Raw genomic sequence first — 112,619 nt, forward strand, 5'->3', positions numbered from 1 at the left:
CTTGAGGATCGCGGGTGTCTCCGGCGAATGCATGAGCCCTTCCAGGGTGACGTCCACGACCACGTCGCTGGCCGCCAGCGCATCGACCACCGGCGCCATCTGCCCGATCGCCTGGCTCGCTCCGGTGGAGCGCGCGATCACGCCCCAGGGATTGCGCGGCGTGGGAACGACGATATGAAACGGACGCACGCCCATGCGTTGCAGGGCGAGTTCGGCGAGGTGCACATTGAGCTGCCGCGACTGGGTTTCGGAAAGGATCGCCACCGTCTCCTCGGCCCGGATGGCGGAGGCTTCGAAGGCCTCGACGAAAGCGTCGATCCATTTTGCTTCGATACGGTCGGCAAGCATGGGGCCAATGTCCTTTCGATGGGGCGGGCGTCAGCCCTTCCCGTGCATTCCATGAAAAGTTATGAAACAGGCGTCCGAAACGCGCAACACCATGAGTGATCTGCCTCGAAACAGCGAGACCACCGAAGATGCTGCGGACCGCGCCGACACGAAGGCGCCGGACGGAAGCTTCGTCGGCGACTACACGGCCTACCTGCTCGCTCAGGCCAGCCATGTCTTTTCGGCCGAGATCCACGCCCGCATCAAGGCGCACGGGACCGGCATTGCCGAGTGGCGGGTTCTGGCTTGTCTCTTGGACGTGGACGGGCTGTCGGTCTCCAAGCTGGCGGAGCTGGCGCTGTTCAATCAGCCGCGCCTGTCCAAGGTACTGGACCGGCTGTCCTCCCAGGGATTGATCGAACGGCGCGGCGACACGGCGGACCGTCGCCGCGTGCGCGTTCACATCACGCCCGCGGGCCTGGAGAGGGTGACGCCCCTCATCGAGGTCGCAAGAGCCCACGAGCAGGAAATGCTGGCCGGCTACGATCCGCAGGAAGTCGAGCAGATCAAGCGGATCCTCAAACATCTGATTGCCCGCTCCCTGGCCAGCAACAAGACGGCACGGCCGATCGACACCGATACCGACTGACGTTCCGCCGGGCCGCACCTTGCCCAAGCCGGCCATCTGCGCCAAGGCTTGCCGAGGGGCGCAGGGACCAACCAAACGGCAGGCCGGTTTGCCACGACAGGCCGGCCGCCAACATCAGGGGAGACGCAGCATGGCCGTGCTCAAGACGACGATCGATCCGGGCTCCCCGCTCTTCGAGGCCCAGCATGCGGCCATGCAGGCCCTGGTCGACGATTTGCGGTCCAAGCGCGCCGAAGCCGCCCTGGGCGGACCCGAGCGGGCCCGCGAGCGTCATCTCGGCCGCGGCAAGCTTCTGCCGCGCGAGCGCGTCATGCGGCTCCTGGACCCCGGCATCCCGTTTCTCGAGCTGTCCCCGCTCGCCGCTCACGGCATGTACGAGGATGCCATCCACGGCGCGGGGCTGATCACCGGGATCGGGCGGGTCGAGGGCCGCGAATGCATGATCGTCTGCAACGACGCGACGATCAAAGGCGGCACCTACTATCCGATGACGGTCAAGAAACACCTGCGCGCCCAGGAGATCGCCGGGCAGAACCGGCTGCCGTGCATCTACCTGGTCGATTCCGGTGGCGCCAACCTGCCGAACCAGACCGACGTGTTCCCCGACCGGGAGCACTTCGGCCGCATCTTCTACAATCAGGCCCAGCTTTCGGCCGCCGGCATCCCCCAGATCGCCGTGGTCATGGGGTCATGTACCGCCGGTGGCGCCTACGTCCCGGCCATGTCCGACGAAGCCATCATCGTACGCAACCAGGGCACGATCTTTCTAGCAGGCCCCCCGCTGGTGAAGGCGGCGACGGGCGAGATCGTCACCGCCGAGGAACTGGGTGGCGCCGATGTCCACGCCCGGGTCTCCGGTGTCGCCGACCACTACGCCCTGGACGACGATCAGGCGCTGGCGATGGCGCGACGCCTCGTCGCCAACCTCAACGGCGACAAGCGTCCCGAGGTCACGCTGAGCGAACCGCGCGAGCCGTTGCATCCGGCGTCGGATCTGGACGGCGTCGTTCCGGCCGACCTCCGGCACCAGTACGACGTCCGCGAGGTCATCGCGCGCCTGGTCGACGGCTCCGAGTTCGACGAGTTCAAGGCGCTCTACGGGACCACGCTTGTCACCGGCTTCGCCCGCCTGCACGGAATGCCCGTGGGTATCCTGGCCAACAACGGCATCCTGTTCTCCGAGTCGGCCCAGAAGGGCGCCCACTTCGTCGAGCTGTGCTGCCAGCGCAAGATTCCGCTCCTGTTCCTGCAGAACATCACCGGATTCATGGTCGGCAAGGACTACGAGGCGGGCGGCATCGCCCGCGCCGGCGCCAAGCTCGTCACGGCCGTCTCCTGCGCCGCAGTTCCGAAGCTCACGGTCATCATCGGCGGCTCCTACGGTGCCGGCAACTACGGCATGTGCGGACGCGCCTACGCGCCGCGCTTCCTGTTCATGTGGCCCAATGCCCGCATCTCGGTGATGGGTGGCGAGCAGGCCTCCTCGGTGCTGGCGACCGTGCGGCGCGACAACATCGAGGCCGACGGCGGCACCTGGTCGGCGGAGGAGGAAGACGCCTTCAAGGCGCCGATCCGCGAGAAGTACGAGGCCGAAGGCCATCCCTACTACGCCACCGCCCGGCTGTGGGACGACGGGGTGATCGCGCCCTCGGAAACCCGCCGCGTCCTGGGCCTCGCCCTTTCCGCCGCCCTCAACGCCCCGATCCCGGAGACCCGGTTCGGCGTCTTCCGAATGTAAGAGGTTCCCAATGTCCCATGCACTCGTCGTCGGCGCCGGCGTGGCCGGGCTCGCCACCGCCTGGGGGCTGGTCAAGCGCGGCTGGACCGTCACCGTTCTGGAGAAGGGAGAGATCCCGAATCCGACGGCGGCTTCCTGCGACCATCACCGGCTGACCCGCTGGCACTATGGCGACCATATCGGCTACGCGGCGCGGATGGGGCTTGCCTTCGAGGCCTGGGATCGGCTCTGGCACGATCTCGGCGTCTGCCACTATGTCGAGACCGGCGTCTTTGCCGTCTCCACCGAGGAGGGCGACTGGGCCGATACCTCCTGCCGCGCGATGGACAAGCTTGGGCTTCCGCATGAGCGGATCAGCGCCGCCGACGCCGTCGCCCGCTTTCCCAATCTCAATCCGGACCTTGCCGCCCGCTTCGTCAGCTACACACCCACCGGCGGCGCCCTGATGGCCAACCGGATCCTGGAAGGGCTGCGCGACTGGCTTGCCGCCAAGGGCGCCGAAATCCGGACCGGGACCGAGGTCGCCGAACTGGACGCGGAGGCCGGAGCCGTCATAACCGCATCCGGCGAGCGCCTGACCGCGGACACCGTGGTGATCGCCGCCGGCGTCGGCGCACCGGCGCTCGGCTTCCCCGGCGCACCGGATCTCGTGCCGACGACGTCGACGATCGTCTATGTGGAGCCGCCCGAGGATCTCGCCGATGCCTGGCAGGATGCTCCGTCCTGGGTCGATTTCGGTGGTTTCGACGATCTGTGGGGCATTGCCCCTGTCGAAGGGCTTCCGCCCAAGCTCGGCCTCGGACGGCTCTCGGTTCCCGGCGACCCGGAGACCGGCCGCGTCGCCACCGAGGAACGGGTGCAGGAGATCATCGCGGCCTATCGCGGCATGTTCCGCGACATCGACCGCTTCACCGTCCGCTCGGCCCAGACCAATTTCTACACAACGGCTCCGGAGAACAGGTTCGTTCTGCGGCGTGCCGGCAAGGCCGTGCTCCTGTCGGCGGATTCCGGCCATGGCTTCAAGTTCGGGGCGCTGAGCGGATACGAAGCCGCCGAGGCGATGGACGAGCCCGGCCGGTTCGACATCATCGCCGAGCGGATGGCGGGCCATTTCGCCGGCTGAGCCGGAGCCGGCCGACGGATCGGCCTCACACGCTGGAGACCGCGATGCCGGGCGAGGACGCCTTCATCGAGACGTTCACCCTTCCCCTCGTCCCCGAAGACGCGTTCTCCCTCTTCATCGACGAAGCGAGCGTGTGGTGGCCGAGCGCCTGCACGCTCTCCGATGACACCTTCGACCGGATGGCCATCGATCCCTCGCCGGGCGGACGCTGTGTCGAGTTCGACCACCACGGCAACATGTTCGTCTGGGGGCGCGTGCTCGAGGTCGAACGGCCGACGCGGATCGCGATCTCGTGGCACATCACCGCCGATCTGGGCCTTCAGGCAAATGCCGTCGATGCAAGCCGGCTGCGCATCCGGTTCGAGCCCCAAGGGACGACCGGGTCTGCCATCACCTTTGTCCACCAGGGCCTGAAGAACCAGGCGGACTGGCAAGCGCATCTGGAAAGACTGTCCGGCGCCAGGGGCTGGCCGAGCATTCTGGGAGCCCTGCAGGCGGAAGCCGCCCGGCGCGCCGGATGACGACGTCTGCGGGCAAGAGGCATCATGGCCGGGTCGGTGAGGCAGCGGCCCGCTCCCGGCGCTCCAGCCCGAGCTTGCGCTCCCGGTAGATCACGTAGAGGCCGGCGCCGATCACGATCACGGTGCCGCCGATCACGAACGGCTGCGGAACCTCGCCGAAAAGGAAGTAGCCGAGCAGCACCATCCAGATCATGGTCGTGTACTCGAACGGGGCCACGGTGGAAGCTTCGGCGAACCGGTAGGCCTGGGTCAGCAGGATCTGACCGATCCCGCCGAGAAGCCCGATCCCGAGCAGGAGCGCCAGTTCGAAAGCGGTCGGAACGACCCAGCCGAAAGGCGCCGTGACCAGCGACATGACGGCGGCCGCCATGAAGAAATAGATCACGATGGTTCCGGTCTGCTCGGTGGCGGTCAGCTCGCGCACGAAGACGGAGGCCAGCGCCATGCATCCGGCGGCGGCAAGCGCGAGCAGCGATCCGGTGCGCTGCATGTCGGCGGCGGGGCTGGTTCCGCCGAGCACCTGAGGCGCCAGAATGATCAGCACGCCGATGAAGCCGACGCCGACGGCCGACCAGCGGTAGATGCGTACCTTCTCGCCGAGAAGCAGGGCCGCCAGGGCGACGAGCATCAGCGGAGCGGCATAGGAAATCGCGGTCGCGTCCGGAAGCGGCAGCATCGTCAGCGAGGCGAACCACAGACCCATGGCGGCGGTACCGATGACGGCCCGCTTCACATGACCGAACGGCTGCGACGTGCGCAGCACACCCGCCAGATCTCCGGTCCATGTCACGAAGACCAGGACCGGGATCACGCCGACGACGTTGCGCACGAACAGGATTTCACCCACCGGAAGCCGCTCGCCGGCCAGCTTCACCAGGGCCAGCATGCCGGAGAACAGGAGCGCGGACAGGACCTTGAAACCGATGCCGGCCAGCGAGCCGAGCTGGGGCGCGGCACCCTTTTGGCTGTCGGTCCCGCCGCTCGACCCCGACGCAGCTTCGCCCGTCTCCGGCGACCCGTCAGCCATTGCACCGCTCTTCCGCGCTCACGCTCCGCACCTGCCCGTCAGTCGCCGCCGAACCGGTCCGGTGGCGGTCCCCCGCCTCTTATGCGCCGCGGCCGGCCGGGCGGCAATCGCCGTCCGGGAATGCCTGCCCGTCGCCCGGGCCATGGCCGGTTCCGGAAAAACAGCATCTGCGCACGCCACCCTCAAGCAACAGCAGGACCCTATATGACCTCTCCCGCAGACCGCTTCATCGTCATCACCGGCGGCCCCGGCTCGGGCAAGACGAGCCTCGTCGAGCATCTGGCGGCTTCGGGTCACCAGACCAGCGATGAAGCCGGCCGCGCGATCATCCAGGCTCAGCAGCAGATCGGTGGGACCGCCCTTCCATGGGCAGACCGTCAGCTGTTCGCAGAACTGATGCTGTCGTGGGAGATCCGGTCTCACCAGGCAGCCCTGACGGGCGAGGGACCGGTCGTCTTCGACCGCGGCGTGCCGGACGTCATCGGCTATCTGACCCTGTGCGGCTTGCCGGTGCCTGCCCACATGCAGCGGGCGGCAGCGCTCCACCGCTACGCCGATCCGGTCTTCATTGCGCCGTTCTGGCCGGAGATCTTCCGGCAGGACGCCGAACGGCATCAGGACCTGGCTGAGGCGGAGCGCACCCATGCGGCGATGGTGGAGGCCTACCGGGCGGCCGGATATCGCCTGATGGAGCTTCCGCGCGCGCCGGTCGCGGAGCGCGCGGAGTTCGTCGTGGAGACTGTCGGCAACCTGCTCAGGCCGCCGTCTTCCGCGCCTCTGCGATGAGCGACCAGAGCTTCGCCGGGGTGGCCGGCATGTCGACATGGGTCACGCCGACCTCACGGGCAAGCGCGTCGACGATGGCGTTCATCACGGCGCTCGCCGAGCCAACCGTACCGGCCTCGCCCGCCCCCTTGATGCCGAGAGCGTTGGAGGTGGTCGGTACGTTGCGCGTCTCGAACTGGAAGAACGGGACGTCGTCGGCGCGCGGCAGCGCATAGTCGAGCATGCTGGCCGTCAGGAGCTGGCCTTCCTCGTCGTAGACGGTGTTTTCCAGAAGCGCCTGGCCGATGCCCTGAACGATGCCGCCATACACCTGGCCGGCCAGCAGGATCGGGTTCACGGTCACCCCGAAATCGTCGACCACCGTGTAGCGCTGGATGGCCACGCGGCCGGTGTCAGGATCGATCTCCAGCTCGCAGATGTGGGTGCCGTTCGGGAAGGTCGGCTTGTCCTGCTCCACCCGGTTCGACGCCGTCAGCAGGCTCGGATCGCCGGCCGCCTTGGCCACCTCCGACAGGCTCATCTGGCGGTCGGTCCCGACGATGCGGACGTGGCCGTCGACCAGTTCCAGGTCCTCGGCCGCCACTTCCAGATTGTCGGCCGCGATCGCCTTGATCTTGTCGGAGAGGTCGCCCGAGGCAAGGTTCACCGAGGGCAGTCCGAGCGGGATCGACCGCGACCCACCGGTTCCGCCGCCCGTCTTCACCCGGTCGGTGTCGCCCTGGATCACCTTGATCTGGTCGAAATCGATGCCGAGCCGGTCGGCGATCACCTGGCTGTAGGCGGTGGCGTGGCCCTGGCCGTTGGACTGGGTGCCGATCAGAAGGGTGACGATCCCGTCGTCGCCGAGTTCCACGGTCGCGGTCTCGCCGCCGGGGAACGCGCAGGCCTCGATGTAGCAGGTCAGGCCGATGCCCCGCAGCTTGCCGCGGCTGGCGCTGTCGGCCGCCCGGGCCTCGAAGCCGGCCCAGTCGGCAAGTTCCATCGCCCGGTCGAGATGGCCCGCGAATTCGCCGGAATCGTAGATCCGTCCGGTCGCCGTCTCGTAGGGCATCTTCTCCGGCGGGATGAAGTTGAGCTTGCGAATGGCATCCGGCGTCATGCCGGTCATCCGCGCCGCCTCGTCCACCAGGCGCTCGATCACATAGGCCGCCTCGGGACGGCCGGCCCCGCGATAGGCGTCCAGCGGAACCGTGTTGGTGTAGACGCCGCGAACGGTCACGTGGGCGGACGGAATGTCGTAGACGCCCGGCGACATGGTCGTGCCGCCGCGCGGCACGAACGGGCCGAACTGGTGCAGATAGGCGCCCATGTTGGCGATCAGGTCGACCTTGAGGCCGAGGAAGCGCCCGTCGGCGTCGAGCGCCAGCTCGGCGGTGGTGATGTTGTCGCGGCCCTGGCTGTCGGACAGGAACGCCTCGCTCCGGCTGGAGATCCACTTGACCGGCCGGCCGAGCTTTTCCGCGGCCACCATGGACAGCGGATATTCCGGATAGAGGAAGATCTTGGTGCCGAAGCCGCCGCCCACGTCCGGCGTGATCACGTGGATCAGTTCCGGATCGATCTTGAACACGCTTCCCGCCAGGATCCGCTTCATGCCGTGGCCGCCCTGACTGACGACCGTCAGGGTGTAGCGGCCGGTCTCCGCGTCGTATTCAGCGACGCAGCCGCGGGTCTCCATGTAGTTGGTGACCAGCCGGTTGTTGACCAGCGTGAGCTTCGCCACCTTGTCGGCGCGGGCGAAGGCAGCCTCCGTCGAGGCCTCGTCGCCATGGCCGTAGGTGAAGGCGAGATTGGAGCCGTGGTCCGGCCAGACCAGCGGCGCATCGGCGTCGAGCGCATGGGCAGGATCGGCGGCAGCCGCCTCCGGCTCCCAGTCGATCTCCAGCAGCTCCGCCGCATCCTCTGCCGCCGCCCGCGTCTCCGCGACCACGAACGCAACCGGATCGCCGACGAAGCGGACCCGGTCCTTGCACAGGACGGTGCGCTCCGGAACCACCGTATCGGAGCCGTCCACCTGCGGACCCGCGCCGGGAGACGGCAGCGGACCGAGATGGGCGATGTCGGGATAGGTCAGGACGAGATGAACACCCGGCTGGGACCGTGCCTCATCAAGACCGCCGGTGATCTGGAAGCTTCCCGACGCGATCGGAGACCGCACGACGCAGGCGAACAGCGCCCCTTCTGGCTGATAGTCCTCGATGTAGTGGCCGTGGCCGGTGATGAAGGCTTCGTCCTCCATCCGCCGGGCGGGAGCGCCGATACCGAATTTTGCGGTGGTCATCTCGTTCATATTCGGGATTCTCCGAGAAAGCAGAACGTACGGGCTGCGCGGGCAGCGCCGTCGGTTCCCGGGTTAGCACTTCGGCGGGCGGGTGTCAGGTGCCGCACCGCAGCAATCGCCAGGCGAGCGGGTTACGCCTCGCCGCGCATCGCCCGATACCGCGCCACGAGCCCCGCCGTGGACCCATCGCTCGCGGTCAGGGGCTCGCCGCCTGCAACCGCCCCCAGCAGGACACTCGCCAGTTCCTTGCCGAGCTCCACACCATATTGGTCGAACGAGTTGATGTTCCAGATGACGCCCTGCACAAACACCTTGTGCTCGTAGAGCGCGACCAGCCGACCGAGGGTGCGCGGATCGAGCTTGCGGTACATCAGCATCGTCGACGGACGGTCGCCGGGGAAGGTGCGGTGCGGCGCAAGCCGGTCGGCCTCAGTCGCCGACATGCCGCTCGCCAGCATCTGGGCCCGCGCCTCTTCCTCGGTCCGCCCGCGCATCAGCGCCTCGGCCTGGGCGAGACAGTTGGCGACGAGCTTCGCGTGGTGATCGCCTTCAAGCGTCTCATGAGGCTGGCACGCGACCAGGAATTCGCAGGGCACCACGTCGGTCCCCTGATGCAGCAGCTGGTAGAAGGCGTGCTGGCCGTTCGTTCCCGGCTCGCCGAACACGATCGGCCCGGTCGGCACGGAAACCGGCACCCCGTCCCGGGTGACCCGCTTTCCGTTCGATTCCATGTCGAGCTGCTGCAGGAAGGCCGGGAAATGCTCCAGCCGCTGGTCGTAGGGCAGCACCGCGAGGGTGCGGTAGTCCCAGGCGTCGCGATACCACGCCCCGATCATGCCCATCAGCACCGGGATATTGCGGTCGAGCGGCGCGGTCTGGAAGTGCTCGTCCATGTCGGCGGCACCGTCCAGGAACGCCGAAAAGTTCCGGAAACCGATGGACAGCGCCAGCGACAGGCCGATCGCCGACCAGGTCGAGTAGCGCCCCCCGACCCAGTCCCAGAAGCCGAAGGTCCGGTCGGCGCGCACCCCGAACGCCGCCACCTTGTCGAGCGCGGTCGAGAGTGCGGCGAAATGATCCGGCACCGCGGCCTCTCCGAGCTGCCCGGCGATCCACGCCCGCGCCGAGGCGGCGTTGGTCATGGTCTCCAGCGTGGTGAACGTCTTGGAGGCGATCAGGAACAGGGTCCGCGCCGGATCCAGGGTCGCCAGCGTGTCGGCGAGATCGGCACCGTCGACATTCGCCACGTAATGAACCCGGGGACCGCCGTCCCGGTAGGGCGAGAGCGCACGGGCCGCCATGCGGGGACCCAGATCCGAGCCGCCGATGCCGATATTGACCACGTCCGTGAAGGCCTCGCCGGTCGCGCCGCGGATCCCGCCGGAGCGGACCGCATCCGTGAAGTCTTCCATGTGAGCCAGCACCGAGGCGACGTCGGCGGCCACGTCCTGATCGCCCAGATGGATGGCGCGGCGGGAGCGATCGCGCAGCGCCGTGTGCAGCACGGCCCGGCGCTCGGTCGTGTTGATGGCATCGCCGCTCAGCTTGCGCTCCCGCCATCCGATGAGATCGGCCGCCTCCGCAAGCTCGACCAGGAGCGCGAGCGTCTCGGCATCCACGTGGGTCTTGGAGTAATCGAACAGGATGTCGTCAAACGCGACCGAGAAACGGTCGAACCGGTCCGGATCGGCCGCGAACTCGGCCCTGAGCGTGTGCCCGTTCCAACGGTTGCGGCGAGTCTTGAGACGGTCCAGCAGCGCGGCGACGGTATCGTCCATCGGGAGGAAGGCCTTTCAACGACAGCTTCGATCTGACCGGATAGGGATCGCGCCGCGGCGGTCCTTGTCAAGCAGGGTGGGCCAGACGAAGAGACCCCCGGCCCTGTGCGCCCGGGGGTCCGCGTGTCGGCGTCTCAAGCCGTGCCGGCGGGCCGTCGGTCGTCAGACCGGCGAATGGGCGTAGTCGGCATCGAGCTCGGCGTCGAGGTCCTCGAGGTTCTTTCCCGTGGTCTCGATCCGGAACTGCCAGGTCACCCAGGCGCCGATCAGCGACGTCACGACAAGGCCGTAGAGCAGCGCCTGCGTGCCGATATCCGCCAGCAGGACCGGAAACAGAAAGGCCGTCAGCACCGCACCGATCTTGGCGAAGGAGGCGGCGAAGCCCGCGCCCTTGCCGCGCACCTGGGTCGGGAACACCTCGCCCGCCAGGAGGTAGGTCTGGGCATTGGGTCCCATGTTGGTCATGAAGTTGAACAGCATGAAGCCGATGAAGATCAGCAGGATCGAACCGCTTCCGGAGACATAGGTCGAGAGCGCAGCGATGAAGAGGCCGAGGGCGCACCCGATGAAGCCGATGATCTGAAGCTTGATCCGGCCCACACGGTCGGCCAGCAGCACCGCCACGATGATGCCGATGATCAGCAGGATGTCGATCACCGCCGCGCCGCGCGCGGCCAGCATGTCGTTGTGGACGATGTCGGCCACCGAGCGGACGTGTTCGGTCTTCTGGCCGACGGCGGCCGCCAGGATCGTCGGCGTGAAGATGCCGATGCCGTAGGTACCCAGATCCTGAAGGAACCACGGCACGGAGGCCAGGATGGTGGCGCGACGGTTCTTCTTTTTGAACAGGACACCGTAGTGGGTCTCCGGCTTGCGCACCGTGACGCCTTCCTTCGGCACCTTCTTCTTCTTCAGCTTGATCTTCGTCGGATAGGCCGGTTCCCGCTTCAGAAGGCGCGCCGCCTCGGCCTGGGCCTCCTCCACGCGTCCCTTGGCGAACAGCCAGTGGACGCTCTCGGTGATGTAGAAACGCCCGATCACCACGACCACCGCCGGGATGATCGCCGCGGCGTACATCCACCGCCAGGCGTCCAGCTCCGGATGGTTCGACAGGATCAGGTAGCCGACCGCGGTTCCGAACAGCGCGCCAACGGCCTGGAACCCGAATGCGGAAAGCACCAGCCGGCCCCTCGCCCGGGACGGGATGGATTCGGAGATCACCACGTGCGCCGTCGGGTAGTCGCAGCCGAGCGCGATGCCGAGCCCGAGAAGCGCGATCACGAACCATGCGAAGTTCATGGCCAGGCAGGTCATCACCAGGAAGAAGGTGAACAGGATCATCTCGACGATGAACATGCGTTTGCGGCCGTAATGGTCGGACAGACCGCCCAGCATCGTCGCGCCGATCAGGATGCCGAACAGGCTGGCTGCCGCCACCATGCCGTGCTCGAATTCGCCGAGAGACCACTGGTTGCTGAGAAGCGGGAGGGCGACGCCGGTCATGAAGACGACCATGCCCTCGAAGAACTTGCCCGCCGCGGCCAGTCCCCAGATGAGCCACTGCATCCGGGTCATCGGCGTCATGGCGACGATGGTGCCGTCTTCCCAGCGTGGCGTCTCGTCGATGTACTGCTGGACGGTCTTGCCGCCCGGACCGATGTCATCGACGCTGGCCGGATGTTCGCCCGTTGCAGAAGTGATCATGCCAACCCCTGAAATATTGCAGCGCAATATTCGCCGCCTCGCGAGGGGATAAAGGCGGCGCGTGCGCCGGCGGTCAAATGAAGTTGCTATGACACACCGTTGCCCGGCACACCTCGAAAAACAGATTTGCCGGCTCACCGAACGTCCGGCCGATCACCGTCTTCGTCCTGCTGCGGTGCAAGGAGGGCGGCATAGCGCTCGGGGTCCTCTCTCACCGCCTTGGGCAGGGCCGCGTCCGCTGACAGACGCTCCGCCCGGCCGATGTTCATGCTCAAGGCCGCGCGGTGCCTGTCCCAGTCCGCGATCGAGGCGGTGCTGTGCTGGCTCATTTCGTCGAAGGCGATGGCCTGATCCTTCGCCAGCAGATAGTCGAGATCGCCCACCGACGAGAAGTGCCATCCCGCTTCCGCATGACGCACCCGGGTGAGATAGCTGCGGAACTCGAGCGCGCTGCGATAGGCCCAGTAGGCGTGCTCGTACGCGCGCGGCGCCTTCGGATAGTTGACCGGCTTCAGTTTCCTGAGCCGCGTCGGGTCGATCATGTGCCGGGCGCGCACGGCCCGGGTCCCGATCCAGCCCCCTCCGCCCGTGTCGCGGACATCCAGATAGAACCGGTACAGCGGCTGATTGAGGAAGTGGATCGCGTGACGGCGCGGATCGGCTGCGAGCGCGGCAACGGTCGCTTCCGATGGGATCTCGTCGACATCGGACAGAAGGACCAGATCGTCGGGCGCGGAGTCAGCGAGCCCGGTCAGGATCGCGGCGCGCTGATGGCGTTGCCGCACCCACCGCTGGTCCGCATCTGCCGGTTCGTCGAGCACCTCGATGTGGCGGATGCGATCGGCGAAAGCGGCAAAGCGCGACCGGTTGGCCTTGTAGTGCAGCGGCTTCTCGCGGCCGGCGAAATCGTAGCGCGATTCCACCAGCACGAAGGTGTCGACGACGTCGGCAAGCTCGCGCAACCGGATTTCCAGAAGATCGAGCTCGCGAAAGAACAGAAAGCAGTCATAGACGCGCGGTCGGCCCGCCCCGGATCGCTCGCGCCGTGTCATCTGCCGCTCAGCCCGCCTTGGTGTCCAGCAGGACGGCCGCTTCGTCCTCGACCTGCAACGCCCGTTCCGGATCGAACCCGAACAGGTTCCAGGATTGCTGCATGTGGGCCGACAGTGGCGCGGAGACGTCGAGAATGCCGCCGGCCGGGTGGGGAATCACCAGCCGGTGCGCATGCAGGTGCAGCTTGTTCTGGATCCCGCCGGGCAGATCCCAGTTCTCGATATCGAAATATTTCGGATCGCCCACGATCGGATGGCCCATGTGGGCGGCGTGCACGCGAAGCTGATGGGTCCGCCCGGTCACCGGCCGCATCACAAGCCAGGCGACGTTCTGCCCCGCCTGCTCCACCACCGCATAGTGGCTCACGGCATGGACGGCGTCCGGATCGCCGTGGCGGGCGACGACCATCCTTTCCGCCTCGCGCGGGCCTTCCTTGGCAAGCCAGGTGGAGATCCGTCCTTCCCGCGGCTTCGGCACGCCCTTGACCAGCGCCCAGTAGAGCTTGCGGGTCGACCGGGCCCGGAACGCGCTGGCGAGCGAGGTCGCCGCCTTGCGTGTCTTCGCGACCAGGAGGACACCGGACGTGTCCCGGTCCAGGCGATGAACCAGGCGCGACTTCTGGCCCTTCTGGTCGCGCCAGGCCTCCAGCAGTCCGTCGACGTGTCGCGTCAGGCCCGGGCCGCCCTGCACGGCCAGCCCGGCCGGCTTGTTGAGCGCAAGTACCTCGCGGTCCTCATGCAGAACGAAAGGCTCCAGCGCCGCACGCCCTTCGCCCTTGGCTGCCGAGATGGTGGGCGGGGCCGACGGCGCACCGGTGGCTGCCGGCGGGACCCGAACGGCCTGCCCGCGTTCCAATCGCGTCGAGGTCTTCACGCGCCCGCCATCGACGCGCACCTGCCCCGTCCGCAGCAGCTTCTGAAGCTGGCCAAATCCGAGCCCCGGATAGTGGGTCTTGAACCAGCGATCGAGGCGCATGCCGTCTTCGTCGCCTTCGACCGTCTTTGTCTCGATTGATACCATTCCGGATCCCGTCAGGGTGCGACCCAGCGCACGAGGCCGAGCCCCGCGAACAGCGCCATGATGCCGACCCCGACGGAGACCAGCACATAGGCGAGCGCGATGTGGCTCTGGCCGTTTTCCATAAGATTGGCGGCGTCGAGCGAAAAGGAAGAGAAGGTCGTGAAGCCGCCCAGCAGCCCGACGCCCACGAAGAGCCGGATCTCGCGCGCCGCGATGTCCGGACCGAACTTGGCGAGCAGCGCGACCAGCACGCCCATCACGAACGATCCCACCACGTTCACCGTCAGCGTCCCCCAGGGAAAGCCGGGCCCCATCAGCCGGATGGCCGCCACGCCGACCAGATGCCGAAGCCCCGCGCCGACACCGCCACCGAGGACGATCAGGAGGAGTTCACGCATGACCGGCCTCTGACAGGAGACAGCAGGATCGAAACCGTGCGCACGATACTGAAGGCCGCCGGGAAAGCAAACGGGCGCCGGTCACTCCGCGTCCCCGGTGTTGCGGCGCGCGCGAAGCCGGTCCAGATGAGCGAGTCGCTCGCCGATGCCGGCTTCCGCGCCGTAGCCGGTGGGGCGATAGAACGACTGCCGGCCGAGCGCTTCGGGGAAATAGTCCTGGCCGGAGAAGGCGTCCGGCGCGTCGTGGTCGTACTGATACCCGCCGCCGTAGCCCTCGGTCTTCATCAGGCCCGTGGGCGCGTTGAGGATGTGCTTCGGAGGCAGCAGGGAGCCGCCCTCCTTGGCCGCCTTGGTCGCGGCCTTGTAGGCCTTGTAGACGGCGTTCGATTTCGGGGCGGCCGCCAGATAGACCGTCGCCTGGGCCAGGGCGAGTTCGCCCTCCGGCGATCCCAGAAAGTCGTAGGCGTCCTTGGCGGCGTTGGCGACGCCGAGCGCCTGCGGATCGGCGAGCCCGATGTCCTCAACCGCCATGCGAACCAACCGACGCCCCAGGAAGAGCGGATCCTCGCCGGCATCCAGCATGCGGCAGAGATAGTAGAGGGCCGCATCGGGATCCGAGCCGCGCACCGACTTGTGCAGGGCGGAGATCAGGTTGTAGTGCCCGTCCCGCGACTTGTCGTAGATCGGAGCGCGCCGCTGCAGGACGGACTGCAGGGCCTCCGCCGTCAGCCGTTCGCCGTCACCGACCGAACGCCAGACCTCTTCGGCCAGGGACAGGGCGGCCCGGCCGTCCCCGTCGGCCATCCGTACGAGGCTCGCCCGGGCGTCCTCGTCGAGGGGCAGGTCGCGACCCTCGGCACCTTCGGCGGCGCGCAGAAGGCCTTCGACGGCCTCTGAATCGAGCGAGCGGAAGGTCAGCACCTGGGCCCGCGACAGAAGCGCCGCGTTCAGCTCGAAGGACGGGTTCTCGGTGGTCGCGCCCACCAGCGTGATGGTGCCGTCCTCCATCACCGGGAGGAAGGCGTCCTGCTGGGCGCGGTTGAAGCGGTGGATCTCGTCGACGAACAGGAGCGTGCCCCGCCCGGTGGACCGCCGCCCGCGCGCCGCCTCGAACACCTTCTTGAGGTCTGCCACCCCGGAAAAGATCGCCGAGATCTGCTCGAAATGCAGATCGGTGGCCCCGGCCAGAAGCCGCGCCACCGTCGTCTTGCCGGTGCCGGGAGGTCCCCAGAAGATCAGGGATCCGATCCGGCCGGACCTGAGCATCCGCGACAAGGTTCCGTCGGCACCGATCAGATGCGGCTGCCCCACCACCTCGTCGAGCGTCTTCGGGCGAAGACGATCGGCAAGCGGTCTGGGCGCGGACTGGTCGAGCCCGGCGGACGTAAAAAGGTCGGTCATCGTCGTATCCATCGGATCCGGGCGACCGCGGATCCGTTTCCGGTCAGCCGCGGAACGCCATCTGAAGCCGGCGCCCGTCGCGTTCGATGGTGATGCGCCAGACGCGCGGACGCTCTTCGCTCAATTCTTCAAGATAGCGCGTGGTCTCGATCTCGTTGCCGTTGATCTCGACGACGATGTCGCCGCGTTGAAGGCCCACACGCTGCGCCGTCGAACCCGGGCGGATGTCGGACACGACGACGCCCTCGTCCACGAAATCGATCCCGACTTCTTCGGCGACCGCCGGCGACAGGTTCATCACCTGGGCACCGGTCAGCGGCGACGACCCGAGCAGCTCACGGGTGTCGCGGGGCGTCGTCTCGGGCGGCGGCTCCAGCGCAACGGTGAGCGCAAGCCGGTTGCCGTTCCGCAGGATGGTGATTTCCGTTGTCCCGCCGACCCCCTGGGTCACGAAGCGGTAGCCGAACGCGTCCGGATCCTCCACCGGCCGGCCGGCGATCATCAGGATCAGGTCACCGACTCTGAGCCCGGCCCGATGAGCGGGGCTCTCCTCGGTCAGCCGCGTCACGAGCGCGCCGCGCGGCCGGTCGAGACCCAGACCGTCGGCGATGTCGCTGGTCACGCCCTGCATCGTCGCCCCGAACCACGGGCGCCGGATCTCGCCTTCCTCGAGCGCCGACCGCACGACCAGTTGCGCCATGTTGGCGGGAATCGCGAACCCGATCCCGAGCGAGCCGCCCGAGCGCGAGTAGATCGCGGAGTTGATGCCGACCAGCCGGCCCTGCATGTCGATCAGGGCGCCGCCGGAGTTGCCGGGATTGATGGCCGCATCGGTCTGAATGAAAAACCGATAGTCGGAGATGCCGACCTGGGTCCGGGCGAGCGCCGAGACGATCCCCTGGGTGACGGTCTGTCCCACGCCGAACGGATCGCCGATGGCAAGCACCAGATCGCCCACCTCCAGTTCGTCGGAATCCGCGAACGGCACCGTCGGGAAGCTCTCCCCGTCCGTATCCTGAAGACGCAGGATGGCAAGATCCGTGCGTTCGTCCGTCAAAAGGACCTCGGCATCGAACTCGCGGCGGTCGGCGAGCGCGACGCGGATCTGATCGGCCCCGTTGATGACGTGGTCGTTGGTGATGACGACGCCGTCTTCACCGACGATGACGCCGGACCCGAGCGACTTCTGCATGCGTTCCGGCGGCTGATCGCCCATCTGGTCCTGAAAGAAATGGCGGAACAGCGGGTCATCGAAAAGCGGCGAACGACGCACCTGAACCCGACGAGAGGCGTAGATGTTCACCACCGCAGGAATCGCTTGCTTCACGACCGGCGCGAAGGAAAGCTGGACCTGGGCCTCCGATTCCGGGACCTGGCGCTCCTGGGCGGAGGCCGGCGCGATCACTCCCCCGGTCATGGCCACGAAGAGGGCCGCTGCCGCCAGGATCCGGCCTGCGGCCGCGAATCCGGCCCGTCGATCGGTTGTGCGCGTCACTGGCGTCCTCTTTCTATCTGCGGACTGGGTCGAACCGGCGCGAAGACTGCATCCGCTCTCCCTCATCCCTGGCCGGACCCGGACGGTCTCCTCCGACCCGGCCCGGTCGCCGGCATGCAAAACGAAGACGCCCCGCATGCCGGACATGCGGGGCGAAATCGTGTCAAACGCTCACGTCGGTCGGACAGAACGGCTTACGCCGCCTCTTCCTCCGCCGCCACGCGGGCGCGGTCGGCAGCGCCGCGGGCGTCCGGATCCCGATCGACGAACTCGATGACCGCCACCGGCGCATTGTCGCCATAACGGAAACCGGCCCGCATGATGCGGATGTAGCCGCCCGGACGATCCTTCATGCGCGGGCCCAGCGTATCGAACAGCTTGGCCACGGCCTTGGTGTCGCGAACCTGGCTGATCGCCTGACGGCGGGCGTGCAGGTCGCCGCGCTTGGCCAGCGTCACCAGACGCTCGACCACCGGCCGCAGCTCCTTCGCCTTCGGCACCGTCGTGATGATCTGCTCATGCTCGATCAGCGACGCGGCCATGTTGGCGAACATCGCCTTCCGATGGCTCGACGTCCGATTCAGCTTACGGCCGCTCTTGCCGTGGCGCATCGGTCTACTCCTCGCACGTTGCGTGAAGACGCGCAGCGGCTCCCCGGGAGCCGCCGCTCAGCCCTCAATAGTGATGATCTTCGTACCGCTTGGCCAGTTCCTCGATGTTCTCGGGCGGCCAGTTGGTGACTTCCATACCCAGGTGCAGACCCATCTGCGCCAGGACTTCCTTGATCTCGTTCAGCGACTTGCGGCCGAAGTTCGGGGTCCGAAGCATTTCGGCCTCCGTCTTCTGGATCAGGTCGCCGATATAGACGATGTTGTCGTTCTTCAGGCAGTTCGCAGAGCGGACCGAAAGCTCCAGCTCGTCGACCTTCTTGAGCAGCGCCGGATTGAACGCCAGCTCCGGAACGTCCTCGCGGACCTCCGCCTTCTGCGGCTCCTCGAAGTTGACGAAGATCGCCAGCTGGTCCTGAAGGATCCGCGCGGCGTAGGCCACGGAATCTTCCGGCGACAGCGAGCCGTCCGTCTCGACCGACAGCGTGAGCTTGTCGTAGTCGAGAACCTGGCCCTCACGGGTGTTCTCGACCTTGTAGGAGACCTTCTTGACCGGCGAGTAGAGGCTGTCGACGGGGATGAGCCCGATCGGCGCGTCTTCCGGACGGTTCCGGTCGGCCGGCACGTAGCCCTTGCCGGTGTTCACCGTCAGCTCCATCCGGATGTCCGTGCCCTCGTCGAGGGTGCACAGAACGTGCTCCGGATTGAGGATCTCAATGTCGCCCACGGTCTGGATGTCACCTGCGGTCACGACGCCCGGGCCCTGCTTGCGCACGACCATGCGCTTCGGACCCTCGCCCTGCATCTTCAGGGCAATTTCCTTGACGTTGAGAACGATGTCCGTGACGTCCTCGCGCACACCCGCGATCGACGAGAACTCGTGCAACACGCCATCAATGTGCACAGAGGTGACCGCGGCCCCCTGAAGCGAGGACAGAAGCACACGCCGCAGCGCGTTGCCGAGCGTCAGGCCGAATCCGCGCTCCAGCGGCTCGGCAACGAGCGTCGCGGTGCGGCCCGGCTCGTAACCGGCCTTCACCTCGAGCTTGTTCGGCTTGATCAGCTCCTGCCAATTCTTTTGAATGATCACCGTCGCACCTTTTCGCTTGTCGGAGGCAACCCAGCCCCAAGCTGGACCACCGTCTCCGCAGTGCGGAGAAAACCCTGGATCGAACGCATATCGGCGTCCGGACCCCGGGTGAGAGTTACACGCGCCGACGCTTGCGCGGCCGGCAGCCATTGTGCGGGATCGGGGTCACGTCGCGGATGGATGTGATGGTGAATCCCGCGGACTGCAAGGCACGCAGCGCCGACTCACGTCCCGAACCGGGACCCGACACCTCAACTTCCAGCGTCCGCATGCCGTGATCGGTCGCCTTGCGCGCGGCTTCCTCGGCCGCGACCTGCGCCGCATACGGCGTGGACTTGCGCGATCCCTTGAAGCCCATCGATCCGGCCGACGACCAGGAAATCGCATTTCCCTGCGCGTCGGTGATGGTCACCATCGTGTTGTTGAACGAGGCGTTCACATGCGCGATGCCGGACGTGATGTTCTTGCGTTCGCGCCGGCGTACCCGCGTCGTGTCCTTAGCCATACTTTTCTTTCCAGTTCGATCTCGACACCGCCGTCATCCCGGCGGCTCCACCGTGCCGGCGCCCCTGAACGGAGCGCCGAACGAAATCCGTTATTTCTTCTTGCCCGCGATCGCCTTCGCCGGACCCTTCCGGGTGCGGGCGTTGGTGTGCGTGCGCTGGCCGCGGACCGGCAGGCCGCGCCGATGGCGCAGGCCGCGATAGCAGCCGAGGTCCATCAGCCGCTTGATGTTCATCGCGGTCTCGCGGCGCAGGTCGCCCTCGACGAGATAATCGCGGTCGATCACCTCGCGCAGATGCAGAACCTCGGCGTCAGACAGCTCGTTGACGCGCCGCTCGGCCTCCACGTTGACCTTGCTCGCGATCTCGCGCGCGGTCGCCGGACCGATGCCGTGAATGTACTGAAGCGCGATCACAACGCGCTTGTTGGTCGGAATGTTGACGCCTGCAATGCGGGCCACTCTTGTCTCTCCTTCTTCTCGAGTGTCCGGCTCGAGAGGTCTCTTCTATCCCGACTTGACGGAGCCATGTCGGACCGTGCGCACTCACCGGCACGCACAAAGCAAAAACGCGCCGCTCAGGTCACCTGTCGGTTCCCGGCGCCGATCCCTTGCGGATATCCGATTGGACGGGCTTAGTAGCGGATACGCAACCCCGCCGTCAAGCGGCGGCTTGGCCGTTATCCGCAGCCCTGTCACCGGGTGCTTTCCGCAAGAACGCGATCGATCTCCGAGCTGACCTCGTCAATTGCGGCCATCCCGTTGATCTGTTTCAGCAAACCCTTCTGGCGATAGAATTCCGCCAGGGGCGCCGTCTGCTCGCGATAGACATCGAGCCGCTTCTTGAGCGCCTCGGCATTGTCGTCGGAGCGCACGTTGCCGCCGCTTTCGGCGGCCCGCTTCTTCACGCGGTCGAGAAGGGCGTCCTCATCGACCACCAGCTCAATCACCACGTCGAGCTGAAGCTGCTTCTTCTCCAGAAGCGCATCCAGGGCATCCGCCTGCGGAACGGTCCGCGGAAAGCCGTCCAGGATGAACCCATTGCTGCAGTCGGGTTGGTCGAGCCGCTCCGACACGATCTGAACCACCACCTCGTCGGGAACCAGGCCACCCTGATCCATGATCGACTTGGCTTTCAGACCGACCGGCGTCTCCGCCTTCACCGCCGCCCGCAGCATGTCCCCCGTCGACAGCTGCACGATACCATGCCGTTCGACCAGCTCCTGAGCCTGGGTGCCCTTGCCGGCCCCTGGCGGCCCGAGAAGTATCAGTCTCATCGGCGCCTCCCCCTCAATTTCGCTTTCTTGACCAGCCCCTCGTACTGGTGAGCCAGCAGATGTCCCTGAACCTGGGCCACCGTATCCATCGTCACGCTGACCACGATCAGGAGCGAGGTACCGCCGAAATAGAAGGGCACTGCCGTCGCGGAGATCAGGAATTCCGGCAGGAGACAGACGATCACCAGATAGACCGCGCCAACCGCCGTGATCCGGGTCAGGACGTAGTCGATATAGTCCGCAGTCCTCTCGCCCGGCCGGATGCCGGGAATGAAGCCGCCGTGCTTCTTCAGGTTGTCCGCGGTGTCGGCCGGATTGAACACGATCGCGGTGTAGAAGAACGCAAAGAAGATGATCAGCGCCGCGTAGACCACCATGAACAGCGGCTGGCCGTGGCCGAGCAGCGCCGTCATCGTGTTCATCCAGCCCGGACCCTGGCCGGCCGAAAAGCTGGTCAGCGTGGCCGGCACCAGCAGCAGCGAGGACGCGAAGATGGGCGGAATGACGCCCGACGTGTTCAGCTTCAGCGGCAGGTGCGAGGATTCGCCCTGGAATACCCGGTTGCCGACCTGACGCTTCGGATACTGGATCAGCAGCCGTCGCTGGGCCCGCTCCATGAACACGATGAACGCGATCACGACGACGGCCAGCACGATCACCCCGAGGATGACGGCTGTCGACAACGCCCCCTGTCGGCCGAGCTCCAGCATGCCGGTGAAGGCCTGGGGCAGACCGGCCACGATGCCGGAGAAGATGATCAGCGAGATGCCGTTGCCGACGCCGCGCGCGGTGATCTGCTCGCCGAGCCACATCAGGAACACCGTGCCGCCCACCAGGGTGACCACGGTCGTGAACCGGAAGAACCAGCCCGGATCGGTGACGATGTTGCCGGCCCCTTCAAGGCCGACGGCAATGCCGTAGGCCTGGAAGATGGCCAGCACCACCGTGCCATACCGGGTGTACTGGTTGATGACCTTGCGGCCCTGCTCGCCTTCCTTCTTCAGCTGCTCGAGGCGGGGAACCACCGTGGTGAGCAGCTGGATGATGATGGAGGCAGAGATGTACGGCATGATGCCGAGGGCGAAGATCGCCATGCGCCCGACGGCGCCGCCGGCAAACATGTTGAAAACGCCCAACAGGCCCGACTGGGCCTGATTGAACGCCTGTGCCAGCGCGGCCGGATCGATCCCGGGCAGCGGGACATAGGTGCCTGCGCGGTAGACGATCAGCGCGCCGAGGGTGAACCAGATCCGTTTTTTCAGCTCCTCCGCCTTTGCGAAAGCGGAGAAGTTCAGATTGGACGCGAGTTGTTCGGCAGCCGAGACCATGGAGCGTTCCAGATGCGGAAAGGGCGCGGGCGGGGAACTCGCCTCGGCGTCAGGCCGAGGCGGTTTCGTTCGTCTTGATCTCGACCTTGCCGCCGGCCTTTTCAACCGCCTTGATGGCCGATTGGGTGGCCCCATCGACAACAAGGGTCACGCCAGTGGTAATTTCGCCACTGCCGAGGAGGCGGACACCGTCCTTCTTGCGACGGACAACGCCGGCCGCGACCAGCGCGGCAACGTCGACCGGCGCCTTGGCGTCGAGCTTGCCGGCGTCGATCGCCTGCTGCACGCGACCGATGGACACCTCGTTCCACTTCTTGCGGAAGATGTTCACGAAGCCGCGCTTCGGCAGACGCCGATGCAGCGGCATCTGACCGCCTTCGAAGCCCTTGATCGCCACGCCGGTACGGGACTTCTGTCCCTTGACGCCGCGACCGGCCGTCTTGCCCAGGCCGGAGCCGATGCCGCGGCCGACGCGCTTGCGGCTCTGGACCGCTCCGGGATTGTCGCTCAGCTCATTCAGCCTCATGGCCGTCTCCTTGTCGCGCAACGAACCGCCGTATGCGGCCGCGAAATCTGCGCTCTCAATCCATTCCCATAGAACGCCGCCTCACAATGCGCGGCCCATTGCCGCGCTCGGTGGCGTACATCAGCCTTATTCGACCACCCGAACCAGATGGCTGACCTTGTTGATCATGCCACGCACGGCCGGGGTGTCCTCGAGCGTCCGACGCCGATGCATCTTGTTCAGGCCGAGCCCGACAAGCGTCGCGCGCTGATCTTCCGGACGCCGGTTGGCGCTGTGGATCTGCTCCACGGTGACGGTCTTCCCGTCGGACTTGGCCTTCGCCTTCGGCGCCGCAGCCTTCTTGGGCGCGGCCTTCTTCGGCGCAGCCGCCTTCTTGGGCGCGGCGGCCTTTTTCGGAGCCGCGGCCTTCTTGGCGGGTTTCGCCTTCGCTTCGGCGGCCGGAGCGGCCTCGTCTTCAGCGGTTTTCGTAGCCTTTGCCATTCAAGTCTCCACCCGGAGGACGGCTGCGGAACCGGTCCGCAGCGCCACCGTTATCTCGCGTCTCAGGCCTCGGCCGAGGCGTCGCTGTCGATATCGCGGCGACGCGCCTGCAGCGAGGCGACCTTCATGCCGCGGCGGGCCGCCACAGACCGAGGGCTGTCCTCGTTCTTGAGCGCCTCGAACGCGGCCCGGACCATGTTGTACGGGTTCGACGAGCCGAGCGACTTCGCGACCACGTCCTGAACGCCGAGCGTCTCGAACACGGCGCGCATCGGGCCGCCGGCGATGATGCCGGTACCGGCCGGAGCCGCCCGCATCACGACGCGGCCCGCACCCCAGCGTCCGTTGACGTCATGGTGCAGCGTCCGGCCTTCGCGCAGCGGCACCCGGATCATGCTCCGCTTCGCCGATTCGGTGGCCTTGCGGATCGCCTCCGGCACTTCGCGCGCCTTGCCGTGACCATAGCCCACGCGGCCCTTCTGGTCGCCGACGACGACGAGCGCGGCGAAGCCGAACCGACGTCCGCCCTTCACCACCTTCGCAACACGGTTGATGTGGACGAGCTTATCGACAAATTCGCTGTCGCGCTCTTCCCGGTCCCGTTCCCGCGCCATATTCAATTCCTTCCGTTCTCTGGTCCGTTGTCCGCGCGGATCCGTTTAGAACTCGAGCCCGCCTTCGCGGGCCGCATCGGCCAGGGCTTTCACCCGGCCGTGATAGATGTAACCGCCGCGGTCGAACACGACCTTGGTGACGCCGGCGGCCTTGGCACGCTCGGCGACCAGGCGTCCGACTTCCTTCGCCGCAGCCGTGTCCGCACCCGTCTTCAGGGAACCCCGAAGATCCTTCTCCATGGAGGAGGCGGCGGCAACGGTGTGGCCGGCGGTGTCGTCGATCACCTGCACATAGATATGCTTGGACGAACGGAACACGCTCAGCCGGGGCCGCCCATTGGCAACCGCCCGGATAGAGCGACGGACCCGCGTGCGGCGGCGGTTCGTCCGGGAAAGACCCTTGGCCATCGTGGTCGTCCTTACTTCTTCTTGCCTTCTTTGCGGATGATCTGCTCGTCCGCATATCTCACGCCCTTGCCCTTATAGGGCTCCGGGGGACGGAACTCGCGGATTTCCGCGGCGACCTGTCCAACCCGCTGCTTCTCGATGCCCGCGACGACGATCTCCGTCGGCTTCGGGCACTGGATCTGGATGCCGTCCGGGATCGGATAGAGCACCTCGTGCGAGAAGCCGAGCGCCAGCTGCAGGTTCTTGCCCTGCACCTGGGCGCGGTAGCCGACGCCGGTGATCTCGAGCTTGCGCTCGAATCCCTGCGTCACGCCGTGCACCAGGTTGGCCACCATCGAGCGGGACAGACCCCACATCGACCGCGCCTTCTTGCTCTCGTCGACCGGCGTGACGGTGATCCCGTCCTCGCCCTGCGCCACCGTGACGAAATCCGGAGCCGTGAACGACAGATCGCCCTTCGGCCCCTTCACGTTGACGGTCTGGCCGTCGATCGTCGCCGTGACGCCGTTCGGCACCTCAACCGGCTTCTTGCCTACCCGTGACATCCCAAAAACTCCTTGAGCCTCGCGCCAGCTCCGTTCCGGCCGAAACGGCCGATCAGAACACCTGGCAGAGGATCTCACCGCCAAGGTTGCGCTCGCGCGCAACCGCATCGCTCATCACACCCTGCGACGTCGACAGGATGTTCACGCCGAGACCGTTCGCCACCCGAGGCAGCGTCGTCACCGACGAATACACCCGACGTCCGGGCTTGGAGATCCGCTCGATCTTCTTGATCGCCGGCTCACCGTCGAAATATTTCAGTTCGATATCGATCTCCGAACGGCCGTTGCCGTGCTCGGTGACCGTATATCCGCGGATGTAGCCTTCGCTCTGGAGCACTTCGAGCACGTTCATCCGCAGACGCGAGCCCGGCGTGTTCAGGCTCGTCTTCCGCCGCATGGCCGCATTGCGGATGCGCGTGATCATGTCCCCCAAAGGATCTGTCATCGACATCGGGGCGTCTCCTTACCAGCTCGACTTCACCAGGCCAGGGATCTGACCCTGGCTGCCAAGCTCGCGCAGCGCCACGCGCGACATCTTGAGCTTGCGATAATAGGCGCGCGGGCGCCCGGTGACTTCGCAGCGATTCACCACCCGCGACGGGGCCGCGTTGCGCGGCATCTCGGCGAGCTTCAGCTGCGCAGCGAAGCGGTCTTCCATCGAGAGCGACTGGTCGCGCGCGACCGCCTTGAGCCGCGCCCGACGGGCAGCGTGCTGCTTGGCGAGCCGCATGCGCTTCTTGTTGTTCTCGATCTTACCCTTTTTGGCCATGTCTTCGTCCCTTGCCCCGACCGTTACTTGCGGAACGGGAAGTTGAGCGCGCGCAGCAGTTCCCGCGCCTCATCGTCCGTCTTCGCCGTGGTGCACACGATGATGTCCATGCCCCAGATCTGATCGACCTTGTCGTAGACGATCTCGGGGAACACGATGTGCTCCTTGAGACCCATCGCGAAATTGCCGCGACCGTCGAAACTCTTCGGGTTCAGGCCGCGGAAGTCACGAACGCGCGGCAGCGCGATCGTCACCAAGCGGTCGATGAACTCGTACATGCGCGACCGGCGCAGGGTGACCTTGCAGCCGATCGGCATCTCCTCGCGCAGCTTGAAGCCGGCGATGGAATTCCGGGCCCGAGTGATCACCGGCTTCTGGCCCGTGATCTGCGCCAGATCGTCGGCGGCCGACTGCACCTTCTTGGAATCGCCGACGGCCTCGCCGACGCCCATGTTGATGACGACCTTGTCCAGACGCGGCACTTCCATCGGGTTGGAATAGGTGAACTGCTCCTGCAGCGCAGGGCGCACCTTCTCCCGGTATTCCGTCAGCGTACGCGGCTCGTAGTCCGCAACCGTTGCCTCAGCCATCGATCTTGTCTCCGGAGCGCTTGGCGAAGCGTACCTTCTTGCCGTCGTCTTCGATCCGGAACCCGACTCGCGTCGCCTTGCCGTCGGTCGGATCGGCGAGCGCGATGTTGGACAGGTGGATCGACGCTTCCTTGGCGATGATTCCGCCTTCCTGCGCCGGCGTCTGACGCTGGTGCCGCTGCACCATGTTCACGCCGCGCACGAGAGCGCGATTTTCTTTCGGCAGGACCTGCACGACCTCACCGGTCTTGCCCTTGTCCCGTCCGGCGAGCACCACGACGGAGTCGCCTTTCTTGATGCGCGCGGCCATTACAACACCTCCGGCGCGAGCGAAATGATCTTCATGTGGTTCCGGCCCCGGAGCTCACGCGGCACCGGACCGAAAATACGCGTGCCGACGGGCTCGCGGTTGTTGTTCACCAGGACCGCCGCGTTGCGGTCGAACCGGATCACGCTTCCGTCCGGACGACGGATGTCCTTGGCCGTCCGCACGACGACCGCCTTCATGACGTCACCCTTCTTCACACGGCCGCGCGGGCTCGCCTCTTTCACGGAGACGACGATGATGTCGCCGACCGAGGCATATTTCCGCTTCGAACCGCCGAGCACCTTGATGCACATGACACGGCGTGCGCCCGAATTGTCGGCCACGTCCAGGTTGGTCTGCATCTGAATCATGCTTCGCCGCCTTTTTTCTCTCTTTACGCCGCACCCTCAGGAGCGATCCCGCTGATACCGACCGAAGGTCAGCTCGCGACGATCTCACCCGACGGCGTCAGTGCGCCAACCACGGTCCACCGCTTGCTCTTAGACACCGGCCGGCTCTCTTCGATCACCACCCGGTCGCCCGTCTTGTAGGTGTTCGCCTCGTCGTGCGCCTGGTAGCGCTTCGTCCGGCGAACCGTCTTCTTCAGGAGCGGATGCGTGAAGCGACGCTCCACCCGCACCACGACGGTCTTGTCGTTCTTGTCGCTTACGACGACGCCCCGCAGAACCCGTTTCGGCATTGTCTCTGTCTTTCCCGTCAGCTCGTGGCCGGCGCCTTGCGGCGCTCGCTCAGGACCGTCTTGATCCGAGCGATGTCGCGGCGAACCTGCCGGACACGCGCGGTGTTCTCAAGCTGGCCGGTCGCCCGCTGGAAGCGCAGGTTGAACTGCTCCTTCTTCAGCTTGGCGAGCTCGTCCAGCAGCTCGTCGGCGGTCTTCGCCTTTACGTCAGCGGCCTTCATGCCCTGTCTCCTCGCGCTCGCGCCGTCACTCGGCGATGCGCTGTACGAAACGCGTCTTGATCGGCAGCTTCGCGGCACCGAGGCGCAGCGCCTCACGCGCGATCTCCTCGGAGACGCCGTCGATCTCGAACATGATCCGGCCCGGATGAACCCGCGCCGCCCAGTATTCCGGCGAGCCCTTGCCCTTACCCATGCGCACTTCGGTCGGCTTCTGCGACACCGGCACGTCCGGGAAGATACGGATCCACACGCGGCCCTGACGCTTCATGTGGCGCGTGATCGCCCGCCGGGCAGCCTCGATCTGACGGGCGGTCACCCGCTCGGGTTCCTGGGCCTTCAGTCCGTAGGACCCGAAGTTCAGGAACGTTCCGCCTTTCGCCGTGCCGTGAATCCGGCCCTTGTGCTGCTTGCGGAATTTGGTTCGTTTCGGTTGCAGCATCTGTCTGCTCTCGTTCTCTCAAATCCGCCGTCAGCTTAGTTCTCGTTGCGACGACGACCACCGCCGCCACCGCCAGCCTCGGCGGCCTCGGCCTGCCGGCGCTCGGACGCCATCGGATCGTGCTCAAGGATCTCGCCCTTGAAGATCCAGACCTTCACGCCGCAGGTGCCGTACGCCGTCTTCGCCGTCGCCGTGCCGTAATCGATGTCGGCACGCAGCGTATGCAGCGGGACACGGCCCTCGCGGTACCATTCCGTCCGCGCGATCTCAGCACCCCCCAGACGGCCGGCGCAGTTGATCCGGATGCCTTCGGCGCCCAGGCGCATCGCCGACTGGACCGCGCGCTTCATCGCCCGGCGGAACGCGACGCGGCGCTCCAGCTGCTGCGCGATCGACAGCGCGACCAGGGTCGCGTCGATTTCCGGCTTGCGCACCTCGACGATGTTGATGTGCACCTCAGAAGAGGTCATCTCGCCGATCTTCTTGCGCAGGCGATCGATATCGGCGCCCTTCTTGCCGATGACAACCCCCGGACGCGCCGTGTGGATCGTGACCCGGCACTTCTTGTGGGGGCGTTCGATGACGATCTTCGACACCGCAGCCTGCTTGAGCTCCTCAAGCAGCACCGTGCGGATCCGCAGATCCTCGTGGAGCAGCCGGCCGTAGTCGCCGCGATCGGCGAACCAGCGGGAATCCCAGGTCCGGTTGATGCCGAGACGCAGACCGATCGGATTGACTTTGTGACCCATCAGGCGGCCTCCTCGACTTCACGCACCACGATGGTCAGGTTGGAGAACGGCTTCTCGATCCGTCCGGCCCGACCGCGGCCACGGGCGTGGAACCGCTTCATCACCAGTGCCTTGCCCACATAAGCCTCCGAGACGACCAGGGCGTCCACGTCGAGGTCGTGGTTGTTCTCCGCATTCGCGATCGCGGACTCCAGCGCCTTGCGGACATCCTTGGCGATCCGCTTGCGCGAAAACTGAAGATCGGCGAGCGCCGTCGACGCCTTTTTGCCGCGGATCATCGTGGCCACCAGATTCAGCTTCTGAGGGCTGATCTTGAGCCGACGCACCACAGCACGCGCTTCGGTTTCGCTGAGCGCCCGGTCCCGGGAGGGCTTGCCCATCGTTATTTCCTCTTCGCCTTCTTGTCGGCTCCGTGGCCATAGTAGGTGCGGCTCGGCGCGAACTCGCCGAACTTGTGACCCACCATGTCCTCGCTCACGAGAACCGGAATGTGCTTCTGGCCGTTGTAGACGCCGAACGTCAGGCCCACGAACTGGGGCAGAATCGTCGACCGGCGCGACCAGATCTTGATCACCTCGTTGCGGCCCGATGCGCGCGACTTCTCAGCCTTCTTGAGAAGGTAGCCGTCGACAAAGGGGCCTTTCCAAACAGAGCGAGCCACGGTTCGATCCTCTTACTTCTTGCGGGCGTGACGGCTGCGGACGATGTACTTGTCCGTCGCCTTGTTCTGCCGCGTCCGCTTGCCCTTGGTCGGCTTGCCCCACGGGGTGACCGGGTGACGACCACCCGACGTGCGACCCTCACCACCACCATGCGGATGGTCGAACGGGTTCATCGCGACACCACGCGTCTGCGGACGCCGACCGAGCCAGCGCGAGCGGCCCGCCTTCGACATGTTCGTGTTCGAGTGATCCGGGTTGGACACCGCACCGACCGTCGCCATGCACTGGCCCGGAACGCGGCGCTGCTCGCCCGACGACAGACGGATCACCGTATAACCCTGGTCGCGACCGACGATCTGGGCGTAGGTCCCGGCCGAACGGGCCAGCTGACCACCCTTCTTCGGCTTCAGCTCGACATTGTGGACGATCGTGCCCACCGGCATCGACGCGATCGGCATCGCGTTGCCCGGCTTCACGTCGACCTGCTTGCCGGCCACGACCGTGTCGCCCGCGGCGAGCCGCTGCGGCGCCAGGATATAGGCGAGCTCGCCATCCTCGTAGCGGACCAGAGCGAGGAACGCCGACCGGTTCGGGTCGTATTCCAGGCGCTCGACCTTCGCAGGAACGTCGAACTTCTGCCGCTTGAAATCGATCACGCGGTAGGTGCGCTTGTGTCCGCCGCCACGATGGCGCGCCGTCTTGCGGCCGGCATTGTTGCGGCCGCCGGACTTGGTCAGCCCTTCGGTAAGGGTCTTGACCGGCTTGCCTTTCCAGAGGTCACCGCGCTCGACCGTGATGAGCTGGCGCTGACCCGGAGAGGTCGGACGGTAGGTCTTCAGTGCCATGGCTTCTGCCTTTCCGTCTTAGAGTCCGGTCGACACGTCGATCGACTGGCCTTCCGCCAGCGTCACGATCGCGCGCTTGACGTCCGACTGCCGGCCGATGGTGCCGCGGAACCGCTTCACCTTGCCCTTGCGGACCTGGGTGTTCACGCCGGTGACCTTGACCTTGAAAAGGGCCTCGACCGCCGCCTTGATTTCCGGCTTCGTCGCCGTCTTGGCCACCTTGAAGACGACCTGGTTATGCTCGGAGAGCATGGTCGCCTTCTCGGTGATCACCGGCGACAGGATCACGTCGAAATGCTTCAGGTCCGTCATTTGAACCGCTCCTCGAGGCTTTCGACGGCCGCCTTGGTCAGGACCAGCGTGTCCCGCCGAAGGATGTCGTAGACGTTGATACCGGCGACCGGGAGCAGATCCAGGTGCGGGATGTTCCGCGCCGCCTTCACGAAGGCGTCGTTCTGCTCGGCACCGTCGACGATCAGCGCATTGGCCAGGCCGAGCCCGGCCAGCTTCTCGCGCAACGCCTTGGTCTTCGTCGCATCCGTCTCCGCAGAGGCGAGCACGATCACCTTGCCGTCACGCGCCTTGGCCGACAGCGCGTGCTTCAGGCCGAGCGCCCGGACTTTCTTGGGAAGATCGTGGGCGTGGCTGCGCACCACCGGACCGAACGCCTTGCCGCCACCGCGGAACTGCGGCGCCTTGCGATCGGAGTGACGGGCACGACCGGTGCCCTTCTGCTTGTACATCTTCTTGCCGGTGGCGTTGATCTCGCCACGGGTCTTGGTCTTGTGCGTGCCGGCCTGGCGCTTGGACAGCTGCCAGCGGATCACCCGCTGCACCAGATCCTGGCGCGGCTCGAGACCGAAGATCTCGTCGGAGACGGTGATCTTGCCGTCGGACCCGCCATCCAGCGTTTTGACGTCGAAATCCATCACCCGTTCTCCTTACCCGCGGCGTCTTCCGCGCCGGTTTCGCTCGGCTGAGCGTCCACAACCTCTGCCGGCGGAACGTCGGACTGGGGCGCCGTGCCCTCGTCGTTGTCGGGCAGACGGAACGCACCCGGGGTCGGAACCTCGTCGGGGAGCTTCTTCTTGACCGCGTCGCGGACCAGGATCCAGCCGCCCTTGGCGCCGGGAACCGCGCCCTGAACCATGATCAGTCCGCGCTCCGGATCGGTGCGCACCACCTTCAGGTTCTGGGTCGTGACCCGCTCGTCACCCATGTGGCCGGCCATCTTCTTGTTCTTGAAGACGCGGCCCGGGTCCTGGTTCTGACCGGTCGAACCGTGGGCACGATGCGAGATCGACACGCCGTGGGTGGCACGAAGACCACCGAAGTTGTGCCGCTTCATCGCGCCGGCGAAGCCCTTACCGATCGACGTCCCGCTGACATCGACGAACTGTCCGGCGATGAAGTGGTCCGCCGTCAACTCGGCGCCGACCGCGATGACGTTGTCGGGGCTGACCCGGCACTCCACCACCGTCCGCTTCGGCTCCACCTTGGCCACCGCGAAGTGGCCACGCATCGCCCGCGGCGTATTCTTCGCCTTGGCGAAGCCCGCGCCGAGCTGGAGTGCGGTGTAACCGTCTTTCTCTTCGGTCCGGTGCGCCACGACCTGGCACTTCTCGACCCGAAGCACGGTCACCGGCACATGCTCGCCGGCTTCCGTGTAGATGCGGGTCATCCCGACCTTCTGTGCAATCACTGCAGAGCGCATAGCCGCGCCTCTCGTTCCTCTGGCCCGTGCCTTAAAGCTTGATCTCGACGTCCACGCCGGCGGCGAGGTCGAGCTTCATCAACGCGTCAACCGTCTGCGGCGTCGGGTCGATGATGTCCAAGAGCCGTTTGTGCGTGCGGATCTCGAACTGCTCGCGGCTCTTCTTGTCGATGTGCGGCGAGCGGTTCACCGTGTACTTCTCGATCCGGGTGGGCAGCGGCACAGGGCCGCGCACTTGGGCGCCCGTTCGTTTGGCCGTGTGCACGATCTCCTTGGTCGAAGTATCGAGCACCCGGTGATCGAACGCCTTCAAACGGATGCGAATATTTTGGCCGTTCATTTTCTATCGCGCCTTTAAGCCCGCATCGGGAAATGAAGCGGGCGCGTCCTTGAGACCGGACGCGCCCGGCAGATTAACGTTCAGACCTACTCGATGATCGAGGCGACGACGCCGGCGCCGACCGTGCGGCCGCCTTCGCGGATGGCGAAGCGCAGGCCGTCTTCCATGGCGATCGGCACGATCAGCGACACCGTGATCGCGACGTTGTCGCCCGGCATCACCATCTCCGTGCCTTCCGGCAGCTCCACCACGCCCGTCACGTCCGTCGTGCGGAAGTAGAACTGGGGACGGTAGTTGGTGAAGAACGGCGTGTGACGGCCGCCCTCTTCCTTCGTCAGGATGTACGCCTCGGCCTTGAACTTCGTGTGCGGCGTCACCGACCCCGGCTTGCACAGAACCTGGCCGCGCTCCACGTCCTCGCGGCCAACGCCGCGCAGCAGAGCACCGATGTTGTCGCCCGCCTCGCCCTGATCGAGCAGCTTGCGGAACATCTCCACGCCCGTCACCGTCGTCTTCTTGGTGTCGCGGATGCCGACGATCTCGACTTCCTCGCCAACCTTCACGACGCCGCGCTCGACGCGACCCGTCACAACCGTGCCGCGGCCGGAGATCGAGAACACGTCCTCGATCGGCATCAGGAACGCACCGTCGATCGGACGCTCCGGCGTCGGGATGTACTCGTCCACCGCAGCCATCAGCTCGCGGATCGCGCCCTCGCCCAGCTTCTGATCGCCCGCGTCCAGCGCCACCAGCGCCGACCCCTTCACGATCGGAATGTCGTCGCCCGGGAACTCGTAGGACGACAGCAGCTCGCGCACTTCCATCTCGACGAGCTCGAGGAGCTCCTCGTCGTCGACCTGGTCGCACTTGTTCATGAACACCACCAGCGCCGGCACGCCGACCTGGCGGGCGAGCAGGATGTGCTCGCGGGTCTGCGGCATCGGGCCGTCGGCGGCCGACACCACCAGGATCGCGCCGTCCATCTGCGCCGCGCCCGTGATCATGTTCTTCACGTAGTCGGCGTGGCCCGGGCAGTCGACGTGGGCGTAGTGCCGCGCGTCGGTCTCGTACTCGACGTGAGCCGTCGAGATCGTGATGCCGCGCGCCTTCTCTTCCGGAGCCGCGTCGATTTGATCGTACGCCTTGAAGTCACCGAAATACTTGGTGATCGCCGCCGTCAGCGTCGTCTTGCCGTGGTCGACGTGGCCGATCGTCCCGATGTTCACGTGCGGCTTCGTGCGAGAAAACTTTTCCTTCGCCATCGGCGTACTCCATTCGGTCTTAAATCTGTTTCAACCAGATCTTCGTTTGCGTCACGCAGGTGTTAAGCGAACTTCGCCTGAACTTCGTCAGCGACGTTCTGCGGCACCTGCTCGTAGTGGTCGAACTGCATCGTGTACTGGGCACGCCCCTGGGTCATCGACCGGAGGTTCGAGACGTAGCCGAACATGTTCGCGAGCGGCACGAAGGCATTCACCACCGACGCGATGCCCCGGGCTTCCGTGCCCTGGATCTGTCCGCGGCGGGAGTTGAGATCACCCATCACCGTTCCGGCGTACTCTTCCGGCGTCACGACCTCGACCTTCATGATCGGCTCGAGAAGCCGCGGACCGGCCTTCTGGATCGCCTCGCGGAAACCGGCCCGGGAGGCGATTTCGAACGCGAGCACGCTGGAGTCCACGTCGTGGTAGGCGCCGTCGATCAGCTCGGCCCGGATGTCCACCATCGGGAAGCCGGCGATCGGACCGGAGGTCATCACGCTGGCGATGCCCTTCTGGACGCCCGGGATGTATTCCTTCGGAACCGCGCCACCCACGATCTTCGATTCGAAGGAGAAGCCCGCACCGGTCTCGTTCGGCTCGATCACCAGCTTGACGCGGGCGAACTGGCCGGTACCGCCGGTCTGCTTCTTGTGGGTGTAATCGATCTCCGTCGACTTGGTGATCGTCTCGCGGTAGGCGACCTGCGGCTGACCGATGTTCGCGTCGACCTTGAACTCCCGCTTCATGCGGTCGACCAGGATGTCGAGGTGAAGCTCGCCCATGCCGGCGATGATGGTCTGGCCGGATTCCTCGTCGGTCTTGACGCGGAAGGACGGATCCTCCGCCGCCAGGCGATTGAGGGCGAGGCCCATCTTCTCCTGGTCCGACTTGGTCTTCGGCTCGATGGCGATCTCGATGACCGGATCCGGGAACTCCATGCGCTCCAGGATCACCGGTGCGTTCGGATCGCACAGCGTGTCGCCCGTGGTCGTCTCCTTGAGGCCGGCGAGAGCGACGATGTCGCCCGCATAGGCTTCCTTGATCTCTTCACGGGAGTTGGAGTGCATCTGCAGCATCCGGCCGACGCGCTCACGCTTCTCCTTCACCGTGTTGAGAACACTGCCGCCCTGGTCGAGCTTGCCCGAATAGATACGGCAGAAGGTGAGCGTGCCCACGAACGGGTCATTCATCACCTTGAAGGCGAGCATGGCCAGCGGGCCGTCATCCGACGAGCGGCGCTTCACGTCTTCGCCGGTCTTCACGTCGATACCGCGGATCGATTCCACGTCGATCGGGCTCGGCAGGAAGTCGACGACGGCGTCGAGCAGCGGCTGCACGCCCTTGTTCTTGAACGCGGAGCCGCAGAAGATCGGAACGAAGGTGTTGTCGATCGTGCCCTTGCGGATGACGCGCTTGAGCGCCTCCAGGTCCGGCTCATTGCCTTCCAGATAGGCTTCCATCAGGTCGTCGTCGGCTTCGACGGCGGTCTCGATGAGCTTCTCGCGATACTCCTTGGCCTGATCGACGAGATCGGCCGGAATGTCCTGGTAGTTGAACTTCGCGCCGAGCGACTCGTCTTCCCAGACGATCGCCTGCATGCGCAGAAGGTCGATGCAGCCGGCGAACTCGCTCTCGGCGCCGATGGGAAGCTGCATGACCAGCGGCTTCGTCCCGAGCCGCTCCTCGATCATCTTCAGGCAGCGGAAATAGTCCGCGCCGAGCTTGTCCATCTTGTTGACGAAGATCATCCGCGGAACGGAATACTTGTCAGCCTGGCGCCACACGGTCTCCGTCTGCGGCTCGACACCGGCGTTGGCGTCGAGGAGCGCGATGGCACCGTCGAGCACGCGCAGGGACCGCTCGACCTCAATGGTGAAGTCGACGTGGCCGGGCGTGTCGATGATGTTCAGGCGCTTGTCCTGCCAGTAAGCGGTCGTCGCGGCCGACGTGATCGTGATGCCGCGCTCCTGCTCCTGCTCCATCCAGTCCATGGTCGCGGCGCCGTCGTGGACTTCGCCGATCTTATGGCTGCGACCGGTGTAGAACAGAATCCGCTCGGTCGTCGTGGTCTTGCCGGCATCGATGTGAGCCATGATGCCGAAGTTCCGGTAGTCTTCCATTTTATGGGTGCGGGACATGGCTCGAGCCTTCCTGACCTGAACTTCGACCGATTACCAGCGATAGTGCGAGAACGCGCGGTTGGCTTCCGCCATCTTGTGCGTGTCTTCGCGCTTCTTGACTGCGGTGCCGCGATTGTTCGCGGCATCGAGGAGCTCGCCGGAGAGCCGGTCGATCATGGTTTTGTCGTTGCGCTTGCGCGCGGCCGTGATGAGCCAGCGGATCGCCAGCGCCTGACGGCGCTCCGGGCGGACCTCAACCGGCACCTGGTAGGTCGCACCGCCGACGCGCCGCGAACGGACCTCGACCTGCGGCATGACGTTGCCGAGCGCCTCGTGAAAGACGCCGACCGGATCCTGCCGGGTCTTTCCCTCGATCGCATCGAGGGCCCCGTAGACGATCCGCTCCGCGGCCGACTTCTTGCCGTGGTACATCACCGAGTTCATGAACTTGGTGATGACGATGTCCCCATATTTGGGGTCCGGCATGATCTCGCGCTTCTCGGCGCTGTGACGGCGTGACATGTTTCCGCGTCTCCGAAACTTTCCCGGTCCTCCGGCAGCGCATCCGCGCCGGAGGGTTTTTCCTTACTTCGGCCGCTTGGCGCCGTACTTCGAACGGCGCTGCTTGCGATCCTTCACGCCCTGGGTGTCGAGCACGCCACGGATGATGTGATAGCGCACGCCCGGAAGGTCCTTCACGCGGCCGCCGCGGATCATGACCACCGAGTGCTCCTGGAGGTTATGACCCTCACCAGGAATGTAGCCGATCACTTCGTACTGGTTCGTCAGACGGACCTTGGCAACCTTACGCAGCGCCGAGTTCGGCTTCTTCGGCGTCGTCGTATAGACGCGCGTACAGACGCCGCGCTTCTGCGGGTTGGCCTCCATGGCCGGAACCTTGTTGCGCTTCGCCGGCGCCTTGCGCGGCTTGCGGATCAACTGGTTGATGGTCGGCATACCTATCCGTTCCGTTGTGCCCGAACCCAAAACTTTCCCGCGGCTGGTCACGACAGCAAAAGCGCCGACGACCGCACTTCGCTCTCGCGAATGCGGACGGCGCACGAACCCAGAGGACTGCCCACCTTTCAGCGAACAGTCATGGCATCGAGCTTTTGTCGCTCATGAACCCGACAGCGTTTAAGCCGATATGATCCTGCGTCGACCGCTAGATCCAAAATTGGCTTACCGCCTGCCGCGGAAGTGGGCGGAACTTATTCACTCAGCCTACCCCCGTCAAGACGGGCCCGCCGCAAATCGTGCGGTTTTTCGCGCCTTCCGGCAAAAGCACGCTTCGACGGACCGGACTCGCGGTCGGAATCGAGGACTCGACCCTGAATCTGCCCATGATGCGCTCATGGCCGATTCCGAGGCAGCCGGATCGCTCCGGGAATCGCATGGCGCGATTCGGGGTCCCGATCAGTTGATCGAGGACGGTCCGCAATAGGTGTCGTGAATGTTGCACCCCGTCGCGCCGTCGATCGCGCATTCCTTCATGGCCTCGGTCTGGGAGGATTCGCGCGAGGCGCCGCCCCCGAGGCCGTAGGATTTCCGATCGGCGGACCGGGCGAGCGAGATGCACATGTCCGAACCGGACAGAAGCACTGTGCAGTCGCCCGTATCGGCGCCCTGGCATTCCTTCATCGCTTCGGACTTGGCGGCGTCCGCGGTCGCCTCCACGGCGAACCCGATCGTCCCGCTCTTCGTCCCGGCGGCGGCGACATGGGACCCGTCGTCCGCCGCTGCCGGAAAAGCGGCGAGCATCATTAAAAACGCGGTCGACATTGCGATGGCGATCTTCATTGCGCGTCTCCCTCGGTGGCCTCCGGCGGGCACCATAACGCCGTCAACGAGCGGGACTAAAACAAAAAGGCCGCGACGGTTTCCCGTCGCGGCCGATGTCGTGTCGTAAGCAGGTGCGGCGTGGGCCGGTCACTCGCCCGGCTGGGTCGCCCGGTCCTCGATCAGTCCGGTATCGAACTGGGCCTGCTGCTGCTTGCGGCGCTCCTCGAGGATCAGCTCGTCGCGGCGGGTGGCGATCTCGCGGATCCGGTTGATCGTTCCACCGGTACCGGCGGGGATCAGACGGCCCACGATCACGTTCTCCTTCAGGCCTTCCAGCATGTCGGCCTTGCCGTTGACCGCAGCCTCCGTCAGCACCCGGGTGGTCTCCTGGAAGGAGGCGGCCGAGATGAAGGAGCGGGTCTGCAGGCTGGCCTTGGTGATGCCGAGCAGGATCGGGTTGGCCGTCGCCGGCTTGCGGCCGGCATCGACCGCGGCCTCGTTGATCGCGTCGAGTTCGACCCGGTCGATCTGCTCGCCGGTGATCAGCTCGGTCTCGCCGGCGTCGTCCACCTCGACCTTCTGCAGCATCTGCCGGACGATGACCTCGATGTGCTTGTCGTTGATGGTCACGCCCTGCAGCCGATAGACCTCCTGGATCTCGTTGACGAGGTAGGCGGCCAACGCCTCCACGCCGTTGATCGCCAGGATGTCGTGCGGTGCCGGATTGCCGTCGAGAACGAAGTCGCCCTTCTCGATGAGGTCGCCATCCTGGAGATGGATGTGCTTGCCCTTCGGGATCAGGTACTCGACCGGCTCGAGGCTCTCGTCCTCGGGCTCGATGATGATCCGGCGCTTGTTCTTGTAGTCCTTGCCGAACCGAACCGTGCCGTCGATCTCCGCGATGACCGCGTGATCCTTCGGCCGACGCGCCTCGAACAGCTCCGCCACCCGCGGCAGACCGCCGGTGATGTCGCGGGTCTTGGCGCTTTCCAGCGGGATACGGGCCAGAACGTCACCGGCCGTGACCGAGGCGCCCCGGTCGACCGAGAGAATGGTCTCGACCGAGAGCATATAGCGCGCCTCGCCGCCGCGCGGCAGCTTCGCAACCTCGCCGCTGGCGTCCTTGATGACGATCGCCGGCTTCAGATCCTGGCCCCGAGTGTGGGACCGCCAGTCGATGACCGACCGCTTGGTGATGCCGGTGGCCTCGTCGGTGGACTCCGTCACGGACACGCCGTCCACGAGATCCTCGAAATCGACGGTTCCGTCGACCTCGGTGAGGATCGGACGGGTGTAGGGATCCCACTCGGCCAGACGCTGACCGCGCTTGATCTCGTCGCCCTCGTCGACGTGGAGCCTCGAGCCGTAGATGATCTTGTGGGTCGCCCGCTCGCTGCCGTCCTTGTCGACGATCGCGATCTGCATGTTGCGACCCATGGCAATGATCTTGCCTTCGGAGTCGCGGACCACGTTGCGGTTGCGGATCACCACCTTGCCGTCGAAAGTCGATTCCAGGAACGACTGGTCGACCACCTGCGCCGTACCGCCGATGTGGAACGTACGCATGGTGAGCTGGGTGCCCGGCTCGCCGATCGACTGGGCCGCGATCACGCCGACGGCCTCGCCCATGTTCACGGGCGTACCGCGGGCCAGATCGCGGCCGTAGCAGGAGGCGCAGACGCCGTTCTTGGTTTCGCAGGTCAGCACCGAGCGGATCTTCACCGACTGGATGCCCGCTGCCTCGACCGCCTCGACGTCACGCTCGGAGATCAGGTCGCCCGCCGCCACGATCAGTTCGCCGGTCGACGGATCGGTGATGTCCTCCCCGGCCGTACGGCCGAGAATGCGCATCCCGAGCGTCGCGACGACCTGACCGGCGTCGATGATCGCCTGCATGGTGATGCCACGCTCGGAGCCGCAGTCGCGCTCCGTGACGATGGAATCCTGCGCCACGTCCACCAGACGGCGAGTCAGATAGCCCGAGTTCGCGGTCTTCAGGGCGGTGTCGGCCAGACCCTTACGGGCACCGTGGGTCGAGTTGAAGTACTCGAGCACCGACAGGCCTTCCTTGAAGTTCGAGATGATCGGCGTCTCGATGATCTCGCCCGACGGCTTCGCCATCAGGCCGCGCATGCCGGCCAGCTGCTTCATCTGGGCCGGCGAACCACGGGCACCGGAGTGGCTCATCATGTAGATCGAGTTGATCTGCTTCTGACGCCCGGTCGCCTCGTCGCGATGAACCGCCTGAATGCGCTTCATCATCTCGTCGGCGACCCTGTCGGTGCACTTCGCCCAGGCATCGACGACCTTGTTGTACTTCTCACCCTGGGTGATCAGGCCGTCATTGTACTGCTGCTCGTATTCCTTCACGAGCTCCTGGGTCTCCTCGACCAGGCCATGCTTGGTGTCCGGGATCACCATGTCGTCCTTGCCGAACGAAATGCCGGCCTTGAACGCGTTGGTGAAGCCGAGCGACATGATCCGGTCGCAGAAGATCACCGTCTCCTTCTGCCCGCAGGCGCGGTAGACCGCGTCGATCATCCGCGAGATGTCCTTCTTGGTCATCAGGCGGTTGCAGGTGTCGAAGGGCACGTCCGGGTTCTTCGGCAGCAGGTCACCGATCATCATGCGACCAGGCGTGGTCTCATGCAGCTCGATGGTCTCGTTGCCCTCGGCGTCGACGCCGCGGTAGCGACCCTTGATCTTGGTGTGCACCGTCACCGCGCCCGACTCCAGGGCGTGGTGCAGCTCGGACATGTTGCCGAACACCATTCCCTCGCCCGGCTCGCCTTCGGCCATCAGCGACAGGTAGTAGAGGCCGAGCACGATGTCCTGGGACGGCACGATGATCGGCTGACCATTGGCCGGATGCAGGATGTTGTTGGTCGACATCATCAGCACGCGGGCTTCGAGCTGGGCTTCCAGCGAGAGCGGCACGTGAACCGCCATCTGGTCGCCGTCGAAGTCGGCGTTGAACGCCGCGCAGACCAGCGGATGCAGCTGGATCGCCTTGCCCTCGATGAGGACCGGCTCGAACGCCTGGATGCCGAGACGATGGAGCGTCGGCGCCCGGTTCAGCATGACCGGATGCTCGCGGATCACCTCGTCCAGGATGTCCCAGACCTCCGGCTTCTCCTTCTCCACCAGCTTCTTCGCCTGCTTGACCGTCGACGAATAGCCCTTCGCGTCGAGCCGCGAATAGATGAACGGCTTGAACAGCTCGAGCGCCATCTTCTTCGGCAGGCCGCACTGGTGCAGCTTCAGCTCCGGACCCACCACGATGACCGAGCGGCCGGAATAGTCGACGCGCTTGCCGAGCAGGTTCTGACGGAAGCGGCCCTGCTTGCCCTTCAGCATGTCGCTGAGCGACTTCAGCGGACGCTTGTTCGCACCGGTGATGACGCGGCCGCGGCGGCCGTTGTCGAACAGCGCGTCGACGGACTCCTGCAGCATCCGCTTCTCGTTGCGGATGATGATGTCCGGCGCACGCAGCTCGATCAGCCGCTTCAGACGGTTGTTCCGGTTGATCACGCGGCGATAGAGGTCGTTGAGGTCCGACGTCGCGAAGCGGCCGCCGTCCAGCGGGACCAGCGGGCGCAGGTCCGGCGGAATCACCGGAATGTGCGTCAGGATCATCCACTCCGGCTTGTTGCCGGACTCGATGAACGCCTCGACGATCTTCAGCCGCTTGGCGAGCTTCTTGGGCTTCAGCTCCGACGTGGATTCGGCGATCTCGACGCGCAGCCGGTCACGTTCGGACTCCAGGTCGAGCTTCATCAGCAGCTCGCGGATCGCCTCGGCGCCGATCATGGCGGTGAAGGCGTCCTCGCCGTACTCGTCCTGGGCGTGGATGTACTCTTCTTCCGACAGAAGCTGCAGCGGCTTCAGCGGCGTCAGGCCCGGCTCCAGCACGACGTAGTTCTCGAAGTACTGGATCCGCTCCAGGTCCTTCAGCGTCATGTCGAGCAGGAGGCCGATCCGCGAGGGCAGCGACTTCAGGAACCAGATGTGGGCGACCGGCGCGGCCAGCTCGATGTGGCCCATCCGCTCGCGGCGCACCCGCTGCAGCGTGACTTCCACGCCGCACTTCTCGCAGATGACGCCCTTGTACTTCATCCGCTTGTACTTGCCGCACAGGCACTCGTAGTCCTTCACCGGGCCGAAGATCCGCGCGCAGAACAGGCCGTCGCGCTCCGGCTTGAACGTGCGGTAGTTGATCGTCTCGGGCTTCTTGATCTCGCCGTACGACCAGGAAAGAATCTTCTCCGGGCTGGCGATCGAAATGCGAATCCGATCGAAGTCCTGAGTCTGCGCCTGCGTGTTGAACAGGTTCATGACTTCTTGATTCATAAAGCTCTCCTTCGCCACCGAGGGCTTGGACAGGCCCGGGAGCGCTTATCCGCTCCGCCCGTCCGATGCGCGACCGTCCGCCTCGGCCGCACCGTCAACCTGATCTCGCACCGCGCGGGACCGGCCATCCGATCCTGATCCGCGCGGGTCGCCGTGTCGGCGCGCGAGCTTGAGGAACGCGCGTCGGCACGACTGGTTCGGGGACGCCTATTCGGCGGCGTCCGCCTTGTCCGTATCGTTCGGCGCACCGAGCTTGCGCTCGCCGTCGACCAGCTCGACGTTGAGGCTGAGCGAGCGCATTTCCTTCACGAGCACGTTGAAGCTCTCCGGAATGCCGGATTCGAACGCGTCGTCGCCGCGCACGATCGCCTCGTAGACCTTGGTCCGGCCGGCCACGTCGTCCGACTTCACCGTCAGCATCTCCTGCAGGGTGTAGGCGGCGCCGTAAGCCTCGAGCGCCCAGACCTCCATCTCGCCGAAGCGCTGTCCGCCGAACTGCGCCTTGCCGCCCAGCGGCTGCTGGGTGACCAGCGAGTACGGGCCGATCGACCGGGCGTGGATCTTGTCGTCCACCAGATGGTGAAGCTTGAGCATGTAGATATAGCCCACCGTCACCTCACGGTCGAACTGCTCGCCCGTGCGCCCGTCATAAAGCACCGACTGGCCCGACGAGTGCAGACCCGCCTTCTCCAGCATCTCCACGATGTCCGGCTCGCGGGCACCGTCGAAGACGGGCGTCGCGATCGGCACGCCGGTGGAGAGCTGACGGCCCAGCCGCATCACCGACTCGTCGTCGTAGTCGGCGATCGGCTCGTTGGTGCCGCCGTCGAACACGTCGACCAGGGTGGTCTTCAGCTGCTCGGTGCTGCCGGCCGCCTGGGCCTCGCGCAGCAGTTCGCCGATGCGCCGGCCCATGCCCGCACAGGCCCAGCCGAGATGGGTCTCCAGGATCTGACCGACGTTCATGCGGCTTGGCACGCCCAGCGGATTGAGCACGATGTCGACATGGGTGCCGTCCTCGAGGAACGGCATGTCCTCGCACGGCACGATCTTCGACACGACGCCCTTGTTGCCGTGACGGCCGGCCATCTTGTCGCCCGGCTGGATCTTGCGCTTCACGGCCACGAAGACCTTGACCATCTTCATGACGCCCGGCGGCAGCTCGTCACCGCGCTGCAGCTTCTCGACCTTGTCGATGAAGCGGCCCTCGAGGCGCTTGCGGCTCTCCTCGTACTGGGTCTGAAGCGCCTCGATCTCGGTCATCACTGCATCGTCGCCGACGGCGAACTGCCACCACTGGCTGCGCGGATAGTCGTCGAGCTTCTCGCGGGTGATCTGGTCGCCCTTGCGGAAGCCCTTCGGACCGGCCGTGGCGTCCTTGCCCTCGAGCACCTCGGCCAGACGGCCGTAGACGTTGCGGTCGAGGATCGCCTGCTCGTCGTCGCGGTCCTTGGCGAGACGCTCGATCTCCTCGCGCTCGATCGCCATGGCGCGCTCGTCCTTCTCGACGCCGTGGCGGTTGAACACGCGGACTTCGACGATCGTACCGGTCACGCCCGGCGGCACCCGAAGCGAGGTGTCGCGGACGTCGGAGGCCTTTTCGCCGAAGATCGCCCGAAGCAGCTTCTCTTCCGGCGTCATCGGGCTTTCGCCCTTCGGCGTGATCTTGCCGACGAGGATGTCACCCGCCTTCACTTCCGCGCCGATATAGGTGATGCCGGCTTCGTCGAGGTTCTTCAGCGCCTCTTCCGACACGTTCGGGATGTCGCGCGTGATCTCCTCCGGCCCGAGCTTGGTGTCACGGGCCATCACCTCGAATTCCTCGATGTGGATCGAGGTGAAGACGTCGTCCGACACGATCCGCTCGGAGAGCAGGATGGAGTCCTCGAAGTTGTAGCCGTTCCACGGCATGAACGCGACGAGCACGTTCCGGCCGAGCGCCAGGTCGCCGAGATCAGTCGACGGACCGTCGGCGATGATGTCGCCCTTGGCGACGATGTCGCCGACGCGCACCAGCGGCCGCTGGTTGATCGACGTGTTCTGGTTCGAGCGCTGGAACTTCATCAGGCGGTAGATGTCCACGCCCGACTTGGTCGGATCCAGCTCCGCCGTCGCGCGGATGACGATACGGGTGGCGTCCACCTGATCGACCACGCCGGCACGGCGGGCTGAGATCGCGGCGCCGGAATCCCGGGCCACCACCGATTCCATGCCGGTACCGACGAACGGCGCTTCGGCGCGCACCAGCGGCACGGCCTGACGCATCATGTTCGAACCCATCAGCGCGCGGTTGGCGTCGTCGTTCTCGAGGAACGGGATCAGCGCCGAGGCGACCGAAACGAGCTGCTTCGGCGACACGTCCATGTAGTCGACGCGGTCGGCGGAGACCATGACGTTCTCGCCGGCGTGACGGCAGACCGTCAGCTCTTCGGTGAAGGTGCCGTCCTCCTCGATCGGCGCGTTGGCCTGGGCGACATAGTACTTCGCCTCTTCCATCGCAGAGAGATAGACCACCTCGTCGCTGACCTTGCCCTCGTGCACCTTGCGGTACGGGCTCTCGATGAAGCCGTACTTGTTCACGCGGGCGAAGGTGGCGAGCGAGTTGATCAGGCCGATGTTCGGCCCTTCCGGCGTCTCGATCGGACAGATCCGGCCGTAGTGGGTCGGATGCACGTCGCGAACCTCGAAGCCGGCGCGCTCGCGGGTCAGACCGCCCGGGCCGAGGGCCGACAGGCGCCGCTTGTGGGTCACTTCCGACAGCGGGTTGGTCTGGTCCATGAACTGCGACAGCTGCGAGGAGCCGAAGAACTCGCGCACGGCGGCAGCCGCCGGCTTCGCGTTGATCAGGTCCTGCGGCATGACGGTGTCAATCTCGACCGACGACATGCGCTCCTTGATCGCGCGCTCCATGCGCAGCAGGCCGACGCGGTACTGGTTCTCCATGAGCTCGCCGACCGAACGCACCCGGCGGTTGCCGAGATTGTCGATGTCGTCGATCTCGCCGCGGCCGTCCCGCAGGTCGAGCAGGGTGCGGATCACGGCGAGGATGTCCTCGCGCCGCAGCACGCGCACCGTGTCCTCGGCCTCAAGGTCGAGACGCATGTTCATCTTCACGCGGCCGACCGCGGAGAGGTCGTAGCGCTCCGGATCGAAGAACAGCGACTGGAACATCGCCTCGGCCGTCTCGATCGTCGGCGGCTCGCCCGGGCGCATCACCCGGTAGATGTCGAACAGCGCCTCTTCGCGCGTCTCGTTCTTGTCGGCGGCCAGGGTGTTGCGGATGTAGGCGCCGGTGGTGACGTGGTCGATGTCGAGCAGCGGGATCTCGTCGAAGCCCGCGTCGAGCAGACCCTCGAGCACCTTCGGCGTGATCTCGTCACCGGCCTCGGCATAGATCTCGCCGGTCGAAGGGTTGACCAGGTCTTCAGCCAGATAGTGACCGGTCAGCTGGTCGCTGGTGACCTTGAGCGCGGTGACACCCTTTTCCGCGAGCTGGCGGGCGGTACGGGCCGTGAGCTTGCGGCCTTCCTCCAGCAGGACCTCGCCGGAGTCCGCGTCGACCATGTCCGCGTTTGCCTTCATGCCGCGCATCCGGTTGGCGTCGAACGGCATCCGCCACTCGTCGCCCTTCCGGGTGTAGACGACCTGATTGTAGAACGTGTTGAGGATCTCCTCGCCGCTCAGGCCGAGCGCGAGCAGCAGCGACGTCACCGGGATCTTCCGGCGCCGGTCGATGCGCGCATGCACGATGTCCTTGGCGTCGAATTCGATGTCGAGCCAGGAGCCGCGATACGGAATGATGCGGGCGGCGAACAGCAGCTTGCCGGACGAGTGCGTCTTGCCCTTGTCGTGGTCGAAGAACACGCCCGGCGAGCGGTGCATCTGGGAGACGATCACGCGCTCGGTGCCGTTGACGATGAAGGTGCCGTTCATCGTCATGAGCGGCATGTCGCCCATGTAGACGTCCTGCTCCTTGATGTCCTTCACGGACTTGGCGCCGGTGTCCTCGTCCACGTCGAACACGATCAGCCGCAGCTTCACCTTCAGCGGAGCCGCGAAGGTCATGCCGCGCTGACGGCACTCGTCGACGTCGTATTTGGGCTGCTCGAACTCGTAGTCGACGAACTCGAGGAGCGCACCTCCGGAAAAGTCCGAGATCGGAAAGACGGACTTGAAGACGGCCTGCAGGCCCTCGTTGGGCCGCTCGTCTTCGGCGCTTTCCATCATCAGGAACTGGTCGTAGGACGCCTTCTGAACCTCGATGAGGTTCGGCATGTCCACAACTTCGCGGATCGACCCGAAGAACTTGCGGACCCGCTTGCGACCGTTGAACGCCTGCGTCATTGTCGCTCCTCGTATCGCTGCCGATGCTGACGTCAACGTCGGCGGCATCACGTCTGAGGCCGGCTTTCGCCGACATGTCCATCCGAGGCGATCGGCGCCGGGATGAAGCTCTCGTTTCACATTTTCCCGGCCGACATGGCCGGATCTCGCATTCGATAGACCGGAACCGTGCGTTCGGCGGCGCCAGTGCCGCAAAAGAACCGCTCCGAAACAGCTTCGATCCCGGGCCGGATCCGCGCGTGCGGAGCCGGTCCGAGATCGGTGTCAGTCACGCTCGCCCGGCAGGCGCGTGGCCGGCCGGGAGATGTCGGGAACGAGCTTACTTAAGCTCGATCTTGGCGCCGACTTCCTCGAGCTTCTTCTTGATTTCCTCGGCCTCTTCCTTGGAAGCGCCTTCCTTGAGCGGCTTCGGAGCGCCCTCGACCAGGTCCTTGGCCTCCTTGAGGCCCAGGCCGGTGATGGTGCGGACTTCCTTAATGACGTTGATCTTCTTGTCGCCGGCAGAGGCGAGGATCACGTCAAATTCGGTCTGCTCCTCGGCAGCAGCGGCTTCGCCGCCGCCGGCCGCGCCGCCGGCAGCCGCAACCGCGACAGGGGCCGCCGCGGAAACGCCCCAGGCTTCCTCGAGGCGCTTCGACAGCTCAGCCGCTTCCATCACGGTAAGCGACGACAGTTCTTCAACAAGCTTGTCCATATCGGCCATAGTTCAATAGTCCTTCCGGTTCGAACCGCTGATGGTATCTTTTTCGAGATCTCGGTCGCCTCAGGCGGCCTCGTCCTTCTCGGCATACGCCGCGAACACCCGGGCGAGCTGCCCGGCCGGCGCGTTGAGAACCTGAGCCACACGGGTCGCCGGGGTCTGCAGCAGACCCACAAGCTTGCCCCTGAGCTCGTCGAGCGACGGCATGGAGGCAAGCGCCTTCACACCCTCGGCATCGAGGTTCGTGGAGCCGAGCGCACCGCCGAGCAGAACGAGCTTCTCGTTCTTCTTGGCGAACTCCACAGCTGCCTTAGGCGCCGCCACGGGATCGTCGGAGTAGACGATCACGGTCGGCCCCTGGAACAGCTCGGAGATGTGCTCCAGCTCCGTGCCACGAAGGGCAAGCTTGGCCAGACGGTTCTTGGCCACCTTTACGGAGCCACCCGCCTCACGGACCTGCGCGCGCAGGGCCGTCATCTGAGCCACCGAGAGGCCCGAATAGTGCGCGACCACGACAACACCGGTGTTTGTGAACACCGTGTTGAGCGAGCCCACGAACTCGTGCTTCTCCGCTCTTTCCACTTGCCATCTCCGGTTGGCGACCAGACCCGTTCGTCCAGCCGCCGGTTGCCTTTCGCCGAACGGAGCGCTCGATTGAGACAGGCGCCGGCCGGTGGCCGGACATCCCTTCGAGCGCCGCGCACGACACTTCGGGTTCCTGTCCCCTCGTCCGCGCATCCGCGGGCTAAGGCATAACGGTTCGACCCAAGCCGGCCCGAAGGCCGGTTGTCCTGGCTCGTTCCCGTCTATGCAGGCCCATCTGGCTTAAGCCGGCGAACCGGCACCTGCAGTCTCGGACAGGTCGTCACCGGCCGGCGCCGCAAGCGACACGCAACCGGTCTGCCCGGCCGGAAACCCGGCCGGGAAGCTCTTTGTCGTCAGCCCTGCAGGACCGACGAGGGATCGATGCGCACGCCCGGACCCATGGTCGAGGACAGCGCCATCTTCTTGATGTAGGCACCCTTGGCGCCGGCCGGCTTCGCCTTGATCACGGCGTCGGCGAACGCCTTGATGTTGGCGGCCAGAGCGGCCTCGTCGAACGAGGCCTTGCCGATTCCGCCCTGCACGATACCGGCCTTCTCCACGCGGAACTCCACGGCGCCGCCCTTGGCGTCCTTGACCGCGTTGGCGAGGTCCTGGGTCACCGTGCCGACCTTGGGGTTCGGCATCAGGCCGCGCGGGCCGAGCACCTTACCGAGGCGGCCGACGAGCGGCATCATGTCCGGGGTGGCGATGCAGCGATCGAAATCGATGGTGCCCGATTGGATCTGCTCCACCAGGTCCTCCGCGCCGACGATGTCGGCACCGGCGGCCTGGGCCTCTTCCGCCTTGTCGCCGCGCGCGAACACCGCCACGCGGACCGACTTGCCGGTTCCGTTCGGCAGCACGCAGACGCCGCGGACCATCTGGTCGGCGTGGCGCGGGTCGACACCCAGATTGATCGCGAACTCGACGGTCTCGTCGAACTTCGCCGTGGCCCGCTCCTTCACCATCTTCAGCGCATCGTCGAGGCTGTAGAGGGTGGTGACGTCGATGCCCTCGCGGCCGGCGCGGATACGTTTTGCGACCTTTGCCATGACGGTTACCCCTTCACCTCGAGGCCCATCGAACGGGCGGAGCCTTCGACCATCTTCATCGCGCCGTCCACGTCGAGCGCGTTGAGATCCTTCATCTTCGCCTCGGCGATCTCGCGCACCTGGTCGCGGGTCACCGACCCTGCGCCGGCCTTGCCGGGGGTCTTGGAGCCGGACGAGATCTTCGCGGCCTTCTTCAGGAAGTGCGCCACCGGCGGGGACTTCACCTCGAACGTGAAGGACTTGTCGGTGAAATAGGTGATCACCGTCGGGCACGGAGCGGACTTTTCCAGCTCCTGGGTGCGCGCGTTGAACTCCTTGCAGAACATCATGATGTTCAGGCCGCGCTGACCGAGCGCGGGGCCGATCGGCGGCGACGGCGTGGCAGACCCCGCCGGCACCTGAAGCTTGATGTAGCCTTCAATCTTCTTCGCCATTCACTCTTCTCCGAATGCAACTGGCCGGACGCGTCCGACCTTTCCGGTCGGGTGGTGCGGCGGACGCTGCCGGCGGCGAAACCGACACCCTCGCCTCCCACCCATTTTCGAAGCCGGCCCGGTGGACCTTCTTCGTTCCTGCGGCGCGCCGAGACCCCGATGACCGGCCCCGCGCGCCAATTCCGTCACAACGCAAGACGCGCCCCGCGAGCCATCGCCCGCGCGGCGCATGCATCTCAAAGCTTCTCGACCTGCCCGTATTCGAGCTCGACCGGGGTGGGCCGTCCGAAGATCGACACCGCGACCTTCACCCGGGCCCGCTCGTCGTCGACCTCTTCCACCAGTCCGTTGAAGGAGGCGAACGGACCGTCCGCGACCCGCACCTGCTCGCCCACCTCGAAGGTGATCGACGGCTTCGGCCGCTCCACGCCCTCCGACACCTGGTGCAGGATGCGCTCCGCCTCGGCATCGGAGATCGGGACCGGTCGCTGATCAGCGCCCAGGAACCCGGTGACCTTCGGCGTGTTCTTGATCAGATGGTAGACCTGATCGCTGAGTTCGCACTTCACCAGCACGTAGCCCGGGAAGAACTTCCGCTCGGCGTCCACGCGGCGACCGCGACGCACCTCCACCACCTTTTCCGTGGGGACGAGAATTTCGTCGAAGTGATCGTCCAGCCCGGTCGCCTGCGCCTTTTCCCGGATCGCCTCGGCAACCTTCTTTTCGAAATTCGAATAGGCGTGGACGATGTACCAACGCTTCGCCATCGTTCACCAATCCAGTCTCGCGGTGCCGGCACGACCCGAACCGAAACCGCCTCCGGAGCGCACGGGCCATCAAACCCGACCGCGCTCCACCTCAATATCTGCCGCGCCGTCTCGAGCCGGCGCGCCGCCCCTTCAAGCGCACCCGGCGCTCAGCGCCCGATGCCCAGTATGAACCCGACGCCCCAGCTCAAGAGCTGATCCACCACGAGAAAAAACACGGCTGCCAGCGCCACCATGATGAACACCATGATGGTGGTGATCACGGTCTCACGGCGCGTGGGCCATGTTACTTTCGCAACCTCCGAGCGGACTTGCTGGAGGAATTGCAGGGGGTTGGTTTTCGCCATGAGCCGGGCCTTGACAAGAACATTAAGGCGCGCTGGCTCTGCCGCGCGCCTTCCCGTCTGACCCTATTTAGCGCCCCGAACTTCGAAACACAAGGGCTTCGTCACCCCGCGTTCACACAAGCCGGTGAGCCGCGAGGCCTGCGCCGACCCGAGTCGCACGCATCAGATGGGAAGACCGTAGCAGATCGCGCGCCCAATTGCACGTGATTGATTCTTCGGCACCTGCAGAACAGATCGCCGCGTTCGCATCGACCGGCCCGGCGGTACACGGCCTTCCGCCAATTGGCAGGGGCGGAGGGACTCGAACCCCCGGCCTGCGGTTTTGGAGACCGCCGCTCTACCAGCTGAGCTACACCCCTATACGGCCCGATACCGCACCGGTCACCGGGTCGAAGCAGACGGGAGACTTAGTCGTTCAATGCGCCGAGCGCAACGATTTCCTTGACCTCTCGGCAATCCGTCCACCGGCCGTGTCGCCGGCGCCGCAGGACGGCACTCTCGGCCGGACTGGGCACGGGCCGCGCCCCGTCCTCAGCCCTGAGCGGATGCCTCCGCCAGTTCGTTGTGCGGCTCGCTCCGGTACTTCCAGTACATGCAGCCGGAGCGGCCGACCAGCCAGCCGGCCAGCACGCCGGTGATCACCAGCTGGGCGACCACCCACCCGGGCTCCGCCATCACGCCGGGCGAGGCGGCATCCATGAAGCCGAAGAAATATTTCACCGCGAAGATGAGCATCAGCGCCACCATCGTGGTCCACGTGCCCGGCAGCTCGATCAGGCCACGGCTCTTGTCCGCCCGGATGCTCAGCCGCCGGACGGAGAGCCATCCGATTGCGATGCCCGCAGCCATGGAGATGAGCCAGAGCAGCGCCCGCCCGACCTCATCGTTCACCAGCCGGACGAGGGCCTCGAACTCGATGGCGATGATCACCACGGGAAGAATGAACAGCTTCGTCAGCGGCACCACGTTGGTCTTCGAACTCTTGATGCCGACGAAGATCATGTAGGCCAGGAGGGCCCAGACCCACCACGGCGTCCCCTCCAGGGCTCCGATCACCCACTGCATGGCACCTCCCCCTCATACGCCCTGGAGCCTGTCCCGTTCAAACGGACGCGCCTTGAACGACAAGGACATGCTCAAATTCTTGAATCCGAAGCCGTTTCCTATCGCTCGGATGGTTCCATACGAGCTGAAACGTGTTCAGAGGATCGCCTCTGCTCCCCGGCGGGGCAAGGCGGAAAAACAAAACGCCGGATCGCAATGCGACCCGGCGTTTCATCATTCTCCTGTCTGCCGGCAGGCCGGCAGCGGAATTACTCGATGATCGAGGCGACGACGCCGGCGCCGACCGTGCGGCCGCCTTCGCGGATGGCGAAGCGCAGGCCGTCTTCCATGGCGATCGGCACGATCAGCGACACCGTGATCGCGACGTTGTCGCCCGGCATCACCATCTCCGTGCCTTCCGGCAGCTCCACCACACCCGTCACGTCCGTCGTGCGGAAGTAGAACTGGGGACGGTAGTTGGTGAAGAACGGCGTGTGACGGCCGCCTTCTTCCTTCGTCAGGATGTACGCCTCGGCCTTGAACTTCGTGTGCGGCGTCACCGACCCCGGCTTGCACAGAACCTGGCCGCGCTCCACGTCCTCGCGGCCCACGCCGCGCAGCAGCGCACCGATGTTGTCGCCCGCCTCGCCCTGATCGAGCAGCTTGCGGAACATCTCCACGCCCGTCACCGTCGTCTTCTTGGTGTCGCGGATGCCGACGATCTCGACTTCCTCGCCAACCTTCACGACGCCGCGCTCGACGCGACCCGTCACCACCGTGCCGCGGCCGGAGATCGAGAACACGTCCTCGATCGGCATCAGGAACGCACCGTCAATCGGACGCTCCGGCGTCGGGATGTACTCGTCCACCGCAGCCATCAGCTCGCGGATCGCGCCCTCGCCCAGCTTCTGATCGCCCGCGTCCAGCGCCACCAGCGCCGACCCCTTCACGATCGGAATGTCGTCGCCCGGGAACTCGTAGGACGACAGCAGCTCGCGCACTTCCATCTCGACGAGCTCGAGCAGCTCCTCGTCGTCGACCTGGTCGCACTTGTTCATGAACACCACCAGCGCCGGAACGCCGACCTGGCGCGCGAGCAGGATGTGCTCGCGGGTCTGCGGCATCGGGCCGTCGGCGGCCGAAACCACCAGGATCGCGCCGTCCATCTGCGCCGCGCCCGTGATCATGTTCTTCACGTAGTCGGCGTGGCCCGGGCAGTCGACGTGGGCGTAGTGCCGCGCGTCGGTCTCGTACTCGACGTGAGCGGTCGAGATCGTGATGCCGCGCGCCTTCTCTTCCGGCGCCGCGTCGATTTGATCGTACGCCTTGAAGTCACCGAAATACTTGGTGATCGCCGCCGTCAGCGTCGTCTTGCCGTGGTCGACGTGGCCGATCGTCCCGATGTTCACGTGCGGCTTCGTGCGAGAAAACTTCTCCTTCGCCATCGGCGATGTCCTTGCTTGTCATTCTGGAGTTGCGTGGAAGAGCGAATTTGGTGGCGAACGGCTTGGCCCGAACGTCTGATCCCGTCAAGTCCCTACTCACCAGGCAACCGCCCCGGCTGCGGGAAGGAATTGGAGCGGGTGAAGGGAATCGAACCCTCGTCGTCAGCTTGGAAGGCTGCTGCTCTACCATTGAGCTACACCCGCCCGTTCCGAGGGGGCAGATAGCGAATCTGATGCCGAAAGACAATCGGTCCGACGCGTTTCCGTGCCCGCTCCGGTCGCGAAAGTGTGCACACGCGCCGAACCGCTTGCCGCTTTGCAACGGCCGGATTAGAACAAAATAAGAACATGGAGGCTGTGATGCGCACGACCGGAAAACTGGACTATCTCGAACTTCCCGCCAGCAACGGGACCATCGACGCGGTGAAGGTGTTTTACGCCGGCGCCTTCGCGTGGACCTTCACCGACTACGGACCATCCTATTCGGCGTTCAGCGAGGGCCTCGACGGAGGCTTCGACGGCAATCCGGACCAGGCGGAGCCGAAGCCGCTTCCGGTTATCTATTCAGAGGATCTGGAAGCAACGCTTGCGGAGGTGGAGAGCGCCGGGGGCACGATCGTCCGGCCGATCTTCGTGTTTCCGGGCGGCCGGCGCTTCCATTTCACCGACCCGGCCGGCAACGAGCTGGCGGTGTGGAGCGAGCGGTAGTCTGACGACCTCGACCTTCCCCGGAAGACGGGAACCGTGACTGTCAGCGGAATAAACGCAAGGGGAAGGATGGTGGAGGGGGTTGGATTCGAACCAACGTAGGCTGAGCCAGCGGATTTACAGTCCGCCCCCTTTAACCACTCGGGCACCCCTCCACGGAGATAAGTACCGCCGGAACCGGCGGCAGGGCTCAGTTCGTCGAGGGCGGTGTTATGGCGATCCGACTTCGGCCTGTCAACGGGCGGTGTGCAGCGCAGTCCCACCTCTCTTGTGGAGGACGCCCCCGATCGCCACCCACGCCGGGCCGCGACCCGTCCGGATTTCCATATTTGCCGGCCAATGGGCCATGTTCGGTGGCTTCGATCCTGGTCGCCGTCATGCCTTCCCCTTCCCTGCGCGGCCGGCCGGGGTTAGGTCATGAGACGAACGGCGCCGGCAGACGTACCGGACCGGTGCTCCACCCGATTCCCATCCGAGCGACCCTATCCGGTCGCGCTCTTCCTCAGGTCCGCAGAGCCATGGCCAAACCGCCCCATCCGAAAGCCCGCTCCAGCCGACCGTCTCCGGAGGACATGGGCCCGGTCTGGCTCTACGGCTTCCACACGGTCGCGGCCGCGCTGGCCAATCCGGACCGGGAGCGGCACCGGCTCGTGGTGACCCGCAACGCCCTCGCCCGGCTCGAAGAAGAGGTGGGGCGCACGATCGACGAGGCGGAGGTCCTCGATCCCAGGGCGATTTCGAAGCTGGTCGGCGCCGACGCGGTTCACCAAGGGGTGGCGCTCCGCGCCATGCCGCTGCCGCCCGGCGACCTGCAGGATCTGGGCGATGCGCGCCTCGTGGTGCTGCTGGACCAGATCACCGATCCGCACAATGTCGGGGCGATCCTGCGCTCCGCGACCGCGCTCGGCGCCGAGGCTGTGATCACCACGACCCGGCACAGCCCGACGGAGAGCGGCGTGATGGCGAAGGCGGCCTCCGGCGCACTGGACCTGATCCGCGTCCTGACGGTGGTCAATCTGGCCCGTGCGCTGGATACGCTCGGGGAGCATGGGTTCGCCCGCATCGCGCTTGATTCGGACGGTGCCGAACCGCTGGAATCCGCGCCTGCCTGCGACCGGCTTGCCCTCGTCCTGGGGGCCGAAGGCAAGGGCGTCCGGCCGGGCGTGAAGGCCGCCTGCGACCACGTGGCCCGGCTCGACATGCCCGGCCCCATCAAGTCGCTCAACGTTTCCAACGCCTGCGTGCTGGCGCTCTACGCCGGACGGCGCCTGCTGTCGGACGAATAGGCCTTGTCCGCGTCGCCTGGACCGACCCGGATCCCGGGACAAACGGACGAGCCGGACGCGTGCAATCGGGCGCGCCCTGTGCTACGAGCCCGTCGATTGCCGGTATAGCTCAGCTGGTAGAGCAACCGCCTTGTAAGCGGTAGGTCGGGGGTTCAAGTCCCTCTGCCGGCACCAGTCGCGCGCCGCGTCCATGCCGTCGGACGTCCCGGCGGCCCTCAATCCTTCCGCGCCGCCTTGTATTCGCTCCAGCGCGGACGCTCCATCTCGAAGAGGTCCGTGGTGCGGGCATAGGATCCGCGTCCGTGCATGCGGCCGACCATCCCCATGGCCGCCGTATCGATGCGCGGACGGTCGCCGTCGTCGATGATGTCGCGGCGATAGTGGGCTGCGACGACGTGACCGACGATCAGAAGCTGCTTCGGGCCGGTCCAGATATGATGGGCGAGCCGGCATTCCAGCGCGACCGGCGAGGCGACGATGCGCGGCGGTCCGACCTTCTCGCACGGGGCCGTCTCCAGCCCGGCGAGATCCAGCTCGCTGACGTCCGCAGGCGCATCGATGCAGGTGAGGTTCATGGCTTCCGCGACGTCCTCGGTGACGAGGTTCACCACAAAGTCCCCGGAATCCAGAATGTTGCGTGCCGTGTCCTTCGGCCGGTCGGGCTGGGGAAGGATGCCCAGCGCGATCACCGGCGGGTCGCCGCCGAAGCAGTTGAAGAAGGAATAGGGCGCGGCGTTCACCAGGCCGTCCTTGTCCCGGGAGACGACCCAGGCGATCGGACGCGGCACCACGGACGAGGCGAGCAGCCGGTAGCACTCGTCCGCCGACATTGCGGTGAAATCGAAATGCCGGAAGCCCGGCGCCCCGTCCTCGGCCACGGTGCTACGCCTTCACCACCGGGTGGCGCAGCGTGCCGATCTTCTCGACGCCACACTCCAGCACGTCTCCGGGCCACATGAACTCCTGGGGATCGCGGCCGGCTCCGACGCCCGACGGCGTCCCGGTGGCGATGATGTCGCCCGGCTCCAGCGTCATGCACGAGGAAATGTCCGACACCAGATGGTCGACCTTGAACAGCATATGCTTCGTGTTGGAGCGCTGCTTCTCTTCGCCGTTGATGGTCAGCCACAGATCCAGGTTCTGCGGATCGCCGATCTCGTCCGCCGTCACGATGACCGGCCCGAAGGGCGCGAACGTGTCCTGCCCCTTGGACACGATCCACTGCCCGGCCCGGCGGCAGTCGCGGGCCGACACGTCCACCATCACCGAATAGCCGAACACGTGGTCGAGGGCGTTTTCCTTCGACACGCTACGGGCCGTGGTCCCGATGATCGCCGCCAGCTCGACCTCCCAGTCGAGCTGCTGGGTCAGGGCCGCGTTGTGGCGGATCGGATCGTTCGGGCCGATCACCGCCGTCGGCGGCTTGGAGAAGATCACCGGTTCCTTCGGAAGGTCGATGGAGGTGTCCAGCGAGCGCGCGGATTCCTCCACGTGCTCCACATAGTTGAGGCCGATGCCGAAGACGTTCTTGGTCGGGCGCGGGATCGGCGCGAGCAGGGTGACGTTGGCGGCCGGAATGACCGCGTCGATCGCCCAGCCTACCAGCCCCTCCTCGATCAGGCGGCGAACCGCCTCCCAGGCCGCCGGCCCGGCCGCGATGAAGTCGAGCATCCGGTTCGGCAGTTCCAGACCGACGCCGTAGCCGAGGCGCTCCACGTCCAGCACGACCCCCTCGGCGAGGGCTCCGAGCCGGGCTTCGTCTTCAACGGTACGGCGATAGGTAACGAGCTTCATTGCGGCCTTCTTTGATCGAGCAGAAAGGAAGTCTGGTGAATTGTAGGGTTGCGGAGACGAACGGGGCATGACGCCCGGCGCGGCGCGCCGGACGCTTCTTGCCAGAGGCCGTCCGGCTCAGGCCAGGACGGGCTGCTGACCGCCGTTGTCGCCGAAGGCTTCTTCGCGCCAGAAGCCGAGCTTCTCCATCACCGGCATGTCGTTGAAGCAGAACAGGCAGGCGTCGTCGCTCTCCGACAGGTTGCCGTGTTCGTGCCAGGCCCAGGACGGCACGCAGAAGATGTCGTGCTCCTTCCATTCGAACCGCTTGCCGTTGATGATCGAATAGCCCTCGCCCTTGGCGCAGTGATACAGGAACGACCCTGTGTGCCGGTGCGCCTTGGTGCGTTCGCCCGGGCGCAGGAGCTGCATGCTGGCCCCGATCGTCTGCATGACGTGACCGCCGTTCGACGGATTGACGTAGTTCATCAGGATGCCGTCATAGGGCGAGCCTTCGGACGCCTGGGCGTGCCGGGTCAGCGCCTCGTAGGTCGGCTCCCATTCGTACTTGAACAGCGGCGAATAGCCGTTCTTCCAGGTCTCGCCCGCCGGCAGCATGCCGGGTGCGGCCCAGCGTGCGGTGGAATCGTTGACCGGGTAGCCGACAGCCTGATGCAGGTCCTCGTGGACCGCGTAGAAGTTGGCCTCCAGCGCGTTGGTCAGCGGAATGTCGAGACCGTCCTGCCAGATGCACTCGGTCCCGTCCTCGGCGATGGCGTGCTCGTGCCACGTGCCGTTCGGCGTCAGCACGAAATCGTTCGCGCCCAGCGTCATCTTGTGGCCGTCGACGATGGTGTAGGCGCCGCGCCCCTCGATGATGAAGCGCAGGGCCGAGGCGGCATGGATGTGGGCGGAGGCGCGCTCGCCCGGCCGCATCACCTGCAGCCCCGAATAGAGCCAGCCCACGGCCGCCGCCACGTCGGTCCGGCCCGGATTGTTGAGATAGATCACCCGCCGTCCGGCCTTCTCCGGCGAGACCAGGTCGAGCGACTTCAGAACCTTCTCGCGCAGGTCCGAATAGCGCCAGAGGATCGGCACCGACGAGGATACCGGCTGCCACGGTTCGATCTTGTTGGCCACGGTCCACAGCGCCGCGGCGTCGGCCTCCGCCAGCTCCTCGTAGTAGGCGACTAGCTCCGGGGTATCCTCGACGTTCGCCCGTCCGGCCACGTCCTCGCGATAGTCGTCGTAGGTCTTGCTCATAACGCCTTCTCCCTGGACACCGGAGATCTCCGCCCAGCTCTCCAACCCATCTGGGTACGGCTCAAGACTAGTCAACCAAACGGGTCGGCGTCAATTTTTTATAAAATCCTAGTCTTGCGGAAAATGTCGCGATGGGAAAAGCTCCGGATGTTTCCCGGACCGCCTTCAGGCAGCCGGGCCCGGACATTGGAAGAGCGGCCGAGCAGCACCATGACCATCGCGGACCGGACATCCGGAAAGCCCGAGGGCAGCCTGGCGGACAGGGCCTACGAGGCGATTCGCGCCGACATCCTGGACGGCGTCTTCCAGCCCGATCAGCCGATGCGCCTGGAGGCGCTCAAGGACCGATACGGCTATTCCTTCTCCCCCATCCGCGAGGCCCTCACCCGGCTTGCGGCCGACCGGCTCGTGACCCAGACCAGCCTGCGCGGCTTCCGCGTCTCGCGGATCTCGCTGGAAGAGATGTGGGACATCCTGCGCACCCGCGTCCTGGTGGAGAGCGAGGCGTTCCGGCTGGCCATCCGCAACGGGGACGATGCCTGGGAAGCGCGGGTCGTGGCCGCGTTCCATTCGCTGTCGAAATGCGCCGATCCGGGCGCGGCCTCGCCGCCGGAACGCCGGGTTTTCGAGGAGCGTCACTTCGCCTTTCACCGCGCGCTTCTGGACGGCTCGAACTCCCCCACCCTTCTCCACCTCTCCGACCTTCTGTTCGTCCAGTCGGAGCGCTACCGGCGCGCGAGCCTGCGCACGGATCTGTCCCGGCGGAGCGTCGTGGAGGAACATGAAGCGCTGAAGGACGCCGCCCTGTCGCGCAACGAAGCCGAGGCCGCCGCGCTGCTTTGTGAGCACTACACGACGACGGGCCACTTCATCGAAGCGGTGATGGCCTCGCGGCCGACACTGGTCGACGCCGACGGCTGAACCCGCATTCCAGCAGGGCAGACCGCCAATCGGCCTCAGCCGGCTCCGGGCACCAGCGCCAGCACCCGCAACGGACTGCCGGTGCCGTTCCTGATCTTGAGCGGAGCGGCCACGAGGATCGCGCCCGTCGGCGGCAACCGGTCGAGATCCTTCAGGCATTGCAGCCCGTACCGGCCGGCGCCGTGGAGATAATAGTGCGCGGGATTGGGTGGCGTGTAGTGCATCCCCTGACCGGCATCCGTGCCCACGGTCTCGGTGCCGAACCCACGGATCTTCCGCTCGTTGACCAGAAGCCGGACCGCTTCAGGCGTCGGCCCCGGCGAATGGGCCCCGTCCTCGCGCATGTTGAGATAGTCCTCCGGCGCGCGCTTCGACCAGTCGGTCCGCATCAAGACCCAGCTTTCCTCCGGAATGCGCCCGTGGTCCGCTTCCCAGGCGGTGATCACCTCCGGGGTCAGCTCGAAATCGTCGTTGCCGCGCACGCCCTCCGAACAGTCGATGACGCAGACCGGCCCGACGAAGCGCTCGGCCGGGATCTCGTCCACCGCACCGTTCGGCTGATCGCGCCCGGAGATCCAGTGGGACGGGGCGTCGAAATGGGTTCCGGTGTGCTCGCCGCACGTGAAGTTGTGCCATTTCCACGCCGGCCCGCGCCCGTCATAGGCGGAGATTTCCTCCATCCGGAAGCGCGCGCACTGGCCGAACTCCGGCGGCAGCACGATCACCGGAAAATCCGGATCGAGCGCATGGGTCAGGTCCACGACCTCCACCGAGCCGGTCGCCAGCGCCAGCGCCAGTTCGCCGAGCAGCCCCGCCGCGTCCGTCTTCGCCGGTCCGCTCATTGGCCGTCGCCCCCGCTTGCGGCCAGTTCCTTCTCCAAGATCTTCGGGCCGGCCCGCCAGCGGTCGATCACGTCCTCCGCGACGTCGCCGACGACCACGTCCTCCAGCCCGTCGCGCAGACCCGCGACCACCGCCTTCGCCAGCGCGGCCGGCGCCACCTTGGGCGGCGGCAGAGGCTGGTGCCATTCATCGTCGGTCGGACCGGTATGGACGTTCATCACCCGGATCCCGCCCGCCTGCATCTCCGCGCGCAAACACTGCGACAGCGAGAGCGCTCCGGCGCTCGCGGCGGAAAAGGCGCCATAGGCCGGCCAGTTGGAATGGGCGTAGACCGACAGGATGTTCACCCACGCGACCGCGGAGTTGACACCGTCCGCACTGCGACCGCGCATCGCCGGACCGAACGCCTGCGCCAGCCGCATCATGCCGAGCACGTTCACCTCCAGCTCCTCGCGGGCGAAGGTCGTGTCGCCGCGCTCGAAGATGCCGCCCGGCCGCACGAAGCGGGCATTGTTGACGAGAATGTCCGTCTTTCCCCCGATTTCACCGGCAAGGCTCTGCACCGACCGGGTGTCGGTCACGTCGAGCGGCAGAATCTCGACGCCCTCGATCGCGGCCAGGGCCTCGCGGTTCGGGTTCGGCCGCCAGCTCTCCGCCTCGCCCACGAAGATCATCGAGGCGCCGGCCTCCTTGAGTGCCCGGGCGAGCGCAGCCGCGTTTTCGTTGCGGCCGTCGGCGATCAGCACGCGGCGGTGTTTGGGGTCGCAGGTCATCTCGCGCAGCTCCGGGTCGTCGGCCATGTCCGGGGTGGGATCGGGCGGCAGGGCGAAGAGCACGCCCTGTCCGGACTTGTCGAGCTTGATGGCAAGCTGCACCGGCCCGCCGCGCTCGACGTCGCCATGGACGTGGCAGATCACTGTCGGCCCGGCGTCGAGTTGCACCACGCCCACCCGCCAGGGCGATCGCTCGCGGAAATACACGCCGGAACTGATGCGCACCGTCGTCTCGGCGATCATCCGCCCCTCCGGAGCGACGTCGCGCCAGGGCAGGTCGACCGACAGGCAGCGCGCGCAGGCGTCACGCGGCGGATACTGGACGGCCCCGCACTCGCCGCACACCTGAAGCATGAACCGGCCTTCCGCCGCCGCGGCGGCAAGGCCGAGGGCTGCACGGCTGCGGGCGGCCGTGGGCGCGGTCGGCTGGCGCGTGCGCCGTTGCGGGTCCTTCTTCGGCGGCGGAGCGAGGGGGGGCGTCATGCCGGGCCTCCCGAAATGATGGCCGCGCCGGAGCAAACGCCGCGATCGTAATTGATCATCCCGAAGCCCGACACCATTGCCGTGCGGGCGGCGGGAACCTGGGTCGGCCCGGCCGTGCCCGTCACCTGGCGCAGCGCCTCCACGAGTCCGATATAGCCGCCGGCCGCGCCCGCCTGGCCGGCCGAGAGCTGCCCTCCCGACGTGTTGTGCGGGAAATCGCCGTCGATCGTGAGGTCCCGGGAGCGGACGAACTCGGGGGCTTCGCCCTTGGCGCAGAAGCCGAGGTCCTCGAACTGCATCATCGAGATCACCGGATAGTCGTCGTAGGTCTGCAGAAGATCGATCTCGTCGGGACCGACGCCCGCCATGCCGTAAAGCTCGTCGATGTCGAGCGCCCAGCCGCCCCGGTGCTGCACCGGATCCTCGGGAAAGGCGTTGTGGCGTTCGATGGTGGAGCGCAGGTGCGCGTACGGCAGACCGGCGGCGGCCGCATCCTCCTCCCGCATCACCAGCAAGGCCTCCGATCCGGCAACCGGCATCACGCAGTCGAACAGCGCAATCGGGTCGGAGATCATCCGGGCGCCGAGATACTGCTCCATCGTCAGCTTCTTCTTCATCACGGCATCGGGATTGCGCAGCGCGTTGTCCCGCTGGGCGACGCAGATCCGGCCGAAATCCTCCCGCGTCGCCCCATAGGCGTTCATGTAGTAATCGGTCAGAAGCGCGAAGCTCGCGTTCGGACCGCCGGCGCCGTACGGATAGGACGCGTCCTGGGCGAACCGGCTGAAACCCGCCAGCATCCGGCGGAAGCTGTCGACGTGGTTGGTGTCGCCCGCCACGCAGGCCACCACCCGCGCGTCACCCGCCTGAACGGCGCGCGCCGCCCGGCGCAGCGCGACGATGCCGGCCGCCCCGCCCATCGGGATATGGTCCAGCCAACGCGGCGTCAGGCCGAGATGCTGGGTCAGTCCGACGGCGGTGTCGGGACCGAGCGAGAAACTTGAGACGCAGAAGCCGTCCAAATCTCGGGTCGAGAGGCCGGCCGACGACAGACAGGCTTTGAGGGCCCGTGCGATCCACCAGTGGGCGGTTTCCTTGGAATAGCGCTGATAGGGCACGCTCGTCGGCGCCGCAAGTACGACGCCGTCATAGCCTGTCCGATGGGGAATTGAATTTGCCAAGGTTTCCGGGCCTGTGCGGATCGATGCGTGGTGACAGCCCACCGCCGGACTTCGTCGTCGCGACCGTCGGCCGGCCCACATTTGCGGACAGCTGCGCCCGGTGGGAAGTCTCTTGTCGCGTGAATGGTTAGCCGAGCATTTCCTGAATCAGAAGAAGGCTCAGGAAGCCGAGAAAGAACAGGGCCGTGATCCACGGCCTGTCCTCCACCTCCTCATGGGCTTCCACCAGCAGTTCTTCCGTCACGAGATAGAGAAGGGCGATCAGCCCGAAACTGAACAGGGCGGTCTTCACCGCCTCCGGGGCGAGCGCGACCGGCGAGGCGACGAGCACGCCGACCGGCAGAAGCAGCACCACGGCCACCGTCAGTACGACGGCCCTGCCCTTCGAGGCGACTTTCTCCCCGAGTCCGAGCGCCGTGGAGACCGCCAGAAACAGGACCTCGAGGGTGAGCGCGACGGTGAGCAGGATACCGGCGGCAGCGCCCGCCGCGAACGCGATGCCCAGGACCAGCCCGTCGATGAAGAGGTCCACGCCCACCGTCGCGAGCAGGCCGGCGGTGCCTTCGCTGCGCTGCTCGAGACGGCCGACCAGCAGCATCGCGCCGATGCCCAGCAGACCCCCGATGAGGGTGGGGACGATCCCGCCGGCCTCCAGAATGTCGGGCAGGATCTCACCGGCGGCGGCGGCGAAGACCACGCCCGCCGCGAAATGCTGGACCCCGCTGGTAACGAGCGGCCCGGGTGGCCGCATGAGCGCGATCAGCGCGCCGATCAGGGCCGCGCCGACCGGCACCATCGCGAAACCCAGAGCTGATAGCGTCGCAGACATGGCTCCCCCCGGCCGCCCCGAAAGGGACCGTCGTCAAGAGTGCCTGCTTTGGAACAAGGAATCTATGAGGACGGCGCGAATGCGCGCGAATAGAACCCGGCAGCCGATGGCGACGCGGGTGGCGGGTGGCCGATCATGTCTGGAACGATAAGATCTTCAGGAGGAAGAAGAGAGGAAATCGACGCGGGGCCGAATATTGACTTCGGACGGCGGATCTGCCGGTCCCGGCTGGTCTGGATCTGCCGAGACCGGTGTTGCTGGCTGCGGCTCACGGGCGCCGTGTCAGGCGGACACGCCCGCGATCCGTTCGAACCACTGGTTGATCTGCCGGTTCGCCTCGGCGGCACTCACTCCGTAGCGGGCCTCGATGCGTCTGGCCAGCACGTCCGCTCGTCCGTCGATATGGTCGAGATCGTCGTCGGTCAGTCGAAACCAGCGTTCTTGGGCGGCACCTTTCATCTGGCGCCAGTTGTCTTGGATCTGTGTCAACATTGTCGTCACCACACTGATTTCAGACCCCTATCGGTCTTCGGAATCGACAACTTGCCAGTGGCCTGCTTGGTTCCTTGGCTTAACAAAGTTAAAACGCGATCGCCGACTTATTCAGATCGGCTCGAAACTTGAAACGGGAACGGTTTTGGCTGCCGAGCATTCATGTGTGGCGGCGGCGGAAAAGCGCGCGGCAGTTGGCCCCCGTGGCGCAACTCAGCCTTGCCCATCACCGGGTCGGCCCGGCCGCCAAGAAGGATAAGAAATGTCGGACCACGACCACGGAAACCTCACCATTGCCGCGCTGACCCAGGGTGAGGAAGCCGAAGGTGGTGGCGTCCGGCGACCCTGGACCAACGCCGCCAACGTGGCGGTCGTCGGCCTATTCGTCATCGCCCTGGCGGCGGTGCTGCATCTCGGGCGCGACGTGCTTGCCCCGACGGTGGCGGGCCTGCTGGTCGGGCTGACGGTCGCCCCGATCGTCGACTGGATGCATCGGCGCGGGATTCCGCCGGCCCTTTCCAGTGCGATGATCACGCTGGCGATCGTCGCGACTGCCGCCGGCGCCATCGTTGCCATGGCGGTCCCGATCGAGACCTGGTCGAGCCGCATTCCCGAAATCAGCGCCGAACTGGAAAGCGAGTGGCAGGAGGTCCGCGGCCCGCTGGAACGGCTCAAGGAGGTCGAAAAGCAGGTTCAGGACGCGACCAATCCCGGCCAGGACGGCACCATGCAGGTCGCCGTCCAGTCGCCCGGCATCATCACCGCGATGGTGTCGTCGGCGCCGGACATCAGCGCCCACGTGCTCATCTTTCTTGCCACGCTCTATTTCTTTCTTGCCGGCCGCATCGAGTTCCGCCGCCAGGCGCTGGCGAGCTTCGTGCGGTTCCGCCGCCGGCGCGCGGCGGCGCGGATGCTTCGTGACATCGAGCGCTCCCTCTCCCACTACGTGCTCACGATCACGGCCATCAACGCCGGCTTCGGTGTCGCCGTCGGCCTCGCCATGTGGGTGCTCGGCATGCCCTCCCCCCACCTCTGGGGAGCGATGGCGGCCGTCCTCAACTTCGCGCTCTATATCGGCCCGGCCGCGATGGCCGTCATTCTCCTCGGCGTGGCCGCCATCACCTTCGACGGCCTGTCGGCCGCGATCGTGCCGCCGCTGGTATTCATCGGACTGAACATGATGGAGGGGCAGTTCATAACGCCGACCATCCTCGGCCGCCGGTTCACCATGACGCCGCTGATCGTGTTCCTGTCCCTCGTCCTGTGGCTCTGGCTGTGGGGGATCCTCGGCGCCTTCCTCGCTGTCCCGCTGCTCATCATCGGCCGGATCGTGCTCAACCATCTGGCGCTCCGCGCCGGAGCTCACTGACCACCGCTGTCTCGCCGGTTCGGCGGCGGTGCGGTCTGGGACCACCCGACCCCGATCGCCGCTGCACACTGCATGGGCTGGCCGATGCCGCCCACTGCCCACCATCCGAGGCCGAACGGTCCGGTCCGATGCCGGCCCGAGCGCTCCTGTGGTCGCTTTCGGCGTTGGCGCAGCCCGTTGATCGCGCCTTCCCTGACTGTGGAAGACGGCTCCACCGGACGACGCGCCCAGGCTTCTGTCATCTGATCCGATAAGGCTGGCTCTTTCTCAGAACTGTCTCTGGACAAACTCCGGCCGCGCCCTTAGCTATATCCTTAATTACTGACCAGTCAGTTATTAAGGATACGCAATGCCGGACGCCCCCAAATTCCGCCGCCGCAAGGACGCCCGTCCCGGCGAGATCCTGGAAGCCGCCCTTCTGGTGTTCGGCGAAAAGGGGTTTGCCGCCGCCAGGCTCGACGAGATCGCGCGCCGCGCCGGCGTCTCGAAGGGCGCCCTCTATCTCTATTTCGAGACCAAGGAGGATCTGTTCGCGGCTGTGGTCACCCAGGCGATCGTCCCGGACCTCGGCCGGGCCCGCGGTTCCGGCGAGACGACGCGCCCCTTTCCCGACTTCGTGCGGACCTTCTTCCGCGGCACGCTGGCCGCCATCGGCCAGGGCCGGATCGCCCCGATCGCCAAGATCGTCATCGCGGAAAGCCGCACCTTTCCGGACCTCGCGCGCCACTGGCACGATCAGGTCGTGCGCCCGATGCTCGGCTTCCTCGCCGGAGAGGTCGAGGCCGCCCAGAAACGGGGCGAGGTCAGGGCCGGCGATCCCTGGCTCTATGCCTTCCAGATCGCCGGGCCGATCATGCTCGGCGCCCTGTGGACCGAAACGTTCGTCCCCATCGGGGCGGACACCATCGATTTCGACCGCCTCATCGACCAGCACGTGGCAGCGCTCTCCGAGGGCCTTCTTGTCGCCGGAGACGCGCCATGAAACGCGCGCCGGTTCTCGTGCTTGTTGTTGCTCTCGCCGTCGGCGGCGGGTTCTACGCGTGGCAGCGGCTCGGCGCACCGGAGGCTCCGGTCCTGACGGGCTACGTCGAGGGCGACCCGCTCTACTTCGCCGCTCCAGAGGCCGGACCTCTCGCCCGGCTCTCCGTCTCGCAGGGCGATCGCGTCGGTGAAGCGGACCCGCTGTTCGCGGTCGACCCCGACCGTCTCCAGGCCCGCCTGCGCCAGGCCGAGGCCAACCGGAATGCGGCCGCCGCCCGCCTCGCCGATACCAGAAAGGGACGCCGTCCTGTCGAACTCGCCATCATCGAGGCGGAGCGCGAGGCCGCCGAGGCCCAGATGACCCAGGCGAAGGCGGAACTGGCGCGCACCAGGCCCCTGGTCGCCCGCAACGTCTCGCCGCAGGCCGCCCTCGACAACGCCCAGGCCGCCTACGACACGGCCGTTGCCCATCGCAAGCAGGCGCAGAAAAACCTGGAAGCGGCGCGTCTCGGCGAGCGGGAGGACCGGATCCGCGCCGCCAGGGCGGAATTGGACGCGGCCGAAGCCGCCATTGCCGAAATCCAGGTCCAGCTCGCCGAACTCAATCCCGCAGCCCCGGTTGCCGCCCGGGTCGAGGACGTCTTCTTCAGACCCGGCGAATGGGTTCCGGCCGGCCGGCCGGTCCTCTCGCTCCTCCCCGACGAGCGCGTCCGGATCCGGTTCTTCGTGCCGGAGGCCGAGGTGGCCCGCTATCGCCCCGGCGAGCCCGTGACGTTCTCCTGCGATGGCTGCGGACCGCCACGGCAGGCCGAGATCAGCTATGTCAGCCCGCGCGCGGAGTTCACGCCGCCGGTCATCTACAGCCGCTCGAGCCGGCAGAAGCTCGTCTTCCTGGTCGAGGCGAAGCCGGACGATCCCGGAACCCTCGCGCCGGGCCTGCCGGTCGACGTGACACCGATCGGGGACAGCCGATGAGCGTCGCGATCGACGTCCACGGCCTCAACAAGAGTTTTGGGGGCAAGCGCGTCGTCAAGGACGTGTCGATTGCCGTCGAGGAAGGACACGTCACCGGCTTCCTGGGACCGAACGGATCCGGCAAGACCACCACCATGCGCCTCCTGTGCGGGCTTCTGACTCCCGACAGCGGCAGCGGGACCTGTCTCGGCCTCGACATTCTCACCCAGGCCGGCGCCATCAAGCTGCAGACCGGGTACATGACCCAGAAATTCTCCCTGTACGAAGATCTCACCATCGAGGAGAACCTCTCCTTTATCGCCCGGATCTACGGCATGAGCGACCGCAGGCGGCGCGTGACCGAGGCGCTGGAGAAGCTCGGCCTGGAAACCCGCCGCCGCCAGCTGTCCGGCACCCTCTCCGGCGGATGGAAGCAGCGCCTCGCCCTCGCAGCCGCCGTGCTGCACGAACCGCGGCTTCTTCTGCTGGACGAGCCGACCGCCGGCGTCGACCCCAAGGCTCGCCGGGATTTCTGGGACGAAATCCACCGGCTGGCCGCCGACGGACTGACGGTCATGGTCTCCACCCACTACATGGACGAAGCCGAGCGCTGCCACGACATCGCCTACATCGCGTACGGCGAACTCATCGCCCGGGGTACGGTCGACGAGCTCGTCGATGCGGCGAACCTGATCACCTTCCGCGGCGAAGGCCCCGGCGCGGACCGGCTGGCCCACGAGCTTCTCGACAAGCCGGGCGTGGCGACAGCCGCCCCGTTCGGCTCGATCGTCCATGTCAGCGGCGAGGACCGGGAGGCGCTGGAGGCGGCGATCGCACCCTACCGCCGCGACCCCTACCGCTGGAGCGAGAGCCGGCCGACCATCGAGGACGTGTTCATCCATCTGATGGACCGCTCCGAGGACAATTTCCAATGATCCGGCCCGCGACACGGGTGCTGGCCGTCACCGCGAAGGAGTTCATCCAGCTCTCCCGGGACCGGCTCACCTACGCCATGATCCTCGCGGTTCCGATCGTGCAGCTCCTGCTGTTCGGCTACGCCATCAACACGGATCCGCGCGACCTGCCGGCGGTGGTGCTCGATGCCGACCGCAGCGTCCTGTCCCGCTCGGTCCTGAGCGCGATCGAGAACACCGGTTACTTCGCGTTCGTGGAGGAAGCGCGCTCGCCTGCAGAAGCGGACCAGGCGATCGAGACCGGCCGCGCCCAGTTCGCCGTGACCATACCCCCCGATTTCAGCCGGCGTGTCGTGCGCCGCGACGACGCGCAGATCGTCGTTGAGGCCGACGCCTCCGATCCGACGGCCGTCGGCGGTGCGCTCGGGGCACTCTCCGGCGTCGAGATGCAGGCGCTCGCCCGGGATCTGGCCGGCCCGCTTGCGGCCGCAGACGCCGGCGGACCGCCTTTCGAGATCGTCGTCCACCGCCGCTACAACCCGGAGAACATCACCGCCTACAACATCGTGCCCGGCCTTCTCGGCATCGTGCTGTCGATGACGCTGGTGATGATGACGGCCCTCTCCCTCACCCGCGAACGCGAGCGCGGCACGATGGAGACGCTGCTGGCGACCCCCGTCCAGCCGCTGGAGGTGATGGCCGGCAAGCTCGCGCCCTATGTCGGCATCGGGCTGATCCAGACAGCCCTCATCCTGACCCTCGCCCGGCTGCTCTTCGGCGTCCCGATCACCGGCGGATACGGTGCGCTCGCCCTCGGGGTCGGCCTCTTCATCGTCGGCAGCCTCTCGCTGGGCTTCCTGTTCTCCACCCTGGCCAGAAGCCAGCTCCAGGCCATGCAGATGTCCGTGTTCTATCTTCTGCCGTCGATCCTTCTGTCCGGCTTCATGTTTCCGTTTCGCGGCATGCCGGAATGGGCCCAGGTGCTCGGCACGGCGATCCCGGTCACCCATTTCCTGCGCGTGGTCAGGGGCGCGCTCCTGAAGGGAATCGGCTTTTCCGAACTGATGCCGAGCCTGCTGGCGCTCGTGATCTTCGTAGCCGTCGTCGCGAGCATCGCCATGTCCCGCTACCGCACCACGCTGGACTAGCCTGCCTTGGGCGCTCCCGGACGGAACCGGTCAGCGGATCACGGGAGGGGCCTGGGGCGCCGGCAGAAGCGTGGTCGACGGCCCCACCTGCCGCACCCCGTCCGAGGTCGACGACCCTCCGCTGCCACCACTGGCCCCGCTGGTCGAGCCGCCCGAGGGTCCGCTTTGAGGCGTGGGGATTGCGCCGGACGTGGTCGGGGCAGGGATCGAGGGCGCCCGCGAGGCCGGCCGCGGCGGCGTGCTCGGGCTGGTCCCGCTGCTGCCGTTGCCGGAGCTCGGCGACGGCGCCTGGGGCCGCGGGATCTGCTGCGACGACGAGGTCGGCGCGCTGATCGACGGGGCCTGCTGGACCTGGGGCTGGGCCTGGGCCGGATCGGCGGCCGGAACCGGGTTCGCCCTGGAGACTGGCGGCCGCTGGCGTTCCGCCGTGCTCGGGGTCGGCACCACGGCCGCTCCCTGGGCCGGCTCGTTGGCCAGATCGGCCGCCTGCCGCCGGGTGGTCGTGGTCGTCGTGGTCCGGGTCGAGCGCTTGCGCGTCGTGGTCCGGTACTCGCCGTAGCCGGCCGGCGGCGCCATCGACAGGTCTTCCACGACCTTGTCCGGGCCGAGCGGCTTGCCGAGCTTGCCGATGTCCGGGTTCGGCTCGGGCAGATCGCCGCCGAAGATGTTCCAGTTGTCGGCCAGGAAGTAGACGTTGATGTTGAGCCCGTATGCCAGATAGAGCAGCTCGCGCGGCGTGGCATGGCCGCACATGCGCAGGCGCCAGGTCACCGCGCCCCGGTAGCCGGGGAACAGCACACTCTTCTTGGCGCGGATTTCCTGCCACGCGTAGATGCAGTTGACGCTCTGGGACATCCGGCCGGTCGCAAAACCGAACGGGCCGTAACGGTTCTGCACGTAGGAATCGGAGATCGACATCCGGATGCCGGGGAAACGGTCGCGCATCTCGCGGCGGATGTCGGCCGTGGTCGGATCGTCCAGCGGCATGCGTTCGATGCCGCGATCCTCGCCCATGGGACCGAAGGCGCGGACGACGAGCACGTTCTCGCCGGCCGTGGACGTCGGATTGTCGAGGAGAATTTCCTGCAGCACGCCGTTGGAGAAGCGCTGCTCGATCACCGCGATCGGTTCCGGTCCGCCGGGCGGCGGGCTCATGAACGCCTGTTCGACCGGGACCTCGCTCGCGAGATTGGCGAGACGCGGGCCGCGCGGTTTGGAGGAACACGCCGCGACGACGAGCACCAGGCAGAGCAGGAACGTCAGACGCGCCGCGAACTTGAACATGGAGCGTTTCATCTCGTGCTTTCGGTCCCGCACACACTCGACCCGAATCGAAACAGACTCCCCGCTTTGGGGGCATCGTCATTGCTAGTGTGCGAAGGCTTGAGAATTCGTTAACCATGTTCGCCGGCTGCGGCGAACCGGACCGATGCCGAGCGCCACCCAAGGTTTCCGGGCAAAAATCCGTTCACCGTCGTGTGGGGTGCGAAATATCGCTATTTTGCGCTAGAACGTTCCCGATCAAGCTGACGCGGCGGTTCGCGCGAACTTCCGGGTGATCGGGTGAGAGCCCGTTAACGGGTTGGGCCTAGGCTGAAAGTCAGACCGAACAGACCGCCGGCGCCCGAACGGCAGTGATCACGCGGAGCAGAGGCACCGACGAGCGGCGAATGCGAAGAATTCTGATAGTGGTCGCGTGGGCTGTCGCCGCGCTTGTGGTCATCTTCCTCGTGACCCAGCCGGTCGACATCAACACGCATTTCATCACCGCAATGCTGGTCGCCGCGCTGATCGCGATCTTCAAGAACTTCAAGCGCGAGGGGGCGCTGCGCCTGATCGTGCTCGCGCTCGGGACGGCGATCGTCCTGCGCTACGTCTACTGGCGCACAACCAGCACCATTCCGCCGGTCGCCCAGCTCGAAGACTTTATTCCCGGCATCATCCTCTATGTCGCCGAGATGTACAGCGTGTTCATGCTGTGCCTCAGCCTGTTCGCCGTGGCCGACCCGCTCGACCGGCCCAAGGCGCCGGTGCTGCCCGACGAGGATCAGCCGACCATCGACGTGTTCGTGCCGACCTACAACGAGGAGCCGGAACTGCTGGCCACCACGTTGGCGGCTGCGCTGCAGATGGACTATCCGAAGGAAAAGTTCATCGTCTACCTTTTGGACGACGGCGGCACCGACCAGAAGTGCGAGGACGACGATCCGGAAAAGGCGGCGGAAGCCCAGGCGCGCCGGCGCGAACTGCAGCAGCTCGCCCGGGACCTCGGTGCGCGCTATCTGACCCGCGCGAAGAACCTCCACGCCAAGGCCGGCAATCTGAACAACGGGCTCGCCCATTCCCACGGCGAACTGATCGTCGTGTTCGACGCCGACCACGCCCCGGCCCGCGACTTCCTCAAGCAGACCGTCGGCCTGTTCCGACAGGACAAGAAGCTGTTCCTGGTCCAGACCCCGCACTTCTTCATCAATCCGGACCCGCTCGAGCGCAATCTGGAAACCTGGGACCGCATGCCGTCGGAGAACGAGATGTTCTACGGCATGATCCAGCGCGGCTTCGACAAGTGGGACGGGTCGTTCTTCTGCGGTTCGGCGGCGGTTCTGCGTCGGGCGGCACTCGAGGAGGCCGGCGGATTCTCCGGCGTTTCGATCACCGAGGACGCCGAAAGCGCGCTCGAGCTTCACTCGCGCGGCTGGCACAGCGCCTATGTGGACCGGCCGATGATCGCGGGCCTCCAGCCGGAAACCTTCGCCAGCTTCATCGGTCAGCGGTCGCGCTGGGCCCAGGGGATGCTGCAGATCATCCTGCTGAAGCGCCCGTTCCTGAAGAGCGGCCTCAAGATCCAGCAGCGGCTGTGCTACCTGGCGGCGTCGATGTTCTGGATCTTCCCGTTCGCCCGGCTCACCTTCCTGTTCGCCCCGCTCGCCTACCTCTTCTTCTCGCTGCAGATCTTCAACGCATCGGGGGCGGAATTCGCCGCCTACACGATGACGTACATGCTCATCAACATCCTGCTGCAGAACTACCTCTACAGCAACGTGCGATGGCCATTCATCTCCGAGCTCTACGAGACCATCCAGTCCGTCTATCTGATCCGCGCGCTCGGCGGCGTCCTGCTCAATCCGACCAAGCCGACCTTCAAGGTGACGGCCAAGGGCGAGGCGACCACGAAGAGCCGGATCTCCGAGCTCGGCTGGCCCTTCTACATCATCTTCTTCATCCTGGTGTTCGCTCTGCTGGTGACGATCTGGCGGGTGTGGACCCAGCCCTACATCTCCGACATCGCCATCGTCGTCGGCGGCTGGAACGTCTTCAATCTCATCATCATGGGGGCCGCGCTAGGCGTCGTGTCGGAACGGCGCAACCTGCGTCAGAGCCAGCGCGTCACCATCGAGCGCAAGGCTGAGATCCTCGTCGGCGACGAGGTGGTGCCGGCCAAGATCGACGACGTGTCGGTCACCGGCACGCGCATCCTCGTCCCCTCGAACGCGCTTCGGAACCTCAAGCGCGGCCAGGAGGTGAACATGCGCTTCGAGACGCGCTCCCAGCTCGCCTCCAACACGCTGCCGCTCAAGGTGATGTCGATCATGCGCGACGAGGGCGGACAGGCGCTCGGCTGCCGGTTCGTCACCGAGGAACCGCTCCATTTCCGGCTGGTCGCCGATCTGGTCTTCGCCGATTCCGACGAATGGGTGCGCTTCCAGCAGAGCCGCCGCAAGGACATCGGCGTGCTGCGCGGCATCATCGAGTTCTTCGTCATGGCCTTCTACCAGACCGTGCGCGGCCTCTCCTACCTGTTCCCGCGCAAGGAAGAGGCGCCCCAGTCGCAGCCGTTCGGCACCGACAACGCCAGCACCACCAACCACGGTCCGCAGGAGCGCCTCCCGGCGCCGGACCGGCCGACCGACCCTTATGCCGACGCCAACGGCACGCCGCCGGATTCTCCGGGCCCGCGTGACGGTCGCGCCGTGCCGGCGGAGTAATGGCCGTGCCGTTCCTGCCCCGCTCCTCCCGGACCCTCGTGCGCATGCTGGCGGTCGCTGCGATCGCCGCCGGCGGCGGCCTTGCCGCCCACGCCCAGAATGCCGCGCCGTTCCAGATCTCTCCCAGCGAGGCGCCCGGTGCCATGCGCCAGCAGGGGCCGGGCACGTCCGGATCGAACACCGGCGGATCGGGCCAGTCGTCCGGCGCGCAGTTCTCCTCCCCGTCTGCCGGAAGCGGATCCAGGGGCGGCACGGGTGCATCCGGCGGACAGGGCCAGCCGGCCTTCGGCTCGTCCGTGAGTCAGACCGCCGATCAGTTTTTCGGCGCAGGCCCCCAGTCGTCGCAGACGGCATCGCCCCAGTCGATCGACCAGCCGCAGCCGGACGCCAGCCAGGCATCGCAGCCGTTCTCGATGGGCGGTGCGTCGGGACAGTCCCAGCCCTCCGGCACCGTCCAGCCCTTCGCCGGTTCACAGCCGCTGCCGTCGGCGGGCGGGCAGACCCGGAATCCGACCCTTCCCTCGATCGACACGCTGCTCGACCCCCAGAACGCCCAGCCCTGGCTGCCCCAGAACCAGCAGGGCGGGCAGCAGCAACAGCAGCAGCCGGTCCAGATCGAGACGGGCGACGAACTGAACGCCCTCAACCGGTTCTTCGAGGACAACACCGGCCGCCGGACCATGCACGTCTCGCTCAATGCGCTGCAGGGCGAGCTGCCCGCGGTCGACCGGCCGATCGTGCCCTACCCCCAGCTCCGTCTGGAAGGCGAGGACGACTTCCAGAGCTGGACGATCTATCTGAGCGCCGCCCAGGCGGCGCGCCGGTCGACATTGAGCATTGCGTTCACCAATTCGGTGCTGGTGCTTCCGGAGGCCTCCGAGCTCCGGGTCTTCCTCAACACCCAGGAAATCCTGACCACCACGATCGATTCCCCGGACGACACCAAGGTCGTCGCGGTTCCCCTTGAGCCCGACATGGTGCGGCCGGGGGCCAACGCGATCCGCATCGAGGTCGACCAGCGCCACCGGATCGACTGCTCGATCGGCGCCACCTACGAGCTGTGGACGCGGATCGAGCCGCGCCTGACCGGCCTGTCCTTCAGCGGTGGCGATGTGCCCCTGCAGAGCCTGGCGGAACTTCCCGCCGTGGGCGTCGACACCACGGGCGCGACCCGGATCCGGGTGCTGCAGGGGCCCTCGATGTCCGTCCAGTCCCAGGACCTGATCATCCGCGCCGTTCAGACGATGGCCGTGCGCGGGCGCTTCGAGCATCCCCTCGTGGAGATCCTGACCCCCGGCATGCCGGCGCCGCCGCAGCCGGGCGTGGTCAATCTCGTCATCGGGACCTACGACGAAATCGGCAATCTCGTACGCGGCGTGCCGTCGGACGCCCGTTCGACCTCCGTGGTGACGCTGCAGGACCGCCCCGACATCGGCCCCACCGTCTTCGTCACCGCGCCGGATACGCGCGGGCTCGACGTATCCCTGAAACGGCTGGGGGCGGAGATCGACCCGATTTCACGGATCTCGCCGATCGCCGCCACGCCGCCCTGGAATGCCCCGGGCGCAATCGAGATCGACGGCGCCCAGCGCGTCACCCTGCGCGAAGCCGGCGTCTTCACCGAAGAATTCTCCGGGCGCCGCTTCCAGACCCATTTCCAGATCAAGCTTCCGCCGGACTTCTTCGCCGCCGCCTACGGTCAGGCGACGATCGAGCTCGATGCCGCCTACACGCCCGCCGTCCTCCCTGGCAGCCGGCTCAACGTTTACGTGAACGACGTGCTGGCGACCGCCCTGTCGTTCACCGCCGCCGACGGCCGCGTCTTCACCAAGTTCCCGGTGCGGATCCTGCTCAAGAACTTCCGCCCCGGCGTCAACGACATCCGCATCCAGGTCAATCTGCGCACGGAATCCGACGAGCTCTGCCTTCCCGGCGGGACCGTTTCCACCGAACAGCGCTTTGTCCTGTTCAACACCACGGAGTTCGTGTTCCCGGCCTTCGCGCGGATCGGCCGGGTCCCGGATCTGGCGTCCTTCAGCGCGGACGGATTCCCCTACAGCATCGACGACCGTCCGGTGGCAGTCCGGGTTTCCGGCGATTCCCGCGACACGCTGGGCGCGACCGCCACCCTGCTCGCCCGACTGGCCACCGCGCGCGGCAGCAGCTTCAACACGGTCGCCGTGGACAGCGTCGCCAACCTGGTCGGCCGGCCGGCAATCGTGGTCGGTTCCTTCGGCGAGGTGCCGCCCCTCGTCCTGCAGCGCACCCGCGTCGACCGGTCCATTCCCGGCAGCTGGCTCTCGCCGCGCGCCACGGCCAGCCGCGGCGAACCCCAGGGCCTCAGCCAGTACGACCAGGTCCTTCAGCGCCTGCGCGCCCAGACCCGCCAGCGCGATGCGCTTCGCAACCGGAACGTCGACGTCGAGGAATTCAGCGACACCGGCGATCTCGCCACCGACGAGCGGATCCAGACGCGCGACCTCTACGAGCGCTGGCGCGGCGAGGTCGACGAGGGCATCAGCCTGTCGAGCCTGATCGAGGACTTCCAGTCCTGGTTCCACCGCCAGTTCGACGTCTCGTTCGGATTTCTGACGGCTCGCGAGACCGATGACGGCTCCAACGTGATTTCCGATCAGGCCACGCTGGTCGTCGCCCAGGCGACCGCGCCCCAGTCGGAGGACCAGGCGTGGACCCTGGTGACGGCACCGAACCCCGCGCTCCTGTCGGCCGGTATGGCGGCGCTCTCGGCCGAGCGCCAGTGGAACAGGCTCGGCGGACGGCTCACGGCCTTCGAACTCGATGACGACAGCGTGGACACGTTCCCGGCGGAGAGCCCGGTCTTCATCGTCACGCAGCCGTTGAGTTTCGAGAATATGCGACTGATCGCGGCGAACTGGTTCTCGCTGAACAACGGCATCTACGCGATCGTCCTGATCGCCGCCGCCGTCGCGCTCGGTTTCGCCACGCACAGCGTCATCAGACCCATGGGGAGAAAGCCGTGATGATGAAGCGGACCATACTGCGCCGCGTTCTTGCAGTCCTGGCCCCGATCGTCGCGAGTTTGTCCGTCGGCCTCCTTTTGCCCTCCCCGTGGGCGGCGCCTGCCCATGCCCAGACGGGCGGCGTCGGCATCAGTGCGACGGCCCCTTCGATTTCCGCGGCGGACTGGCGGGCCTACCGCGAGGCGTTCCTGAAACCGGACGGGCGTATCGTCGATACCGGAAACGGCGACATCAGCCATTCCGAAGGCCAGGGATACGGGCTGCTTCTGTCGGTCGCCGCCGACGATCCCGCCACCTTCGCCCAGATCTGGACCTTCACGCTGACCCAGCTTCTGATCCGCGACGACGGCCTCGCCGCCTGGAAATGGGTTCCCGACGCCGATCCCCACATCGCCGACATCAACACCGCGACCGACGGCGATATCCTGATCGTCCAGGCCCTCCTGAGGGCGGCCAACCGCTGGAACAACGACACCTACCGTCAGCATGCCATCCGCATGGCCGCGGCGATCGGCAAGACGCTGATCACCCAGCAGGACAATCTTCTCCTGATCATGCCGGGCTCCCAGGGCTTCAGTGCGTCAGAGCGGCCGGACGGTCCGGTCGTCAATCTGTCCTACTGGATCTACGATGCCTTTCAGTCGCTGGAGTCCCTCGACAACACCGTGGACTGGGCCCAGGTCCGGGCGACCGGCCTCATCCTGACCCGCGAGGCCAGGTTCGGGCAGTACAACCTGCCGACCGACTGGATCTCGGTCCGGCCGAACCAGCAGCCCCGCCCGGCCCAGGGCTTCGATCCGGTGTTCGGCTACAATTCGATCCGGATCCCGCTCTATCTGATCCAGGGCGGGATCGTCGACACGTCGCTGCTCGAACCCTTCGACCAGGCCTGGAACCAGAGCGGCGAAGGCCGCCCCGCCGTGGTGAATGTGGAAACCAACGACATCCAGCAGGAGCTGGACGAGCCGGGCTACCGGATTCAGGCAGCGCTGGTCGCCTGCGTGCTCCGCAACACCCCGGTCCCCTCCGATCTGCAGAGTTTTCAGCCGACCAGCTACTACGGCTCTTCGCTCCACCTGCTCGCACTGTCGGTTCTGGCGGAGAATTATCCCCGCTGCCTGTCCACCTGACCGCGGCGGCGCGACAGGTCGGGCGCAGGGTCGGCTTTTGGAACCGAGTGGTGGCGAATCGTCCCGGTACCCGCTTGCGGGTTTGCCGCCTAAATGCCGGCGAGCTAATGTAAAAGACGACAGGAAATCTGAGGTCTTACGTTCTGTTAACGCTATGGCCCCATGGTGTGGAACAGGGCGATGTAGTCGGGCGGAAGTGTGTTTCCATCCGGCCGCGCGAATGCGTGAGTTTTTGAAGGACGCGGGAGCGGGTCTCCGGTAACGGGATCCAGGCCACTCCCGGTGTGTGGTGGTGCGGAATGGGTGTCGGAAGGGAGCCGGACAGTACGCGTTGGCGGCCGAACACTCTTCGGCGCGGACCCCAGTCTCCGATGGAGCGCGTCCTGCATGGCCTGCAATCCGGTCTTAAACGCGATGGCTTCGGCTCCGTCGACGGCGGGAGCGGCCTGACGCGCAAGCATCATTTGCTGATCGGCGCGGCCTGCGCGCTCGCCCTCGGCTATGTGCTCGACATCGGGCCCTGGCCGGGCGGGACCGAGCGCTTCCTGCTGCCGGCCAGCGCCCAGGACGGCCAGACCGCCACGCCGGCCTATTCCAGCGGCGGACAGCGCGGCGCCCCTGGACCATCCGCGGCCGACGAGAGCGCGCTTCGCTATTTCGCGCGCCAGGGGGACGTCGATCGTCTCGAAGCGGAACTGCGCCGCCTGCGGGCGCTCTATCCCGACTGGGAACCGCCGACCAATCTTCTCGATCCGGTGGGCGAAGACCAGCAGGTCCAGCAGATCTGGAACCTTTATGGCGAGGGACGCTACAGCCAGGCCCGCGAGATGATCGCCCAGCGTCAGGCGCAGGAGCCCAACTGGCAGCCGCCCGAGGCGCTCCTCAACGCGCTCGGCGAGGCGGAAGCGCGCGAGCGGATCCTCAACGCCTCCAAGCTCGAACAATGGCAGGCCGTCATCAACGTCGCGGCCGAGCATCCGAACCTGCTGGTGTGCTCGAACGTCGACATCCTGTGGCGGGTGGCGGAAGCCTTTGCCAAGACCGACCGGCCGGAGCGCTCCTACGACGCGTACGCCTACGTCCTGCAGAATTGCGACAACACCTCCGAACGTGTCGCCACGGTCCAGAAGGCGTCGGAGTTCCTGCCCGACGACCAGCTCAACCGACTGTTCCAGTTCGGACGCACCGGTCCCGACGGAGAGAACGAATTCGCCTCCGTGCGGCTGGACGTGATCCGTCGGGAAGTCGGCCAGGCCGCGGAAGATCCCTCCCGGACCGTCTCCACCGACAAGCTGCAGTTTCTGGCCAACGAGGCCGCCACCGGCCGCGACAGCAACGATGCGGCGCTGCTCGGCTGGTATCTCTACCGGCACGACAATCCGCAGGACGGGCTGGAGTGGTTCCGCTTCGCTCTGGAGAACGGGCACGGCGTCAATGCCGCGCAGGGGTTCATCCTGAGCCTGCGCGCCCTGAACGACGAGGCCCGCGCCCGGGAAGCTGCCTATATCTGGCGCAACACCTCCTCGGAGATCATGAAGATCTATCTGGAGGCGGCCGCCACGTTCCTGACCGGGACGGACATCTACCAGGTCGACCAGCAGGCCGTGAGCCAGTTCGCCCCCGTGGTCGTGGACCAGAGGAGCGCCAATGGGGCGCAGGCCCTCGGCTGGTACGCCTACAACACCTGCCAGTTCCAGACCGCCGAGGACTGGTTCATCACCTCGGCGAACTGGAAGCCGTCGGAAGCCGCCCTGTTCGGTCTGGCGCTCGCGCGGCTGCGCCTGGGCGACACCGAGGGCTTCGAGGAAGTGGTCACCGAATGGGCGCCGGTCTACCCGGCCGTGCGCAGCCTGATGACCGGCGAGAACGCGGATCCCGAAGCGCCGAGCCAGGCGGAGAGCCCGGATGCCTCGCTGCAGCAGAGCGGCGTCCAGCAGATCGACTGCGGCCCCATCCGCCAGCGCATGAGCGCCACCGATCGCGCCCGGCCGCAGACGGCCGCCGGCACCTCCCAGCCGATGCCGATCACGCCTGCCCGCACCAGCCGCACCGCGACCCCGCAGCGCACCGCGACCACAACCCCGGAGCGTACCGCGACCGTCCGGACGATGAGCCCCGCGCCGACAGCCTATGCGGCGAACGCTCCGCGCAGCGCCCCGGTAGAGGCTGCAAACGAGATGGCCGCCGCGCCCGCGCGGCAGACGTCCGGCTCGTTCGCGGTCGCCGCTGCCGACACCACGACCGCTCCGGTCGCCACGTCAGGCACCCGGGAATACAGCTATTCCGGCTATCAGGTGCGCGGCGGACAGCCGACGGACCAGGGCATCATCTATACCGGCGGCGCTCCCAACTGGGGCACCGACACCTCGACGGCGACGGTTCTGGCCACCGGCGGTCCGGACGTGATCGCCATCGACACCAGCATCTCGTCGGCCTCCGCCCCTTCCAGCAGCCGGCTGGTGGACCGCGCCCCGGCCGCCTCGCCCGGCGTGCGCGACGCCTATCAGAGCGGAGATTATCGGGGCTGCGTGGGCCTGACCGATGCCTCCATCAGACGGGGCGACCTGACCGGGGGCGATGCGCTCACCCGCGGCTGGTGCCTGCTTGGGCTGAAGCGCCCGATGGAGGCGGCGATGGCCTTCGAAGCCGCCTACACCACCTCCTACGACCGCAACCGCATCGCCGATGCCGCCTATGGCGAGACGCTGGCGAAGACGGAGAAGCAGCTCACCAACCAGGCCGCCGTGGCGGCGACCAAATCGCCCCAGCCGCGCACGCGCCGCGCCGAGATGTCCCGCGACATCCTCACCCAGCGCGCGCTCGCCGCCTACCGGGATGGCAAGTACGCCCAGGCGATCATGGCGCTCGACGAGCGGTCGCGGGTCGCCCCCGAACAGCGCGACCTCATGCTGCTGCGCGGCTATGCCCACTACAATCTGGGCCAGTGGTCGGCCGCCGAGCGGATCTTCAAGGCGCTGGATCAGGCTGCGTCGACGCCCGACACCCGGGCCGCCGTCGAAGTCCTCCGGTTCGCCCGGGAACCGCAGCAGCGCCGCTTCTAGAGCATTTCCCGTTCGGATTGAATCAATCGGAACGAAAAGGAATGGCTCAACCTATTGACCCTGGAGCCATTTCTTATCGATCCGGTGTTTCCACCGGTTCGGAAAAGGCTCCGGAGCACTTCCCGCTCAGACCACCGGTCCGTTCGGCCCGGCGCTCACGGCTTTCGTCATCTCGGTCGCGCGCGAGAAGCCGAAGACGGCCTTCAGGGGCCCGAGCGACACGACCGACTTTTCCCGAAATCCCTCCCGCTCGTAAAGCGCGCGGGCCCGCGGGTTCGTATCGATGACATCCAGGCGGATGTGCCCGAGACGGCTTGCCACGGCATGGCGTTCGACGGCCTGCAGCAGGGCTTTCCCGACGCCTCGGCCCCGGGCGTCCGGCTCCACGAAGATGCCGTCCATCAGCAGGGTTCCGGGCTCGCATTCGCGCTCCAGAAGGCCCGCCAGCAGACCACGGACCACCGCACCCGCGAAACCGTATGTGGCGACGAGATCTCCGAACCCGCCCCCGACGAACGCGCCGGACGGCGTCTTGAAGCCGGCGACGCCCAGGAATGTGCCCGCGCCCGACACGGCGCTGATCGCGTGGCTCGGATCGAGGACGCGCTCGAGGAAGGCGATCGCCTTTGCTTCCGGACCGAGCGGATAGCGGAGCTTTCGCGAAAACGCTTCCCAGTAGCCCTTGGCGGCTCGTTTGCGATGCTCGGCACGCAGGCCGACCTCAATCCCGAAGTCCGAATGCGGTCGCGCGGCGATCACCGTTCGGTCCCCTCCCCCATTGTCGCCGAACCGACGGTCGCCCTTCGGAGCGATCCGCCGAATTGGGCGACGCCTTCGCCGATCCTGGCCCGCTACTGATAGTTGGGATTGATGCGCGACGGGTTCTGCATCTGCTGCTGCATCTGTTCGATCTGCTGGCGCTGCTGCAGTTGCCGGGTGGTCGCGCGGTTGTCCAGTTGCTGCTGATTGCGCTGCAGGCTGTTGTTGAGCTGGTCGGTCGAGCGCTGCAGGCCCTGCTGGGAGCGGTATTGCTGCTGCTGCAACCGGTCCTGCTCGTAGCTTTGCGCAGACGCCGCGCCCGTGCCAAGCGCGACGAGGGCCGCCAGCGCCAGCGCGCCGACGCACCGCAGCGACCGTCCCGTTCGGTCGGGTCCCGGACGGACCAGATGTCTCACGCGCATCGCCACGTCGCTCAGCCTTTCCACCGCCCAGAGTCCCAGAGGGCCCGAAGCCCCTCGCGATATGTCGGATATTCGAGACGGACACCGAGCTCGTCATGGAGGCGCCGGTTCGAGACGACCTTGACCTCGCCGTAGAAGGTGCGCGCCATCGGCGACAGGTCCGCCTCGTCGAAATCGATGGCCGGTGGCAGCTCCGCCCCCATCAGCTCCGCCGCGAATTCGATCACGTCCTGGGGCGGCGACGGCTTGTTGTCGACGACGTTGTAGATCCGCGAGGCGGGACGATCCATCGACCGTTCGATCGTGCGGGCGATGTCGTCGACGTGGATCCGGTTGAACACCTGGCCCGGCTTGATGATGCGGCGCGCGCGGCCGTCGGCGATCTGCTTGAGCGCGTTGCGGCCGGGGCCGTAGATCCCGGCAAGCCGCAGCAGACTCACCGGCACATGCGTGCGATGCCCAAGCGACATCCACGCCGTTTCGGCGGCGAGCCGCCACATGGAGCGCTCCGATTGCGGCTGACAGACGGAGCGCTCGTCGACCACGGCGCCGTCATGGTTGCCGTAGACGCCCACACTCGACAGGTAGCCGATCCATTTCAGGCCCTCGGCATGGACGATGTCGCGCTCGTGATGCCACAGGAACGGATCGCCGTTCTCCGTCGGCGCGGCGGAAACGAGAAGATGCGTCGCGTGACGGATGGCGTCGGCCAGCGCCGGCGATTCCCGTTCTCCGTCGAACAGGATCGTGCGGATGCCGCGCTTGTGCATCGCGTCGGCCTTTTCCGGGCTTCGCGTCGTGCCGGTGATGTCGACCTTGCGCGTGTCCAGCAGTTCGACCAGCGCGTTCGCGCTGTAGCCGAGGCCGAGACAGACGAGACGCCGGGCCGGTGCTTCGCGGGCGGATTCGAGGTCGGTGTCTGACTCAGGGGTCGAGCTCAGCACGAACGGCCTCCCATTCTTCCATCGGGATCGGGTGGGTTTCTAAGGGTGCATAAGATGCACAGATTGCGGCGACTTTGTCGCGCGACGCAAGCCGGGACACGGCCCATGCCGCCGCCGCCCTCACCAGAGGCTCATGATCGTCAAGACGCGCCTCGGCGCAAGGGGTGAGGCCCGGATCGTCGGAATTGCCGATCGCAACCAGCACGTTGCGAACGAACCGGGCGCGGCCGATCCGCTTGATCGGCGAGCCGGAGAAGCGCTGCCGGAAGGCGGCGTCGTCCAGCGCGACCAGCTCGGCCAGCGGCGGATCGCGCAGATCGTCGCGGCTCGCAAGCTTCGCCTCGCGTGCCTCGGCGGCGAACTTGTTCCACGGACACACGGCCAGGCAGTCGTCGCAGCCATAGATCCGGTTGCCCATCTTCGCGCGCAGCCCGCGCGGGATCGCGCCGGCGTGTTCGATGGTGAGATAGGAAATGCAGCGCCGCGCATCGAGCTGATAGGGCGCCGGAAACGCGTCGGTGGGGCAGACGTCCAGACACCGGCGGCAGGATCCGCAATGATCGTCTTCGGCTGCGTCGGGCTCCAATCGCAGCGTCGAGAACACGGCTCCCAGAAACAGCCAGGAGCCCAGCTCCCGCGACACCAGATTGGTATGCTTGCCCTGCCAGCCGATCCCCGCCGCCTCGGCAAGCGGCTTTTCCATCACCGGGGCCGTGTCCACGAACACCTTCACGTCGCCGCCGCCCCGCGCCACGAGCTGGCCCGCGAGCGTCTTCAGCCGGCCCTTGATGATGTCGTGATAGTCGCGGTTGCGCGCATAGACGGAAATCGTAGCCCGGTCGCGGCGCTCAAGCTGTGCCAGCGGATCGCTGTCGGGCCCGTAGTTGAGCCCCACCATGATGACCGACCGGGCATCCGGCCAGAGCGCGTTCGGATGGCGCCGCCAGCCGGCCTTCTCCTCCAGCCAGCCCATCTCGCCGTGGCGGCCGAGTGCCAGAAAGCGGTCCAGGCGCTCTCCTGCGGTCGCCGAAAGCGCCTCCGCGGCCATAATCCCGACGGCGTCGAAGCCGAGGGCGCCGGCGCGCTCCTTCACGAAGGCCGCAAGCCGACCATCGGTGTCGGACCGGTCCGTCTCGGCAACTGGCTGTGTCAGCGTATCCATCGGAAGTGGACGGCCCTGGTCCGTCTCCGCCGTTTCGCGTCGGGATGACTGGTCCCGTCGATATTGGCCCCTGAGAGCTGCCGCGCAATGAGGGCGGCCCGACAAATCGTCCGGGAGGGCGCTCTGATCGGTCTAGAAATCGAGGTCGGCGTAATGATGGGCCGGCCGCACACCGCGGGCGATCTCGGCCAGGATCGGTCGGAAGGACGGCCGCGACTTCATCCGGGCGTACCAGGACCGCGCCGCGTCATCCTCGTTCCAGGGGACCTCGCCGAGATAGTCCACCACCGAGACCGCCGTCGCTGCAGCCAGATCCGCGAACGAAATCGCGTCGCCCGCGATCCAGTCGCGCTTGGAGACGAGGTGACCGAGATAGCGCAGATGGTGGCGCATGTTCTGGCGCGCCGTCCTCAGAGACGCGGAATCCGGCGCTCCACCACCGGCCCCGGCCGGCATCTCCACCTTGTAGATCCGCTCGCGGACATAAGGGTCGGAGACTTCGGCATGGAATTTCGACAGGAACCACTCGCACAGCCTGCGGACCTCGGCCCGGGCGTCGGGATTGTCCGGCATCATGCGCCGCTTTCCGGCGGCATAGCCGCGGGTATCCTCGAGATATTCCATGATCACGTTCGCACCGCACAAAGGCGGCCCGTCGTTCTCGATCACGACCGGAACCTCGCCAGCCGGGTTCAGGCGCAAGAACGCCTCCCGGTTCTGCCAGACATGCTCGGTGACGAGTTCGACCTTGGTGTCGTATTCCGCCAGAGCCATGCGGACGAAACGGGAGGTCGGACAGAAAGGATGGTGATAAAGGGTGAACATATCTCGTCGCGCTCGCGGGGTGGACAACAACCGATCGGGGCCAAGGCGTTAACGCGCCGTTAGCAGGACCGGGCGCAGACGGGAAAAGACCCGCAGGCGGCCGGGCGGCGCGCGCGGTTCGCGCCCTGTTTCCCTTTGCCTTCGCGGGGATCTGCAGCAACGATCGACAGGCGGCGCGGTCGCGGCGAATCGATCCGCCTCCACCATGGCACCGCACCCAACACGCTGCTCGTGGCGAGGTTGGGGCAGCGTCTTCCCGGCCGCCGAAGAGGCGGATATGGAAGATCCGCGCGGCAGACACCTGGCCCCGAACCCGCCGTTCGGAGCCGATCACCCGAGGAAACCGGAGCCCTCATGGAGGCAGACACCATCATCAGCGCCGTGCTCCTCGGATTCGTCGAGGGTCTCACGGAATTCATCCCGGTCTCCTCGACGGGCCATCTGCTCCTTCTCGGCCATTTCCTCGGCTTCGAAAGCAGCGGCAAGACATTCGAGGTGCTCATCCAGCTCGGCGCCATCCTGGCGATCCTCTCGGTCTATTTCGGCCGGCTGTGGGCGTTGTTGACGGCCGCTCCTTCCGATCCGCGCGCCCGGCGCTTCTTCATCGGGATCATCGTCGCCTTCCTGCCGGCCGCGTTCGCCGGCGTCGCCCTGCACGGCTTCATCAAGACCGTCCTGTTCGAATCCCCCACCCTGATCTGCGTGACCCTGATCGTCGGTGGCGTGATCCTGCTCGTGCTCGACCGGATGCCCAGCCGGCCCAGATACCGGGATGCCTATGCCTATCCGGTCTGGCTTGCGCTCGCGATCGGATGTTTTCAGACGCTCGCCCTCGTCCCCGGCGTCTCGCGGTCCGGCGCCACCATCGGCGGCGCGCTGGTGCTGGGCACCGACAAGCGCTCGGCGGCCGAGTTCTCGTTCTTCCTGGCAATGCCGACGATGGCCGGCGCCTTCGTCTACGACCTCTACAAGAACCGCAACGTGATCTCGATGGACGACGCGGTGGTGATCGCGATCGGCTTCGTCACCGCGTTCATCGCGGCCGTGATCGTGGTCCGCTCCCTGCTCGACTTCGTCAGCCGGCACGGCTTCGCGCCGTTCGCCTACTGGCGGATCGCGGTGGGCACGATCGGGCTGGTCGCCCTGTTTCTCACCGCCCCTGCGACGACCCCGACCACGGCCGCCCCCGAGCCGGACGCCTCGGACGGGTCGGGCGGCGTCACCGCCACCCCCTCGATCCCGGCCCCGCCCGGGACCGGCCCCACCTTCTCGCAGCCCTCCGACGATGCTGCGAGCGGGTCGGAAGGTGCGATCGTGCCGACCCCCGACGAGGCGGGCCAGCGCGCGGAGGATCGGCCGGACGGCATGCCGCAGGTGGATTCCAGCTGGTTCGACGAGCGGTTCCAGACTCCTCCGCAGGTCGAACTGACGCGACCGCCGGAAACCGGAACGCAGGCCACCCCCGCACCGGCCGACCAGCCGCAGACCGATCCGCCGCTCCCGCCACGCAAGCCATAGATCCGAACATGAGCCAGACCGCGCCATCCGCCGACGCTTTCGATCTTCTCGCCTTCTGGTGGGATGCCGGTCCCGCCGCCTGGTTCAGTGGCGGTCAGGACTTCGATTCCGCCTGTGCCCGGTTCAGGTCGCTGCGGGACAGGGCGGCACGGGGCGACCTCGACCACTGGGCCGAGACGCCGCACGGGGCTTTGGCCCTCCTGCTCCTTCTGGATCAGCTGCCGCGCAATCTCTTCCGGGACCAGGCCGAAGCTTTCGCCACCGACGGCAAGGCCCTTGACGTGGCCGAAGCCGCCATCGCGAAAGGGTTCGACCGCGCCTACCCGATGCCGGCGCGGAACTTCTTCTATCTTCCGTTCATGCACTCGGAAGAGCTGGCCGTTCAGGAGCGCTCCCTCGACCTCTACCGGACCGTCGGCGACCAGGACGTCTATTTTTATGCGCTGGTCCACTACGATGCGATCCGCCGGTTCGGCCGGTTCCCGCACCGCAATCCCTGCCTCGGCCGCACCACGACGGAGGCCGAACGCGCCTATCTGGACAGCGGCGGCTTCTCCGCCTGAGCGCGGGCGTTTGTGCACGGAACGAACGGTCTCGGGCGTATTTCGCCAAAGTGCGATCGCGCAACGGCCCGCTCTCAGTGAGAGGCGTAAGCTTGCGTGAGCGGGACTGTGAGATCCTTTGGCGAGTTAGCGCGAGGCCTGGGCGCTTGGGTTCGGCCGGGCCCAGACTTCCATCTCCGCGCCGACGATCGGACCAGGCCCGCCCGCAGCATCGATCTGGACCAGCACGACGCACGCCCCGTCGCCATCGCGGTTCAGTTCGCTCATCGGCAGATCGATGGCGACCTCGTCGCCCTTCCACATGCCGATGGCGCGCAGCGACCGCACCACGTTGTGATAGACGATCTCGCGGCCGGTGTTTTCGCCGCGGGAGATCGCAACAGCGACTTGTGGCACCACATGGCCGAGCCAGATCGTGGCGGTGCGGCCTTTGGTGTCGCGGCCGGGCCCCACCCGCACTTCCAGCACCGTGCCGTTGCGATGCATGGAGACCGGAATAGAGGGAGCCTCGCCATGCGCCTTCTGAAGCGCGATCTCGCGCAGCACCGCCGCCTCGTCGTTGCCGACCACGTCCTCGCGGCCATTGACGACCATCTGCGGGGTGTAGACGGCGCCGTCGCCACGTGCCTGTGCGTAGGCGAACTGGCGCTCGGTGTTGTCCCGCGACGCGAGCGTGTCGCTCCAGCCGAGATAGTCCCAGAGCGTCACGGGGTAGGACAGCGCGATGACGTTGCCGTTCTCCGCAAGCTTGCCCACCAGCTTGTCGGCCGGCGGACAGGACGAACATCCCTGGCTGGTGAAGAGCTCGATCACCGGCTTTTCGGCCCGTGCGCTGCCGGGAGCGCCAAGCAGCCCGGCGCCTGAGGCGAGGACAACGGCGGCGAACAGCAAGGCTCTTGATCCGAGCATCGGGAACGGGTCCTGCTTGGGGGTCCGGCTTCTTCTTCTGCGCCCTTGGGGCACCGAGGGGACACTACCGGCGCTGCGGCTCACCGGAAAGTAACGGACGGGTGACGCAGCCGCCTCCCAATTCCTAAACGCCTGAGGAAGCGCCGCGAACGGCCTTGGAAGCCCGCTCGTCACGTTCACGTGTTGCGCTCGACGAAGGACTTGAGATCGGCGGTGGCGCCGTCGGGATTGGCGAAAGGCATGATGCCGCCGGCTTCCACGACCTCGCGGTCGTGGGTGAGCGCCCAGACAACCGAGGGAAAGGCGATGTCGTTCCAGGGAATCTCCGACCAGGAAAACAGCGCCACCTCGAGGCTCTCGTCGCCGGCAGCGAAGCCGCCGGAGAGCACCGAGCGGTAGATCAGCTGGACCTGGGACAGCCTGTGAATGGTGTAGACGGACAGGAGGCCGCCAAGACGGATGTCGGCACAGGCCTCTTCCCGGGCCTCGCGCACGGCCGCTTCCTCGGGCGATTCGTTCAGCTCCAGATAGCCGGCGGGGATCGTCCAGAAACCGCGCCGCGGCTCGATGGCGCGCCGGCACAGGAGGATCTTTTCGCCGACCCGAACCACCGAGCCGGCCACGATCTTGGGATTCTCGTAGGCGACGAACCCGCACTGCCGGCACACGGCCCGTTCCCGGTCGTCGCCTTCGGGAACACGAAGCTGGAAATCGGGTTCGGTGTCGTTGCTGCTCATGACGGTCAGGATGGCGGCACGAAGCCGAAAAGATCAACCTCGGGAAGGGCGCTCGTCCGCTCAGGAGGCCTCGTCGCGGGCCTTGTCGAGCGCCGCGCCGAACGGACCGGAGAACGCCTCCTCCGTCAGCGGGCCGACGAACTTGTAGCGGATCGTGCCGTCCGGCCCGACGACGAAGGTCTCCGGCACGCCGTAGACGCCCCATTCGATGGCGGCGCGCCCGGTCTCGTCGGCGCCGACGATGTCGTAAGGATTGCCGAAGGTGCCGAGGAAGCGGCGGGCGTTTTCCGGCTCGTCCTTGTAGTTGATGCCGACCATCTGCACCTCGCCGCGCTGCTTGAGTTCCATCAGCAGCGGATGCTCGACCCGGCAGGGGGCGCACCACGACGCGAACACGTTGACCACGCTCGCCTTGCCCTGAAGCATCGCCGGATCAAGCCCGGGAATATCTGCACCGTCGGTCGTCAGGCCGGCCACCGCCGGCAGATCGGTGGCCGGCGCGGGCTTGCCGATCAGGGCGGACGGGATCGCGGACGGGTCCTTGCCGGACAGGAGCTGCATCAGGAACACGCCGGACAGCACCACGAACAGCGCCAGCGGGATCAGCAGCACCCAGATCAGCCGCGAGCGGCGGGGCGTCTGCGGAGCGTCGGATGCCTCGGTTGCCGGACTGTCGGGATCGTGCCGCGCCGTCATTGGGTCTCTCCCCCGCGGCTCCGGCGGCCGCCGTGGCGGCTTTCCAGCCGGGCAAGACGCGCCTTCAGCCGGCGCCCGTCGACGACGATCCAGCCGAACAGCACCGCGACCAGCACGATCGTGACCGCATAGGCGCCGACGATATAGCCCAGGTGCTCGACCGCCATCATGCGCGCTCCTTCCGGCCCTCGTAGGCCGCGCGGATGGAGATCGCCCGGATGCGCCGGCGCAGGATCTCGTTCTTCATGGACATCAGGATCATCACCGCGACTAGGCTCATGAACGCCGCGCCCATGAGAAGCAGCGGGATCAGCATGGAGATGTGAATCGTCGGGCCGTCGAAGCGGAAGACGCTCGCCGGCTGGTGCAGCGTGTACCACCAGTCGACGGAGAACTTGATGATCGGAATGTTGATGACCCCGACCAGGATCAGGATCGCGGCCACGCGGCCGGCCCTAATCGGATCCTCGATCGTGTGCCAGAGCGCGATCAGCCCGAGATACATCAGGAGCAGGACCAGCATCGACGTCAGCCGCGCGTCCCAGACCCACCAGGCGCCCCACATCGGGCGGCCCCAGAGCGAGCCGGTGACGAGACAGATCAGCGTGAAGACGGCGCCCACCGGAGCGGCCGCCCGTGCGGTGACATCGGCCAGCGGATGCTTCCAGACGAGACTTCCGAGCGCTGCCGAGGCCATCACCACGTAGACGAACATGCCGACCCAGGCGGCCGGCACGTGGACAAACATGATGCGCACCGTCTCGCCCTGCTGGTAGTCCGCGGGCGCGACGAAGAAGCCCAGGTAGAGCCCGGCCGCCATCAGCGCGACCGTCAGCGCCGCAAGCCAGGGCAGGAGCCGGTCGGCAAGCGACACGAACCGCGTCGGGTTGGCGAGCGATTGCAGCGTCGACTGGGAGGGGGCGGACACGTTGGCCAAAGGCGTTGTCTCACTGTTGCAGCAGGCCCGGGCCGCGAGGCCGAGGGCCGGCGGCGGACCTGTACCGCGCGGTCAGGTGCGACCTCCGCAATACCACGTCAAGTCTGGTGGCGTCTTGGCCGCACCTCCGGCCCGACGACGCACCGGTCCCGATCATGCCGATCCCGGTCGATCCGTCCATCTCCGGTCATCCCTCGCCCGCGCGCAGCGCCGCGGCCGCGGCGATCGGACCGATCACGCCGGCCACCAGCGACAGAGCACATAGGACGAGAAAGGGGGACAGGAAGGGGGCCGGATCGGTCACCGCGCCGAGCACGGCGCCGACGCCGAACACCAGGGTGGGCACGCTGAGCGGCAGCACCAGGATCGCGATCAGGACCCCGCCGCGCCTGAGCGAGACCGTCAGCGCCGCGCCGATCATCCCGATCAGGGTCAGCGCCGGCGTTCCGGCCAGAAGCGTCAGCGTGACGGCGGCGATGGCATCGGCCTGCATGTTCAGGAGCAGCCCCATGAAGGGAGCTGCGACGACCAGCGGCAGGCTGGTCGCGGTCCAGTGGGCGAGCCCCTTGACCAGCGCGACCAGCTCCAGCGGATGGCCGGCGGTCACCAGAAGATCGAGGCTGCCGTCTTCCTGGTCGGCCTGGAACAGACGGTCCAGTCCGAGCAGCGTGGCCAGAAGCGCCGCGATCCACAGGACGGCCGGTCCGATGCGCTGCAGGAGCGGAAGATCCGGCCCGATGGAAAACGGCATCAGGGTGACGACCACAAGAAAGAAGAGCACGCCCATCGGCGCCCCGCCGCCGACCTTCACGGACAGCCGGAGATCGCGCCGGAACAGGGCCAGAAGGGCGCGGCTCATGGCGCGGCCTCGGCAATCGCGAACGGGGCGAGCCGGTCGACGTCCAGCGGCAGGTGGGTCGCCGCGACGACCAGTCCGCCGGCATCGAGGTGGCGCTCGATCATGGCGCAGAAGCGTCGTTCGGACGCGGCGTCGAGCGCGCCGGTCGGTTCGTCCAGAAGCCAGACCGGCCGCGGCGCGGCAAGAAGCCGCGACAGGGACAAACGCCTCTTCTGCCCGGCGGAGAGCACGGAAGCGGGAAGATCGACCAGATGAGCCAGATCGAGCGGCTCGAGCGCCGCTTCGATCCCGTCGAGGTCCAGAGGCGTGCCGAGCCAGGTTGCCCAGAACGCCATGTTCTGCTGAACGCTCTCCTGGGTCTTCACCGCATCGAGATGGCCGACATAGTGCACGTGGCTCGCCATCGGCGCTTCCGGATCGGCGCCGGCGAACGCCACGCTGCCTTCCGTCGGCTTCAGGAGCCCGGCAAGGGCGCGAAGCAGCGTCGACTTGCCGGAGCCGTTCGGGCCGGTCACCGCCACCCCGGCGCCGGCGGGAACGTCCAGCGACAGCCCCTCGAAGACCCGCCGGCCGCCGCGATCGACGGCGAGATCGCGAACCGCGAGAGCATCGATTGTCCAGTTGGTTTCGGCTGACTTGGAAATGGTCGGCATCCGGTCATTGGCGGCGCGGCATCGCTGCCGCGCAAAATGGCAGGACCGATATGCAAAAGGCAACGCGCGCTGATCTGGAACCGGTCTACAAAATTGGGTATAGGGCAGGCAACTGGAGGCCGGCGAGCGCGTTTTACCCTCGTCGACCCGAGTGCGCCCCGTCCTTTCTCCCCCGGACGGAGGCCGCCACGCCGATCCGTTTCGCCGGCGCCTTTGGCGCCATCGCGGCCGGACCGATTGCACGCCAACGGAAGGTGACGCCGTGACCGAATCCTCGCTCGACAGCTTTAAATCCCGCAAAGACCTCCAGGTCGGAAACCGCAGCTACGTCTATTACAGCCTTCCCGACGCGGCGAAGGAAGGACTGGACGGAACGGACCGCCTGCCGTTCTCGCTGAAGGTGCTTCTGGAGAACCTCCTGCGCTACGAGGACGGACGCTCCGTCTCCGCCGACGACATCAAGGCGATGAAGGGCTGGCTCGACGAGAAGAAGTCCTCGCGCGAGATCGCGTTCCGTCCGACCCGCGTGCTGATGCAGGACTTCACCGGCGTTCCGGCCGTGGTCGACCTCGCCGCCATGCGCGACGCCGCCAAGTCCCTCGACACCGATCCGACCAAGATCAACCCGCTGGTGCCGGTCGATCTGGTCATCGACCACTCCGTCATGGTCGACGCCTTCGGCAACGCCATGGCGTTCGAGACCAACGTGGACCGGGAATACGAGCGCAACAACGAGCGCTACGAGTTCCTGAAGTGGGGTCAGGGCGCGTTCGACAACTTCCGCGTGGTCCCGCCCGGAACCGGCATCTGCCACCAGGTGAACCTGGAATATCTCGGCCAGACCGTCTGGTCGAAGAAGGAGAACGGTCACGAGGTCGCCTATCCCGACAGCCTCGTCGGCACCGATTCCCATACCACCATGATCAACGGCCTGTCGGTCCTGGGCTGGGGCGTCGGCGGTATCGAGGCCGAGGCGGCCATGCTCGGCCAGCCGATCTCCATGCTGATCCCGGAAGTGATCGGCTTCAAGCTGACCGGCACGCTCAACGAAGGCGTGACGGCCACCGACCTGGTGCTGACCGTCACCCAGATGCTCCGCAAGAAGGGCGTGGTCGGCAAGTTCGTCGAGTTCTACGGCCCGGGCCTGTCGTCCATGAGCCTGGAAGACCGTGCGACGATCGCCAACATGGCTCCGGAATACGGCGCGACCTGCGGCTTCTTCCCGGTGGACGACGAGACCCTCAAATACCTCAAGGACACCGGCCGCGATCCGGGCCGCGTGGAGCTGGTCGAGGCCTACACCAAGGCCCAGGGCCTGTTCCGCACCGACGACACCCCGGATCCGGTGTTCACCGACACCCTCGCGCTCGACCTGGGCGACGTGGTGCCGTCCATCGCCGGTCCGAAGCGGCCGCAGGACCGCGTCGCGCTGACCGACGCGAAGTCGGCCTTCGAGAGCGCGATGGGCTCCGAGTGGAACAAGGCCGGCGAAATGGGCAAGCGTGCGCCGGTCGAGGGCCGCGACCATGATCTCGGCCACGGCGACGTTGTGATCGCGGCGATCACCTCGTGCACCAACACCTCCAACCCGAGCGTGATGGTGGCTGCCGGCCTCCTCGCCCGCAACGCCGTCGCCAAGGGCATGACCGTGAAGCCCTGGGTGAAGACGTCGCTCGCGCCGGGTTCCAAGGTGGTGACCGACTATCTCGCCAAGGCCAACCTGCAGGACGATCTCGACAAGCTCGGCTTCAACCTGGTCGGCTACGGCTGCACCACCTGCATCGGCAACTCCGGCCCGCTGCCGGAAGAGATCTCCAAGACGATCGCCGACGCCGATCTGGTGGCCTGCTCGGTGCTGTCCGGCAACCGGAACTTCGAGGGCCGCGTCAATCCGGACGTGCGGGCGAACTATCTCGCCTCCCCGCCGCTGGTCGTCGCCTACGCCATCGCCGGCTCGCTGTTCGTCGACCTCAGCAAGGACGCGCTGGGCGAGGACGCGAACGGCAATCCGGTCTACCTCAAGGACATCTGGCCGTCCTCCAAGGAAGTGGCCGAGCTGGTTCGCAGCGCCATCAACGAGAGCATGTTCGAAAGCCGCTACGGCGACGTATTCAAGGGTGACGAGCACTGGCAGTCGATCGCGGTCGAAGGCGGATCGCTCACCTACTCGTGGGACTCCAAGTCGACCTACGTGCAGAACCCGCCCTATTTCGAGGGCATGACGATGACCCCGGACAAGGTCACCGACATCGAGAACGCCCGCGTCCTCGGCCTGTTCGGCGATTCCATCACCACCGACCACATCTCGCCGGCCGGTTCGATCAAGAAGGATTCGCCGGCGGGCCGCTATCTGACCGAGCACGGCGTCGACGTCCGCGACTTCAACTCCTACGGCTCGCGGCGCGGCAACCACGAAGTCATGATGCGCGGCACCTTCGCCAACATCCGCATCAAGAACCAGATGGTGCCGGGCGTGGAAGGCGGCGTGACGATCCATCACCCGTCGGGCGATCAGCTCGCCATCTACGACGCCGCCATGCGCTACCGCGACGAGAACGTGCCGCTGGTAATCTTCGCCGGCAAGGAATACGGCACCGGCTCGTCCCGTGACTGGGCGGCCAAGGGCACCCGGCTTCTCGGCGTGCGCGCGGTGATCGCGGAATCCTTCGAGCGCATCCACCGCTCCAACCTGGTCGGCATGGGCGTGCTGCCGCTGGTGTTCAACAAGGAAGGCGACACCTGGGAAAGCCTCGGCCTGAAGGGCGACGAGACGGTCTCGATCTCCGGCCTGGCCGGCGGCATCGAGCCGCGCGCGGTCCTCACCGCCCACATCACCAAGGCCGACGGCGAGACCCTCGAGGTGCCGCTCTTGTGCCGGATCGATACGGCGGACGAGATGGACTACTTCGAGAACGGCGGCATCCTGCACTTCGTGCTGCGGAACCTGGCTGAAGCCGCGTAAATCCGGGTTCGGGTTCGTCCGATCACGGTTGCGTCAAGTTGCGGTCCGGCCGGGCGGTTTGCGCCTTGCCGGGCCGTTTTTTTGTCACCATATTCGCCCTGCGGGAGCTTGCGCGCAGCGCGCGGTCCCGCGTGTCATCGACGACTTGGGAGAGAGGAACCAGATGTCGACCTTCGACCGGAATTCAGTTGGGCGAGCACAGGGCTACGCCACCGGCCGCGCCGAGGCCGGCGTCATAGACCAGGGCCTGCGCGCCTACATGACCAAGGTCTACAACCTCATGGCCATCGGCCTTGCGGTGACCGGCTTGGTGGCGATCGGCGCGTTCTACATGGCGGTGACCGGCGATGCCGGCTCGGCGGCCCAGATGTCGGGTGGCGGCGCCGCGCAGATCGGCCAGGGCATGTACCTGACCAGCTTCGGCCTCGCGCTCTACGCCTCGCCCCTCAAGTGGGTCGTCATGCTCGCCCCGCTCGGCATGGTGTTCTTTCTGAGCTTCCGGGTTCAGAACATGAGCGTCTCCGGCGCCCAGACCGCGTTCTGGGTGTTCGCCGCGCTGATGGGGCTCTCGCTGTCGTCGATCTTCCTGGTCTTCACCGGGCAGTCGATCGCGCGGGTGTTCTTCATCACCGCCGCCTCGTTCGGCGCGCTCAGCCTCTACGGCTACACCACGAAGAAGGACCTGTCCGGCTGGGGCTCGTTCCTTTTCATGGGCCTGATCGGCATCATCATCGCCTCGCTGGTGAACCTGTTCATCGGCTCCAGCGCGCTGCAGTTCGCGATCTCCGTGATCGGCGTGCTCGTGTTCGCCGGCCTGACCGCCTACGACACGCAGCAGATCAAGGAGATGTACTATGTCGGTGACGACAGCAGCGTCGCCGGCAAGAAGGCGATCATGGGCGCCCTCAGGCTCTACCTCGACTTCATCAACCTGTTCATGATGCTGCTGCAGCTGTTCGGCAACCGCCAGTAGGCGCACGCCGGCATCTACCGGACAGACACGGTTCAGGGCGCGGCTTCGGCCGCGCCTTTTGCTTTTCTGGGGATACCGGAAAGGCCCGCGCAGGGTTGGCGCGTCATCATCTGCCGCGTCACCTTGCGCCCAAGGCCAGTCTTCGAGAAACTAGGATCTGCGTCGAATCACTCGGCGCGACAAACACAAGCGGCGGAGATCCTTCCCATGCCACGCTTGTTCACCGGGCTCGAGATCCCGCCGGACATCCGTATGCGCCTTGCGCAGCTCCGAGGCGGACTCCGCTCCGCCCGCTGGATCGACACCGAAAACTACCACATCACGCTTCGCTTCATCGGTGACATCGACGACCGCACGGCCGACGAGGTCGCCGCGATGCTCGACACCGTGAAGCGCACCGAAGTCCGTGTCCGGCTGTCCGGTCTCGGTGCATTCGGCTCCCGCAAGCCCCACTCGATCTGGGCGCGGGTGGAGCCGACGCCGGAGCTGCTGGAGCTTCAGGCCGAGCAGGAGCGGCTCCTGCAGCGCATCGGCCTGCCCCCGGAAGGCCGCAAGTTCACGCCCCATGTCACGATTGCTCGGCTGAAGGGGGCCTCGGCCCGGGAAGTGGCGAGCTGGCTGTCGATCCGGGGCGATTTCGAAGCGCCGTCCTTCATGGCCTCGCGCTTCGTGCTGTTTTCCTCCCGCGCCTCCCAGGGCGGCGGTCCCTATCTCGTGGAAGAGGAATATCCGCTCTACGCCGACGCGGCATGAGCTCCGCGCGCCGACGGGCCTGAACTGCGCGCGCGCATCACCGAATAAAGCGCAGGCAGCGGGCCCGCGCGCCGCAGCGCGCACGTCCCTTCGCGCTATTCGCAGTGGTGGTAGCTGCCGTCCTTGTTGTGACGGGCCAGATCGAAATGGAAGTGGTCGCGGTGGTGGCGGTCGCCGTCGGGCCCGATCACCGTCGTGAACTCCTTGCAGGCGTCCCCATGGACGGTGCGCAGGAAGATCGCATCGGAGCCGTCGCTGACCCAGCCGTCCTCGACCGTGATGGTCCGGCCGTCGGCGAGCGTGAAGCCGGATACGTCGAGGGCGTTGGCGAAGGAGTGTTCCGACAGCCGGGCGCCGCGCTTGTTGTTGCGGGTCCGGCAGCCATAGGAGGCGGCCACCTTCACCTCGCTGACCGGCACGCCGAAGAGGGCGTTGGCCATCGGCTGGACGGTGTCGTTCAGCCAGCGGTCGACCGCCGGGATCATCGGACAGGCCATCGTCGCCGCGGGCTGCATGGCGATCGTGCCGGAGCTGGCCGCCATCACCTTGAACGGCTTGTTGGCCCCGCAGGCGCCGACCCGGATGCGCTCCCGGGGCTCCATGTAGGCGGAGGGCTGCACCTCGCCGGAGCGCAGGCAGTTGCGCTCGGCGATGTCGCGCCAGGCGGCCCGGCGCTCCTGATGCTGGGGCCCGCGCGAGCAGCCGGCAACGACCGCCACGATCAGAAGACACGTGGTTACGATCGCGAAGAGGCGTCGGGCAGAGGGGCGCTGGACCAGGGTCATGGCCCCGACCAGACCGCACCGAGGCAAAGATCGGCTTAAGAGAACTGGTTAATGCGTCCGCGATCGATCACAGGGGCGTCAGTGATGGATGGCCAAGAATCTCTGTCCCTGGATTCCGGCTTTCGCCGGAATGTGCGGGAGATTGAGGCGGGCTTTGCTTTCGTTCTTCGCAATCCCGGCCGGAAAACCGGTGCCCACTTTTCCTGGGATTGCTTTCAGGACGCCGACAGCGTGGCGATCAGGAGCGTGAGGCCGAGGAACAGCACGACGAGTGCGCCGGCCGCTTCCAGTCCGCCGTGGACCCGGGCGGCAAGCGGAGAGCCCGCCCCGGACATCCGGATCGCCAGGCCCTTGGCGCCGACGGCGGCGAGCGCAAGGAGCGAGACGGTGATCGCCGTTCCGAGCCCCATGACGTAGGCCGACGCGATGCCGGCGCCCAGCAGGCCCTGGGACAGGGCGAAGACCAGCACGATGACCGCACCGCTGCACGGGCGGAGCCCGACCGCGAGCACCGCGGCCACCGCCGCCCGCAGCGAGGTTGCCCGGGCAACCGTCTCGGGGTCGATGCCGTGGGAATGGCCGCATCCGCACTGGGCCGCCGCCTCGGCGGTGGTGTGGTGATGATCGTGGCCGTGGCCGTGATGATGATGACCGTGCGCATGCGACGCGTGACCGTGATGGCCGTGCCCGTCGCCACCATGGTCGTGACCGGCATGACGATGCCGCTCCGTCTGCGCATACGCCACGGATGCCGACAGGGCGGACGCGGTCACGACACCCGGACCGGTCCGGACCCGCCTGAAAGCGGGACGCAGGATCTTGCGCCACACCAGCGAGGCACCGAGCAGCGTGACCATGGCATAGGCCGCGATCTCGATGGTCTCGATGGAGCGCGACATCTGCAGGCTGGTCAGGTTGAGCACCGCCGCCGCGATCAGCACGACGACAACGGCGGTCGTGGCCTGGACGGCGGAGGCGGCGAAGGACAGGCCGACGGCCCGACGCGCCGTCGCCTCATTGGCGAGCATGTAGGACGACACCACCGCCTTGCCGTGCCCCGGCCCGATGGCGTGGAACACGCCGTAGCCGAACGACAGCGCGATCAGCAGCCAGGGCGCCGCCCCGCTCGCCTTGATCTCCGACAGGGAGTCCGTGAGCGCGCGGTAGAAGGTCGACTGCCAGGCCGCGACCCAGGCGAAGAACCCCGCCAGCGGCCCGGAGACCGGCGCGGCGGAGGGTTCCGGCGCGCCCACGCCAAACGGCCCACCTGCAGCCAGCGCGGGCTGAACGGCGACCATCGCCACAAGCAGGATCAGACCGGCAAGGCCGCAGAGCGCAAGCGGATGGACTCTCATTTCGCGCATGTCACCAGCGCCTCGTTGGCCAGAACGTCGGTCATGGCCCGGTACTGATCGGGGATCTCGCGTTGACTGGAGGGGATCGCCGCGAGCTGGGTCGCGGTCATCGGGTCGAGTTCCCCGGCGAGCTGGGTGTTGAGCACGCATTCAGCCGGCGCGTCGATCAGGGTGAACGGCTGCTGCTTGGTCATCTCGAAGGCGACGAAATATTCCGGATCGTAGACTTCCAGCGTGACGCTGTCGCCGGCCAGGGCAAGCGGCTCAGCCAGCGGCAGCACGAAATAGAGGGTCAGACGCCCGCCGCTGTAGTCCAGCCAGTAATCCTCCGCATCCGCAAATGAGAGGTCCTCCCCGTCGTGGCTGAGGAAGGTGAAGTTATCGTACTCCTTCAGCGACTCCACGTTCACCTGGGCCAGCTCGGAGAGTTCCTCCTGGGTCAGGATCCCGTTCTGATCCGCATCCAGGCCCTGGACCGCAAAAGAGGAGAAGGGCGCGTCGAACCGCCAGGCGTGGCGCACGGCGGACAGATCGCCCGTGCCATCGAAGACGAGCTCACTCTTGGCCTCGACGAAGACGTGGGGATGGGCTTCGGCAGTGTCGGCACCGATCATGACGGCGGCCGCTGCCATCACCATTGCGGACAGGCGCGTCCTCCAGTCGAGCCGACCCTTCGCCCTCCGGCTCATCCCGAGCACAGTTCTATCTGTCAAGCTGCCTCCCGGTTCGGGCGATTCGGCCCGCAAGCCCAAGGGATATCATCGCGATACACCCTTTCTACGTGCCACCATGGCGGCAAGATGACCGCACACCTGCCAACCGATCGGAACAATATCCCCATGTTTCGATTGACGAAGGTGAATTCGTCCGGTTCGGAGCGTCGAAGGCGGACATTCAACCATGAAATCCCGTTCAATCGAACGCACGTTTCAATGGCAGGACGGAATGACGGGTGCGAAAGGAGCGAGGCATGGACATGCAGGACCCCGGCGTATCGGCCGTCTTCGACCATCCCGCCTTCGACGATCACGAACAGGTCGTCTTCTGCAGCGACGCGGAAACCGGACTGCGGGCCATCATCGCCATCCACGACACCCGGCTGGGACCGGCGCTCGGAGGGTGCCGCATGTGGGCCTACGGGTCCAGCGGCGAGGCGGTGACGGACGCGCTCCGCCTGTCCAGGGGCATGACCTACAAGAATTCGCTCGCCGGGCTCGATCTCGGCGGCGGCAAGTCGGTGATCATCGGCGATCCCGGACGTGACAAGACGCCCGCCCTTCTGGCGGCATTCGGCCGGCATGTCGAAACGCTCGGCGGACGCTACACCACCGCGGAAGATGTCGGGATATCCACCGAGGACATGGAACAGGTGGCAACCGCCACGTCCCATGCCCGCGGCACCCCGGCGACGGGGCTCGGCGATCCCTCCCCCTATACTGCGCTGGGCATCCTGAGCGGCATCAAGGCGGCCCTTGCCCACCGCACCGGCTCGGACGAGATCGCCGGCCGGCGGATCGTCCTTCAGGGTCTCGGCCATGTGGGCTGGCATCTGGCCGACCTCCTGGCGAAGGAAAAGGCCCGGCTCGTCGTCGCCGACGTGGACGCCTCCACCGCAGAACGTGCGGAAGCGGCGTTCGGCGCCGAACGCGCAGAAGCGGACAGCGCCCACAGGATCGAGGCGGACGTGTTCGCGCCCTGTGCGCTGGGCGCCGGGCTCAACGCCAGGACGATCCCCGAGCTCGGCGCTGGAATTGTCGCGGGGGCCGCCAACAACCAGCTCGCCACCGAGGCGGACGGGGAGCGGCTGATGGCCCGCGGCGTCCTCTACGCACCGGACTACGCGATCAACGCCGGCGGCGTCATCTCCATTGCCCTGTCGAAACCGGGCGGCGACGACACCGCCGTCATGGAACGGGTGACGGCGATCGGCGAGACGCTCCGGCAGATCTTCGTGCGCGCCGACGCTGACGGCCTGCCGACCGACGTCGTCGCCGACGCGATCGCCCGGGAGCGCCTCGAGCGGGCAGGCGCCAGAGCAGATCCCCTTCAAACCGAAACGGTCTGATCGGGACGGGTCGCGCTCAGTCCGCCGCCACCGTCAGCTTTGACGGTGCTGGCGCCGGCCGTGGCTCCTCGGCGCCGCCGAGTTCAGCCAGATGCACCGGATCGCCAAACCATTCGGCGAGGTGGTCGACGAGGGCCCGGACCTTGCCGGACAGATGCCGGCGGTGCGGGTAGACCGCATAGATCGCCCCGGCGTTGCAGACATAGTCGTCCAGCACCGTCTCCAGCCGCCCCTCCAGGATTTCCCGGCGGGCGACGGGATAAGGCAGCATCGCGAAGCCGATGCCGTGCAGCGCGGCCACCTTGGCAGCGTTCGGGCTGTTCGCCTCCAGCCGGCCGGACACCGCGACCGAATGACGGGTGCCGTCCACCACGAAGCCCCAGTTCGACCGCCAGCGCGCGTTGGTGTCGATGACGCAGGGCAGCGCCGCCATGTCGTCGGGCACGGACGGGCGGCCATGGTGTTTCAGAAGCTCGGGACTGGCCGCAACGACCAGGCGCAACGGCGCGAGCTTGCGGGCGATCAGGCTGGAATCGGCGAGTTCGGACACGCGGACGGCCATGTCGAAGCCTTCCTCCACCAGATCGACGAACCGGTCGTCGAGGCGCAGGTCCAGCGAGATCCGGGGTTCCTTGCGGGCAAAGGCGACGATCGCCTCCATCAGCACCCCTTCGCCCAGGGTGCGCGGGACGGCGATGCGAAGACTGCCCCTGACCTCCCGATGGGTGTCGCGGACCACGTCCTCCAGATCGGACATGCGCTGAAGGATTTCCAAGGCCTCGCGATAGTAGGCGAGACCGGCTTCCGTCGGGGCCAGCGTGCGCGTGGTCCGGTTCAGGAGACGCACGCCGAGCCGGTTCTCCAGCTCCGCCACGTGCTTGGAGAGGATGGCCTTGGACCGCCCCTCCTTCCGCGCCGCGGCGGAGAAGCCGCCGGCGTCGACCACCGCCACGAACGCTGCCATACGCGCCAAGGTGTCCATCGGGATCCGTTTCCCACGCTCGCTACCGTTCACTTTCGTTAAACGGAGCTGGGCAGATTCAGGCCGATTGTCAACAGGCGTCCGCTGCAACCTGCCGATGGCACCGGGTCTCCGGTTCGGGTGCGGACACGCGCTGCCGGGGCAACGTGCAGAAAAGCCACAGCACCCGAGGGTACCCGTCCGCAGCGGCGTTGCCGCTTGCACGTGTCGGCCGATCGGGCCGATAAATGCCCCGTGATGCGGCGGTTTTTTGGCTCGGGGGAATGCGTTGCGATGGATCGTTTCAATCCGCCTGTTCGCCGGTTCGGCCTGAGAGCGTTCGGACTTGCGACTGCCCTCGCCGCCGCGTCTCTCGCCAGCCCGGCTGCCGCCCAGAGCTGGTCGCTCTATGACGACGGCGACACGTCCTTCACGATCCCCAAGAGCCCGAACAGCCGGCCCGACAGCTACGAATACGATCTGAAGATCACGACGACGCGGCGCGACGGGACGTCCGTCACCAGCGCCGCCCGCAAGATCGAGATGGACACGGGCTCGACCGGTCTGGTGATCGCCGCCGAATATCTGGGCGAGACCGCCGACACGCTGACGGGCGAGGCCGGCTGGGCGTTCTACAATTCGTCGGGGCTCCTGATCTGGGGCAAGCTGACCGAGGCCACCGTGACCTACCTGGATCCGGCGACCGGGCAGCCGATCGTCGCCTCCAATGTCCGGGTGCTCGCCGCCACCAACAGCCGGTGCACCGGCTACGGCGACAACCCGTGCGACCAGAACGCCCACAGGACGATCTCCATGATGGGCGTCGGGTTCGGCCGCAACACCCTCGGAGAAGGTGCGCTCGACTATGACAGCCCGACCATCGCCGAGCAGCTGATCGCCGCGCCGACGACCTCCCAGGCGTTCAATCCGCTGGTGAACATCGCCGCGCCGGACGGCTCCGCCTTCAATCAGGGCTACATCATCCGGCGGGGCGAGGTGATCGTCGGTCTGACGCCCGCCAACACCAGCGGCTTCGCCTTCGGCAAGCTGGAAGCCGATTCCCAGACCGGGGCCTGGGGACAGGGGGCGATGTCCGTGACGGTCTCCGGGGGCAGCGAAGGCACGGTCGGGCCCCAGTCCGGCATCCTTCTGGCCGATACGGGCATCCCGAATTCGTTCATCCACGTTCCCGGGCAGGCCTCCGGGCCGGTCTCGTCGGCAAGCACCGTGACCGTTCAGGTTCTCGATGCCGGCGATACCGTCAGCTACAGCTACCGGGTCGGCTGCACCTCGGCCTGCAGCCCGCAGAAGCCGACGTCCGTGCAATGGGTCGGACCTTCCGCGACCGACCGGGGCGTCGGATACGTCAACACCGGCATCCGGTTCTATGACGGCTTCTACTATCTGTTCGATCCGACGAACGGCTATCTGGGCGTCGCGCCGGATCCGAACGTCAGCGGGACCAACATCGTGTTCACCCCGGTCATCTCCGCGATCGGGCAGATCACGTTCGACACGCCGTTCTCCACCACCATGCCGGTGTTCCTGCGCGCCAGCAGCACCAACCCGGCCGCGATCGCAACCGGGACGACGGCCACCTTCGAGAACGCCCTGACCGGGCCCGGCGATCTGATCGTCAACGGCACCGGGACCGTGACGCTGAACGGGGTGAACACCTATTCCGGCCACACCACCGTTCAGAGCGGCACGCTGGCCGTGACCAGCCAGCTCGCCAGCGCGGTCACCGTGCGCAGCGGCGGCACGTTCAACCTCTCCGGCCAGCTGTCCGTGGCGGGGGCGACCGCCCCGCTGGTGACCGTGGACACCGGGGGCGCGTTCGACCTGGCGGGGACCGTGTCCGGCAACGTCAGCAATTTCGGCACGACCACGGTGCAGTCTTCGGGCCGGATTGCCGGCGACGTCTCCACGGCCGGATCGTTCGTCAACAACGGCACCGTCTCCGGCACGCTGACCACCACCGGCCGGCTGTCGGGAACGGGCACCGTCGCAAATCTGGTCGTCGCCCAGGGCGGCACGCTCGCCACCGGCAACTCCATCGGCACCATGACCGTCACCGGCACCTACACGTTCGGCCCCGGCGCGACCCGGGAGGTGGAGGTCGGCGCGGACGGCTCCATCGATCTCCTGCGGGTCAGCGGAACCGCGACGCTTTCCGGCGGCACCGTGATCGTCTCCCACGAGCCCGGCCTGGTGCCGGTGCTGGGCGACCGCTACGTCTTCCTGACGGCGGACGGTGGCGTCACCGGCACCCATTCCAATCTCGTCGGCGGCCTGTTCGACGACGCGCTCTATCCGTTCCTCACCACGGGCCTCTCCTACGGCGCCACCGACGCGGCACTTCAGGTCGTGGACAGCCAGGTCAGCTTCGAAGCCGCAGGCACCACGCCGAACCGCCGGGCCGTGGGCGCCGCACTCGACCGGTTCGTGCAGGGCACCGCGCTGGACTATCCGCTGACCCACCTCACCATCGATCAGTACAATCTCGCCGCCGATCAGCTCTCCGGCCAGATCCACGCCTCGACCCTGACGGCCCTGCAGAACGATGCCCGGCTCGCGCGCGACACCATCCAGGCCCGGCTCGGCGCGGCGTTCGCGGAAATGGGCGCCGCACCCATGTTCGCCTCCAACGGCACGTCGGGCATGAACCTGCCGGGTCTGACGGCCAGCGCCTGGGCGTCCGCCTACGGCAACTGGGGTGACATCGACGGCACCGGCAACGCGTCCAGCCTGTCCACCTCCCTGACCGGGACCCTCGCGGGCGTGGACGCGGCGATCCACACCTGGGGGCGGGTCGGCTTCGCCGCCGGCTACGGGGCGGGCCGGTTCAAGTCGCCGGATCTTGCCGCCTCCGGCACGTCGGGCACGACCACCCTCGCCGCCTATGGCGGGGCGGTGCGCGGCATGATGCGCGCCAGCCTCGGCGCGAGCTTCGCCTGGCACGACATCGAGACCGACCGGACGATCGCCTTCCCGGGCTATTGGGCCCAGCAGAGCGCGGACCATTCCGCGACGACGGGCCAGATCTTCGGCGAGGGCGCGATCGATCTGGGTTTCGCACCCGTCGATACCGAAGCGTTTGCCGGGCTCGCCTTCGTGCAGACGTCGACGGATGCCTTTTCAGAAGGCGGCGACCTGACGGCGCTGTCGGCGACCGGCGCGACCCAGTCGAACACGCTCACGACCCTCGGGCTGCGGCTCGCAAAGTCGGTGCCGCTGGCGGGCGGTGTCCTGCGGCCGCACGCGACGCTCGGCTGGCAGCACGCCTTCGGCGACGTCGACCCGGACATGGACCTGACCTTCGCCCGGAGCGGGGCGGGCTTCACCGTGGCCGGCGCGCCGATCGCCCGGGACGCGGCCATTGTCGGCGCCGGGCTCGACTTCGTCCTCACCCGGCGGGCCACCCTGTCGGTCGCCTATGACGGCCGCATCGGCAGCGGCACGGCGGAGCACGCGGCAACGGGCGAGCTCTCGGTCACGTTCTGATTGCGGCGGTCAGGGCCGACCGGGTCAGACCGCCCACAGCGCCGGAACCATGAAGCTGTCGGCGCAGACCACGCGGCCGCCCTCTCCCCCGCCGACCTCGGGTGCGAGCCGGACCACCTGCCAGGCGTCGGCGTGTTCGGTCGCGATCGGACACGGGGGCGGGAAGCCGGCCGCCATCGCCGGCTCGAACCCGAAACGTCCGTAATAGGCGGGATCGCCGAACACGAAGACGAGGCCGCATCCGGCCTGGCGCAGCCGGTCCAGCCCGGCCTCGACCAGTCGGCTGCCGATCCCAGTCCGCTGGTGGTCGGGGTCGACGGCCAGGGGCGCCAGCATGGAAGCGGGCAGCCCGGTCGTGCCGGTCTCCACCCGGGCGGCGGAAAACAGGACATGGCCCTCTATCCGATCGCCATCGACCGCCACGAGCGAAAGAACCGGATCCGCACTCGGATCGGCCAGCACGCGGCGGACCAGATCCGCCTCGTCGTCCTGGCCGAAGGCCCGGCGTTCGACCTCCAGAACGGCATCGAGATCACCGTCCTGCGCGTCGCGGATGATCATGTCATGCCTCCCGGAAACGCCGCATCATCCCGGATGAGAATGGGCCAGACCGGCGATCTGATCTATCCCGCTTGCCCGCCAGACATAAAAAAGCCCGGGCGCCTTCCAGCACCCGGGCTTCGTTATGGCTGCCTGACTTTGGCTCAGGCCGCGGCGGATTCGTCCAGCGCCGGATAGTCGGTGTAGCCCTCGCGGCCGCCGCCATAGAAGGTCTTGCGGTCGGGCTCGTTGAGCGGCGCGTTCTTCTCCAGCCGCTCGGCGAGATCCGGGTTGGCGATATAGGGCCGGCCGAACGCGACCAGGTCCGCCTTGCCGGTCTCCACCGCATCGATCGCCATCTGACGGTCGTAGCCGTTGTTGGCCATGTAGGCGCCGTCGAAGCGGGCGCGCAGCGCCTCGATCGACTGCCCCTCGGCCAGATCGCGGGAGCCGCCGGTCTGACCCTCGACGAAGTGGAGATAGGCAAGCCCGAAGCCGTTGAGGATGTCGACCACGCGTTCGAACAGGGGCATCGGATCGGAATCGGTCAGGCCGTTGGCGTTGGAGAACGGGCTGAGGCGGATGCCGACCCGGTCGGCGCCCCAGACCTCGGTGACGGCCTCGACCACTTCGCGCATCAGCCGGGTGCGGTTCTCGATCGAACCGCCGTATGCGTCGGTGCGCTGGTTGGCGCCGTCGCGGAGAAACTGGTCGATCAGGTAGCCGTTGGCGCCATGCACCTCGACCCCGTCGAAGCCGGCATCGACGGCATTGCGGGCCGCCTTGCGATAATCCTCGATGACACGCGGAATTTCCGAGAGCTCAAGCGCGCGGGGCGTCGAGGTGGCCAGGAACTCCTTGCCGTCGAAGGTCTTCGCTTCGGCCGCGATCGCCGAGGGCGCGACCGGCGGCTGGCCATCCGGCTGCAGGGTGTCGTGGGAGATCCGGCCGACGTGCCACATCTGCAGGACGATCCTGCCGCCCCTGGCGTGGACCGCGTCGGTCACGGCCTTCCAGCCGGCGACCTGGGCGTCGCTGTGGATGCCCGGCGTCCAGGCATAGCCCTTGCCTTCGGGGCTGATCTGGCTCGCTTCGGTGACAATCAGGCCCGCGCCGGCGCGCTGGGCATAATAGTCGACGTGCATGTCGACCGGCGCGTCGTCTTCGGCCCGGGCGCGGTTGCGGGTGAGCGGGGCCATCACGATCCGGTTCTTCAGATCCAGGGCCCCCGCCTTGAACGGGGTGAACAGTTTCGGGGTGGTCATCGTCGTCTCCGTGGTCAGGTCAGGCTGTCTTGGGAACGGTTTATTTCGGACCCGTCAGTCCAGAATTCAACGTGCGAGCGTCGTCGACGGGCGCTTTATTGGGGTGAGGCGAACAGCGCCCGCCCCTGGGCCAGCGCAGCCGAGATCGCGTCCGGCGAGAGACCGGACTTGCGCAGAGTGACCGTTCCGATCGCCAGGGCGGCCAGCGCCCGGGCACGATCGATTGCGGCGGCCGGATCGGACGGGGACAGCGCCTCGGCGAAGAGCTGCTCGATCCGGTCGATATGGCGCCGGCCGATGGCGGCCACCCGGTCGTTGTGGGGCGCGAGTTCGGTGATGCAGTTGACCAGCAGGCACCCACGCGGCCCGCCCTGGGGATCGGCGAGGGCGGCCAGCATGGCGTCCACCGGCTCACCCTCCGGACGATGGGCGATCTCGGACAGGGCCGACAGCGCATCCTCGGAATAGGCGCTCAACGCGGCCAGGAAGACCTGCTCCTTGGAGCCGAACGCGGAATAGAAGCTGGACCGGCTGAGGCCCATTGCGCCCGTGAGATCGTCGAGCGTCGTGGCCTCGTAGCCGCGGGTCCAGAACACCTGCAGCGCGGCCGACAGGGCGGCCGCCTCGTCGTATTCGCGCGGACGTCCGGGACGGGATCTGGGTCGGGTGGCCGTATCGCTCATGGGTTGACAATATGGACTGGCTGGTCCGGAAATCAATGCCGAACCGTCCGGAGGGGGTCGCGGCGCGCCGCCCGACCACCTACCTGAGGACCAGACAGCCGCCATCCGGCGCCCCCATTTGCGAGGATCGACCCCGATGATCCCCTATTCCCTGCTCGATCTGTCGCCCATTCCCGAAGGCGGAAGCGCGACGGAGTCCTTCAAGAACAGCCGCGATCTGGCCCGCCACGCGGAGGCGCTCGGCTACAACCGCTACTGGCTGGCGGAGCACCACAACATGCCCGGCATCGCCAGCGCGGCGACCGCCGTCCTGATCGGCCACATCGCCGACGCGACGCAGACGATCCGGGTCGGCTCGGGCGGGATCATGCTGCCCAACCACGCGCCGCTGATGGTGGCGGAAGCCTTCGGCACGCTGGCGACGCTGCATCCCGGCCGGATCGATCTCGGCCTCGGACGCGCACCCGGCACCGACATGGCGACGGCCCGGGCGCTCCGCCGCAACCTGGAGGGCACCGACAGCTTTCCCCAGGACGTGGTGGAGCTGATGGCCTATCTCGGCGACGAGCGACCGGACATGAAGGTGCGCGCCATTCCCGGCGTCGGCACCCACGTTCCGGTCTGGATGCTCGGCTCGTCGACGTTCGGCGCGCAGCTCGCCGCCCATCTGGGCCTGCCCTACGCCTTCGCCTCCCATTTCGCGCCCGGCGCGCTGGCCCAGGCCGTTTCGGTCTACCGGGAGACCTTCCGGCCCTCCGCCCAGCTCGAGCGGCCCTATTTCATGCTGGCCATCAACGTGTTCGCCGGCGCGGACGACGCGGAAGGTCGCTATCTGATGTCGTCGGCGCAGCAGCAGTTCGCCAATCTGCGCACCGGAAATCCGGGCCGCCTGCCCCGCCCGGTGGAGACCATCGCGGACGTGATCTCTCCGCATGTGATGCCGATGGTGGACCAGGCGCTCGCGTGCACCGCCGTCGGCGGGCCGGACACGGTGCGGCGGCAGCTTGCGGAGCTGATCGGCACCTACCGGCCCGACGAGGTCATCCTGGCCGGCCAGATCCACGATCACGACAAGCGCAAGCGGTCGTTCGAGATCGCGGCGGAGGCGATGCGGGAGATCGGCCGGGCGGAAGCGGCGGAGTAGGCGGAGGAGCCAGGGAGCAGGCGCGGCCACCATCCCGCCTGCTCCGAGCTGCCGTTCCGCAACCGGCAATGCGGTATGATTAATTCACACCGCCATGCTATCCTCATCCAAAGGAGATCAGCATGCCGAGCGAAAAGAGGACCTTCAGCCTCCCGGGCGAACACGTCGCCTACATCGACGGGCTCGTCGCGTCAGGCTCTTACGCCTCAGGCAGTGAGGTCGTGCGGGCCGGATTGCGCGCTCTCAAGGAGCGCAACGAAGCAGTGGAGGCCTGGCTGCGCGAGGAAGTGGCGCCCACCTATGACGCCATGCAGGCCGACCCGGATCGCTCTCGAACGAGCGAGGAGGTCTTCTCCGCCATTCGTGCCCGCCATTCGGCGAGTTTGAAGGACGGTGCGTGAAGCGCTGGCCGGTCGTCTTCGCGCCCGAGGCCGAAGACGATCTTATAGCCCTTTATGACTGGGTCGCCGATCGGGCCGGCGAAGCGACGGCGATCGGCTACATCGCCCGAATAGAAGCCTTTTGCACCGGTCTCGAAACGGCGCCCGAACGCGGCCACCTGCGCAACGACATCCGCCCTGGTCTGCGCATCCTCGGCTTCGAGCGGCGCGTCACGATTGCAATTTCAGTCGATGAGCACCGGGTAACGATCCTGAGACTGTTCTATGGCGGTCGCGATTGGGACAGTATGCTGTAAGTTGCAACACGTTCGCTCGTTTAAACCATCAAGTGACGCCTGCCTCGCGCCCGCCGGAGATCCCCCCATGAGCCTGGACTTCCTGATCACGTCGCTGATCGTCGTCATCTCGCCGGGCGCCGGCGTCCTGTTCACGCTGGCCGCCGGCCTGTCGCGCGGCGCGAAGGCGAGCGTCATTGCCGCGTTCGCCTGCACGCTCGGGATCATTCCGCACATGGCGGCGGCGATCACCGGGCTGGCCGCTCTCCTCCACACCTCGGCCGTCGCCTTCCAGACGCTGAAGATCCTCGGCGTCGCCTATCTGATCTACATGGCCTGGCAGACCCTGAAGGAGACCGGGGCGCTGCGCGTCGACGCGGACGTGGCGCCCCGCTCGGTGCGCCGGACCATCGTCGAGGCGCTGATGGTCAACGTGCTGAACCCCAAACTCTCGATCTTCTTCTTCGCCTTCCTGCCCCAGTTCGTGACGCCGGGCGAGCCCCAGGCGCTGGCCCGCATGCTGGAGATGAGCGGCGTGTTCATGGCGATGACGTTCACGGTGTTCGCCGTCTACGGCGTGTTCGCCGCCGCCGTCCGCGCCCATGTGCTCGCCCGGCCCCGCGTCATGGCCTGGATGCGCCGCACCTTCGCCGCCGCCTTCGTCGGGCTGGGCGTCAAGCTGGCGCTGGCGGAACGGTAGGGCAACAACGAAAAGCTCGAGGAAAGCCGGTGGCTCTTGAACTTGCCGACTGGATCCAAGAGGGAGAAAAATTCTCCGCTATTTGTATTGCCTGCGACCTGACCGAAGACACTGACCCTGTCTTTGATGAAGGCGAACAGCTGGCAATTTTGCCAAATTGGAAAATTACTCTCAATTCTGAATGGAGCAGCTGGATCGGAGAAATCCATATTGAAGAGATCAAGGATACGAATCTTATCTTAGTCAGCAAATCTACATCCGAGACTCCTAAAGTCCTTGATGGAGAAAATCAAAGACACAATCAAGCGTCTTGGCTCCAGTATATCGGCCTTCTTCTCTCAAGTTCATTTCACAGCTGGTCGGCACCTATTCGGATAGGGGGAGGGAAAGTATCCTCCAAGCTTTCCTTGCGAGAATATGCTAGGATTGACCCCCCGAAAGCCTCAATTGGCACCATCCAACCGGCAATAGATGCGAGGGACCTTAGAACCGCATTTGAGCTTGGAAAAAGCCTATATTGGCATAAAAACAACCCTGAACCACAAGGAAGCTGGCGCATCAACCGCATCCTCAGACTTTATGAAGAAGCCAGGCAGAGACCCGAAATTATTGATAGAATACACCAGTTTTCAAGATGCATAGAAGGCTTAATATTAGCATCGCCCGGAAAGACCAGACGGCAATTCAAAAGTCGTACGGAACTTTTTATTGGAGAGAATCATCACAATACGATGGATCGAATATACAGAATTCGGAGCGACGTAGAGCACCTAAATGAAGATTATCTCCTCTCTCCGAGAATTAGAGATAAATTGCTAGAGATCGCCAGACAAGAGATATTCATCTCGTCTGTCGCGCGTCACGCCTTAACGAAGATCGTTGCGAATCCGATATTGTACGGCCATTTCGCCAACAGGGAGGCGCTATCCAAATTTTGGGAGCTGCCCGGCGAAGAGCGGAGGGCGATTTGGGGGACCGAATTTAAGCCCCTCGAACTCGTGAACAAATTTTATCCTGATATAATTTCGAATAGCGAGCTCGGAATTGAATGATGTCGTCGCGAATACTCGATTTGCATTCTAACGCGAATAATAGGGCCATGCGCACGACATCCTACAGCGACCTTCGCCGCAATCTGGCCGACGCCCTCGGCCGGGTGACAAACGACCACGAGCCGGTGATCATTATCCGCGGCCGAGGCAAACCGGTCGCCGTCCTGATGTCGCTGGAGGACTTCGCCTGCTGCCAGGATAGCCGCTATCTTCTGCAGAGCCCGCGCAATGCCGACCGGCTGTTGATGGCAGTCTCAGATCTGGATGGCGGCGAGGCAAGCGCCACGTCAGAGACCGCCTCCTGATCGCCCAGTGCCGCTATCACGACTGACGGCCCTGACCCCTACGATCCGGACCCGAGAAATCCGGTCAGCAGATCGAGAAAGGCGTCGGGCTGCTCGATGACCGCGATGTGCCCGCTCTCCAGCTCGGCATAGCGGGCGCCGGGGATCAGTTCGACGAGCTCCCGGCTGTGGGCGGGCGGTACGATGTGATCGAGCCGGCAACCGATCACGAGCGTCGGACAGATGATCCGGCGCGCCGCGTCCCGGACGTCGAGGGTGCGGTCCAGGTCGGCCTGACGGGCGACGTCGGGCCAGCGGCGCAGGGCCACGTTGTCGGCGATCGCCTCCTCCACGGCGGCGCTGCCGAGCCCGCTGACGAAATCCGGGCTGAAGCCGGTCATCATCTGCCAGCGCGCCAGCGTCTCCGGATCGCTCAGCGCCAGGTCGTGCCACAGCCCGAACTCCAGCTGCATGCGCGCGTCGTCGGAGCGGGCGAAGCCCGCCAGAAGCACCAGCCGGCGCACCCGCTGCGGATGCCGGGCCGCCAGCTCGATCGCGACCGCCGCCCCGAGCGAGAAGCCGACGAGATCGAACGTCTCCACGCCGGCGGCGTCGACCGCCGCAATCACCTCGCCGGCGAGCCGCTCGGTGGTGAGATCGCCGCCGGGATCGACGGTCTCGCCGGCGCCGGAATAGTCGGGCCGCACCACGGTGAAGCGGGCCGCAAGGCGCGGCACCAGATGGCCGAAGTTGAGCTCGGCACTGCCGCCGGTCCCGTGGATCATGACCAGCGCCGGCCCCGACCCGTCGACCTGGTAGGCAACCTGCGTTCCGTTGTGCTCGACCGTCGGCATTTCGATGTCTCCTGTCATTCGGCGTGGCGCCGCCGCGCCACCACCATCCCAGCATTCCGTCCGTCCGGGACGGCCGGCGCGGCGCCTCTCGCCTCGCCCACGAATGAGGCGTACGGTCTGACAGCGCTGTCAGGGTCAAGCGCGAAGATGACACCAACGGGAACGACGCATGAAGATCGGTCAGCTCTCCCGCCGCACGGGCATCAGCGTGCGCATGCTGCGCTACTATGAGCAGGAAGGGCTGCTGTCGCCAGCGCGGCGCGCCAGCGGCTATCGCGACTATGACGAGGCCGACGCGGTCACGGTCCGGCGGATCCGCATGCTGGGCGAGGCCGGCCTGAAGCTCGACGCGATCCGGGCCTTCCTTCCCTGCGTGACCGACGACCGGCCCGATTTCGATCCCTGTCCGGATCTGCTCGCGGCCGTGCGCGGCCGGATCCACGATCTGGACGCGCGGATCGACAGCCTCGCCCGCAGCCGGCAGTTGCTTGCCGGCTATCTGGACCGCATCGAAACCGGCACGGCGGAGAAGGAGAAGGCGGCGTAGACCCTCGCCCGTCGGAGGGAACGCCCGACCAGCGCCGTCCCCTACCCTTTCAGCTGCTGCAGCAGCTTGACGGAGGCGTAACCGTCGGCGATCTGGCCGGTGCGCTTCTGGTAGGCGCGGATCGCCGAGCGGGTCATCGGGCCGACGCGGCCGTCGACGCCGCCGGTGTCGAAGCCCTTGCGGGTGAGCAGCGTCTGCATCTCCCGCACCTGGGAGCGCGACAGCGGCCGGTCGCCTCGCGGCCACGACTTCTCGATCGGGCCGGCGCCGATGATCCGGTCGGCCAGATGGCCGACGGCGAGCGCATAGGAGGTCGCGTTGTTGTAGCGCTTGATGACCTCGAAATTCTTCAGCATCAGGAAGGCGGGACCGTTGGCGCCGGCCGGCAGCAGCAGGAAGGCCTGGTCGGACGGGCGCGGGAACTCGCGGCCGCGGGTGCGGGTGATGCCGAGGCGGCGCCACTGGGCGAGCGAGCGCCAGGTCTCCTCGTCGGCGAGCGCATAGTCGAAGCCGGCCGGCAGCTCGACCTCGTAGCCCCAGGTCTTGCCGGCCTCCCAGCCGAACGACTTCAGATAGTTGGCCGTGGAGGCCAGCGCGTCCGGCTGGTTGGTCCAGATGTCGTGGCGGCCGTCGCCGTCATAGTCGGCGGAGTACTGCCGCCAGCTGGACGGCATGAACTGGGTGTGGCCCATGGCGCCGGCCCAGGAGCTTTCCATCCGGTCGGGCGTGATGTGGCCCGCCTGGACGATCTGCAGCGCGGTCACGAATTCCTGGCGCCAGTACTCCGTCCGGTCGGGGGCCTCGCAGGCGAGCGTGGCCAGCGCGCGCAGCGCGTTGTGCTGGCCCATGAAGCCGCCATAGCTGGTCTCCACGCCCCAGATCGCGAGCACGACGTTGGAATCGACGCCGTAGCGCCGCTCGATGGCGGCGAGCTGGGTGGCGTATTTCTGGCGCATCTGGCGGCCGGTGGTGATCCGCGAGGAGGAGACCGCGGAATCGAGATATTCCCAGATCGGCTTCACGAACTCCGACTGCTTGCCCATCAGCCGGACGGTGTCCGGGTCCGGCGTCATGCCGGCGGTGACCTGGGTATAGGTCTGCCGGGAGACGCCGGCGCGCTGGGCGGCCGGCCACAGGTTGTTGAGGCAGGACTGGAACGATTGCGCGGCGGCCGGGGCCGGCACCGAT

At 66.6% G+C, this 112,619-nt stretch carries 113 protein-coding genes, 4 tRNA genes and 1 pseudogene (2 of these 118 only partly in view); 33 read left to right on the forward strand and 85 right to left on the reverse strand.

Features of this window, described 5'->3' with window-relative positions:
* On the reverse strand, positions 1-348 hold the 5' end (the start) of the coding sequence (locus J2S73_RS17990) for a 2,5-dihydroxypyridine 5,6-dioxygenase NicX family protein (RefSeq protein ID WP_306887039.1). The gene continues 690 nt to the left of window position 1, outside the view; only the first 348 of its 1,038 coding nucleotides appear in the window; its start codon is at positions 346-348; the stop codon falls past the left edge of the window.
* 61 nt (positions 349-409) lie between these two features.
* On the opposite strand from J2S73_RS17990, the gene J2S73_RS17995 reads away from it, so the two are divergent.
* The 4 genes from J2S73_RS17995 (at position 410) to J2S73_RS18010 (ending at position 4,358) form a co-directional block, all read left to right on the forward strand.
* Positions 410-976 (forward strand): MarR family winged helix-turn-helix transcriptional regulator, encoded by a 567-nt coding sequence (locus tag J2S73_RS17995; protein WP_306887040.1) that lies wholly within the window; start codon positions 410-412, stop codon positions 974-976.
* 130 nt (positions 977-1,106) lie between these two features.
* Positions 1,107-2,714: a carboxyl transferase domain-containing protein gene (locus J2S73_RS18000; protein WP_370874458.1), complete on the forward strand. Its 1,608-nt coding sequence runs from the start codon at positions 1,107-1,109 to the stop codon at positions 2,712-2,714.
* 10 nt (positions 2,715-2,724) lie between these two features.
* Positions 2,725-3,837, forward strand: a complete 1,113-nt coding sequence (locus J2S73_RS18005) for an NAD(P)/FAD-dependent oxidoreductase (protein ID WP_306887041.1) — start codon at positions 2,725-2,727, stop codon at positions 3,835-3,837.
* Positions 3,838-3,881: 44 nt separating this feature from the next.
* Complete coding sequence (locus tag J2S73_RS18010; protein WP_306887042.1) at positions 3,882-4,358, forward strand: SRPBCC domain-containing protein; 477 nt, start codon at positions 3,882-3,884, stop codon at positions 4,356-4,358.
* Positions 4,359-4,380: 22 nt separating this feature from the next.
* On the opposite strand, the gene J2S73_RS18015 is transcribed toward J2S73_RS18010, so the two are convergent.
* On the reverse strand, positions 4,381-5,385 hold the full coding sequence (locus J2S73_RS18015) for a DMT family transporter (RefSeq protein WP_306887043.1): 1,005 nt from the start codon (positions 5,383-5,385) through the stop codon (positions 4,381-4,383).
* A gap of 204 nt (positions 5,386-5,589) precedes the next feature.
* Here J2S73_RS18015 and J2S73_RS18020 point away from each other — a divergent pair, with 204 nt between their 5' ends.
* Positions 5,590-6,171, forward strand: coding sequence for an AAA family ATPase (locus tag J2S73_RS18020; RefSeq protein ID WP_306887045.1), 582 nt, complete (start codon positions 5,590-5,592; stop codon positions 6,169-6,171).
* Here J2S73_RS18020 and J2S73_RS18025 read toward each other — a convergent pair.
* The 50 genes from J2S73_RS18025 to J2S73_RS18270 all read right to left on the reverse strand — a co-directional run bounded on the left by J2S73_RS18025 (position 6,140) and on the right by J2S73_RS18270 (position 50,823).
* On the reverse strand, positions 6,140-8,461 hold the full coding sequence (locus J2S73_RS18025; RefSeq protein WP_306887046.1) for a xanthine dehydrogenase family protein molybdopterin-binding subunit: 2,322 nt from the start codon (positions 8,459-8,461) through the stop codon (positions 6,140-6,142). The two genes, J2S73_RS18020 and J2S73_RS18025, sit on opposite strands and share 32 nt — an antisense overlap.
* Before the next feature lie 122 nt (positions 8,462-8,583).
* Positions 8,584-10,230: a glucose-6-phosphate isomerase gene (gene pgi / locus J2S73_RS18030; protein WP_306887047.1), complete on the reverse strand. Its 1,647-nt coding sequence runs from the start codon at positions 10,228-10,230 to the stop codon at positions 8,584-8,586.
* A 162-nt stretch (positions 10,231-10,392) separates the two neighbouring features.
* Complete coding sequence (locus tag J2S73_RS18035; RefSeq protein ID WP_306887048.1) at positions 10,393-11,934, reverse strand: MFS transporter; 1,542 nt, start codon at positions 11,932-11,934, stop codon at positions 10,393-10,395.
* Between the two features lie 134 nt (positions 11,935-12,068).
* Positions 12,069-12,986 (reverse strand): glycosyltransferase family 17 protein, encoded by a 918-nt coding sequence (locus J2S73_RS18040; RefSeq protein WP_306887049.1) that lies wholly within the window; start codon positions 12,984-12,986, stop codon positions 12,069-12,071.
* A 7-nt stretch (positions 12,987-12,993) separates the two neighbouring features.
* The gene (locus J2S73_RS18045) at positions 12,994-14,007 is read right to left on the reverse strand and encodes an RluA family pseudouridine synthase (RefSeq protein ID WP_306887050.1); all 1,014 of its coding nucleotides are present in this window, start codon (positions 14,005-14,007) and stop codon (positions 12,994-12,996) included.
* Positions 14,008-14,018: 11 nt separating this feature from the next.
* On the reverse strand, positions 14,019-14,405 hold the full coding sequence (crcB, locus tag J2S73_RS18050; RefSeq protein WP_306887051.1) for a fluoride efflux transporter CrcB: 387 nt from the start codon (positions 14,403-14,405) through the stop codon (positions 14,019-14,021).
* An 81-nt stretch (positions 14,406-14,486) separates the two neighbouring features.
* Positions 14,487-15,806 carry a replication-associated recombination protein A gene (locus J2S73_RS18055; RefSeq protein WP_306887052.1) on the reverse strand — a complete coding sequence of 440 codons (1,320 nt, stop codon included), beginning with the start codon at positions 15,804-15,806 and terminating at the stop codon, positions 14,487-14,489.
* A gap of 43 nt (positions 15,807-15,849) precedes the next feature.
* The gene (locus J2S73_RS18060) at positions 15,850-17,223 is read right to left on the reverse strand and encodes a DegQ family serine endoprotease (RefSeq protein WP_306887203.1); all 1,374 of its coding nucleotides are present in this window, start codon (positions 17,221-17,223) and stop codon (positions 15,850-15,852) included.
* Between the two features lie 272 nt (positions 17,224-17,495).
* A complete protein-coding gene (gene rplQ / locus J2S73_RS18065) occupies positions 17,496-17,912 on the reverse strand; it encodes a 50S ribosomal protein L17 (RefSeq protein WP_306887053.1) in 417 nt (138 codons plus the stop codon).
* Positions 17,913-17,976: 64 nt separating this feature from the next.
* Positions 17,977-18,999: a DNA-directed RNA polymerase subunit alpha gene (locus J2S73_RS18070; protein ID WP_306887054.1), complete on the reverse strand. Its 1,023-nt coding sequence runs from the start codon at positions 18,997-18,999 to the stop codon at positions 17,977-17,979.
* Positions 19,000-19,114: 115 nt separating this feature from the next.
* Positions 19,115-19,504, reverse strand: a complete 390-nt coding sequence (gene rpsK / locus J2S73_RS18075) for a 30S ribosomal protein S11 (protein ID WP_306887055.1) — start codon at positions 19,502-19,504, stop codon at positions 19,115-19,117.
* Between the two features lie 90 nt (positions 19,505-19,594).
* Positions 19,595-19,963 carry a 30S ribosomal protein S13 gene (rpsM, locus tag J2S73_RS18080; RefSeq protein ID WP_306887056.1) on the reverse strand — a complete coding sequence of 123 codons (369 nt, stop codon included), beginning with the start codon at positions 19,961-19,963 and terminating at the stop codon, positions 19,595-19,597.
* 233 nt (positions 19,964-20,196) lie between these two features.
* Entirely contained in the window at positions 20,197-20,778 is a 582-nt protein-coding gene (locus J2S73_RS18085) for an adenylate kinase (RefSeq protein ID WP_306887057.1), read from the reverse strand.
* Positions 20,775-22,106 carry a preprotein translocase subunit SecY gene (gene secY, locus J2S73_RS18090; protein WP_306887058.1) on the reverse strand — a complete coding sequence of 444 codons (1,332 nt, stop codon included), beginning with the start codon at positions 22,104-22,106 and terminating at the stop codon, positions 20,775-20,777. Before secY ends, J2S73_RS18085 begins: the two co-directional genes overlap by 4 nt.
* 49 nt (positions 22,107-22,155) lie before the next feature.
* Positions 22,156-22,632 (reverse strand): 50S ribosomal protein L15, encoded by a 477-nt coding sequence (gene rplO, locus J2S73_RS18095; RefSeq protein ID WP_306887059.1) that lies wholly within the window; start codon positions 22,630-22,632, stop codon positions 22,156-22,158.
* 126 nt (positions 22,633-22,758) lie between these two features.
* Positions 22,759-22,920: a 50S ribosomal protein L30 gene (rpmD, locus tag J2S73_RS18100; RefSeq protein WP_306887204.1), complete on the reverse strand. Its 162-nt coding sequence runs from the start codon at positions 22,918-22,920 to the stop codon at positions 22,759-22,761.
* Between the two features lie 254 nt (positions 22,921-23,174).
* On the reverse strand, positions 23,175-23,726 hold the full coding sequence (gene rpsE / locus J2S73_RS18105; protein ID WP_306887060.1) for a 30S ribosomal protein S5: 552 nt from the start codon (positions 23,724-23,726) through the stop codon (positions 23,175-23,177).
* A gap of 45 nt (positions 23,727-23,771) precedes the next feature.
* Complete coding sequence (gene rplR / locus J2S73_RS18110; RefSeq protein WP_306887061.1) at positions 23,772-24,134, reverse strand: 50S ribosomal protein L18; 363 nt, start codon at positions 24,132-24,134, stop codon at positions 23,772-23,774.
* Positions 24,135-24,145: 11 nt separating this feature from the next.
* Entirely contained in the window at positions 24,146-24,679 is a 534-nt protein-coding gene (gene rplF / locus J2S73_RS18115) for a 50S ribosomal protein L6 (protein ID WP_306887062.1), read from the reverse strand.
* 52 nt (positions 24,680-24,731) lie between these two features.
* On the reverse strand, positions 24,732-25,130 hold the full coding sequence (gene rpsH / locus J2S73_RS18120; RefSeq protein ID WP_306887063.1) for a 30S ribosomal protein S8: 399 nt from the start codon (positions 25,128-25,130) through the stop codon (positions 24,732-24,734).
* A gap of 12 nt (positions 25,131-25,142) precedes the next feature.
* Complete coding sequence (rpsN, locus tag J2S73_RS18125) at positions 25,143-25,448, reverse strand: 30S ribosomal protein S14 (protein WP_306887064.1); 306 nt, start codon at positions 25,446-25,448, stop codon at positions 25,143-25,145.
* 23 nt (positions 25,449-25,471) lie between these two features.
* Positions 25,472-26,038 carry a 50S ribosomal protein L5 gene (gene rplE, locus J2S73_RS18130; RefSeq protein ID WP_306887065.1) on the reverse strand — a complete coding sequence of 189 codons (567 nt, stop codon included), beginning with the start codon at positions 26,036-26,038 and terminating at the stop codon, positions 25,472-25,474.
* Positions 26,031-26,348 carry a 50S ribosomal protein L24 gene (gene rplX / locus J2S73_RS18135; RefSeq protein WP_306887066.1) on the reverse strand — a complete coding sequence of 106 codons (318 nt, stop codon included), beginning with the start codon at positions 26,346-26,348 and terminating at the stop codon, positions 26,031-26,033. Before rplX ends, rplE begins: the two co-directional genes overlap by 8 nt.
* A complete protein-coding gene (gene rplN, locus J2S73_RS18140; RefSeq protein ID WP_306887067.1) occupies positions 26,348-26,716 on the reverse strand; it encodes a 50S ribosomal protein L14 in 369 nt (122 codons plus the stop codon). The genes rplX and rplN overlap by 1 nt, the downstream gene beginning before the upstream one ends.
* Positions 26,717-26,784: 68 nt before the next feature.
* Positions 26,785-27,045 (reverse strand): 30S ribosomal protein S17, encoded by a 261-nt coding sequence (gene rpsQ, locus J2S73_RS18145; RefSeq protein ID WP_306887068.1) that lies wholly within the window; start codon positions 27,043-27,045, stop codon positions 26,785-26,787.
* Positions 27,046-27,062: 17 nt separating this feature from the next.
* A complete protein-coding gene (gene rpmC, locus J2S73_RS18150; protein WP_306887069.1) occupies positions 27,063-27,266 on the reverse strand; it encodes a 50S ribosomal protein L29 in 204 nt (67 codons plus the stop codon).
* Between the two features lie 25 nt (positions 27,267-27,291).
* Positions 27,292-27,705 (reverse strand): 50S ribosomal protein L16, encoded by a 414-nt coding sequence (rplP, locus tag J2S73_RS18155; protein WP_306887070.1) that lies wholly within the window; start codon positions 27,703-27,705, stop codon positions 27,292-27,294.
* Positions 27,706-27,740: 35 nt separating this feature from the next.
* Positions 27,741-28,454: a 30S ribosomal protein S3 gene (gene rpsC, locus J2S73_RS18160; protein WP_306887071.1), complete on the reverse strand. Its 714-nt coding sequence runs from the start codon at positions 28,452-28,454 to the stop codon at positions 27,741-27,743.
* Entirely contained in the window at positions 28,454-28,834 is a 381-nt protein-coding gene (rplV, locus tag J2S73_RS18165) for a 50S ribosomal protein L22 (RefSeq protein WP_306887072.1), read from the reverse strand. Before rplV ends, rpsC begins: the two co-directional genes overlap by 1 nt.
* Positions 28,835-28,836: 2 nt before the next feature.
* On the reverse strand, positions 28,837-29,115 hold the full coding sequence (gene rpsS / locus J2S73_RS18170) for a 30S ribosomal protein S19 (RefSeq protein WP_306887073.1): 279 nt from the start codon (positions 29,113-29,115) through the stop codon (positions 28,837-28,839).
* 12 nt (positions 29,116-29,127) lie between these two features.
* Positions 29,128-29,961 (reverse strand): 50S ribosomal protein L2, encoded by an 834-nt coding sequence (rplB, locus tag J2S73_RS18175; RefSeq protein WP_306887074.1) that lies wholly within the window; start codon positions 29,959-29,961, stop codon positions 29,128-29,130.
* A gap of 18 nt (positions 29,962-29,979) precedes the next feature.
* A complete protein-coding gene (locus tag J2S73_RS18180) occupies positions 29,980-30,273 on the reverse strand; it encodes a 50S ribosomal protein L23 (RefSeq protein WP_306887076.1) in 294 nt (97 codons plus the stop codon).
* Positions 30,270-30,890: a 50S ribosomal protein L4 gene (gene rplD, locus J2S73_RS18185; RefSeq protein WP_306887077.1), complete on the reverse strand. Its 621-nt coding sequence runs from the start codon at positions 30,888-30,890 to the stop codon at positions 30,270-30,272. The genes J2S73_RS18180 and rplD overlap by 4 nt, the downstream gene beginning before the upstream one ends.
* The gene (gene rplC, locus J2S73_RS18190) at positions 30,890-31,675 is read right to left on the reverse strand and encodes a 50S ribosomal protein L3 (protein WP_306887078.1); all 786 of its coding nucleotides are present in this window, start codon (positions 31,673-31,675) and stop codon (positions 30,890-30,892) included. The genes rplD and rplC overlap by 1 nt, the downstream gene beginning before the upstream one ends.
* Before the next feature lie 31 nt (positions 31,676-31,706).
* On the reverse strand, positions 31,707-32,015 hold the full coding sequence (gene rpsJ / locus J2S73_RS18195; protein ID WP_018699166.1) for a 30S ribosomal protein S10: 309 nt from the start codon (positions 32,013-32,015) through the stop codon (positions 31,707-31,709).
* 86 nt (positions 32,016-32,101) lie between these two features.
* Positions 32,102-33,277 carry an elongation factor Tu gene (gene tuf / locus J2S73_RS18200; RefSeq protein WP_306887079.1) on the reverse strand — a complete coding sequence of 392 codons (1,176 nt, stop codon included), beginning with the start codon at positions 33,275-33,277 and terminating at the stop codon, positions 32,102-32,104.
* A 62-nt stretch (positions 33,278-33,339) separates the two neighbouring features.
* Positions 33,340-35,415 (reverse strand): elongation factor G, encoded by a 2,076-nt coding sequence (gene fusA, locus J2S73_RS18205; RefSeq protein WP_306887080.1) that lies wholly within the window; start codon positions 35,413-35,415, stop codon positions 33,340-33,342.
* A gap of 33 nt (positions 35,416-35,448) precedes the next feature.
* Positions 35,449-35,919, reverse strand: coding sequence for a 30S ribosomal protein S7 (rpsG, locus tag J2S73_RS18210; protein ID WP_306887081.1), 471 nt, complete (start codon positions 35,917-35,919; stop codon positions 35,449-35,451).
* Positions 35,920-35,982: 63 nt separating this feature from the next.
* Positions 35,983-36,354 carry a 30S ribosomal protein S12 gene (gene rpsL / locus J2S73_RS18215; RefSeq protein WP_306887082.1) on the reverse strand — a complete coding sequence of 124 codons (372 nt, stop codon included), beginning with the start codon at positions 36,352-36,354 and terminating at the stop codon, positions 35,983-35,985.
* Positions 36,355-36,813: 459 nt separating this feature from the next.
* Positions 36,814-37,197: a DUF4189 domain-containing protein gene (locus tag J2S73_RS18220; RefSeq protein ID WP_306887083.1), complete on the reverse strand. Its 384-nt coding sequence runs from the start codon at positions 37,195-37,197 to the stop codon at positions 36,814-36,816.
* A gap of 129 nt (positions 37,198-37,326) precedes the next feature.
* Positions 37,327-41,529 (reverse strand): DNA-directed RNA polymerase subunit beta', encoded by a 4,203-nt coding sequence (rpoC, locus tag J2S73_RS18225; protein WP_306887084.1) that lies wholly within the window; start codon positions 41,527-41,529, stop codon positions 37,327-37,329.
* Between the two features lie 207 nt (positions 41,530-41,736).
* Positions 41,737-45,873 carry a DNA-directed RNA polymerase subunit beta gene (gene rpoB / locus J2S73_RS18230; protein ID WP_306887085.1) on the reverse strand — a complete coding sequence of 1,379 codons (4,137 nt, stop codon included), beginning with the start codon at positions 45,871-45,873 and terminating at the stop codon, positions 41,737-41,739.
* Positions 45,874-46,192: 319 nt separating this feature from the next.
* Positions 46,193-46,576 carry a 50S ribosomal protein L7/L12 gene (rplL, locus tag J2S73_RS18235; RefSeq protein ID WP_306887086.1) on the reverse strand — a complete coding sequence of 128 codons (384 nt, stop codon included), beginning with the start codon at positions 46,574-46,576 and terminating at the stop codon, positions 46,193-46,195.
* Positions 46,577-46,636: 60 nt separating this feature from the next.
* Positions 46,637-47,155, reverse strand: coding sequence for a 50S ribosomal protein L10 (gene rplJ / locus J2S73_RS18240; protein ID WP_306887087.1), 519 nt, complete (start codon positions 47,153-47,155; stop codon positions 46,637-46,639).
* 356 nt (positions 47,156-47,511) lie between these two features.
* Positions 47,512-48,210: a 50S ribosomal protein L1 gene (gene rplA / locus J2S73_RS18245; RefSeq protein WP_306887088.1), complete on the reverse strand. Its 699-nt coding sequence runs from the start codon at positions 48,208-48,210 to the stop codon at positions 47,512-47,514.
* 5 nt (positions 48,211-48,215) lie between these two features.
* A complete protein-coding gene (gene rplK, locus J2S73_RS18250; protein ID WP_306887090.1) occupies positions 48,216-48,644 on the reverse strand; it encodes a 50S ribosomal protein L11 in 429 nt (142 codons plus the stop codon).
* Positions 48,645-48,880: 236 nt separating this feature from the next.
* Positions 48,881-49,411, reverse strand: coding sequence for a transcription termination/antitermination protein NusG (nusG, locus tag J2S73_RS18255; protein ID WP_306887091.1), 531 nt, complete (start codon positions 49,409-49,411; stop codon positions 48,881-48,883).
* A 149-nt stretch (positions 49,412-49,560) separates the two neighbouring features.
* A complete protein-coding gene (gene secE, locus J2S73_RS18260) occupies positions 49,561-49,758 on the reverse strand; it encodes a preprotein translocase subunit SecE (protein ID WP_306887093.1) in 198 nt (65 codons plus the stop codon).
* Between the two features lie 283 nt (positions 49,759-50,041).
* Positions 50,042-50,117: transfer RNA gene (locus J2S73_RS18265), tRNA-Trp, on the reverse strand.
* A 172-nt stretch (positions 50,118-50,289) separates the two neighbouring features.
* Positions 50,290-50,823, reverse strand: coding sequence for a hypothetical protein (locus J2S73_RS18270; protein ID WP_306887094.1), 534 nt, complete (start codon positions 50,821-50,823; stop codon positions 50,290-50,292).
* 52 nt (positions 50,824-50,875) lie between these two features.
* Here J2S73_RS18270 and J2S73_RS18275 point away from each other — a divergent pair, with 52 nt between their 5' ends.
* Positions 50,876-51,082 carry a hypothetical protein gene (locus tag J2S73_RS18275; RefSeq protein ID WP_306887095.1) on the forward strand — a complete coding sequence of 69 codons (207 nt, stop codon included), beginning with the start codon at positions 50,876-50,878 and terminating at the stop codon, positions 51,080-51,082.
* Here J2S73_RS18275 and tuf (J2S73_RS18280) read toward each other — a convergent pair.
* Positions 51,072-52,247, reverse strand: a complete 1,176-nt coding sequence (gene tuf, locus J2S73_RS18280) for an elongation factor Tu (RefSeq protein WP_306887079.1) — start codon at positions 52,245-52,247, stop codon at positions 51,072-51,074. The genes J2S73_RS18275 and tuf (J2S73_RS18280) overlap by 11 nt on opposite strands.
* A gap of 130 nt (positions 52,248-52,377) precedes the next feature.
* Positions 52,378-52,451: transfer RNA gene (locus tag J2S73_RS18285), tRNA-Gly, on the reverse strand.
* A gap of 156 nt (positions 52,452-52,607) precedes the next feature.
* On the opposite strand from J2S73_RS18285, the gene J2S73_RS18290 reads away from it, so the two are divergent.
* A complete protein-coding gene (locus J2S73_RS18290) occupies positions 52,608-52,955 on the forward strand; it encodes a VOC family protein (RefSeq protein ID WP_306887096.1) in 348 nt (115 codons plus the stop codon).
* A gap of 70 nt (positions 52,956-53,025) precedes the next feature.
* Here the strand turns inward: J2S73_RS18290 and J2S73_RS18295 are convergent.
* Positions 53,026-53,110, reverse strand: a tRNA-Tyr gene (locus tag J2S73_RS18295).
* A 363-nt stretch (positions 53,111-53,473) separates the two neighbouring features.
* On the opposite strand from J2S73_RS18295, the gene J2S73_RS18300 reads away from it, so the two are divergent.
* Together J2S73_RS18300 and J2S73_RS18305 are read left to right on the forward strand one after the other, a co-directional pair.
* Complete coding sequence (locus J2S73_RS18300) at positions 53,474-54,241, forward strand: TrmH family RNA methyltransferase (RefSeq protein WP_306887097.1); 768 nt, start codon at positions 53,474-53,476, stop codon at positions 54,239-54,241.
* A gap of 98 nt (positions 54,242-54,339) precedes the next feature.
* Positions 54,340-54,415: transfer RNA gene (locus tag J2S73_RS18305), tRNA-Thr, on the forward strand.
* A gap of 41 nt (positions 54,416-54,456) precedes the next feature.
* On the opposite strand, the gene J2S73_RS18310 is transcribed toward J2S73_RS18305, so the two are convergent.
* From J2S73_RS18310 to J2S73_RS18320, 3 genes are all read right to left on the reverse strand, one after another.
* A complete protein-coding gene (locus J2S73_RS18310) occupies positions 54,457-55,119 on the reverse strand; it encodes a flavin reductase family protein (protein WP_306887098.1) in 663 nt (220 codons plus the stop codon).
* 4 nt (positions 55,120-55,123) lie between these two features.
* The gene (locus J2S73_RS18315; protein WP_306887099.1) at positions 55,124-56,035 is read right to left on the reverse strand and encodes a fumarylacetoacetate hydrolase family protein; all 912 of its coding nucleotides are present in this window, start codon (positions 56,033-56,035) and stop codon (positions 55,124-55,126) included.
* Between the two features lie 117 nt (positions 56,036-56,152).
* The gene (locus tag J2S73_RS18320) at positions 56,153-57,277 is read right to left on the reverse strand and encodes a cupin domain-containing protein (protein WP_306887100.1); all 1,125 of its coding nucleotides are present in this window, start codon (positions 57,275-57,277) and stop codon (positions 56,153-56,155) included.
* A 210-nt stretch (positions 57,278-57,487) separates the two neighbouring features.
* On the opposite strand from J2S73_RS18320, the gene J2S73_RS18325 reads away from it, so the two are divergent.
* On the forward strand, positions 57,488-58,198 hold the full coding sequence (locus J2S73_RS18325) for an FCD domain-containing protein (RefSeq protein WP_306887101.1): 711 nt from the start codon (positions 57,488-57,490) through the stop codon (positions 58,196-58,198).
* Positions 58,199-58,233: 35 nt separating this feature from the next.
* On the opposite strand, the gene J2S73_RS18330 is transcribed toward J2S73_RS18325, so the two are convergent.
* The 5 genes from J2S73_RS18330 to J2S73_RS18350 form a co-directional block, all read right to left on the reverse strand.
* Positions 58,234-59,040, reverse strand: coding sequence for a cyclase family protein (locus J2S73_RS18330; RefSeq protein WP_306887102.1), 807 nt, complete (start codon positions 59,038-59,040; stop codon positions 58,234-58,236).
* Entirely contained in the window at positions 59,037-60,296 is a 1,260-nt protein-coding gene (locus J2S73_RS18335) for an SDR family oxidoreductase (protein ID WP_306887103.1), read from the reverse strand. The genes J2S73_RS18330 and J2S73_RS18335 overlap by 4 nt, the downstream gene beginning before the upstream one ends.
* Positions 60,293-61,477, reverse strand: coding sequence for a thiolase family protein (locus J2S73_RS18340; protein ID WP_306887104.1), 1,185 nt, complete (start codon positions 61,475-61,477; stop codon positions 60,293-60,295). Before J2S73_RS18340 ends, J2S73_RS18335 begins: the two co-directional genes overlap by 4 nt.
* A gap of 127 nt (positions 61,478-61,604) precedes the next feature.
* Positions 61,605-62,306, reverse strand: coding sequence for a transporter (locus J2S73_RS18345; protein ID WP_306887105.1), 702 nt, complete (start codon positions 62,304-62,306; stop codon positions 61,605-61,607).
* Positions 62,307-62,588: 282 nt separating this feature from the next.
* Positions 62,589-62,798, reverse strand: coding sequence for a CsbD family protein (locus tag J2S73_RS18350; protein WP_306887107.1), 210 nt, complete (start codon positions 62,796-62,798; stop codon positions 62,589-62,591).
* A gap of 262 nt (positions 62,799-63,060) precedes the next feature.
* On the opposite strand from J2S73_RS18350, the gene J2S73_RS18355 reads away from it, so the two are divergent.
* The 5 genes from J2S73_RS18355 to J2S73_RS18375 all read left to right on the forward strand — a co-directional run bounded on the left by J2S73_RS18355 (position 63,061) and on the right by J2S73_RS18375 (position 68,164).
* A complete protein-coding gene (locus tag J2S73_RS18355) occupies positions 63,061-64,167 on the forward strand; it encodes an AI-2E family transporter (RefSeq protein WP_306887108.1) in 1,107 nt (368 codons plus the stop codon).
* 349 nt (positions 64,168-64,516) lie between these two features.
* The gene (locus J2S73_RS18360; RefSeq protein WP_306887110.1) at positions 64,517-65,149 is read left to right on the forward strand and encodes a TetR/AcrR family transcriptional regulator; all 633 of its coding nucleotides are present in this window, start codon (positions 64,517-64,519) and stop codon (positions 65,147-65,149) included.
* A complete protein-coding gene (locus J2S73_RS18365) occupies positions 65,146-66,123 on the forward strand; it encodes an HlyD family secretion protein (RefSeq protein WP_306887111.1) in 978 nt (325 codons plus the stop codon). Before J2S73_RS18360 ends, J2S73_RS18365 begins: the two co-directional genes overlap by 4 nt.
* Entirely contained in the window at positions 66,120-67,037 is a 918-nt protein-coding gene (locus tag J2S73_RS18370; protein ID WP_306887112.1) for an ABC transporter ATP-binding protein, read from the forward strand. The genes J2S73_RS18365 and J2S73_RS18370 overlap by 4 nt, the downstream gene beginning before the upstream one ends.
* Positions 67,034-68,164 carry an ABC transporter permease gene (locus J2S73_RS18375; protein WP_306887113.1) on the forward strand — a complete coding sequence of 377 codons (1,131 nt, stop codon included), beginning with the start codon at positions 67,034-67,036 and terminating at the stop codon, positions 68,162-68,164. The genes J2S73_RS18370 and J2S73_RS18375 overlap by 4 nt, the downstream gene beginning before the upstream one ends.
* A 30-nt stretch (positions 68,165-68,194) precedes the next feature.
* Here J2S73_RS18375 and bcsN read toward each other — a convergent pair whose 3' ends face one another.
* Positions 68,195-69,460: a cellulose biosynthesis protein BcsN gene (gene bcsN, locus J2S73_RS18380; protein WP_306887114.1), complete on the reverse strand. Its 1,266-nt coding sequence runs from the start codon at positions 69,458-69,460 to the stop codon at positions 68,195-68,197.
* Positions 69,461-69,834: 374 nt separating this feature from the next.
* Between bcsN and bcsA the strand changes: the two genes are divergently transcribed.
* The 4 genes from bcsA to J2S73_RS18400 all read left to right on the forward strand — a co-directional run bounded on the left by bcsA (position 69,835) and on the right by J2S73_RS18400 (position 79,344).
* On the forward strand, positions 69,835-72,150 hold the full coding sequence (bcsA, locus tag J2S73_RS18385) for a UDP-forming cellulose synthase catalytic subunit (protein ID WP_306887115.1): 2,316 nt from the start codon (positions 69,835-69,837) through the stop codon (positions 72,148-72,150).
* Entirely contained in the window at positions 72,150-75,152 is a 3,003-nt protein-coding gene (locus J2S73_RS18390) for a cellulose biosynthesis cyclic di-GMP-binding regulatory protein BcsB (protein ID WP_306887116.1), read from the forward strand. The genes bcsA and J2S73_RS18390 overlap by 1 nt, the downstream gene beginning before the upstream one ends.
* Entirely contained in the window at positions 75,152-76,282 is a 1,131-nt protein-coding gene (locus J2S73_RS18395; protein WP_306887117.1) for a family 8 glycosyl hydrolase, read from the forward strand. The genes J2S73_RS18390 and J2S73_RS18395 overlap by 1 nt, the downstream gene beginning before the upstream one ends.
* 371 nt (positions 76,283-76,653) lie before the next feature.
* Positions 76,654-79,344 (forward strand): hypothetical protein, encoded by a 2,691-nt coding sequence (locus J2S73_RS18400; RefSeq protein WP_306887118.1) that lies wholly within the window; start codon positions 76,654-76,656, stop codon positions 79,342-79,344.
* 126 nt (positions 79,345-79,470) lie between these two features.
* Here J2S73_RS18400 and J2S73_RS18405 read toward each other — a convergent pair whose 3' ends face one another.
* From J2S73_RS18405 to J2S73_RS18425, 5 genes are all read right to left on the reverse strand, one after another.
* Entirely contained in the window at positions 79,471-80,103 is a 633-nt protein-coding gene (locus J2S73_RS18405) for a GNAT family N-acetyltransferase (RefSeq protein WP_306887119.1), read from the reverse strand.
* A 92-nt stretch (positions 80,104-80,195) separates the two neighbouring features.
* Complete coding sequence (locus tag J2S73_RS18410) at positions 80,196-80,549, reverse strand: hypothetical protein (RefSeq protein WP_306887120.1); 354 nt, start codon at positions 80,547-80,549, stop codon at positions 80,196-80,198.
* The gene (locus J2S73_RS18415) at positions 80,537-81,469 is read right to left on the reverse strand and encodes an SDR family oxidoreductase (RefSeq protein ID WP_306887121.1); all 933 of its coding nucleotides are present in this window, start codon (positions 81,467-81,469) and stop codon (positions 80,537-80,539) included. Before J2S73_RS18415 ends, J2S73_RS18410 begins: the two co-directional genes overlap by 13 nt.
* On the reverse strand, positions 81,450-82,631 hold the full coding sequence (gene queG / locus J2S73_RS18420; RefSeq protein ID WP_306887122.1) for a tRNA epoxyqueuosine(34) reductase QueG: 1,182 nt from the start codon (positions 82,629-82,631) through the stop codon (positions 81,450-81,452). The genes J2S73_RS18415 and queG overlap by 20 nt, the downstream gene beginning before the upstream one ends.
* Before the next feature lie 132 nt (positions 82,632-82,763).
* Positions 82,764-83,456 carry a glutathione S-transferase family protein gene (locus J2S73_RS18425; protein ID WP_306887123.1) on the reverse strand — a complete coding sequence of 231 codons (693 nt, stop codon included), beginning with the start codon at positions 83,454-83,456 and terminating at the stop codon, positions 82,764-82,766.
* 354 nt (positions 83,457-83,810) lie between these two features.
* Between J2S73_RS18425 and J2S73_RS18430 the strand changes: the two are divergent.
* Positions 83,811-84,608 (forward strand): annotated as a pseudogene (locus J2S73_RS18430) (undecaprenyl-diphosphate phosphatase); the annotation flags it as partial.
* Positions 84,609-84,982: 374 nt separating this feature from the next.
* Positions 84,983-85,537, forward strand: a complete 555-nt coding sequence (locus J2S73_RS18435; RefSeq protein ID WP_306887124.1) for a DUF924 family protein — start codon at positions 84,983-84,985, stop codon at positions 85,535-85,537.
* A 126-nt stretch (positions 85,538-85,663) separates the two neighbouring features.
* On the opposite strand, the gene J2S73_RS18440 is transcribed toward J2S73_RS18435, so the two are convergent.
* The 7 genes from J2S73_RS18440 to ccmA form a co-directional block, all read right to left on the reverse strand.
* Positions 85,664-86,446: a DUF1223 domain-containing protein gene (locus J2S73_RS18440; protein ID WP_306887125.1), complete on the reverse strand. Its 783-nt coding sequence runs from the start codon at positions 86,444-86,446 to the stop codon at positions 85,664-85,666.
* Between the two features lie 176 nt (positions 86,447-86,622).
* A complete protein-coding gene (locus J2S73_RS18445; protein ID WP_306887126.1) occupies positions 86,623-87,183 on the reverse strand; it encodes an NUDIX hydrolase in 561 nt (186 codons plus the stop codon).
* 60 nt (positions 87,184-87,243) lie between these two features.
* Positions 87,244-87,879: a DsbE family thiol:disulfide interchange protein gene (locus tag J2S73_RS18450; protein ID WP_306887127.1), complete on the reverse strand. Its 636-nt coding sequence runs from the start codon at positions 87,877-87,879 to the stop codon at positions 87,244-87,246.
* Complete coding sequence (gene ccmD, locus J2S73_RS18455) at positions 87,876-88,049, reverse strand: heme exporter protein CcmD (RefSeq protein WP_306887128.1); 174 nt, start codon at positions 88,047-88,049, stop codon at positions 87,876-87,878. Before ccmD ends, J2S73_RS18450 begins: the two co-directional genes overlap by 4 nt.
* Entirely contained in the window at positions 88,046-88,816 is a 771-nt protein-coding gene (locus J2S73_RS18460; RefSeq protein ID WP_306887129.1) for a heme ABC transporter permease, read from the reverse strand. The genes ccmD and J2S73_RS18460 overlap by 4 nt, the downstream gene beginning before the upstream one ends.
* A 187-nt stretch (positions 88,817-89,003) precedes the next feature.
* Positions 89,004-89,675, reverse strand: coding sequence for a heme exporter protein CcmB (gene ccmB / locus J2S73_RS18465; protein ID WP_306887130.1), 672 nt, complete (start codon positions 89,673-89,675; stop codon positions 89,004-89,006).
* A complete protein-coding gene (ccmA, locus tag J2S73_RS18470; RefSeq protein WP_306887131.1) occupies positions 89,672-90,328 on the reverse strand; it encodes a heme ABC exporter ATP-binding protein CcmA in 657 nt (218 codons plus the stop codon). Before ccmA ends, ccmB begins: the two co-directional genes overlap by 4 nt.
* Before the next feature lie 262 nt (positions 90,329-90,590).
* On the opposite strand from ccmA, the gene acnA reads away from it, so the two are divergent.
* The 3 genes from acnA (at position 90,591) to thpR (ending at position 95,016) form a co-directional block, all read left to right on the forward strand.
* Entirely contained in the window at positions 90,591-93,290 is a 2,700-nt protein-coding gene (gene acnA, locus J2S73_RS18475; protein WP_306887132.1) for an aconitate hydratase AcnA, read from the forward strand.
* A gap of 163 nt (positions 93,291-93,453) precedes the next feature.
* A complete protein-coding gene (locus J2S73_RS18480; RefSeq protein WP_306887134.1) occupies positions 93,454-94,263 on the forward strand; it encodes a Bax inhibitor-1/YccA family protein in 810 nt (269 codons plus the stop codon).
* A gap of 207 nt (positions 94,264-94,470) precedes the next feature.
* Positions 94,471-95,016, forward strand: coding sequence for an RNA 2',3'-cyclic phosphodiesterase (thpR, locus tag J2S73_RS18485; RefSeq protein ID WP_306887135.1), 546 nt, complete (start codon positions 94,471-94,473; stop codon positions 95,014-95,016).
* A gap of 95 nt (positions 95,017-95,111) precedes the next feature.
* On the opposite strand, the gene J2S73_RS18490 is transcribed toward thpR, so the two are convergent.
* The 3 genes from J2S73_RS18490 to J2S73_RS18500 all read right to left on the reverse strand — a co-directional run bounded on the left by J2S73_RS18490 (position 95,112) and on the right by J2S73_RS18500 (position 97,869).
* Positions 95,112-95,801, reverse strand: a complete 690-nt coding sequence (locus tag J2S73_RS18490; RefSeq protein ID WP_306887136.1) for an extensin-like domain-containing protein — start codon at positions 95,799-95,801, stop codon at positions 95,112-95,114.
* A 215-nt stretch (positions 95,802-96,016) separates the two neighbouring features.
* Positions 96,017-97,165, reverse strand: coding sequence for a nickel/cobalt transporter (locus J2S73_RS18495; RefSeq protein WP_306887137.1), 1,149 nt, complete (start codon positions 97,163-97,165; stop codon positions 96,017-96,019).
* Positions 97,153-97,869: a DUF1007 family protein gene (locus J2S73_RS18500; RefSeq protein WP_306887138.1), complete on the reverse strand. Its 717-nt coding sequence runs from the start codon at positions 97,867-97,869 to the stop codon at positions 97,153-97,155. Before J2S73_RS18500 ends, J2S73_RS18495 begins: the two co-directional genes overlap by 13 nt.
* Positions 97,870-98,126: 257 nt before the next feature.
* Here J2S73_RS18500 and J2S73_RS18505 point away from each other — a divergent pair, with 257 nt between their 5' ends.
* Positions 98,127-99,221, forward strand: coding sequence for a Glu/Leu/Phe/Val family dehydrogenase (locus J2S73_RS18505; protein ID WP_306887140.1), 1,095 nt, complete (start codon positions 98,127-98,129; stop codon positions 99,219-99,221).
* Between the two features lie 16 nt (positions 99,222-99,237).
* Here the strand turns inward: J2S73_RS18505 and J2S73_RS18510 are convergent, their stop codons facing one another.
* Positions 99,238-100,203 (reverse strand): LysR family transcriptional regulator, encoded by a 966-nt coding sequence (locus tag J2S73_RS18510; RefSeq protein WP_306887141.1) that lies wholly within the window; start codon positions 100,201-100,203, stop codon positions 99,238-99,240.
* A gap of 273 nt (positions 100,204-100,476) precedes the next feature.
* Here J2S73_RS18510 and J2S73_RS18515 point away from each other — a divergent pair, with 273 nt between their 5' ends.
* Positions 100,477-103,686: an autotransporter outer membrane beta-barrel domain-containing protein gene (locus tag J2S73_RS18515; RefSeq protein ID WP_306887142.1), complete on the forward strand. Its 3,210-nt coding sequence runs from the start codon at positions 100,477-100,479 to the stop codon at positions 103,684-103,686.
* Positions 103,687-103,710: 24 nt separating this feature from the next.
* Here the strand turns inward: J2S73_RS18515 and J2S73_RS18520 are convergent, their stop codons facing one another.
* From J2S73_RS18520 to J2S73_RS18530, 3 genes are all read right to left on the reverse strand, one after another.
* Complete coding sequence (locus tag J2S73_RS18520; RefSeq protein ID WP_306887143.1) at positions 103,711-104,247, reverse strand: GNAT family N-acetyltransferase; 537 nt, start codon at positions 104,245-104,247, stop codon at positions 103,711-103,713.
* 143 nt (positions 104,248-104,390) lie between these two features.
* Positions 104,391-105,491, reverse strand: a complete 1,101-nt coding sequence (locus J2S73_RS18525) for an alkene reductase (RefSeq protein WP_306887144.1) — start codon at positions 105,489-105,491, stop codon at positions 104,391-104,393.
* A gap of 95 nt (positions 105,492-105,586) precedes the next feature.
* Entirely contained in the window at positions 105,587-106,174 is a 588-nt protein-coding gene (locus J2S73_RS18530; protein WP_306887145.1) for a TetR/AcrR family transcriptional regulator, read from the reverse strand.
* A gap of 136 nt (positions 106,175-106,310) precedes the next feature.
* Between J2S73_RS18530 and J2S73_RS18535 the strand changes: the two genes are divergently transcribed.
* The 6 genes from J2S73_RS18535 to J2S73_RS18560 all read left to right on the forward strand — a co-directional run bounded on the left by J2S73_RS18535 (position 106,311) and on the right by J2S73_RS18560 (position 110,051).
* On the forward strand, positions 106,311-107,318 hold the full coding sequence (locus J2S73_RS18535) for an LLM class flavin-dependent oxidoreductase (RefSeq protein ID WP_306887146.1): 1,008 nt from the start codon (positions 106,311-106,313) through the stop codon (positions 107,316-107,318).
* Positions 107,319-107,440: 122 nt separating this feature from the next.
* Positions 107,441-107,719, forward strand: a complete 279-nt coding sequence (locus J2S73_RS18540; protein ID WP_306887147.1) for a type II toxin-antitoxin system ParD family antitoxin — start codon at positions 107,441-107,443, stop codon at positions 107,717-107,719.
* Positions 107,716-108,015 carry a type II toxin-antitoxin system RelE/ParE family toxin gene (locus tag J2S73_RS18545; protein WP_306887148.1) on the forward strand — a complete coding sequence of 100 codons (300 nt, stop codon included), beginning with the start codon at positions 107,716-107,718 and terminating at the stop codon, positions 108,013-108,015. Before J2S73_RS18540 ends, J2S73_RS18545 begins: the two co-directional genes overlap by 4 nt.
* Positions 108,016-108,082: 67 nt before the next feature.
* Positions 108,083-108,694 carry a LysE family translocator gene (locus J2S73_RS18550; RefSeq protein WP_306887149.1) on the forward strand — a complete coding sequence of 204 codons (612 nt, stop codon included), beginning with the start codon at positions 108,083-108,085 and terminating at the stop codon, positions 108,692-108,694.
* Between the two features lie 29 nt (positions 108,695-108,723).
* A complete protein-coding gene (locus J2S73_RS18555) occupies positions 108,724-109,746 on the forward strand; it encodes a hypothetical protein (protein WP_306887150.1) in 1,023 nt (340 codons plus the stop codon).
* Positions 109,747-109,793: 47 nt separating this feature from the next.
* The gene (locus J2S73_RS18560) at positions 109,794-110,051 is read left to right on the forward strand and encodes a type II toxin-antitoxin system Phd/YefM family antitoxin (RefSeq protein WP_306887151.1); all 258 of its coding nucleotides are present in this window, start codon (positions 109,794-109,796) and stop codon (positions 110,049-110,051) included.
* 38 nt (positions 110,052-110,089) lie between these two features.
* Here the strand turns inward: J2S73_RS18560 and J2S73_RS18565 are convergent, their stop codons facing one another.
* Positions 110,090-110,884 (reverse strand): alpha/beta fold hydrolase, encoded by a 795-nt coding sequence (locus tag J2S73_RS18565; protein ID WP_306887152.1) that lies wholly within the window; start codon positions 110,882-110,884, stop codon positions 110,090-110,092.
* A 169-nt stretch (positions 110,885-111,053) separates the two neighbouring features.
* Here J2S73_RS18565 and J2S73_RS18570 point away from each other — a divergent pair, with 169 nt between their 5' ends.
* Positions 111,054-111,431 (forward strand): MerR family transcriptional regulator, encoded by a 378-nt coding sequence (locus J2S73_RS18570; protein WP_306887153.1) that lies wholly within the window; start codon positions 111,054-111,056, stop codon positions 111,429-111,431.
* Between the two features lie 41 nt (positions 111,432-111,472).
* On the opposite strand, the gene J2S73_RS18575 is transcribed toward J2S73_RS18570, so the two are convergent.
* Positions 111,473-112,619, reverse strand: partial view of a lytic murein transglycosylase gene (locus J2S73_RS18575; protein ID WP_306887154.1) — the 3' portion only. Its footprint extends 92 nt past the window's final position; only the last 1,147 of its 1,239 coding nucleotides appear in the window; its start codon lies off the right edge, out of view; it ends in the stop codon at positions 111,473-111,475.

This window comes from Amorphus orientalis (genome assembly GCF_030814015.1).
In the GTDB taxonomy this organism is placed as follows: Bacteria; Pseudomonadota; Alphaproteobacteria; order Rhizobiales; family Amorphaceae; genus Amorphus; species Amorphus orientalis.

Coding starts and splice junctions, on each gene's coding strand:
- J2S73_RS17995 (WP_306887040.1), top strand. CDS start 410: ATGAAACAGGCGTCCGAAACGCGCAACACCATGAGTGATCTGCCTCGA.
- J2S73_RS18000 (WP_370874458.1), top strand. CDS start 1,107: ATGGCCGTGCTCAAGACGACGATCGATCCGGGCTCCCCGCTCTTCGAG.
- J2S73_RS18005 (WP_306887041.1), top strand. CDS start 2,725: ATGTCCCATGCACTCGTCGTCGGCGCCGGCGTGGCCGGGCTCGCCACC.
- J2S73_RS18010 (WP_306887042.1), top strand. CDS start 3,882: ATGCCGGGCGAGGACGCCTTCATCGAGACGTTCACCCTTCCCCTCGTC.
- J2S73_RS18015 (WP_306887043.1), bottom strand. CDS start 5,385: ATGGCTGACGGGTCGCCGGAGACGGGCGAAGCTGCGTCGGGGTCGAGC.
- J2S73_RS18020 (WP_306887045.1), top strand. CDS start 5,590: ATGACCTCTCCCGCAGACCGCTTCATCGTCATCACCGGCGGCCCCGGC.
- J2S73_RS18025 (WP_306887046.1), bottom strand. CDS start 8,461: ATGAACGAGATGACCACCGCAAAATTCGGTATCGGCGCTCCCGCCCGG.
- pgi (WP_306887047.1), bottom strand. CDS start 10,230: ATGGACGATACCGTCGCCGCGCTGCTGGACCGTCTCAAGACTCGCCGC.
- J2S73_RS18035 (WP_306887048.1), bottom strand. CDS start 11,934: ATGATCACTTCTGCAACGGGCGAACATCCGGCCAGCGTCGATGACATC.
- J2S73_RS18040 (WP_306887049.1), bottom strand. CDS start 12,986: ATGACACGGCGCGAGCGATCCGGGGCGGGCCGACCGCGCGTCTATGAC.
- J2S73_RS18045 (WP_306887050.1), bottom strand. CDS start 14,007: ATGGTATCAATCGAGACAAAGACGGTCGAAGGCGACGAAGACGGCATG.
- crcB (WP_306887051.1), bottom strand. CDS start 14,405: ATGCGTGAACTCCTCCTGATCGTCCTCGGTGGCGGTGTCGGCGCGGGG.
- J2S73_RS18055 (WP_306887052.1), bottom strand. CDS start 15,806: ATGACCGACCTTTTTACGTCCGCCGGGCTCGACCAGTCCGCGCCCAGA.
- J2S73_RS18060 (WP_306887203.1), bottom strand. CDS start 17,223: ATGACCGGGGGAGTGATCGCGCCGGCCTCCGCCCAGGAGCGCCAGGTC.
- rplQ (WP_306887053.1), bottom strand. CDS start 17,912: ATGCGCCACGGCAAGAGCGGCCGTAAGCTGAATCGGACGTCGAGCCAT.
- rpsK (WP_306887055.1), bottom strand. CDS start 19,504: ATGGCTAAGGACACGACGCGGGTACGCCGGCGCGAACGCAAGAACATC.
- J2S73_RS18085 (WP_306887057.1), bottom strand. CDS start 20,778: ATGAGACTGATACTTCTCGGGCCGCCAGGGGCCGGCAAGGGCACCCAG.
- secY (WP_306887058.1), bottom strand. CDS start 22,106: ATGGTCTCGGCTGCCGAACAACTCGCGTCCAATCTGAACTTCTCCGCT.
- rplO (WP_306887059.1), bottom strand. CDS start 22,632: ATGAGGCTGAATGAGCTGAGCGACAATCCCGGAGCGGTCCAGAGCCGC.
- rpsE (WP_306887060.1), bottom strand. CDS start 23,726: ATGGCGCGGGAACGGGACCGGGAAGAGCGCGACAGCGAATTTGTCGAT.
- rplR (WP_306887061.1), bottom strand. CDS start 24,134: ATGGCCAAGGGTCTTTCCCGGACGAACCGCCGCCGCACGCGGGTCCGT.
- rplF (WP_306887062.1), bottom strand. CDS start 24,679: ATGTCACGGGTAGGCAAGAAGCCGGTTGAGGTGCCGAACGGCGTCACG.
- rpsH (WP_306887063.1), bottom strand. CDS start 25,130: ATGTCGATGACAGATCCTTTGGGGGACATGATCACGCGCATCCGCAAT.
- rpsN (WP_306887064.1), bottom strand. CDS start 25,448: ATGGCCAAAAAGGGTAAGATCGAGAACAACAAGAAGCGCATGCGGCTC.
- rplE (WP_306887065.1), bottom strand. CDS start 26,038: ATGGCTGAGGCAACGGTTGCGGACTACGAGCCGCGTACGCTGACGGAA.
- rplX (WP_306887066.1), bottom strand. CDS start 26,348: ATGGCCGCGCGCATCAAGAAAGGCGACTCCGTCGTGGTGCTCGCCGGA.
- rplN (WP_306887067.1), bottom strand. CDS start 26,716: ATGATTCAGATGCAGACCAACCTGGACGTGGCCGACAATTCGGGCGCA.
- rpsQ (WP_306887068.1), bottom strand. CDS start 27,045: ATGCCGAAACGGGTTCTGCGGGGCGTCGTCGTAAGCGACAAGAACGAC.
- rpmC (WP_306887069.1), bottom strand. CDS start 27,266: ATGAAGGCCGCTGACGTAAAGGCGAAGACCGCCGACGAGCTGCTGGAC.
- rplP (WP_306887070.1), bottom strand. CDS start 27,705: ATGCTGCAACCGAAACGAACCAAATTCCGCAAGCAGCACAAGGGCCGG.
- rpsC (WP_306887071.1), bottom strand. CDS start 28,454: ATGGGTCACAAAGTCAATCCGATCGGTCTGCGTCTCGGCATCAACCGG.
- rplV (WP_306887072.1), bottom strand. CDS start 28,834: ATGGGCAAGCCCTCCCGGGACCGGGCGCTCAGCGAAACCGAAGCGCGT.
- rplB (WP_306887074.1), bottom strand. CDS start 29,961: ATGGCACTGAAGACCTACCGTCCGACCTCTCCGGGTCAGCGCCAGCTC.
- J2S73_RS18180 (WP_306887076.1), bottom strand. CDS start 30,273: ATGACGGACCTGAAGCATTTCGACGTGATCCTGTCGCCGGTGATCACC.
- rplD (WP_306887077.1), bottom strand. CDS start 30,890: ATGGATTTCGACGTCAAAACGCTGGATGGCGGGTCCGACGGCAAGATC.
- rplC (WP_306887078.1), bottom strand. CDS start 31,675: ATGCGCTCTGCAGTGATTGCACAGAAGGTCGGGATGACCCGCATCTAC.
- rpsJ (WP_018699166.1), bottom strand. CDS start 32,015: ATGAACGGCCAAAATATTCGCATCCGTTTGAAGGCGTTCGATCACCGG.
- tuf (WP_306887079.1), bottom strand. CDS start 33,277: ATGGCGAAGGAAAAGTTTTCTCGCACGAAGCCGCACGTGAACATCGGG.
- fusA (WP_306887080.1), bottom strand. CDS start 35,415: ATGTCCCGCACCCATAAAATGGAAGACTACCGGAACTTCGGCATCATG.
- rpsG (WP_306887081.1), bottom strand. CDS start 35,919: ATGTCACGCCGTCACAGCGCCGAGAAGCGCGAGATCATGCCGGACCCC.
- rpsL (WP_306887082.1), bottom strand. CDS start 36,354: ATGCCGACCATCAACCAGTTGATCCGCAAGCCGCGCAAGGCGCCGGCG.
- J2S73_RS18220 (WP_306887083.1), bottom strand. CDS start 37,197: ATGAAGATCGCCATCGCAATGTCGACCGCGTTTTTAATGATGCTCGCC.
- rpoC (WP_306887084.1), bottom strand. CDS start 41,529: ATGAATCAAGAAGTCATGAACCTGTTCAACACGCAGGCGCAGACTCAG.
- rpoB (WP_306887085.1), bottom strand. CDS start 45,873: ATGACGCAGGCGTTCAACGGTCGCAAGCGGGTCCGCAAGTTCTTCGGG.
- rplL (WP_306887086.1), bottom strand. CDS start 46,576: ATGGCCGATATGGACAAGCTTGTTGAAGAACTGTCGTCGCTTACCGTG.
- rplA (WP_306887088.1), bottom strand. CDS start 48,210: ATGGCAAAGGTCGCAAAACGTATCCGCGCCGGCCGCGAGGGCATCGAC.
- rplK (WP_306887090.1), bottom strand. CDS start 48,644: ATGGCGAAGAAGATTGAAGGCTACATCAAGCTTCAGGTGCCGGCGGGG.
- nusG (WP_306887091.1), bottom strand. CDS start 49,411: ATGGCGAAGCGTTGGTACATCGTCCACGCCTATTCGAATTTCGAAAAG.
- secE (WP_306887093.1), bottom strand. CDS start 49,758: ATGGCGAAAACCAACCCCCTGCAATTCCTCCAGCAAGTCCGCTCGGAG.
- J2S73_RS18270 (WP_306887094.1), bottom strand. CDS start 50,823: ATGCAGTGGGTGATCGGAGCCCTGGAGGGGACGCCGTGGTGGGTCTGG.
- tuf (WP_306887079.1), bottom strand. CDS start 52,247: ATGGCGAAGGAGAAGTTTTCTCGCACGAAGCCGCACGTGAACATCGGG.
- J2S73_RS18290 (WP_306887096.1), top strand. CDS start 52,608: ATGCGCACGACCGGAAAACTGGACTATCTCGAACTTCCCGCCAGCAAC.
- J2S73_RS18300 (WP_306887097.1), top strand. CDS start 53,474: ATGGCCAAACCGCCCCATCCGAAAGCCCGCTCCAGCCGACCGTCTCCG.
- J2S73_RS18315 (WP_306887099.1), bottom strand. CDS start 56,035: ATGAAGCTCGTTACCTATCGCCGTACCGTTGAAGACGAAGCCCGGCTC.
- J2S73_RS18320 (WP_306887100.1), bottom strand. CDS start 57,277: ATGAGCAAGACCTACGACGACTATCGCGAGGACGTGGCCGGACGGGCG.
- J2S73_RS18325 (WP_306887101.1), top strand. CDS start 57,488: ATGACCATCGCGGACCGGACATCCGGAAAGCCCGAGGGCAGCCTGGCG.
- J2S73_RS18330 (WP_306887102.1), bottom strand. CDS start 59,040: ATGAGCGGACCGGCGAAGACGGACGCGGCGGGGCTGCTCGGCGAACTG.
- J2S73_RS18335 (WP_306887103.1), bottom strand. CDS start 60,296: ATGACGCCCCCCCTCGCTCCGCCGCCGAAGAAGGACCCGCAACGGCGC.
- J2S73_RS18345 (WP_306887105.1), bottom strand. CDS start 62,306: ATGTCTGCGACGCTATCAGCTCTGGGTTTCGCGATGGTGCCGGTCGGC.
- J2S73_RS18350 (WP_306887107.1), bottom strand. CDS start 62,798: ATGTTGACACAGATCCAAGACAACTGGCGCCAGATGAAAGGTGCCGCC.
- J2S73_RS18355 (WP_306887108.1), top strand. CDS start 63,061: ATGTCGGACCACGACCACGGAAACCTCACCATTGCCGCGCTGACCCAG.
- J2S73_RS18360 (WP_306887110.1), top strand. CDS start 64,517: ATGCCGGACGCCCCCAAATTCCGCCGCCGCAAGGACGCCCGTCCCGGC.
- J2S73_RS18365 (WP_306887111.1), top strand. CDS start 65,146: ATGAAACGCGCGCCGGTTCTCGTGCTTGTTGTTGCTCTCGCCGTCGGC.
- J2S73_RS18370 (WP_306887112.1), top strand. CDS start 66,120: ATGAGCGTCGCGATCGACGTCCACGGCCTCAACAAGAGTTTTGGGGGC.
- J2S73_RS18375 (WP_306887113.1), top strand. CDS start 67,034: ATGATCCGGCCCGCGACACGGGTGCTGGCCGTCACCGCGAAGGAGTTC.
- bcsN (WP_306887114.1), bottom strand. CDS start 69,460: ATGAAACGCTCCATGTTCAAGTTCGCGGCGCGTCTGACGTTCCTGCTC.
- bcsA (WP_306887115.1), top strand. CDS start 69,835: ATGCGAAGAATTCTGATAGTGGTCGCGTGGGCTGTCGCCGCGCTTGTG.
- J2S73_RS18390 (WP_306887116.1), top strand. CDS start 72,150: ATGGCCGTGCCGTTCCTGCCCCGCTCCTCCCGGACCCTCGTGCGCATG.
- J2S73_RS18395 (WP_306887117.1), top strand. CDS start 75,152: ATGATGAAGCGGACCATACTGCGCCGCGTTCTTGCAGTCCTGGCCCCG.
- J2S73_RS18400 (WP_306887118.1), top strand. CDS start 76,654: ATGGAGCGCGTCCTGCATGGCCTGCAATCCGGTCTTAAACGCGATGGC.
- queG (WP_306887122.1), bottom strand. CDS start 82,631: ATGGATACGCTGACACAGCCAGTTGCCGAGACGGACCGGTCCGACACC.
- J2S73_RS18425 (WP_306887123.1), bottom strand. CDS start 83,456: ATGTTCACCCTTTATCACCATCCTTTCTGTCCGACCTCCCGTTTCGTC.
- J2S73_RS18435 (WP_306887124.1), top strand. CDS start 84,983: ATGAGCCAGACCGCGCCATCCGCCGACGCTTTCGATCTTCTCGCCTTC.
- J2S73_RS18440 (WP_306887125.1), bottom strand. CDS start 86,446: ATGCTCGGATCAAGAGCCTTGCTGTTCGCCGCCGTTGTCCTCGCCTCA.
- J2S73_RS18445 (WP_306887126.1), bottom strand. CDS start 87,183: ATGAGCAGCAACGACACCGAACCCGATTTCCAGCTTCGTGTTCCCGAA.
- J2S73_RS18450 (WP_306887127.1), bottom strand. CDS start 87,879: ATGACGGCGCGGCACGATCCCGACAGTCCGGCAACCGAGGCATCCGAC.
- ccmD (WP_306887128.1), bottom strand. CDS start 88,049: ATGATGGCGGTCGAGCACCTGGGCTATATCGTCGGCGCCTATGCGGTC.
- ccmB (WP_306887130.1), bottom strand. CDS start 89,675: ATGAGCCGCGCCCTTCTGGCCCTGTTCCGGCGCGATCTCCGGCTGTCC.
- ccmA (WP_306887131.1), bottom strand. CDS start 90,328: ATGCCGACCATTTCCAAGTCAGCCGAAACCAACTGGACAATCGATGCT.
- J2S73_RS18480 (WP_306887134.1), top strand. CDS start 93,454: ATGTCGACCTTCGACCGGAATTCAGTTGGGCGAGCACAGGGCTACGCC.
- thpR (WP_306887135.1), top strand. CDS start 94,471: ATGCCACGCTTGTTCACCGGGCTCGAGATCCCGCCGGACATCCGTATG.
- J2S73_RS18490 (WP_306887136.1), bottom strand. CDS start 95,801: ATGACCCTGGTCCAGCGCCCCTCTGCCCGACGCCTCTTCGCGATCGTA.
- J2S73_RS18495 (WP_306887137.1), bottom strand. CDS start 97,165: ATGCGCGAAATGAGAGTCCATCCGCTTGCGCTCTGCGGCCTTGCCGGT.
- J2S73_RS18505 (WP_306887140.1), top strand. CDS start 98,127: ATGGACATGCAGGACCCCGGCGTATCGGCCGTCTTCGACCATCCCGCC.
- J2S73_RS18510 (WP_306887141.1), bottom strand. CDS start 100,203: ATGGACACCTTGGCGCGTATGGCAGCGTTCGTGGCGGTGGTCGACGCC.
- J2S73_RS18515 (WP_306887142.1), top strand. CDS start 100,477: ATGGATCGTTTCAATCCGCCTGTTCGCCGGTTCGGCCTGAGAGCGTTC.
- J2S73_RS18520 (WP_306887143.1), bottom strand. CDS start 104,247: ATGATCATCCGCGACGCGCAGGACGGTGATCTCGATGCCGTTCTGGAG.
- J2S73_RS18525 (WP_306887144.1), bottom strand. CDS start 105,491: ATGACCACCCCGAAACTGTTCACCCCGTTCAAGGCGGGGGCCCTGGAT.
- J2S73_RS18530 (WP_306887145.1), bottom strand. CDS start 106,174: ATGAGCGATACGGCCACCCGACCCAGATCCCGTCCCGGACGTCCGCGC.
- J2S73_RS18535 (WP_306887146.1), top strand. CDS start 106,311: ATGATCCCCTATTCCCTGCTCGATCTGTCGCCCATTCCCGAAGGCGGA.
- J2S73_RS18540 (WP_306887147.1), top strand. CDS start 107,441: ATGCCGAGCGAAAAGAGGACCTTCAGCCTCCCGGGCGAACACGTCGCC.
- J2S73_RS18550 (WP_306887149.1), top strand. CDS start 108,083: ATGAGCCTGGACTTCCTGATCACGTCGCTGATCGTCGTCATCTCGCCG.
- J2S73_RS18560 (WP_306887151.1), top strand. CDS start 109,794: ATGCGCACGACATCCTACAGCGACCTTCGCCGCAATCTGGCCGACGCC.
- J2S73_RS18565 (WP_306887152.1), bottom strand. CDS start 110,884: ATGCCGACGGTCGAGCACAACGGAACGCAGGTTGCCTACCAGGTCGAC.
- J2S73_RS18570 (WP_306887153.1), top strand. CDS start 111,054: ATGAAGATCGGTCAGCTCTCCCGCCGCACGGGCATCAGCGTGCGCATG.